Origin of the sequence: Brucella tritici (assembly GCF_902825325.1) — a bacterium.
Classification (GTDB): domain Bacteria; phylum Pseudomonadota; class Alphaproteobacteria; order Rhizobiales; family Rhizobiaceae; genus Brucella.
Genome location: NZ_CADEAR010000010.1, coordinates 57,672 through 173,014, shown reverse-complemented (window position 1 = coordinate 173,014; position 115,343 = coordinate 57,672). Strand labels below are relative to the sequence as shown.

The window sequence follows — 115,343 nt, the reverse complement described above, 5'->3', positions numbered from 1 at the left end:
GGTGCCGGAACCCCGCGCGTGACCAGAGACGGCTCGCCCAATGCCGACACGAGGATCGGCTTGCCGGGAAGCAGCGTCTTGCGCGCCACCTTGCCTGCCGCCTGATCCGCGGACAGCACATATTGGTTCGCCGCTGGCGCATTTATAAAGAACTGCTTTTCCAGAAGTGCGGTGTCGCTCACGATCTGGCCGGGATAGACGGTGGCCGAAGGCACGACAAAAGCGATGCGGTCCGCAGCACCGGCGCCAGCCATTGCGGCAAGCAGGAAGCCACCGGCAAGAGCCAGCCTTTTCTTTTGCAAGATCGCCTTCACACAGCCCATCGCCATCACCATCAGCGCAAGTTCTTCGACACGGTTGCCGCCATTTCGTCGGCAGCCTGAATAACCTTGGAATTCATTTCATAAGCACGCTGCGCCGTGATGAGATCGGTGATTTCCTTCACCGGATCGACGTTCGACGCTTCGAGATAGCCTTGCTTGATCGAGCCGTAGCCCGGATCACCCGGAACGCCGACCAGCGGACCGCCGGAAGCTTCCGTCTCGCGGTAGAGATTTCCGCCGAGCGGCTCCAGACCAGCTTCATTGGTAAAATTTGCGAGAGTTAGCTGGCCGAGGTCGACCTGATTGACCTGGTCCTGCAGCTTGGCGAAAACCTGTCCCGTATCAGTGACAGTCACTTCAACAGCATCTGGCGGAATGGTGATCGCCGGTTCAACCGGATTGCCGTCGAGTGTCACGAGCTGGCCATCGGCATTCTTGTTGAACGCGCCGGCGCGCGCATAAAGCGTCTCGCCGGTCGGGCTTTGAATCTGAAACCAGCCCTTGCCCGTCAAAGCCAGATCGAATGGATTACCGGTCTGGTTGAAACTGCCCTGCATGTGGAGGTTTCGCACCGCCGCCGTCTGCACGCCGAGACCAACCAGCGCGCCTTCCGGCACGATGGACTGGTTCGCCTGATTGGGCACGCCTGCCGTCCGCTCGGATTGATAAAGCAGATCGGAGAATTCAGCACGCGCGCGCTTGAAGCCGGTTGTGTTGATATTGGCGATGTTGTTGGCAATCACTTCCAGATTGAGCTGCTGGGCGTTCATGCCGGTGGCGGCAATCGTCAGGGCTTTCATGGCGTATCCTTAGCTGCCGTAAATCAGATTGGCATGCGGCTGATTTCGAGATAGGCCTGCACGATCTTGTCACGGATCGCGATGGCCGTCTGGAGCGACTGTTCGGCTTCCATGACGGAGCTGACCACATCGCGCACCGGCGCATCGCCCTTGATGCCCTGAATGGAGGTTGCCTCCGCCGCCTGCAGCTTTTGCCCGACGGAATCCGTCATCTGCGACAGGACTTCGCCGAACGAGGCACCGGGAGCGGCCGGAACAGCCTGCGGCGCGGAAGCGGAACCCACACCCGTTTCGGCAACGGTTTCCGACAGGCGCGACAGGGCATTGCGCGCCGAAATGCTCATGATCGAGTCGTACATTATGTGCTCCTCAGGAGATCGATCGTCATGGAGATCAGCTCACGAGCTTGTCTCACGACCTGCAAATTGGCTTCATAAGAACGGTTGGCTTCACGCATGTCCGCCATTTCGACGACCATGTTGACGTTTGGATAGCGGACATAGCCGCGCTCATCCGCTGCGGGATGGCTCGGCTCGTATTGTTCGATAAAGGCCGATGTGTCCTTGCCGACTTCGGCAATGCGGACTTCGGCTGCACCGGTGCCCTGTTCCAGCTCGGTACGGAAGGAAACCGTCTTGCGGCGATAGGGATCGGCGTCGGCAGTCTTGGCGGTAGACTGCGCATTGGCGATATTCTCGGAAACGATGCGCAGACGCGTCGATTGGGCCGAAAGGCCCGACGCTGCGATCTTCAATGTGCTTTGCAAGGCATCGGAAGACATAATTACCCCTTCGCGACCGAAAGCATCATGCGATGGAACGCCTTGACGATGCTTGTGTTGAGCGAATATTCGCGGGCGATTTCACCAGCCTTCATCATTTCCTGTTCGACATCGACCGTATTGCCGGAATGGGTCTGCTCGGTGATGTCATCCGGGCGCAGGCGCGCACCGGCGATCCCGTCTGCCTCGGCTTCCAGATGCAGGGAGCTGGTGGCAGCCATGGTGAGCTGCGTCTTGTCCAGCACATCCGCGAAGGGCTGCACGTCCCGCGCCCGAAAATCCGGCGTGTTCGCGTTGGCGACATTGCCCGCAACGGTGGCCTGTCGAACCGACAACCACTGCGCCTGCCTTGCAGCCAGATCGAAAAGATGAATGGAGCTCATTGAGTATCCCGCCTTTATAGTTCGTTAACTTAAAGGCCGGAACTTGCGTCAAGCTTGCGCAGATTAAGGGAGTAGGGGAATATGTTTTCTAGGAACGATATGTCGTTGCGTGAGAAAGAGCGCTGATTGCGCGGGGCAAACATACTCCCCTATTCCCTTACTGCCCTACTCCCCTATTTCCGCATCTCAATCACATCGCCCGACGATGTCGTAAGCTGCCAGGTGCCAGCACCGCGACCGATTGAAACAAGGTGACTGCCATCCGGCAGCAGCGAGCCTTTTTCGACGAACCAGTAGCCCGACGTATCCTCAATCATCGCCATGCCGCCGACAACTGCGCGCAGCGCGAAAACCGGCTTTGGGAAGGCCTGCCCTTCCCCGCTTCCGTCGCCGCCATTGCCCATTCCGGTTCCCGGAAGCCCCTTGCCGTTCGACATGACCGAGCCTGTCATCGTGTTGTCCACGTCAGCATTCGGCGCGACCTGTTCGGACGGGCGGAAGGACGGGAAACGGCGCACGGTTTTCTGTTCCGAGCGGTCCAGCGGATCGATGATCTTGCGTTCGGCCTTCTCGGGCGAACCCAGATCGACACGCTGAAGATAGGTGACGAAAGGCAGCATCGCGCTTCCGGCGGCGAGCGTGATGGCCGCGATCTTCAGGTAGCGATCCACCTTGTTATGCGGCTTCTTCATGCCTTCCTGCCGTGCGGCGGCTTCGACCTCCGCCGTCAGATCTGCAAGGAGTTTCTCTTCCTTTGTCTTGCGAAAGCCCGTCATCATGCGTGTTGCGCCTGTCTGTCGCCGCGCAGTGCCGCGGCAAGGTCGTTATAGGGATCATCCGATAGGCCGGTTTCCGGCGATTGCTGCAAGGCGTCGTAAATGCGCGGCACAAGATCGACCGCCTGGTCCAGAAGGCCGTCATGGCCTTTCTGGTACGCCCCGATGGCACGCAGGTCGCGAGTTTCCTCGAAACGGGCGACCATACCCCGCAATTGGCTGACCAGCTTGCGCTGTTCCGGTGTCCAGTTGTGCTTTGCCAGACGCGAAACCGAGCCCGGAATATCGACCGCCGGAAAGCGCCCTTGCGCCGCAATTGCGCGATCAAGCACGATGTGGCCGTCCAGCGTACCGCGGATCGTGTCGGAAACCGGGTCGTTGTGATCGTCGCCATCGACCAGCACCGAATAGATGCCGGTGATGCTGCCACCCGCTTCCGTGATACCGGGACCCGCCCGCTCCAGAAGGCGGGGTAACTGGCTGAAGACGCTCGGCGGATAACCGCGTGAAACCGGCGGTTCCTCGGCGGCAATCGCTACTTCGCGCGCCGCATGAGCAAAGCGCGTGACGGAATCGACAATCAGCAGGACATTCTGGCCAAGATCACGGAAATATTCGGCAATGGCCGTCGCCGTGTTGGGTGCGAGGCGGCGCATCATCGGGCTTTCATCGCCCGTCGCCACCACGGTTATCGTCTTGTCGAGATGGCCCGCCATGGTTTCTTCCAGCATCTCGCGCACTTCACGTCCACGCTCGCCGGTCAGCGCCAGCACCACCGTGTCGAAATCCGCCGCACGCGTCATCATGGCAAGCAGCGTCGACTTGCCGACGCCAGAGCCCGCAAAGATGCCAATACGCTGGCCGAAACAAAGCGGCGTGAAAATATCGATGACATTGACGCCGGTGCGCAAGCCCCTGTCGACACGCCCGCGACGCAGGGCTGCGGGCGCCAGATTCTCGGATGCCATCGGCCGGGTGCCGGGTTGCAACACGCCCTTTCCGTCAACCGCATCGCCAAGCGCATTGATGACACGTCCGCGCCATTCCGGTGCCGGGCGGATGCTGAGCAGCCCTTCCTCGAAAACCGCAGCGCCAAGCGAGGGAATGATGCGGTCATCGAAAGGCTTCACCAGCACCTGCGTGTCAGCCACCCGGATGATCTCGGCAAGGCTCTGGCCGCCTTGTGCATGGATCGCCACCGCATCGCCCAAACGCGCATCACGCGAAAGCCCGCGCACGGCAATGGCCGAGCGCGACACGTCGCTCACCGTTCCGCCGATACCGGTCAGCGGCTTTGGTGCCACCGATTGCTGACGGGCAAAAGCGGCGAGACGCGAGAGCGGCAGATCAGGCGTCATCCGTTTCTGGAGCCCAGGGTCTTGATGGCTTCAGAGACCGTGCTTTCCTGCTGCGACAACAGATTATTGACCTGTTCGAAAGCGCGGCTGACGCTGATAAGGCGGGTCATCTCGGTCATGGCATCGACGTTCGAACCCTCGATCATGCCTTGCACGACGCCCACACTATTGTCATCGACCACCGGCTGGGCAGGCTTGTTCGGGATCACACCGGACGTACCGGCATAGGTCAGGTCGGCATCGGCGGGAATCGTGAAGAGGCCGATGGAGCCGACCTGCGCACCGTTCTGATAGATCGCGCCGTCGCTCGAAATCTTCGGCGCACCACCACCCGGATTGAGCACGATGGGCGCACCGCCGACATCGAGAACCGGATGGCCGGTAATAGAAACGAGATCGCCCGTCGGCAGCATGTTCATGCGCCCGTCGCGGGTGTAGATCTGTCCCTGCGGCGTCGTGACCGACATCCAGACATCGCCCTTGACCGCAACGTCCAGCGGATTGTCGGTCTTGATCATCGGGCCTGCTTCGGTACGGATGAAGCTCTTGCCCGCAGTGGCAAAACTGACGTCGTCACTGGCCTTGTTTGAAACGATGGTATCGAACTTGGTGCCTTCTCCACGGAAACCGACGGTTGAGACATTGGCGACATTATGAGCGATGGCATCCATCCGCCGTTCCAGCGTGATGAGCGACGAAAGCCCGACATAGATCGAATTGCTTTGCATTGCCTAACGCCCGCCCGGCTTGAAATTCTGCAAGGTGCTCAGGATATCCATCGAAATGCCGACGGAAGACGTTCCGCCCAGAAGCAGGGACGCAATCGAGGCCGGGCTGCTCGCCGTTGGATTGTTCATCTCATACATGGCGGTGAAGCGCGAAATGAGCTTCGAGACATATTCGGGATCGGACATCTTGGTGAAGTCGATCTTGTCCTCGATCATCTTCGCCTGCTTGTCGATATCGGCATTGGATATGCTGGATGGCCAGCCGAAGGTCGTCTGGATCACCGACACTAGCGCCTTGTCGCCAAGGATTTCATAGGCATTGGTGATGGTCGGTGCCTTGCGTGCAAAATAAAGGGCCAGCCGCACGCCTTCATTCTGGCTTCCGGCTTCCGTTTCCAGCGTCTGACGAAGATATTTGTCCACGACACCTTGCTGCGCCGCAGTGCTCTCAGTCGCTTCCGCGCCCTTGCCTGCGAAATCGAAGACGGTCGCAAATTCCTTATAGCGCTTGTCGGTCAGCTTGTTCGCCATGGCATCGTCGCTCGTGACGCCCTCGGTCAATATCTTGCGGACGAACGCCTTGGCGAAGGCCATGTCTTCCAGACCAAACGCCTTCATCGCGTAATTATAAAGACGGCTATCGGCCATGAAATCATCAATGGATTTCACCTTGCCGATATTCTCCTTGTAGTAGGCGGTTTCCCGCTCCACCAATGGTTCCTTCGAAACACGCTGCAACGACCGCGTCATATCCGCCGCGATCAGGCGATAACTCGTCATCGTATCGACCATGCGCATGACCCCCTTCCGGTATTTCAATCCTTTATGAAAGACCAAGCTTGTCCGAAGCTGATTTTATCTGCGCGCTACAGACAAGGTTCGCGCAAGCCGCGGCGCTTAGGTTCCAGACAAACAGAATGTACGCGGGAGTCTCGAGCATTGGGCATTATTGTCGGTCTTGTCATCACACTGGGCTGTATGCTGGGCGGCTTTATCGCCATGGGCGGACATGTCAGCGTGCTCATCCAGCCCTGGGAATTCGTCATCATTCTGGGTGCCGCACTCGGGACGTTCTTCATTGCCAACCCTTTCTCGCTCGTGAAAGACACGGGCCGCGCCTGCATGGAAGCATTCAGCAACGCGGTCCCGAAGCAGCGTGACTATCTCGATGTTCTGGGCGTGCTCTACAGCCTGATGCGCGAGCTGCGCGCCAAATCGCGCAACGAAGTGGAAGTCCACATCGACAATCCGAAGGAATCGTCGATCTTTCAGGCCTATCCGAGCGTATTGAAGAAAGAGGACCTCACCAATTTCATCTGCGATTATTGCCGTCTCATCATCGTCGGCAATGTGCGCTCACATGAAATCGAGGCGCTGATGGACGAGGAAATCCACACCATCGCCCGTGACAAGCTCAAGCCCTACCACGCAATGGTCAGCATTTCCGAAGCCCTGCCCGCACTTGGCATCGTTGCCGCCGTGCTGGGCGTCATCAAGGCCATGGGCGCACTCGACCAGTCGCCGGAAGTGCTGGGCCATCTGATCGGCGCCGCCCTTGTCGGAACCTTTGCCGGTATCTTCTTCTCTTATGGCGTTGTCGGCCCGATCGCAGCCAAGATCAAATCGACCCGCGAAAAGAACAATCGCCTCTACATCGTCGTGAAGCAGACGCTTCTCGCCTATATGAACGGCTCCCTGCCGCAGATCGCCGTGGAGTATGGCCGCAAGACCATCTCCGCCTATGATCGTCCGACCATCGATGTGGTCGAGCAGGAAACCATGGCGAGCGCGCCGACCCAGCAGGCAGCGTAAGATGACCACCCCCGAAACTGCCACATTGGGGCAAAACCGCAAAAATGATGTTCTGGCCGAGAACCTGCTGCGGGCAGCGGGCCTTTCGGGCGACGACCTGAAATCGCTTGCCCATGTATTCAAGGATGCCTCAACGCATTTCTGTGACCGGCTGAAACATGGCTGCGCTGCCGCATTCGACGTTGAGGCAGGTCAGGTGGAAAGCGCCGACGATGCTGCCTTTGCCGATATTCTCGACAAGGCGGCGATCATCGCACCTCTGAAGGCCGAGCGTTGGGGCAGCACACTTTATCTCACCGCCGATGCGACGCTCGTTTTCTCAGTGATCGAAGCCATGTATGGCGCCCAAGGTAATATGGGTAATGTCGGCTCTGTCGATGAGGACCGGCCTTTCGGCATGCTGGAACAAAAGATTTCCGCTCTTCTTGCCGGTCATCTCGCCGGTTCGCTTGATCAGGTTTTTGCCGGAAGCGGACAGGCGAGCGGACAGGCGCTTTTTGCCGCCGGTGAATGCACCGACACAGCCGAATTCGACCGTGAGAATTTCGAGCGCTCGCGCCTTTTCGCCTGCCGCATCGATGTTACTGCCGCGGGTAAAACCGGCCAGGTGCACCTGCTTCTGCCCCGCAGCACGCACAAGCCGATGCAGGATGCCGTGGCAGCCTTTTTGCGCCGCCCGATGAACCAGACCGATCCGAGTTGGGCGAAGAAGATGCGGCAGGAAGTCAGCCGTGCGCGCATCGAACTCGAAGCTTTCATCCAACAGGGATCGATGACGCTGGACGCATTGTCGATGCTGGAAATCGGTCAGGTTCTCAAACTGCCCACCGACGCCATGGAACAGGTACGCCTGCGCGCCGGGGATCAGCAGCTTTTCAAGTGCACGCTCGGAAAATCGGGCATTCATTTCACAGTCAAGGTCGGCGACCCGGTCAATCAGGAAGAGGATTTCATCGATGAGCTTGTTGCTGGCTAACGTGCTTTCCACATTGATGGCTCTTGCCTCGCTTGCCGCGCTCATCGTGGTTGGCCGCAAGGCCAACGAGACGATCAAGCTTGGCAAGGTGCTGGCGCTGCGCATTGCAGCTGCCTCCAACGGTTTGGAGCGCGCCGTCAAGGCGATCCAGAGCGAACGCACCGATCTTGGCACTGCTTTGGCGGACGAAAACAACAAGCTTGAAGCCCGTCTTGCCGAAACGCAGCGCGTGCGCCGAGAAATGGACGAGGCTATCGAAGAACTGAACAGGCTGCGCAAGGCGCTGACCCGCGATATCCGCCATGCGCGCAACGTCGCCGACAGCACGCCACGAGCACAAGAAAAAATCGCGACCGCCACCGAACAATCGCTCCCGAAGGAAAAGAACGCGCTACCCGTTTTCGTGCGTCGCGCGGTTCGTAAAGCTACCGTCGAACTTGCGGGGCAGGCATGAGCGCTGACAACAAGGACAAGAACATGCAGCAGGAACTGGACGAAGCCATTGAGGAACTGCGCGAAGAAAAGCCGCGCAGCACACAGAAGGGCCCATCCAAGCCAAATCTCGAACTCATCATGGGCATTCCCGTGGATGTTCAAGTTGTTCTTGGCGGCACGACCATGCCGGTTGCCAATCTGATGAAGCTCGGTCGCGGTGCGGTCATCACGCTCGACAAGCAGATCGGTGATCCGGTCGATATCGTGGTCAATGGCCGCGTCATCGCCCGTGGCGAAGTGATCGTCCTTGAAGATGATTCCTCGCGTTTCGGTGTCAGCCTCACCGAAATCATCGGCAAGTAACGGACGTGACCATGGCCGACCATGAACAGCAAGCCCTCGCGGAAGATATTGAAGGTACCGCTACCGGCCTCGTCGATACGCTGACCGGCCCGCAAAAGGCGGCGGCGATCCTCGTTGCAATCGGACGGCCTGCCGCCGCACGTCTCCTGAAGCATTTCAATGCCGAGGACCTGCGCAAGCTTGCCGGTCATGCCCGCACGCTGGAACCGATTTCGCCGCTTGATTTCGAACAGCTCGTCAAGCAGTTCGAGGATTCCTTTGCCGAAGGCGCGCCGGTTTCAGAAGCCGCCCAACGCTTTGAAGGCCTGTTGCGGGAGGCTCTGCCGCAGGAAGAAGTCGATGCAGTTCTGGAAGACCGCGTCCAGCCACAGCTCGTTCAGGAATCGGTCTGGGTGCAGCTTGGACGCCTGCCGGTGGAAAGCCTGCAGGCCTATCTGACGGACCAGCATCCGCAGATCATCGCCTATATCGTGTCGAAGCTGCCTTCCGATCTTGCGGCCCGGCTGTTCGTCGTCCTGCCGCCGCAACTGCGCAATGCCGTCGTGCAGCGCTCGCTCCATATCGGCAATGTGGCGCCAGCGGCTGCGGAACTTCTCGAAGACGTGCTGCGGCGCGATCTTCTTGGCCGCAGCGATTCCGGACCGGTCAAGGCTCATCACGGCCAGATCGCCAACATCTTCAACCAGCTCGACAGAAGCGAGATGGAAGAACTCATGGCGAGCCTTGAAGATCTCAACCGCGACGATCTCAACCGCATCAAGGCCAAGCTCTTCACCTTTGAAGACATCGAGCGCCTGTCGCAACGCGCGCGCCTGCTGCTCTTCGATGAAGTGCAGACGGAACAGATCGCCACCGCGTTGCGCGGAGCCGATGCAAGACTTCAGGAACTTGTTCTCTCGTCGCTCTCGACCCGTGGCCGCCGCATGGTGGAAACCGAGCTTGGCGCCGAGCAGGGCAACATAACCGCGCAAAACATTGCCGAGGCGCGCCGCACGATAGCCCGTATCGCCATCGATCTTTCCGAGCGCGGTATCATCACCCTCGACGCAAGCGAAGCTTCGTCCTGATTTCGTGTGACCCATGGCAGATGATGCTGACAAGGAAAGCAAAACAGAAGAAGCCACCGAGCAGAAGATCCGCGACGCCTTGGAAAAGGGCAACATGCCCTTCTCCCGCGAAACGCCGATCCTCGCCGGTATCGCTTCCTTTCTGATTATCGCAGTCTTTGTCGCGGGACCTGCCACCACGAAGCTGGCTGTCTTCCTGCGCGAGCTGATCGACCGTCCCGAAGACTGGCTCCTCAACAGCGCGGAAGATGCAAGCCGTCTGTTCGGTGTGCTGGCCCTGGCTGTCGGCGCAGCCCTTGTGCCTGTGTTCATCATCATCCCGCTTGCCGGCATTGCAGCCTCCGCATTCCAGAATGCGCCGCGCTTCGTTGGCGAACGCATCCGCCCGCAGGCATCGCGCATATCCCCGCTCAAGGGCTGGCAGCGGATTTTCGGGCGCGCCGGTCAGGTCGAGTTTCTCAAATCTCTGGCAAAGTTTCTGGCCGCAAGTGTCATCGTCTTTATCGTTTTCTTCAACGGCAACAGCCTGTTTACCGATGCCGTCGCTTCCGACCCGAGAGCCTTGCCGGAATTTCTGCGCGAGAACATGGTGCGTCTGCTCGTCGCCAATGTGCTGGCCATTACCGCAATTGCGGCATTCGATCTTGCGTGGTCACGCATTCACTGGCGGCAGGAACTGCGCATGACGCGACAGGAGGTCAAGGACGAGCTGAAGCAGTCGGAAGGTGACCCGCTGGTCAAATCGCGCCTGCGTTCGCTTGGCCGCGACCGCGCCCGCCGCCGCATGATCAACACTGTTCCGACGGCAACGCTGATCGTCGCAAATCCGACTCATTTTTCCGTAGCACTGCGTTACAAGCCCGATCAGGACGCGGCCCCGATTGTCGTTGCAAAGGGACAGGATCTCATCGCATTGAAGATCAGAGAAATAGCAGCACAGCACTCCATCCCGATATTCGAGGACGTTCCGCTAGCCCGCGCGCTCTATAAACAGGTCAATGTCGACCAGATGATCGCACCCGAATTCTACAAGGCGGTGGCCGAGCTTATCCGGGTCATCAATACGCGGCATGCGATACATTGATAGATGGCCATGATATTTATATATTTCAGAACAGTGACAGCCTGTTCCCCCAGATCGGTGGTGAAACTATGAAGAGCCTGCAATTCTCGAACGAACGCGAGGCGATCATTGCCCAGAACCTGCGCGAGGTCGCAACCGATCTTCGCCTGGTCGATCCGGCGGATTACATTGCCTTCATACGCTGCGAGCTTTTCGCCAATATCGCCGATATCGTCAGTTCTGCCACCGAGCTTTACTTCTTTCCCGGCACGCTGGAACTTGGCCATGGCGGCGAATATCATTGTGACTGGCAATCACTACCTGCCATCGTGCTCGACATGGAGTTCCGCAATCAGGGTGTCTATGCCTATTTCCGCCTGACGCTGACCGACAAGACGGCTGGTGTGGAGCTGAACCATATCGCCTTCGAGGATGCCGACGAAGACCCGGCGAAGAATACGGCCAGGCTCGCCAACGCATTTGACGCCGCGCGCCTGCCGCTGAGAAAACGGGCCTGAAGCATTTTCCGCCAAACCGCGAAGCGGTTTGCCGAAAAATAAACAGTCGATCACCAGATGCCCGAAGCATCCGGTGTCGTTGTCATTTGCATGTTGCAGTTGGCATTAAACCAGATGGTTCACTTCAGGCATTTCGATGATGCCGAGCGACAGCGCCGTCGCCACCGCTGAAGTACGATTGGAGCAATTGAGCTTGATCTTCGCATTCTGGAGATAGGTCACGACGGTCCAGCGCGCGATGCTCAGGATTTCCGCAATCTCTCCATCTGTCTTGCCATTCGCCGCCCAGCGCAGGCAATCGACTTCACGCGGCGTCAGTAGGCTGGCCACCGTCCCGACATCCTTGCAGCCGCACAGGGCTGAATGAATGATCCCGGACAAGCTCAACAGGCGCGGACGCAGCTTGGCCACGAACTGTTCGCGATCCTCATCGGGGCTGATCTCGAAGCTGAACAGGGAGCAGCCGACAGCACCTTTCTGGCTGCGAGCAGAAACCGCTATGAAAATATTGCCAAGGCCATGCTTCTCGGCGTCCTGCAACATTTCCGCAATAGCCGGACATTCGCTGGCATCCGCCTGAAGGTCGCGAACAATACCGCTGGCATCGTTTTGAAAATAAGGCGCATCTTCCTGAAAGATTGGATCGACGACGAAATAGTTCTTCGTGGAATAGCGCGCAGCCCAATTAGTCGGCACAGTCATCACAACCGTGAGGTCGGAGGAGTTCGTTTTCGCGCAATCGCCCATACGTCCGCGATAGGTGTGCATGATATGGCGGCAACCGATCTCATCGCGAATTCGCGTCAGGAGAGCCAGTGTGTCGCTTTGGAAGGCCGTTCCAAAGAAGGTCTTTTTAAAATTCGGAAAATGAATGAGATCGAGTGTCATTTCTATAATATCCTTGGTACTCAAGCCCGAGGGGTACTCGTTACTGTATTTGGAATATCAGCGAATCGTAGCCCTAGAGCTTTTCAATCATTTATAAGTGACATAAAAAATGGGGTCTCTGACAACCCGCAATTAATGGATTGCAAACCATTACACACAAGAACGGTGCAAAAATTAAGGCTCTCTTGGGAAATTTATAAGTCAAACAGCGAAATAAACTTCGCTAAGCCGATTCACAAAAATCAACTGTTCTCTTTCTGAACACTTCGCTGATTTCGACCATAAGCGCGATAGAAAAAATCGATCGCGAGTTCAACATTCTTGCGAATCGTTTCCGCCGATGGGGGCTCGGACAATGCGCCAAACAGACGGGGCCTATACAAGCCGGACAAGAACAGATCAGAAAGCTGATAGGCCATCTTTTCAGGATCGAAAGGCTCCAGTTCCCCCCGCTCGATCATCTCCTTGAGATAATCGGCCATAAGAACGAGGCTGCGCTTCGGCCCGCGCTCGTAGAAACGGGCTGCAAGCTCCGGCTTGCGCTCGCTGACGCCCAGAACGATGCGCTGTGCCCGCACTGCCGTCGATGAGGTTATCAGCGTCACCAATGCAATGCCGAAATCGGTCAGCTCCTGACGTGAATTGAAACCCTTGTCGAGTTTTTCGATCAGTTCACGAAACATTGTATCGCGATAATGTTCGCAAAGAGCTACAAACAGGTCTTCCTTGCTGTTGAAGTAGACGTAGATCGTGCCCTTTGAGACACCAGCCTCGCGCGTGATGTCGTTCATGCTGGCTGCATCGAACCCCATACGCAGGAACACATCCTGAGCGCCTTCAAGGATTTGGCGGCGTTTAGCAGGATCCTGACCGGCGCCGAGCCGTGTGCGACCGCATTCCGTTTCGGAACCGGACGATTTGCCCTCACCGGGTCGGCTGACGCTTTTCTCATCATGCCGGTTGCGGTCATGCATCATCGTATCGGTTGTTCCTTGGGCGTTGCGATCGGGTTTCATTTCACAAGACTCTTAACTTTTTTCGAACCAAGCGGTTCGATATCCTCTTGATATGCGCATCTTATTGATTTATGTCAACATCGAACCGAGCGGTTCAATCCGAAGGATGTGCAGAAAGTTTCCCCTATGTCCGCCCCGAAGTCCGTTGATAAGGCCGATATTCATCCGTTCCCGAACGCCAAGAACTTCGCCTCGGCAACCCAGCCGGCGACGAATGAGGCGCCTTTGAACGAGAGATCGCAGCCCCATACCGTACCGAACCCACAGGAAGCCGCGCCCGCGGAAACTGGCGTAACCGCCAAGGGCGGCAAGAAGAAGGGCTTCGGCAAGCGTGTCCTGTTTCCCGGCATTCTGGCGGTCGCGGTCGCCGGTGGCCTCTGGTTCGCCTATGACTGGTGGACGGTCGGACGTTTCATGGTTTCGACCGACGACGCTTATGTTCAGGGCGACATCGCGTCCATCGCACCGAAGGTTACCGGTTACATCGAGAATATCCCGGTGGTTGCCAACCAGCAGGTCAAGGCTGGCGACGTGATCTTCCAGCTCGATGCGGGCGACTACAAGATCGCACTCGATGAAGCAGAAGCCAAACTGGCGACCCAGAAGCAGACCCTCATTCGCATCAAGGCGGAAACCGATGCGGCACAGGCCGTGCTCCAGCAGGCAAATGCCGACAAGCAGGCCGCAACCGCAGTTCTGACCAATGCACAGAACACGATTGCACGCGTACAGAAGCTGCATGAAACACGTTTTGTCGCGCAGGCCGAACTCGACACCGCCCAGTCCTCGCTGGACCAGGCCCGCGCCAAGGTCGCCGGTGGCGATGCGCAGATCGCTTCCGCCAAGGCCAATATCGAAGTGCTCAACGCCCAGTATAGCGAAGCCGAAAGCACGATGAAATCGCTGGAACTTGCCCGTGACAAAGCCGCACGCGATCTGTCCTTCACGACGCTGCGCGCGCCGTTTGACGGTGTGATCGGCAATCTCGCAGGCAAGAAAGGTGATCTTGTTTCGCCCGGCCAGAAGATCGCCGCACTTGTTCCGGTCAATGAGCTTTATATCGATGCGAACTTCAAGGAAACGCAGCTCGCAAAGATCAAGACCGGCGAAACCGCGCATATCTATGTCGATGCAATCGACGGCACCAAGTTCGACGGCAAGGTCGCGTCCATCGCTCCGGCCTCGGGCGCAGTATTCTCGCTGTTGCCGCCGGAAAATGCGACTGGCAACTTCACCAAGATCGTGCAGCGCGTTCCTGTTCGCATCATGATCCCGAAGGAAGCGCTGGAATCCGGCAAGATCCGCGCGGGCCTGAGTGTCGTGGTCGATATCGATACGCGCACTGCGCCTGACGAGAAGGCCAACTGACCGAACCTGCGGGTTGATTTGAAATAACAGATGGCGGCGCGGCGAAACGGGTTTCGCGCCGCCTTTCTCTTCCATTCCGGAGTGCGCCGTCATGGCCGCAGATACGACAATAGGGTCCATGACCCCGGCAGATGACCGCATCGACCCGAAGAAGGCCGTTGCCTTTCTGGCCATGGTGTTCGGCATGTTCATGGCGATCCTGGACATCCAGATCGTCTCGGCATCGCTGGCCGAAATCCAGGCGGGTCTAAGCGCCAGTTCTGACGAGATCTCATGGGTTCAGACGTCCTACCTGATCGCGGAAGTCATCATGATTCCGCTCTCGGGCTTCCTTGGGCGCCTGTTGTCGACGCGCGTGCTCTTCACGATTTCAGCTGCGGGTTTCACCCTCGCCAGCATGCTCTGTGCAACGGCGACGAACATCGAGCAGATGATCGTCTACCGCGCCATTCAGGGTTTTATCGGCGGTGGCATGATCCCCAGTGTGTTCGCGGCTGCCTTCACTATTTTCCCGCCATCCAAGCGCTCGATCGTCTCGCCGATGATCGGTCTGGTCGCAACGCTCGCGCCCACAATCGGCCCGACGGTCGGTGGCTATCTCAGTCACGCCTTCTCCTGGCACTGGCTGTTTCTGGTCAATGTCGGCCCCGGCATTCTCGTCACCATCGCCGCATGGAACCTGATCGACTTCGACGAGGGCGACAGTTCGCTTCTCAGTAAGTTCGACTGGTGGGGTCTCATCGGCATGGCCGCATTTCTCGGCTCGATGGAATATGTTCTGGAAGAAGGTCCGCGCAACGACTGGCTGCAGGATGACGCGATCTTCTTCCTTTCCATCGTCATGACCGTCGGCGGCATCGTCTTTTTCTACCGAGCGTTTACGGCGGAGCAGCCCATCGTGGACTTGCGCGCTTTCAAGAATGTCAATTTCGCGTTCGGCTCGCTGTTCTCCTTCGTGATGGGCGTCGGCCTCTACGGCCTTACCTATCTCTATCCGCTCTATCTGAGCAGCGTTCGCGGTTATGACGCCCTCATGATCGGCGAAGCGCTCTTCGTCAGCGGTCTTGCCATGTTCTTCACCGCGCCGGTTGCCGGTTTCCTGTCCAACAGGATGGACCCGCGCCTCATGATGATGATCGGTTTCCTCGGCTTTGCGGCAGGCACCTGGATGGTGACTGGCCTCACCGCCGATTGGGATTTCTATGAACTGCTGCTGCCGCAAATCCTGCGTGGCTGTTCGCTGATGCTCTGCATGGTGCCGATCAATAATCTCGCGCTCGGCACGCTTCCGCCTTCTCTGTTGAAAAACGCATCCGGACTGTTCAACCTGACCCGTAATCTGGGCGGTGCTGTCGGTCTTGCCGTCATCAACACGATCCTGACCCGCCGTGGCGACATGCATTACGAGCGTTTGGCCGAGCATGTTCGCTGGGGCAATGCCGAAGCTGAGAAGATGGTCGCCAATCTGACGGCGAAGTACAACGCTGCTGGTATGGATGGCGCGACAATCGCCATTTCGAAACTTTCCGGCATGGTGCGCCAGCAGGCGACCCTGCTGTCCTTCATCGACGTGTTCTTCATTCTCACGATGATGTTTTGCTCGCTTGCCGTCTGCGCCATCATGCTGCGCAAACCGAAGCAGGTCGCCGGTGGCGGTGGGGGGCATTAAGCTCCCCATCCTCCAGCTTCATACGAAACCCGTGAAGGTTCACTCGTCTTTCGAAAATTTTCGTTTATCCTCAATATCCGGCATCGATGCCGCGCTGGGACAAACCCTTGTCGCGTAGGGAAAAGCCTCTCGCAGAATTATGACAGCGGTGAATTTCCTGTCACATTTCCTGTCATAAAAATGCTGTTCCCGCAAACGGATGAATTGCTAAGTCCCTGAAAACGTGTTTCACTTTCCAGCGCTGACAGTTTGTGACAAGCCACAAACTGTCATCCAACCGTCATCTAGGGCGGGTATCGGGAATGCGCGAGCACCGGAATCGACCGGGGGCGTTCGCCGGACCTTAAACAGGGGAGTCAAACAATGCTTGCTTACACAGCGCGTCTGCTGTCGCTTTCGACGGCAATCGCCGTTGCCGGGGTTTCCATCGCCGCTGCCGAACCGTCAGCCGAACTGATCGCAGCAGCCAAGGCAGAAGGCGAACTGACCACCATCGCACTCCCGCATGACTGGTGCGGCTATGGCGAAATCATCCAGAGCTTCAAGGACAAGTATGGCCTCAAGGTCAACGAACTGAACCCGGACGCCGGTTCGGGCGATGAAGTCGAAGCCATCAAGGCCAACAAGGACAACAAGGGGCCGCAAGCTCCTGACGTCATCGACGTCGGCTTTGCGTTCGGCGCTTCGGCCAAGAAAGATGGCCTCATCCAGCCTTACAAGGTCGCAACCTGGGACGAAATTCCGGACAGCGCCAAGGATGCCGAAGGCTACTGGTACGGCGATTATTACGGTGTTCTCGCATTCGAAGTGAACAAGGACATCGTCAAGGACGCCCCTCAGGACTGGGAAGACCTCCTCAAGAGCGACTACGCCAACTCCGTTGCGCTTGCAGGTGACCCGCGCGTTTCCGCACAGGCCATCCTCGGCGTTCATGCCGCCGGTATCGCCCGCGGCGCAGAGCCGGGTGAAGCTGCCGGCAAGAAGGGCCTTGAATTCTACAAGGAACTGAATGCCAACGGCAATTTCGTTCCGGTCATCGGCAAGGCCGCCTCGCTGGCACAGGGCTCGACCCCGATCGTCATCCGCTGGGACTACAACGCGCTCGCCGACCGCGACACGCTCAAGGGCAATCCGGAAGTCGAAACCATCATTCCGAAGTCCGGCGTTATCGCTGGTGTCTATGTTCAGGCAATCAGCGCCTACGCACCGCATCCAAATGCTGCGAAGCTGTGGATGGAACATATCTATTCGGATGAAGGCCAGCTCGGCTATCTGAAGGGCTACTGCCACCCGATCCGCTTCAATGCAATGGCGAAGGCCGGCAAGATCCCGCAGGAACTGCTCGACAAACTGCCGCCGGCAGAAGCCTATGAAAAGGCTATCTTCCCGACCCTGGAACAGATCGAGGCCGCACAGACCACGATCACCAAGGAATGGGACAGTGTCGTGGGCGCAAACGTACAGTAAGCGCGCCTGTCGCATCGAACACATATCGCGTCGGCCTTACACGGTCGGCGCGATACCAAAGCGGCTTTCATCTGTGTCGCCGGTCCTCTTTTCCAAACAGCGCCACGCTCTTTGGCAAACAGGATGCGCAGTTCGCAAGAATGTCAGAGCGCATCCCGAAAAGTGCGAAGCGGTTTTCGGAAAAATGCGCGTAAAAACAAATGGATAGAGCATTTTCAATGATTCTATCAAAACAGGAAATGCTCTAGTTATTTCCGGCAGGGGCGAATGGCAGCCTGCTGATCGCAAAAATAAAAACAAAAAGTCGGAACGGTTCTGTCAGTTCCGTTCTGGCGGGAACCGGTCTAAAGAAAGAACGCATGAGTTCAATAGCCGAAACATCAGCCCCCAGCGGAGTGCGCAAGCGCCAGCTTCCGTTGTCCTGGCTTGGCGTGACACCGTTTTTCATCTTCGCCATTTTGTTTCTGATCTGGCCGACGATGTATCTCATCATCGGTGCATTTCAGGACCCGGCCGGAAACTTCACGCTTCAGAACATCCACGATCTGTTCCAGCCGCAAATCATGAGCGCCTACTGGATATCGATCAAGGTCAGCCTCGCATCGGCCATAGGCGGCGCGATCATCGGCTTCTTTCTGGCCTGGGCGGTGGTTCTCGGCAACCTGCCATCATGGCTGCGTCCGACGGTATTGACCTTTTCCGGTGTGGCGTCGAACTTTGCGGGCGTACCGCTTGCTTTCGCCTTTCTGGCGACACTGGGACGAACCGGCTTTGTGACGATCCTGCTCAGGGAGTGGTTCGGTTTCAATCTCTATTCGACAGGTTTCAACCTGCTCTCCTTCTTCGGCCTGACGCTGACCTATCTGTTCTTCCAGATACCGCTGATGGTGCTGATCCTGACGCCCGCGCTCGACGGCCTGAAGAAGGAATGGCGCGAGGCGTCTTCGATCCTCGGCGCAACCAATGCACAATATTGGCGCATGGTGGCTTTTCCGATCCTGTGGCCAAGCCTGCTCGGCACGACGCTTCTGCTGTTCGCCAATGCCTTCGGGGCGATTGCAACGGCCTACGCATTGACGGGCTCCTCGCTCAACATCGTGCCTATCCTGCTCTATGCCCAGATCCGCGGCGACGTTCTGCATAACCAGAACCTCGGCTACGCACTGGCACTTGGCATGATTGTCATTACGGGTGTTTCCAACCTCATCTATATCTGGCTGCGCATTCGCGCCGAGAGGTGGCAACGATGAAAAAGAAAGGCATAAACCTCCAGAAGATCGGTGCCTGGATCGCCTTCCTGATTGGCGCGATCTACTTCCTCGTGCCCCTGATCGGCACATTCGAATTCTCGCTGCGCATGCGGCGCGGCGAATATTCCTTCGATGCCTATCGGGTCGTGTTCTCCGATCCGAATTTTCAGGCAACCTTCGGCTATTCGATCCTGCTTGGCCTGCTGACCATCGTTTTCGGTGTGCTGCTGGTTGTACCAACCGCCTATTGGGTGCGCCTGCGCCTGCCACAGTTGCGTCCGGTGATGGAGTTCATCACGCTGATGCCGCTGGTTATTCCGGCCATCGTCATCGTGTTCGGTTATCTGCGCATCTATAATTCGTCGTCGTGGCTGCCGTTTACGGCGTCAACGCGGGCAACCGACGTGCTTTTGATGTTCGGCTATATGACGCTGTCGCTGCCCTATATGTACCGCGCTGTCGATACGGCGATGCGCACCATCGACGTCAATACGCTGACGGAAGCCGCACAAAGCCTCGGCGCGGGCTGGGGCCGTATCATGTTCAAGGTGATCTTCCCGAACGTGATTTCCGGCGTGATGAGCGGTGCCTTCATAACATTCGCCATCGTCATCGGCGAATTCACGCTGGCCTCGCTTCTGAACCGTCCGGCCTTTGGTCCTTATCTGCAGTTGGTCGGTGCAAACCGCGCCTACGAACCGTCAGCGCTGGCAATCATTTCGTTCGGCATAACGTGGCTCAGCATCATCATGCTGCAGCTCGTCTCGCGCCTCAATAAATTCAAGACAACCGCCGGGTAACATTCATGGCTTTTCTCAATATCAAAAACCTGAAAAAGAGCTTCGGCGCCAATACCGTCGTCCACGATTTCAACCTCGCAGTGGAAAAGGGCGAGTTCGTCTCCTTTCTCGGTCCATCGGGCTGCGGAAAGACAACTGTTCTCCGCATGATAGCCGGTTTCGAGATGCCCGACAGCGGTGCCATCGAAATCAATGGCAAGGATGTGGTCGACCTGAAGCCCAACCAGCGCAATATCGGCATGGTGTTTCAGGCCTATGCGCTGTTTCCCAATATGACGGTGGCGCAGAACGTGTCATTCGGCCTGCGCGTTGCCGGAAAGCCGAAGGCGGAAATCGACGCCACCGTAAAGGAAATGCTCGGCCTTATCCGCCTCGATCATCTGGCGGACCGTTATCCCTATCAGATGTCGGGCGGCCAGCAGCAGCGCGTGGCACTGGCCCGCGCGCTTGCAACCAAGCCGCAGGTTCTTCTGCTCGACGAGCCGCTATCGGCGCTGGATGCGAAAATCCGCATATCCTTGCGCGAAGAAATCCGCGCCATCCAGCAGAAGCTTGGCATTACGACCGTCTTCGTCACCCACGATCAGGAGGAAGCGCTGTCGATCTCCGACCGCATCGTGGTCATGCATGAAGGTCGCGCCGACCAGATCGGCTCGCCCTTCGACATCTATAACCGCCCGGCCTCGCGCTTCGTGGCATCCTTCGTCGGCACGCTCAACATGCTGGAAGCCTCGGTCAGCGAACCCGGCAAAAACAGCATAGAGCTCGACGGCCGCACCATCACAGTGCAGGAAAAGCTCGACCATCATCCGAAGGGAAAGCCGCTGACGCTCGCCTTACGCCCCGAAGCTGTCAGCCTCGAAGCTCGCAAGAGCCACGATACCTCACTGGATGCAACCATTGAGGACGTGCACTTCCTCGGCTCCGTCATCCGCACGCGTGTGGCGCTTGGCAAGAACCGCCTGTCGTTCGATACATTCAACGACCCGACCCAGCCTCCACCGCAGCGCGGCGACAAGGTGACGGTGCATTTCGCCTCGCATGACCTGCTCGTGCTGGCGGATTAAAATAAAAAAGCCGCCCGATGGGCGGCTTTTTCAATTACAGCGAATTTTATTCGCCCCAGGGACCGTGGAAATCACCATCCTTGTCGATACGCTTGAAGCCGTGCGAACCAAAGAAATCGCGCTGGCCCTGAATGAGATTGGCCGTGCCGAGCGGCTGCGTGAAGCTGTCGAAATAGCTGAGCGCCGAGCCCAGTGCAGGCAGAGGCAGGCCAGCGAGCGCCGCCTTGGCGACGATCTGGCGAAGGCCCTTGGAAGCCTTGCTCATGCGGTCGACAAAAGCGGGTGCGAGCAGCAGGTTGCGGCTTTCGCTGTCTTCGAAGGCATGGGCGATATCGTCCAGAAGCTGCGAACGAATGATGCAGCCTGCGCGCCAGATGCGCGCCGTTTCGGCAAGCGGAATGTTCCAACCATGCTCCTGCGAGGCGGCTTCCATCACCGCAAAGCCCTGGGCATAGGCAGCGATCTTGCCGGCAAGCAGGCCATGCTCCAGATCCGAGAGGAATTTCGCCTGATCGGAAATGTCGAGGCTGCGTGGACCCGGCTTGTAGGCCTTTGCGGCAAGCTCACGCGTGGCCTTCAGCGAGGACAGCGAACGGGCAGCAACTGCGGCTTCGATTGCCGTTGCCGGAACGCCGAGCATCTGCGCTTCAATGGCTGCCCAGCGGCCCGTGCCCTTCTGACCAGCTTCGTCGAGAATTACATCGACTATTGCCTTGCCGGTTTCCGGGTCGGTCGCCTTCAGCACCTTGGCCGTGATTTCGATCAGATAGGAGTTGAGCGGACCTTCGTTCCACTTCTCGAACACATCACCGATGGCAGGGGCTGACAGTCCTAGACCGTCCCGCAGGATGCCGTAGATTTCGGCGATCATCTGCATGTCGGCATATTCGATACCATTGTGGATCGTCTTGACGAAATGACCCGCACCATCCGGACCGACCAGTGCACAGCAAGGCTCGTCCTTGTACTTGGCGGCAGCGGCAAGCAGGATCGGCGCGATGCGCTCATAGGCTTCCTCGGTACCGCCGACCATCATCGACGGGCCGTGGCGTGCGCCTTCCGCACCGCCGGAAACGCCCATGCCGACAAAGGTTGGGTCGTTGGGGCCAAGCGCCTTCAGACGGCGCACCGTATCGCGGTAATCGGAATTACCGGCATCGATCATGATATCGCCCTTCTCAAGATAGGCCTTGAGGCGGGCGGTCTCAGTATCGACGGGGCTGCCTGCCTTGATGAGGAAGATAATGGGACGCGGCTTGCGGATATTGGCGGCCAGATCCTCGAAAGTGGGGCAAGGGATGATCTTGTCGCGCAGCGGGCCAGCCTTTTCAACGAAGGCTTTCAGCACAGGCTCATCACGGTCATAGACGGCTACTGTGTAGCCTTTCTCGGCTATGTTCAGCGCCAGGTTGGAGCCCATGACGCCAAGGCCGACCATTCCGATATCTGCTTTTTCCATTTTGTGCCCTTCGCAAATGCAACCGACCGGCCGTCGTCTAGACACATGCAGAACATCGAACGCCGACAAGCCGAACCGATAAGAATAGGCTGCAAGCCGGATTTCGGCAGCAGCGCATGTCAATCTGTATCCTATTGTGGGATGATCTAGGGCATATGACGCAAAGTTGATAGACCTCCCTTGACGAAAATCACCGGTTTTGCCCGTGCAAGCGCTGCGTTAAATCGGTTAGCTCACGTCAAAAGCCGGTATTTTGCGATTTTCAGACCCGTTCCAGTTTGCGATGCGGCAGCGGTGGCAATTCAACAATAATCGCATCATCCGCCTTCACTGTGCCGCCTGCAAGAACGATGGTCATGATGCCGGACTTGCGGACAAGTTCGCCATCGGGCGTGCGACCCAGCACGGCATCGAGAAGCCCGGTCTGGAAATTCTCTATCTGGGCGCAAGGGTTGCGCAGGCCTGTTGTTTCCAGAACAACCTCGTCGCCAATTCGGATCAAAGCACCCTGTGGCAGCCCCAGAAGATCGACGCCGCGCGTGGTGACGTTCTCGCCAAGATCAGCGGGCGCGACGTCAAAACCCTTTTCCGCCAGCTCGTCGAAAAGCTCGGCATGAATGAGATGCACCTGCCGCAGATTGGGTTGCGTCGGGTCGGCCCGTACGCGTGAACGATGCTTCACCGTCACGCCCTGATGGGCATCGCCTTCGACGCCAAGTCCTGTGACGATGCGGATTTCCCGCACGATCTGCTTTGAAAAACGATGCTCGCCATCCCGCGCCACAGCCACGACAATTCCACACATCACGTCCACCTCCCCTGACAGGATAAACAAACTTCGTTAGCCGCATTACATGGGTTATATAGCACCTGTATGAAGCTGTGGGGCAAGCACGTGAATCGCGACAAGCAGGTAAAAACGGATTTCCGCTGGGGCATTTGGGGCACAGGCACGATAGCCGCCGCCTTTGCTGCCGATATTCAGGCCACCACCGGAATGCGTGTCTCCGCAGTCTGCTCGCGGGCGTCGGAGACCGCCGAAACATTCCGGCGACGTATCGGCGCCGACAAGGCGTTTGGCGATTCAGGTGAATTTCTTTCCGACGCGAATATCGATGCCGTCTATATTGCGACGCCCAGCGCCATGCATGTGCTGCAGGCCATGCAGGCAATCGCAGCCGGCAAGCCCTGCCTGATCGAAAAGCCGCTCTCGCTGGATGCTGCTGGCGCGCGGCAGATCGAAGCTGCGGCAAAAGCAAAAAACGTCTTCGCCATGGAAGCCATGTGGAGCCGTTTTCTGCCAGCGATCCGCGCTACCAAACAGCATATCGATAATGGTCGCATCGGCACTGTGACACGCATCGAAGCCGATCTTTCCTATATCCGTGCCTACGACCCGCAAAGCCGCTTCTTCAGCCCGGACCTTGGCGGCGGCGCAGCATTCGATCTGGGTGTGTATCCGGTATCGCTGGCACTGTATTTTCTAGGTCTGCCAGATCACGTCGATGGTCGCTGGCAGCGGGCAAAAAGCGGTGTGGACATGCGCACCGAGTTCCAGCTTGGCTGGCAGGGTGCCACGGCCAGCCTCTCCTGCGGCTTCGACCGCGACGGCGACAATCGCATGCTGATCGAGGGAACCAGGGGCACGATCCTGATCCACGCGCCGTTTCTGAAGGCCCAGAGGCTGACCCTGTTTTCTGCCCTTGCCGCACGGTCGTCGCTCGGGCCGAACGGCGGTAACGGCCTTTTCGGCAAGGTGATGAACCGCCTGCCCCTGCCGGGCCGCACAATCGAAACTTATGCCTTTTCCGGCAACGGGCTGCAGTTTCAGGCCGAAGCGGTCCGCGATGCGGTGCACAGCGGCCAAATCTCCAATGCGACCATGCCGCTTGACCAGAGTGCAGCCGTAGCCGACATCGTTCGCAAGGTGCTGGCTAGAGCATGATTCCGAAAAGTGGGAACCGGTTTTCGGATAAAATCATGCTCAAACAAAAGTTTAGAGCGGGATAACGATTCAACTTAAAAACATCACGCTCTAAAGGTTAGAAGCTGCTTCTCATCCTGTAAGGCTGTGCATTCTCGCCAGCATTGTTCAAGGCGAGAGCGATTTCAGTGATATGCAGTGCCACATCACCTGAAAAGAACGCCTTGTCACCGGTCTGGATCGCGCGAGCCTGATCGGCAATGCCGCGCACGAAATCGATCTGCGAAGGGTACATCGGCAGCGACCGCTTGTCAGCCTTCGGATAGGACAGCTTCGTGCCGACGACCGGTTTCCATGACAGGAACTTGCCGATGCGCATTTCCAGAATACCGAACAGGCGCGCCAGAAAACGGCGTTTTCCTTCTGTGCGCTCAAGACGCACAGCCGAACGATTATCCCATAGATCGTCCACCACAATTGAGCCCTTGTCGGCAACGATTGTCAGGCTGCGGTCCTTCGGCATCGCAAGCCCGGATGTGAGGCGCGCCACCAGCCCCGACTTGAAAACAAGACAGCCGACCGAGAAATCGGGCGCCATATGAAGATGTTCGGTCCCCGGCCCCTTGTTGGGAAAGGTTATGGCGGAAAATGCCGAAACGCTCTCGACCGGACCGAACAGCGACACCAGCCATGACAGTGCATAGCCTGCATGTTCCAGCGTGCAGCCGATCTCGAACTCATGTAGCCCCGGCCATGGCGCACCAGACTGCGAACGCCAGGTCGACCATTTGTCACGAAACACCGGGCCGTCTTCCATTTCGGCATAGATAAGACGCGGCATGCCGATGCCGTTGATCACGCTTGCGACCAGACGATAGGCCTCGCTGAGGCCGTTGGCCGGGGCTGCCGCGAGCATGAGGCCGGATTGCCGTGCAAAATCGACCAGCGCTTCCGCATCGTCGTAATTCATCGCCAGTGGCTTTTCGGAATAGACATGTTTTCCGGTGACAAGCGCTGCATGCGAGATTTCAAAATGGCTTTCGGGCGTGGTCAGATTGACGACGATCTCCACATTCGGATCGGCCAGCACAGCCTCGAAACTGTCGTAGGCGCTAACTGAATAGTGTGCGCAGAACGCTTTCAGTCGTTCAGGTGAACGATCATAGACCCCGCGCAGCGTCAGCTCGGGATAATTATGCAGTGTGGTCATGTAATAATCGGCAACGAACCCGGTCCCGACAATCGCGATATTCATGTAGTGGCTCCGGCTACCCTTTTGTGAATGATGATTTTCGCGGTCAGCCTGAGGCCAAAGATCGCAAAGACGAGCGTCAGCCAGACCGGGTCCATGCGGCGAAAGAAAAAACTTTCCAGCATGGCATTCAACGTCCCGAAGAACACGATCATCAGGAAGAAATCCGCAAGCAGCAGATTTTCGCGCACCGGACGGCACCGCACATAATTGACCAGCGGCATGACGATGATGACGAAGATGGCGCAGATCAGCGCCGGAATTCCCATCGATACCGCAATATCGAGATAACCATTGTGTCCATGCACGATGCCACGCACGTCCCAATCGAGATAGTATGGATTGGCCGCCTCTTTCACGATCGGCGTGCCCCAGAAGCTTTCATAGCCGAAGCCGGTCCACGGGCGATGGGAAAGCGCCTCAACGGCAAAGGCCCAGATGGAGGTGCGTCCGGTGAAGGTGGGGTCGACATCGAGCTGCAGAACGAGCTGGTGCATCGGCTCAAACAGGACCGTGCCGAAAGTGAACAGCGCAAGCAGAAACTGGATGGTGAAGACTGCCACTGGCGCAAGGAAACGGAGACCGACAATGCCGGGACCGATCACGAGAAGCATGGCGAGAGGCACCAGCGCCGCCGTGGTCTTCGATCCGGTTTGCGAAACGAAGATCAATGCCGAGACCGCAATCAGAAAGCCGCTGACACGCCAGCCGCGCCGCCACAGATAGACACCGGCAAAGGCAAAGGCGGCCATGACCGGCCCGGCAATGTTCTTGTGTGTGAACACACCGCGCCAGAGATAGGCGTTCTGCGGTTCCAGCGCATCGGCGCCGTGTGTGCCGAGATTCGGTAGAAGAATAACGCCCGCATAGGAAATGACGATCACGATGGAAGCCACCGTGACCAGCATCGACGCATAAGCGTCGCCATCCTGCGGCAGGCTCAAAACAGCAATGACCGTCAGAATGCCGATCATCGTCAAAAGCACGCCGCGTATCGCAGTAGATGGATCGGGGCTTGCGAAAACAGAGGCGAACAGGAAGGCGAACATCAACAGCCAGCCGGGACTGACGATCTTGACCACTTTTTTCGGGTCGGCAAACATCGCAAGCGACAGAAGCGCCACCGCGCCGAGGCAGCCAAAACCAAGCTGGTTGATGGCGTCACCACCGCCCGACGCTTCGCCATCCGCCGCCGCACTCAGCGGATTGAACGGACGGAACGAAATCAGCAGAATGCAGAATGTTATCGTGGCGATAACGAGCGCAATCGTGCGAATTGTCGCCCGCATGTCGGTTTGCGTCGCAACGTCGGAACGGGTGTCAGTTCTTGTCCGGGTTGCGGTACTGCTCATTCAGATATCCAAAATGGGCCATGACACGGCCCAGCCCGATATGGATGAAATAGGTCCCGACCGGCACGAAGCGCGCCGCGAAACCGCGCCGCACGGCCTTGATCGGAGAATAGCCAAGAAGTGCAAGGCTCTTCAAGAAGACGCGTACCTGACCGAAAGGCTCATCCTTGCGCTGGCGCTGTTCGATCAGCGTCGACAGAACGCCGTTGCGCAAGCCACGCGCCCTGATCCAGTCGTTCTCCAGCCGTCGCGCCGGAATGGTCTCGCGGACAATGCCTTCATTGCACCAGGCGATGTTGAAGCCCTTGGCCCGCGAGCGATTGATGAAATCTGAATCGCCGCCGCCGGTGAAGTTGAACTTCAGGTCCATGAACGGATAGCCGATGGCTTCCAGCACCGGACGCGCAATCAACAGATTGCCGGACGAATAGATGATCGGAACCGAACCGGTCTTGTTGTAATGCGGCAGGAAGACGGGGTGTCTCGCCCATTTCTCCGCGCCCGGCTTCTCGAAGATCGGATATTGCGGGCCGCCAACGAGGCTGGCGCTATAGCGCTCCGCAGTGGCTACCATGTTTTCGATCCAGGCGGGATCAGCCAATTCATCGTCATCGATGACGATGACATATTTGAAGTTCGGAAAATAGGTCATCGCCGTCAGCCAGCCCGCATTATAGGCGTTGCAGTTGCCGCGATGGGATTCAACGATCAGCATGCCGGTATATTTTCCGGCCTCGAACTGCGGTGCCGCAACCTTGGCGCCTTCGCGGTCCTCCGCCTCGTTCTCGATCACCACGACTGCGAAACGGCGATTTGTGACCTGAGCGTTGAGCGTATCCAGCGTGCGGATGACATGTTCCGGGCGGCGGAACGTCGGTAATGTAACGACAACCTCGACTTCATCGAAACGAAGCCCAGGTGTTTTAGCAATTACTTCTATATGACTTGGTAAATCAGACATAAACGCTACCGGATATTTCGAACTTCTATATTTGCTTATCCGCCACTATTGAAAAACGTTTAAAGAAAAGTTCACCGCAGGGCTATAGACACTGACTAAAACTATCATAGAGCATCCCAGCCCGAGATGTTAAGGGTTTTAAGATGAATAATGCATTAGGAAAAGAATAAACGCAGCCCATGATTTTTCATGCTGTGCGCGCCAGAATGACTGTTCAGGAGTTGAATTGCCGTCCCCTCACCTTGTTTTCGTGACATCGATTGTTCCACACGGAGTACCGACCACCGGCTATGAAGTGGCAAACGCCGCTGTGGTCGATGGCTTGCGTCGTTCAGGCGCAAAGGTGACCGTCCTCGGCTTCACATGGCCAGGTGTGAAGGCCGATGCCGCGGATACTGTCGTTCTGGGTGAAGTCGAGGTGCGAACGGAAGGCGCTGGCATCAGGCGCAAGATTGGCTGGGTGCTGAAATCCTTTCTGACCGGGCTGACGGTTTCCTCGGCGAAGCTGCGGGTAATACCGGCTGAAACATTGCGCGCAGCCATCGCAAAGATCGGCCCTTTCGATGCCTATGTGCTGAACGGTGTCACCCTGCCCGGCGCGTTTGAAGACATCTTCAAGGGCAAGCCCTCGCTTTTCGTGGCGCATAATGTGGAACATCGCTCAGCAGACGAAAATGCCGCCGACGCCGGAAGCTTCATCCAGAAATTCCTGTTTGGCCGCGAAGCCCGTATTCTCAAAGGACTGGAAAGTCGTCTTATCGGGAACGCCCGTTTCGTCTTTACTTTTGCCGAGGATGACGGCCCGGCGCTCGGCCTCGGCCCTGATCGGTTTGCGACAATGCCGCTCGTTACACCCGGCGGCGCACAGGCCGCGCAGCAGCGCCCTGTCAAATACGACCTCGCCCTGATCGGCACATGGACATGGCACCCGAACCGCATCGGTCTCGAATGGTTCCTGCGCGAGGTAAAACCGCATCTTCCCGACGATATTTCCATCGCGATTGCCGGCAACACGCCTGCCGATCTGATCGCGACATGGTCTGGCGTTGGGTCCGGCATCAATTTCGTCGGCAAGGTGCCCGACGCGACCGAATTTGTGGAAAGCGGTGCGCTCGTACCGCTCATCAGTCGTGCGGGAACCGGCGTGCAGCTCAAGACCATCGAGACATTCGAACTGGGCATGCCAAGTGTCGCCACGTCTCATTCCGTGCGCGGTATCGGCAATATTCCGGACAATTGCACCATTGCCGACGCCCCTCAAGGGTTCGCTGCGGCAATCGTCGAGCGCATTGAAAAGATAAGATCGGGGGATCGCCAGAGACTGGACGGCAAAGCCTTCACCCGGTCACAAATCGAAGGCATGGACCGCGCAGTTGCCAGAGGTCTGCAAGCACTTCGTGGCGAAGAGAAAAATACGGACCAGGAATGATGCATACCGAAGATGTCACTTACCGCAATATTCTTGGCGTGAAGGTCGCCTGTTTCGACTGGGACAGCGCTTTCACCTTCTTCGAGAACCGCATCAATGAAGGCCGGTTCATGAAACAAGGCTGGCTCAACGCCAATAATTCCAACATTGCGGATAATGACTCGGCCTATCGCGCTGCGCTGGAGGATTTCCTGATCCTGCCAGACGGCGTGGGGGTCGATATTGCCAGCAAGGTCGCCTATGGCAGCAGGTTCCCGGCCAATCTTAACGGAACGGACTTCATTCCGGGCCTGCTGGAACACATGAAACGTCCGCTGAAAATCGCCCTCCTGGGCGGCGGTCCGGGCGTTGCGGCCGAAGCCGCGCAGCTTTTCAAACAGCAGATTCCACGACATGACTATCGCGTCATTTCAGACGGTTTCTTCAAGCCTGCCGATCTCGACGGCATTCTCGGTCAGCTCAAGGATTTTCACCCCGACATCTTGCTCGTCGCCATGGGTGTGCCGCGTCAGGAACTCTTCATCGACAAGCATATCACGGCGGAACATTGCACCGTAGCCAGCGCTGTCGGGGCGCTGTTCGACCTGCATACGGGTCGCGTACAGCGTGCACCGCAATGGGTGCGCAAGGTCCAGATGGAATGGGTGCACCGGCTATTGCAGGAACCGCGACGGCTCGCAAAGCGCTATCTCATCGGCAATCCCGTATTCCTGTGGCGCGTCGCCAAAGGCTGGATGAAGGGAGAACCCCGGTGAAAACCGCAATCGTCACAGCCAGTTGGGATCAGGATTTCGAGCGCTGCAAGCTGCTTTGTGAAACCATAGACAAATATGTAAGCGGTTTCACGAAGCACTATATCCTTGTCGACAGCAAGGATGTGGCCCTGTTTCGCAAGCTCGAAAGCGCGCACCGTGTCATCATCGATGAACGTGATCTGCTGCCCTCCTGGCTGCATGCCTTCTGGGACCCGACCTATCTGTGGCGCAGACGAGTGTGGCTCTCGCTCCGGACCAAGCCGCTGCGCGGCTGGCATGTGCAACAGTTACGCCGCATCGCACTTGCCGGTGCCGTCGAGGAAGACGGATTTCTCTATACGGATTCCGACACGGCCTTTCTGCGTCCCTTCGATTGCGGCACGCTTTGGCATGGCGAAAAGCTTCGGCTTTTCGTGCGTCCCAATGCGCTTGCCAATCCAGAATGGCCGGAACATCCGGTCTGGGCTGCAAATGCGGCAAAGCTGCTTGGTATCAAGAATGGGAAAAGCGGGCTGAACGACTATATCGGTCAGCTCGTCTCGTGGCGGCGCGACAGCGTGATCTCGATGTGCGAGAGGATCGAAGCCCATACCGGACAGCATTGGGTAGCAGCCCTTGGCAACATGCGCCGTTTTTCCGAGTGCTTCATCTATGGTCGCTACGTCGATGACGTGCTGCATGGGTCCGGCCACTACAGCGACACCCATGATCTGTGCCGGATGCAATGGTTCGCACCGCCACCGAGCGAAGAGGAATTCCGAACTTTCATCGCCGAAATGGAGCCGCATCAGGTCGCCATCGGCATGCAGTCTTTCCTTGGTCTTTCGGTCGACGACATTCGGCGCATTATCGGAGCTTAGATACCCCGATCATTGAGACCGCCCTATCTGTTTTTCAGCATTTCCAAACGCCAAAACCGGTCCGACTTTTGCCGGCAATGCTTAAACCCGCTTTGCCGGCAAACGAATGCTTGTATAGGTGAAAACCAGCGACAGAAGATATAGCCCGGCAAACACGATATTGAGGCCGAGAATCCAGTCGTGATTATCGGCATAATTCACGAGCAGAAGCCAGACGAAGAATGCCTTGGCGGCAGTCATCAGCACCATGCTCAGCGTCCTGAGACCGGACTGGCCGCGCGCATAAAGAATTTCCGTCTGATACTCGATGAGATTGCGGAACCCCGGCACGAGCAGCACCAGCGGCAGCAGCCCGACAATCGGCGCAACGCTTGAACCGAGTGCGTTCGGGAAGATTTGCAGGAACACAACCATCGCGCCGAGGCCAGCCACCGAAACGGCAAAGACTGCAAGTTCCAGCCCGGCGCGGATGCGCAACGAGGACAACATGTCCGGCGTGCGCATGAGCTTTTGCACCAGCATCATGTTGAAGGAGCGCACCGGCAGAGCCGTCAGGTCGACAAGCCGCATGATGATCGCATAAAGACCTGCCGTCGCTGGCCCACCGACGGTCAGCACCAGCAGCTTGTCGAGCTCGGCCTGAATATAGAACAGCAGTTCGGCCCCCATGACCGCAATCGCATCAGAAAGCCGCCGCATATAAAGCGCCGGTTTGAAACGAAGACGGATAGACGGAAAGAATTTCAGCGCCGTCAACAGCGCAACGCCATTGGCCGCCGCATACCACCACGCCCAATGGGCGATGTCATGAACGCTCGCCAGCCACATGAACAGGACCGCCGCCACGGCGCGCGTGGCCGTCCCGAAAATCACCAGTCCTGCCGATATGCCGAACCGGCGCAGGCCGTTGTTGACGATGATGATGATTTCTGTCGAACGCCAGAGCAAAGCCTCGGCAAACACCACAACCGCAAAAGGCAGAAACGAAATATCCCGGCTGAAAAAGACAAAATAGACCAACCAGGACGCCAGCGCGAACAGCGGCAGGGAAACCAGAATGGCGACGAGAAAACCAGCTGTATAGATACCGAGCAAGTGCGGTTTCACCGTCGATATGCGGTAAAGCGGCGAACTGAAGCCCAGCGAAACGATACGCGACAGAACCACGCCCGTGCCCGAGGCGGTCGCAAATATACCGAAATCACCGGTCGGCAATGTGTTTGCAAGCGCGATAAAATAAACGAGTGATACGACCAGCCTGCCAGCGGAACCCGAAAACAGGGACAGGTAATCACGCACCATTCCGGCATTATTGCCTGACAGTTTCCGGAGCGCTTTCGCTATCAACAGGGAGCCTCATCTATCATGGTCTGGTGCGCTTGCCAGTCCGTTGGAACGGGAGCGCAATATAGGGGTTTAGCTAAAAAGACTTAAACTCTTCTTTGCAAGCTCAAAGAGTAAACAAGCAAAAGCTAAAGTTGCAGATCCAAGGAATTGGCAGTTCGCTTCGACACTATTTTAACGTTTTGTTTTCTATAAAAAATTACATTCGGCCTTCAGGTGCGAGCTGACCGGAATCCGGTTTGGCGTGCTTGAGCCTTGGCTTGTGAATTTCAAAGCAGCGGTTGAGACCGGAAACGGTTGAGACGGCTTTTAGATACGGACGATTTCGGCGATGAGCGATCATGAGGAGCGCAGAAAGGCGGGAGTTGAGAAACCTCTTCTCGCATTCTCCAACGCTCGCGCAATCGGTCGTCGGGACAACGAAGCCGTGCCGCCATGGACGCCGCCTGCGACACCGGATGAACGCGCTGCATTCTTTCGCCAGAACGATCATGCCGCCCACGCCGCTGACGTCGCAAAAGAAATGCCCGCGCCGGAACCCGTCCTTGAAGAAGGACTGGATGATACGGACGTCGCTGAGCTTCAAGAGCGCATCGCGCTGATCGAAGCGGAACTGGAACGCAAGGTTCAGGAGCGCGAGCGCCGCAAAGTCACAATCGAAACTTCTGCTCCGCCATCAGAGCCGACCGACGAACCGGTCCAGCATGAGCAACCGCGTCCGGTCGTTGACAGACCGGTACCAGATGCCGAATGGAAGCCGTTGATCGATCCGCGCATCGCTATAGACGTACTGCGGGGATCACGCAGGCTCCTGCTGGTCAGCACGATATTAGGCGGGGTGATCGCCGCGTTCTATGCATTGTCCCTGCCGCAAATGTATGTCGCTTCGACCGATATTCTGGTCGATCCGCGCAATATCAAGACGGTGGGAGACGAACTGACGCCTGGTCAGCTCCCGACCGATGCGTCACTTGCCGTTGCGGAAAGTCAGGCGCGCATCATCGATTCCAGCAGCGTGCTGCTGAAGGTCATCGACAAGACAGACCTGACAAAAGACCCCGAATTCAACGGTACTCTAGTCCCGACCGGCATTGCCGGGCTGTTTGCGCAGATCAGGGATATGCTGTCGCCCAAAAAGGTGAGCGACAGCCAGACGCTGCAAACCCGCGTTCTCTATAATCTGCACAAGAGCATCGCCATCGGTCGCGACGCCAAGACCTTCATCTATTCGATCTCGGTGAAAACGCGAGACCCGCAGAAATCGGCATCGCTTGCGAACACGATCAGTTCCGTTTTCCAGAGCGAGCTTGCATCACTGCAATCCGATGCCGCACGGCGCACCTCGGACGAATTGTCGAACCGTCTTGCCGATATGCGCGCCAATGTCGAACAAGCGGAGCGCGCAGCGGCCGATTTCCGCGCCTCGCACGATCTGGTCAATGTCGACGGCAAGCTGATCAGCGACAACGATCTGACGCGGCTCAACGACCAGCTGACCAACCAGCGCGCCGAAACGATGCGGCTTCAGGCCCGCGTGCAGGTGCTGAACAGTGCCACTTCCGACAGCGTGGTATCCGGGGTGTTGCCGGAAGATCTGCGCTCCAACACATTGACGGCGCTGCGCGCGCAATATGCGCAGGCGCGCCAGACGGCAAGCGGCCTTTCCACGCAGCTTGGCCCCCGCCATCCAGCGCTCATTCAAGCACAATCGCAGGCAGGCACGGTTTTAAACGACATCGATGCCGAGTTGCGGCGCATCCGCTCCTCGCTGCAAGTTGAGGTCGGCCGGTCCGTACAACAGGAAAAAGACCTGACCGCCCGTCTGGCGCAGCTCAAATCGCAGCAGGCGAACAATAGCGGCGACCTGGTGAAATTGCGTGAACTTGAACGTGAAGCCACGGCGCGGCGTTCCGTCTACGAAGCCTTCCTCCTGCGCTCGCGCGAGACGAACGAACAGGAAGGTCTGAATACGGCCAATGTCAGGGTTTTGTCGGAAGCTCGCCCGCCGCTCGATCCGGCAGGCACATCGCGCAAGCTGATCGTCATTGCCGGGCTGATTGCAGGCTTCCTTGCAGGCCTTGCAATCACAGCCGTCCGCAACTTTGGACGGCTGCTGCGTCTATCTTAGAGCGCGTTTCGATCTGATTGGATCAGATCGGCGCTCTATCTCTTTGTTTTGACGCGCATCTTTTCCGAAAACCGTTTCACACTTTTCGGGATGCGCTCTAATTCACGCGGACTGCCGCAAAGAGGCCTCTACACGCGCCACCTTGCGTCCGCTGGCACGCAGAATGCCGTGTGCCCCGTCAAGATGGCCCGGTTTCAGCTCAAGCGCCAGAAAGCGACGCTTTTCATAAGGGCCGGGCATGGCAAGCTCGCCAGTCTTTTCAGCGGTGAAGCCGAAACGCTCATAATATTCCGGGTCGCCCACAAGCAGGATCGCGCCATGGCCGCGGTCTTTTGCTTCATCGATCGCACGATGCATCAACGCCGAACCGATACCGCAACCGGCAGCGGAAGGATCGACCGCCAGCGGGCCGAGCAACAAGGCAGACACCGGAAAGCCGAAAGCATCGAGACCGGCATGGACATTCCACAACCGCACAGTGCCTGCGAGCAATCCATCTTCGCCAAGCGCCGCAAAGGCCAGCCCTTCTGCCGGCAGACGACCGCGACGCAGTTTTTCCGATGATTTCCGGCGACGGCCTTCACCCATCGCGCGATCCAGCAGCGCTTCACGTGCGAGCACGTGCTCCAGCGTTTCGCCCGCTATTGTGAAAGCCGGAGCGACGACGGTTGCTGTATTTTCCCGAATTTCCAGAGTTGCATTCATGACATCTATCCCCGCAAAGCGGCAGCAGCACACCCCGTCCAGTGTTAGAGCGCAAGGCGCTCTAACTTTCTGCTTGTCGCATTGTCCAACGCAAAACCGCTACGCACTTTTGCTGGAAATGCTCTTGCAGCACCAGACGGATTGAGAGGATCAATTAGGTACTTTTAGAGGTATGATCTAATCCGAAAACCGGTTCCCACTTTTCAGGATCATACCAAGACCTAATGATCAGATGACGTAGGATCGGAGCGGTTCGAAGCCGTTGAACGCCACCGCCGAATAGGTGGTGGTATACGCGCCCGTGCCTTCGATGAGGATTTCATCACCGATGGTCAGCGAGACCGGCAGCGGGTACGGCGTCTTTTCATAAAGCACGTCCGCACTGTCGCAGGTCGGGCCAGCCAGCACGCATGGTTCGGTTTCGCTGCCATCATGCGGGGTCACGATCTGATAGCGGATCGCCTCGTCCATGGTTTCGGCGAGACCGCCGAACTTGCCGATGTCGAGATAGACCCAGCGCACATTGTCGTTGTCCGCCTTGCGCGAGACCAGAACCACTTCAGTCTTGATCACGCCTGCATTGCCAACCATGCCGCGGCCCGGTTCGATAATGGTTTCCGGGATACGGTTACCGAAATGCTTGGACAGCGCATCGAAGATCGCCATGCCGTAAGCTTGAGCCGTTGGTACGTCCTTGAGATAACGGGTCGGGAACCCGCCACCCATATTGACCATGCGCAGAACAATGCCTTCGTCAGCAAGGGTGCGGAATACCGATGCCGCATCGCCGAGCGCGCGATCCCATGCGGTGAGGTCCGTCTGCTGCGAGCCGACGTGGAACGATACACCGTAGGAATCGAGACCGAGCGACTTTGCGCGGCGCAGAACGTCGATGGCCATAGCAGGCACGCAACCGAACTTGCGCGACAACGGCCATTCAGCACCCTCACCGTCCGTCAGCACACGGCAGAACACGCGGCTGCCGGGAGCAGCGCGGGCAACCTTCTCGACTTCTTCAACGCAGTCGACTGCATAAAGGCGAATACCCAGCTCGAAAGCGCGCGCAATATCGCGCTCCTTCTTGATGGTGTTGCCATAGGAGATACGGTTTGGCGTCGCGCCGGCTTCCAGAGCCATTTCAATTTCAGCAACCGAAGCGGTATCGAAGCACGAGCCGAGCGAAGCGAGCAGGCGCAGGATTTCCGGCGCAGGATTTGCCTTCACCGCATAGAAGATGCGCGAATAGGGCAAAGCCTTCTCGAAGCTTAGATAGTTGTCGCGCACGACGTCGGTATCGACGACGAGGCAAGGACCGTCCGGACGGCGGGTGTTGAGGAAGTCAATGATACGCTGCGTTGCCATGGTCGTTCTCCCGCACGGCTTATCTGTTGCCGCATCTAAGGGACAAAGTGTGCATGAACGCATCCGCCGTGAGGCCAGCCTTTGGAGGTGCTGATGTCACGCGAAAACTCATGCGGCGATGGAACAACGCTAGGTCCGCGTTACTCCGCTTTGTCTGCCTTGGATTGGAATTGGAGAACCGCATCCGCACTTCTGGCAATGAAGGTGTGCCTCTTCAGTAATTTCGGCTTTTGGACAGCCGAAAGACACTAGAAAGGCCCGCACCGTCGTTGCTTCAAGATGTCCTCGATCTGGCGGTTGGCCAACAGATCGACTGGAGCGGTTAGGTCCAGGTACCGTACCGAATTCCTCACCATTCGAGGATCGGCGGACACCCACAGGCACGTGCGACTTTGGGCAAGCGCGATATAAGCGCAAAGTCGTGTCCATTCAATGACAAAAATTTCTTCGGACGAATTTATTTTTAGTCGGATCGCATTGAACGACATGCTTGCCATTGTTCAATATTAGTGAAACATTCTCGGCTCGAACCCACCTCGAAAGAGCGTAAACAACCCGTTAATTGCTGCATGTTGTGAACAATGGCCAGTTTCGATCCCTTCAACGCGATCATTGCAAAACCCGAAAACTCACCCGTTCACGCGCCAGACGGACTGCTTAAAGGTGAGCGGCTGGCCGTAAAAGACATTTATGACGTCGCCGGAATGGCAACCGGATGCGGCAATCCGCAGATCGAGGCCGAATCACCTCGAGCTGAAAGATCGGCTCCCGTGGTGGAAAAGCTTCTCGCTGCAGGCGCCGAATTTGTCGGCAAGGCGCAGACCGACGAACTTGCCTTTTCCCTGATGGGGCAGAATTCGCATTTCCCCTATCCGATCAATCCGGCAGCACCGGATCGCGTTACCGGTGGCTCATCGTCCGGTTCGGCTGCGGCGGTGGCTGGCATGCTTGCCGATATTGCGCTCGGCTCCGACACAGGCGGCTCCATCCGCGCGCCTGCAAGCTTTTGCGGCCTGATTGGCCTGCGCACCACCCATGGCCGTATTCCGCTCGAAGGTATCATGCCGCTAGCGCCCTCGCTCGATACGATTGGATGGTTTGCACGCGATATTGACCTTTACGAACGGGTCGGCTCTATCCTGCTTGGCGACGACGCCCGAGAATTCAGGCTGTCGCAACTGCTCTATATGCCGGTTCTGGAACAGCTTCTCCTCGGTCAGGAAGAAACAGACGCCTATCGCGCCATGTTTGGAGAAGTGCGCCCGCAATTCATGACACTCAAGGCGGCGAGCCAGCCGACGCTCTCGATAGACGAACTCTACCTGGTCTTCCGCCACATTCAGGGCGCCGAAGCCTGGGCGACGCATGGTGACTGGATTTCTTCGGGTGATCGCAAGCTCGGCCCCGGCGTCGCGGACCGTTTTGCCTTCGGTGCGGAAATGGCCGCTGATCTCGTTGCCAGCCAGCGTGTGCGCCGGGCACAATTCACGCAGGAACTGGAACAGATTATCGGAAATGACGCCGTGCTGGCATTGCCGACCGTACCGGGTGCTGCTCCGCTGGCAAAAGAGCCTTTCGAGACCTTGCAGGCCTATCGCGAACAGGCTTTGCGCCTGCTTTGCCTTTCGGTGCTTTCCGGCTTGCCGCAGATCACATTACCTTTGGGACAGGTGCAGGGCGCACCTTTCGGCATTTCCTTCATCGGACCACGTGGCAGCGATCGGGCGCTGATCGCGCTGGTCAAAAACATCATCGGGAAGCGGGGCTAGACCATGGACACCCTCACACGTATGCGCGCCTTCATCGACGTGGTCGAGGCGGAAGGCTTTTCCGCCGCTGCGCGAAAAATCGGGCGCTCCAAGGCACTCCTTTCCAAATATGTGCGGGAACTGGAAGACGAGCTCGGCGCACGGCTTCTCAACCGCACAACCCGTCAGTTCTCGCTGACCGAAGCCGGGCACACCTATTATCACCGCGCAGTTGAAATCATTCGCGAGATCGACGCGTTGCAAGATGCCGTCAGCGAAACCAGTTCAGATGCGCGCGGGCGCATCAAACTGTCGGCCCCGCGCACTTTTGCCGATGCCGTGATTGGCCAGTCGCTGATCGACTTTTGCCTCGCCCATCCGGAAATCGTGCTCGACGTTCGGCTCGATGATCGGTTTGTCGATCTGGTGGAAGAAGGCTTCGATCTTGCGATCCGCATCACGCGCTTGCAGGACTCTTCTCTCATTGCCAAGCGCCTGTCACCGTTCCATTCTATCCTGTGCGGCGCGCCGGAACTCATTGCCCGCGTCGGCAAACCCGAACGTCCCGAGGATTTGGCTGACCGGCCCTGCATCATCGACACCAATGCACGCTCGCGCAACAACTGGCATTTCCGCAATACCGATGGTTCGATGATGACGGTTCCCGTCAACGGTCCGATTGAGGTGAACAGCCCGGTCGCCACCAAGAATGCGGCACTCGCCGGGCTCGGCTTCTGCATGCTGCCAGCATTCATTGCCGAAGAAGAAATCGAACGCGGCAGGCTCGTCGCCTGTCTGGACGAATTCATCGTGAAGGATGGCGGTATTTACGCCGTCTATCCGCATCGGCGCTATCTGCCGGCAAAAATCCGTGCATTGGTCGATTTTCTGACCCAATGGTTCAAGGAACGGGAATAGAGCGCATTCCGAAAAGGGTGAAACGGTTTTCGGGACTAAGATGCACGATAAAACAAGTAAAGCGTCCCACTTTCGCCGCCTTCGGGCATAAGCGTGATCTAATGGAATTTTCTATGGTGGTTTTGCCCTGGCTCAAGCGTCGTTTCATCCAGTCTGCCGCAATTGCATTGCTGGCCGGATGTTTGCCAACACTTGCGCTCGCTCACCCACATGTCTTCGCTGAGGCGCGGCTGGAGCTTTCCATTGCACCCGACGGCACCGTGCAGCAGCTTGCGCATGTCTGGCGTTTCGACGATGTTTTCTCTTCGACCGTTCTGATGGAATTTGACAAGAATGGCGATCTGCAACTCGACAAAAACGAGCTGATTGACCTCGGCCATGTCATCAATAGTTCGATTGCCGAATTCAAATATTTCCAGACCGTTCTGGACGACGGCAAGGACGTGAAAATGGCAAGGCCGACCGATCTTGCCGCAGATTTCGTCGATAATCGTCTGCTCATCATTTTCACGAGCAAGCCTGAAAAGCCGTTGAAACTCGCCGCTGGCCACAAGGTCAGCTTCGGTGTCTATGACCCCACCTTCTATACCGCCATTGATTACATGAATGACGGCGATCTGGTTGTAAAAGGCCTGCCCGCAGGCTGCACCTCCAAGGTCGTGCGGCCTGATCCGGATGAGGCACTCGCCCAGAACCAGGCGACACTGACCGATGCTTTCTTCAACGACCCCATGGGCACGGACATGTCGAAAATATTCGCAACCCGTCTCGAAATTGATTGTGAGCCGAAAGGAAAGACAGGCTGATGAGAAAACCGGTTACCTTCATTCTAACCCTTTGCCTTATGATGATCGCTGCGCAAGCCTATGCGCAATCATCGCTCGGCATTGGCGCGAATGAGGTGGCGATGAAGCCAACCGGGCCTTTCGCGCATATCATTCTCTGGATGAACGAGCAGCAGCGCTCGTTTTACCTCGCCATGACCAACGCACTGAAAGCCATGCGCGAAGATCCATGGCAGGCTTCCGTTCTGGTCGGACTTTCCTTCGTCTACGGCATTTTTCATGCGGCAGGGCCCGGCCACGGCAAGGCCGTCATCTCCTCCTATATGATCGCCAATGAAACGGCGCTCCGGCGCGGCATCCTTCTGTCGTTCATTTCATCGCTTTTGCAGGCAATCATGGCGATTGCGGTCGTCGGCCTCGCATGGTTCATGCTGCGCGGCACCGGCATTTCCATGAACCAGACCGCCCGCTACATGGAAATTGCAAGCTTTGCGCTTGTTCTGTTTTTCGGCCTTTGGCTTCTGGCGCGCAAACTGCCGCTGCTTTTCAAGAAGCAGGACAATGCAAGCCCTAGCCCGGCCTCGTCGCTTTTTTCAGCAGCACCTGAACCGGCAATGGCTTCCGGTCCGGCATGGCAGGGCAGTATTTCGCAAACCACGCGGGCGGCAGCGGTCGGAAGCACGGTAAAGCTCAATTACAAACCTGCAGCCGCTGCGGCATCGGATCATATCTTCATCGGCGAAGGTGATGTGTGCGCCGCCTGCGGCAATGCCCATATTGCCGATCCATCGACACTAGGCGAAGATTTCAACTGGAAAACGGCTTGGTCGGCGATTTTGTCGGTGGGCCTGCGCCCCTGCTCGGGTGCGCTGATCGTGCTCACATTTGCGTTGTTGAATGGCCTGATGGTCGGCGGGCTTCTCTCGGTTTTCGCCATGGCGTTCGGCACATTCATCACCGTCGCTGTTCTCGCCACGCTGGCCGTCACTGCAAAGAACACGGCACTCAGATTTGCAGGCAGCAATGCCATGTCGGGTCGGCTGAAGGCGGCAATCGAAGTCGCCGCCGCCCTGTTCATCGCGCTGACTGGCGCTCTGCTACTCAGCGCTTCGCTTGTTGGTTAGAGCGCATCCCGAAAAGTGTGAAACGGTTTTCGGATATGATGCGCGTTAAAACAAACAGTTAGAGCGCCGATCTGATTCAATCAGATCGAAACGCGCTCTAGTCCTTGTTCTGACGGCGCGAGCGCAGCCAGAAAATGGCGAAGAAGCCCAGAACGAAAACAATCGGGAAGATGATCGCCGCGATTTGTGAGCGTTCGCCCAGCGCCAGCATGATGCTGGGCACGAAATAGGCAAGCACCCCGAAGCCGATCAGGATAATGGCAGCGGCAATTGCCGGGTTGCTCTTCTTACGCTCCGCCAAGATCACGAAACTCCTCAAGCTTCTTCTTCTGCTGACCGTCACTATCAAAGTTTTCCGGCGCAAGCCATGCCTGATAGGCTTTCTTCAACGCAGGCCATTCGCTGTCGAGAATGGAAAACCACGCCGTATCGCGGTTCTTGCCCTTCGCCACCATATGCTGGCGAAAAATTCCCTCGAACGAAAAGCCGAAACGCTCGGCAGCCCGCTTGGAAGGTTCGTTTTCGTTGTGGCACTTCCATTCGTAGCGGCGATAACCAAGCTCATCGAAAATATACTGCATGAACAGGAACTGCGCTTCCGTGGCTGCGGGCTTGCGCGAAATCAGCGGCCCCCAATAGATGCTGCCTATCTCGATAACGCCATGGGTCGGGTCGATGCGCATCAAGGTCTGGCGTCCGGCAACTTTGCCGCTTGCCTTGTCGATGACAGCGAAGAACAGCGGGTCTTCGCTCTTCGCCACCTTGTCCAGCCAGGGCTCGAATTCGTCTCGGGTGGCAGGCGGAAATTCGAACAACCATTTAAAGCGCTGATCCGCATCATTGACCGACGAAGCGGTGAAAAGTTCGTCCCCATGCTTCTTCGGGTCCAGCGGTTCCAGCCGCACATAACGGCCTTCAAGCACTTTGCGTTCCGGCTTGGGGCGCGGCGTCCAGTTCTGCAAATCAGTCATGCATATTCTCCCATTCGCCAGAGACAGGAGCATAAAAGAGGCGGGGCGAAAACCGGATTATTGTCCCTGTGTCATTTTTCCCGAATAGCCGCCCGATCAACCGAAACCGCCTTTACCAGCGCAACTACATGGTCCCCCGATCGCAGCATCAATTCGTCAACCGAGCGCCGCGTCAGCCGCGCACCGAGACGACGTCCCTGAAAGTCCAGCGAAACATAGGCATTCGGGCCGTCATCCGTCGTAATGGCAGTGACGGTCACCGGCAGCACATTGCGGATGCTGATCTTCTCCGGCGCCTTGCGTGCTATGGAGACGTCACGTGCTCGCACGCGCAACCGCACATGCATGTTCTGTTTCAGCCCTGCATCGCTGAGCTGGAATGACGCGCCACCGAGATCGATTTGCGCCAGCTTGTAGCGCTCGTCATAGGACGAAACCACCCCCTCCAGCAGCACGCCGCCGCCCTCGCCCTCTGCGTCGATCAGCGGAAAAACATCCGCCGCCGCACCGCTTGCCGTTACCCGGCCAGCAGACAGAAGCACGATTTCATCGGCAAGCCGTGCGACTTCATCGATTTCATGGCTCACATAGACAATCGGCACATGGCTTTCATCGCGAAGACGCTCGATAAAGGGAAGGATTTCCTGCCTGCGCGCATGATCGAGCGAGGAAAGCGGCTCGTCCAGCAAAAGCAGCGCCGGATCGGACAGCAGTGCCCGGCCAATGGCGACACGCTGGCGCTCGCCTCCGGAAAGCGTCGATGGCCGCCTGTCGAGAAGATGGTCGATGCCAAGCAGCGCCACAACCTCGTCGAAGCTGCGTGTTGTCTGCCTGTGGCCTGCCCAGCGTGCATAAGTCAGGTTCCGCTTCACGCTCATATGCGGGAAAAGCCGTGCTTCCTGAAACACATAGCCGATGCGGCGCTTTTCCGGTGGCAGATTGACGCCTTTGGCAGCATCGAACAGCGTGAAATCACCGACCGCAATGCGCCCGCTCTCTGGACGGAGTGTTCCGGCGATCATTTTCAGAAGCGTCGTCTTGCCCGCACCGGAATGACCGAACAAGGCGGTCACACCCCAGTCGGCGGCGAAATCAGCTTCAACAGGAAACCTGCCATTGCGGCCTGTAATCGAGACAGAAAGCCCGCTCATTTCGTTGCTCCTGCAAGCCTGCGCTGCAGCCATTCGGAAAGGACTACGGCCGCAATCGAGATCGCTGCGGATATGGCAATCAGACGGAATGCCTCGGCGTCGCCGGATGGGGTCTGCATCAAGGCATAGATGGCAAGCGAAAGGGTCTGCGTTTCGCCCGGAATGTTGGATACGAATGTGATCGTGGCGCCAAATTCACCCAGCGCCTTGGCAAAACCAAGCACTGCGCCTGCCAGCACCCCCGGCAGCAGAGGCGGTAGAATGACCGTGAAAAAGGCTGTGAACCGGCTGGCACCAAGTGTGCGCGCCGCTTCTTCAAGCCCGCGATCAAGCCCTTCTATCGAAAGCCGGATCGGGCGAACGAGCAGCGGAAATGCCATGACACCGGCGGCAAGGGCGGCACCCGTCCAGCGAAACGCAAAGGAAACGCCGAGCCATTCCTGCAAAGGTGCACCAAAGGCACCCCGCGCGCCAAACAGGACCAAAAGCAGATAGCCCGTCACCACAGGCGGCAGGACCAGCGGCATGGTGACGATAGCCTGCGCCAGAGACTTGCCCGGAAAATTGAACCGGGCAAGAATCCAGGCGACGATAAAGGCAACTGGCAGCGCGACAATGATGGCTATTCCGGCAACCCGGAGCGACAGAGACACAATCTGCCAGACGTTGCCCTCTATCATTTATTCGGCAGCCTCCGCAGCGCCTACAAAGCCCTTATCCTTGATGATCGCTTGGCCGGCATCGCTGGTCAAGAAAGCAAGGAAAGCCTTGGCGGCATCGGTTTCATTCTTCGCAACGAGCGCCGCCGGATAAAGGATCGGTGCGTGGCTGGTCGCCGGGAAGCGATAGGCTTCGACCAGTTCCGGTGCTGCGGCACGGTCCGATGCGTAGACGATGGCGGCCTTCACTTCCGCCCGGCTAACATATTGCAGCGCAACACGTACGTTCTCGGCGAAGACTGCATTCTTCTCGACATCCTTCCAGATATCGAGCTTTTCAAGCGCTGCCTTGCCGTATTTGCCCGCCGGGACATTCGACGGGTCACCCATGGCAAAGCGACCGGCGCTCAAAAGCTCCTTGGCCTCACCCTTCGGCGTATCCTTCTGCGTTGCAATAACCAGCGCATTGCCAGCGATGACCTTGCGCGAAGCCTTGTCGATGGCATCGGCCTTTTCGACATAATCCATCCAGTCGAGATCGGCGGAAATGAAAATCTGGGCTGGTGCACCCTGCTCGATCTGCTTGGCAAGGACCGACGAAGATGCAAACGACGCGACCACTTCAGTGCCGTCCTTGGCCTTCATCTGCTTGGCGGCCTCCTCGATAACGTCCTTCATGCTGGCAGCGGCGAAAACAGTCACCTTTTCGGCAGCGTGAGCGACTGAGGCTGCACCCGCAGCAAAGGTGATGAGAAATGCGGCGATCAGTTTTTTCATAAATGTCCTCCATATTGCCCGTAGCAACGGACAAAACCATCATCCGCCGGAAAGCCGGCGTTGTTTCTGTGCGAGCATGGGAGATTTCCTATGCCCCGACTTGCGATGATGGGTGTGATGGAGGCAAACGCGACCCGGATGCCGTCAAACCCTTGATGCACGGGCGTCCATGCAAAAGCCGCCCAAAATTCCGTAACAAATTCAGATTGTTCCGGAACCAGAGCCACCATAATGCGGTGAAATCTGTTTGACCAGCCCTATGAAGGGCGTGCGGCATCAGCTACCGATGTGTTTGTGTGCCCCGCGCAGTTCGGCAAGCTTCACCTGCTTCTGGCGTTCCGCATAGCGGGCGCGATCTTCCGGTGTGCGCTCGTCATAGCAACCGGCGCAGGAAACACCTTCCTCGAAAAACTGCGAAAGCTTGTCTTCAAGCGAAATCGGACGGCGGCAGGCGCGGCAAAGTTCAACGTCGCTTTCGGCAAGGCCATGGCCCACAGCTACGCGTTCGTCGAACACGAAGCACTCGCCGTTCCACATGCTCTCCTCACGCGGGACTTCTTCAAGATATTTCAGGATACCGCCCTTGAGATGAAACACATCATCGAAGCCCAGTCCCTTGACGAAGGCCGTCGCCTTTTCACAGCGAATACCGCCCGTGCAGAACATGGCAATTTTCTTGCCTTGCAGCTTGTCGCGGTTCTGCTCGACCCACTCGGGAAACTCGCGGAATGTCTTGGTCTGCGGATCAAGCGCCCCTTCGAATGTGCCGATCGCATATTCATAATCATTGCGCGTATCGACAACGACCGTGTTTTCGTCGGCAATCAGAGCATTCCAGTCCTGCGGCGCGATATAGGTGCCAACACTTTTTAGTGGATCAATGCCATCGACACCCATTGTGACGATCTCCCGCTTCAGCCGCACCTTCATGCGATGGAACGGCATTTCGGTCGCATGGGAATATTTGAGCTCTGGCTGAGCCAGACCGGGAACAGCTGTGATGTACTGGACGAGTTTATCAATCGCCTCGGCAGTGCCTGCAACGGTCCCGTTGATGCCTTCCGCCGCCAGAAGCAACGTTCCCTTGATGCCATTCGAGCAGCAAAGCTGCGCCAACTGCTCGCGCAGGCTTTCATATTGCGGGAGCGGCGCAAAGCAATAAAGGGCGGCAACGGTGAAAGGCAAATTGCTCATCGGTTCTGTCTTCTTTGAAAATTTAACCCGCAACTAATCCCCACAAACGGCGAATTCAAGTCAACTTTATCCTCATGCGACCAAGTCGCCTCAAAATCCGCCTCGAAGAGCAACTTTTCGAGGAGAGATACATGTTCGACAGCCAGACGATCATAGCCCTGATGGCGATGGCAAATGAGGTGGAGATCGATCCGGCGGCTTTGCTGGCAATTGCAGAAGTGGAAAGCGGCGGTCGGGCGCTGTTCGATATCAGCGGAGGCAAGGAACCGGCGATCCGGTTCGAAGGGCATTATTTTGATCGCAGGCTATCTGGTCGCCTGCGTGACTATGCAAGGAGCAACGGGCTGTCGGCGCCGGTTGCGGGCCAGATACGCAATCCGAAATCGCAAGCCGCGCGCTGGCTTCTGCTTGAACGTGCGATGGGCTTGAGCAAAAAGGCAGCGCTTGAATCTACATCCTGGGGGCTGGGGCAAGTCATGGGTGCACATTGGGAATGGCTTGGCTATCGCACTGTTGATGATCTTGTAGCAGAGGCACGAGGATCGGTTGCCGGGCAAGCGCGGCTGATGCTGCGCTTTATCGAAAAGGCAGAGCTTCTGGATGTGCTGAGGACCCGCAACTGGCGTGAATTCGCCCGGCGCTATAACGGGCCGGCTTTTGCCCGCAACGAATATGACAAGCGCATGGCCGAAGCCTATCAGCGCTGGCAAAAGCAACTCGACAGCTTTAAAAGAGCCGCATGAATACAGTCCCTTCGGTGGTGGACAAATTACCGAAGGGGACGTAGAGCGGTTCCAGTCAAGATAGAACCGCTCCACCCGCTAATGCATTATCCAACGCAAAACCGTTTCACACTTTTGCTGGAAATGCTTTAAATCGATTTATCCACTCAAACAGCCGAGCAAGCAGATGTCCCAGAAAACCGATCTTCTCGTCCCCATCATGACAGGCCAGCCGGTCATTCCGGTTCTGTTGATCGACAAGGTGGAACATGCTGTTCCGCTGGCGCGTGCGCTTGCCAAGGGCGGATTGCCCGCAATCGAAATCACCCTGCGCACGGCTGCGGCACTTGATGCCATCCGTGCGGTTGCGTCGGAAGTGCCGGAAGCAATCGTCGGCGCTGGCACGATCCTCAATGCCAAACAATATGAGGACGCAGCGAAGGCGGGTTCGCGCTTTATCGTCAGCCCCGGCGCGACGAAATACATCGTCGCCGCAGCCAATGACAGCGACGTGCCGCTTCTGCCTGCGGCCATCACGCCAAGCGAAATGCTGGCACTCCGCGAAGAAGGCTACACCCATCTGAAATTCTTCCCCGCTGAACAGGCAGGCGGCGCCGCGTTTCTGAAGGCACTGTCCTCACCACTGGCCGGAACCTTCTTCTGCCCGACAGGCGGTATCAGCCTTGCCAACGCCAAGAGCTATCTGTCACTGCCGAACGTTGTCTGCGTCGGCGGCTCGTGGGTTGCACCGAAAGAACTCGTTGAAGCTGGCGACTGGGATGCGATCACAGACCTTGCGAGCGAAGCAGCTGATCTGAAAAGCTGAACATGACTAAATGCCAATGCAAAAAGGGGCCTTAAAGGCCCCTTTTCTTTTGGTTTTTATTGTTTTTCCGGCGGTCAGTTGGTTTCCGTGAACTTGGCCACCGTCAGGAAGGTAACGGCATTGCCGCTGAACTGGTTGGCGCGTTCGGTCGGCAGATTGCCACGCTGAAATCCAGCCGTATAGACCATTGCCGGTGCGGAGCGTATCGCATCGTTGCGCAGGACCGGATTGGTCACCGGTACGGTGCTCGACACCGATTCCGACGACATGGCGACTTCGGAAGTCGGCATTACGGCTGGCTGGACAACCGCACGCGGCTTGGACTGAGCCTTGGCCACATAACGTCCGCCCTTTGCGGTGGTGCGAACGCCCGTTTCGGCTGCCTTGCCAATCGCCGCAACCTGTTTATGGACTGCCGCAGAAGCAGTGGCCGTAGGCTTGGTTGGGGCCGTGCGGGCTACCGAGGCAGTCTGCACCGCTGCCGGAGCCTGTTTCGGCGCGCCATCTGCAACCGGCTTACTGTCATAGTAGTCGTCGGAAGGCGGCGCGATCAGCTCGCCAATTTCATCCTTCTTGGATAGAAGGGCAAGCTGCGTATTGGCACGCGGCGCTTCCTTCGGCAGCGGGAAAGCTGCCGTTTCACCCGGCTGCGGCACAGCCACGTCGCCTGCATCGGCAACCTGGGTCGGTTCGGTCTGCTCGCGATTGACCAGCGCGGCAATCGCGTCCTGACCGCTTGCGGCAGGGTTTTCACCCGGACGTGTTGGACGCGCCGACGGCACCACTGCAGCTGCAAGCTGCACATTGTCCGTTTCAAGCTGTGGGCGGGCCGATGGGATCGGCACAAAACCATTCATCACCGGCGAAGGCGTACCAGCATCAGCAACCTGAACCGTGTTCGCATCCACCGCAGCACGGGCAGCAGCGGCAGCAGCATCGGCGGCAGGCTCGGCCGCGGCAAGCGCAACGGCATCCTGGGGCGCCATTGCCGGTTTGCGAGCCGGAATCGGAACATTGAGTGCGGCAACCGGAACTTCGGCTGCGGCCTGCGCCTGTGCTTGGGCCTGAGCATCAAGGCCTGTTTCCGGACGCGGTGCCTGCATTGGAAGCGGAGCATCGCGGGAAGGCAGAGCGGCAACCATCGTTTCACGCGGCTGCTGGACCGGCTCTTCCGGGACTGCTGCCGGAGCCTGACGCGCAGGCGCTGCACGAGCCGGACGTGCCGTCGCTGGTGGGGCGCTCACATCACCAGTATCTTCTTCTTCATCGGCTCCACCGCCAAACAGCGCACCAAACAAGCTTTTGCTGCGACGCGGAGCGGAGTTGCTAGCCACCATGACCTCGCCGCCACCAGCCTTGCGCTTTTCGATCATGGCCAGTGCCTGCTCGTAGCCAGGCAACGGCTTGCCGTCTGCGGGAAGGTGAGCAGTCTTGCCGTCGGGGAACAGTGCGAGCAATTCGCGACGGCTCATGCGCGGCCAGGAGCGAACATTGCCAACATCCATATGAACGAATGGCGAACCCGAACGCGGATAATAGCCGACACCACCGATCTGATAGCGCATGCCGATCCCGCGTAGCTTCGCCAATGGGACGCCGGGGATGTAAAAGTCCATTGCGCGGCCAAGCATGTGCTGGCTCTTCTTGGCAACGCCAGTATTCGCCGAGCGCGAACGCAGCATGGCGTTGGTGGCTGGCGAACGATAAGCCGAAACGACGGTGATATACTGGCTCGATCCAGAGGAGCGATAAACCTGCCAGACCAGATCGAACAGGCGCGGGTCCATCTTGGTCGGTTCGTTACGGCGCCAGTCACGCAGGAAAACGTTCAGCTTCTTCAAACCCTGGGCATCGAAGCGCCCGTTTCTCTTGAAGACGATTTCCGCCTTTTCACCAGTATGGACGTAATAAAGCTTGAGAGAACGGGTTTCAGCCGAAGCCTGCGAAGGAGACAGCGCCATGAGAACCGCAGCAGCGGCAAGGGCAGACGGAACGGACATAGATGCCTTCATCCCGGTCCACACCTTCGCAAAGCGCGCTTTAATGGTCGATATGCTGTTCATCGAATCGTATCGCCTTACCGTTTTTCCGCCCCCAGAGATATTCTCCAGGCATCCCTCGGGACTTTCTTTGTGGTGCCACAAAAAGCCTGCGTCCCAGTTCCGCTCGAGCTCCGATTGTCGGATTTAATGGTTAATGGACGCTTAGTGAACAACAAATGAGGAAACACCATGGCAAAAAAGCCACACACGTGCATCTATTTTCGCCATGGTTAAAAAATTATTAACAGTCTTTAATCCGCAACACCACCTGCGAGGAAGGACAGTGAATCTATTATAAATGACTAAAATTCAAACAGTTACATGCAGTTTTGTCAGCTGGCGGCACGGTTGAAGGGGGTGGCTTCACCCTCTTCTTCACCTCCCGGTCCCTTGCCGGAAATCGACGCCACATCGATGCCATATTCCTTGAGTTTCCGGTAAAGCGTGGTTCTTCCTATCCCCAGGCGCCGGGCAACTTCGCTGATCTGGCCGTCATAATGAGCGATCGCAAACCGGATCATTTCCTCCTCGGCTGCGGCAAGTGTGCGCACTTCGCCTGCCCCGTCGATCCCGCTGAACACGCCCGCCGCGCCACTCACGCTTGGATCGTGATCGACAAGATTGAACCGGGCGGATTGCTGTGCAGCCCTTGCCGCCTCGGTTCCCAAACCGATCTGAGCGAAATCAGCCGCCGTCAGTTCGCCAGTCTCGCAGAGAAGTACAGCGCGATAAACGGCATTTTTCAGCTCCCGCACATTGCCTGGCCAATGATAGGCCTTTAGCTTTTCCAGCGCATGGGTGGTGATCCCGGTTATATGCCCCATCCGCTCCTCGCTCACATAGCGCATCATGAACTGGTGCAGCAGGATCGGGATGTCTTCCAGACGGTTGCGCAACGGCGGCATGGCCACAGCAAAGGAGCCGAGCAAATGGTAAAGCCCGGCATGGAAACGTCCCATATGGACGAGATCGGCCAGGGGGCGACTATTCGATGCCATGATGCGGGCATTGGAGAGAGCGCGCTCGCCTCCACCACCAGTTTCGAACTGGCCAGATTGCATGGCAGCGAAAAGCTTGATCTGCGTGTGGCGCGGCAACGCACCCACTTCATCGAGGAAAAGTGTACCGCCGTCGGCTTCGGCAAGTTTTCCGATGCTACGGATTGCATCATCGTCGCGACGGTCGCGGCGTGCTGTCGAAACGCCAAAGAAGATTTCGTCAGCATTCTCGATGGTCAGACTACGGCAATCGACGGCCACGAAAGGGCCGCGCCAACGGGCACCGCCGCTGCAAATGGCACGTGCCAGCGTCTCCTTGCCGCTGCCGGGCTCTCCCTCGATCAGAAGCGGGGCATCCAACGCCGAAGCTCGTCGCGCCAGAATGCTGACCCGTTCCATTTCCGGACTTTTAATCGCCATGTCGGAAAGTGTCAGATGAGCTTTCAAGGAGGACCGGGCGCGACGGATTTCCTGCGTCAGCGCATCGATCTTCAGGACATTGGAAACGGAAACCTGCACACGCTCGAAGACCACAGGCTTGGTCACGAAATCGGCCGCGCCCATTTTCATTGCCTGTAAAACCGGCTGGAGATCATCGTTTTGAACGAGAACGATAACGGGAACATTATTTCCAGCTTCGCGCATCCGACGTAAAACAGTCAGGCCGTCCATATCGGGCATCGACAGATCCAGCAGCATCAGGACTATGTCCTTACGCTGGCTTACAAAGCCGAGCGCGCTGGCTCCACCGTCAGCAAGAATGGTCCGATAGCCCATGCGCATGACTATCGCTTCCAGATTGCGTCGATGAATCGGATCGTCATCCGCTATGAGTATGCGCGTGGCCATTAACAGCTATCATCAACCTATGGAGTTCCCACGCCCAGAATATTTAAACAGTTTAAATGTCTCATATTCTAGGCGCGTTATTTGGGGCCAAGCCTTCATCGAATGCAAGGTACTAAAATGCGCCTCAGTGTCCCATTCACAAAATTGTATCCCGAATACGTTTTCCAATTCAGATATTTGCCGCCCAGCAATCCTTCGTTGGGCAAGCCATCACGAAAATTCGGGGCGCTTTTCCCAGCTCTTGGCGATCCTGGCAAGACATGCGAGAAGAGACCGAATAGGAGAATGTTCATGACCCGTTTTTCAGAATCCGTTTCCTTTAACAAGGTTTTGCACGCACCTGTCGGCGATGCGGCTGCAGCCGGAAAGATTGATCTCGGCAACCTGCCGGAATGGAATCTTGGCGATCTCTATCCGTCCGCGGACAGTACGGAGCTGAAGAGCGCCATCGAAAAGGCCATGAGCGATGCCGCAGCTTTCGAGGGTCGCTGGAAGGGCAAGCTCGGTGACGAAGCAGCCAAGGCCAAGGGCGGCAATTTTGCCGATGCGATCAAGGAATTCGAGGCTCTGGACGAACTGATGGGCCGCATCGGCTCCTTCGCAGGCCTTTATTATTATGGCGATACGTCCGATCCGAAGCGCATGAAGCTTTTCGGCGACGTGCAGCAAAAGCTGACCGATGCCAGCACCCATCTCATTTTCTTCGGCCTGGAACTGAACCGCATCGACGACGCGGTCCTGGAAAGGGCGATGAGCGACAATGCGGCCATCGGCCATTATCGCCCATGGCTGACCGATCTGCGTATGGACAAGCCGTACCAGCTCGATGACAAGCTGGAACAGCTCTTCCATGAAAAGTCGATTACCGGCTATAGCGCCTGGAATCGGCTGTTCGATGAAACCATGTCTGGTCTCCGTTTTGACATCGACGGCAAGGAACTCAGCATCGAGCCGACACTGAACATGCTTCAGGATGCCGATGGCGCTGTGCGCAAAAAGGCGTCTGAAGCTCTCGCCAAAACTTTTGCAGCCAATCTGCGCACATTCACGCTGATCACCAACACGCTCGCCAAGGATAAGGAAATATCCGATCGCTGGCGTGGTTTTCAGGATATCGCCGATAGCCGCCATCTCGCCAACCGCGTTGAGCGGGAAGTGGTGGACGCGCTCGCCAAGGCAGTGGAAGATGCCTATCCACGCCTTTCGCACCGCTATTACGCCCTGAAAGCCAAGTGGCTCGGCCTCGAAAAGCTTGAAAACTGGGATCGCAACGCGCCCCTGCCTGAAACCCCGCAAGCGCTAATCCCCTGGGATGAGGCACGCGAAACCGTGCTTTCCGCCTATGGCAATTTCGCGCCTGAAATGGCCGAGATTGCGAAAAATTTCTTCGACAAGAACTGGATCGACGCGCCAGTTCGCCCCGGCAAGGCGCCCGGCGCATTTGCGCATCCGACTGTTCCGTCTGCGCACCCTTACGTGCTTCTCAACTATATGGGCAAGCCGCGCGATGTGATGACGCTGGCACATGAGCTTGGCCATGGCGTGCATCAGGTTCTCGCGGGCGGTCAGGGCGCTCTCATGGCGTCAACGCCGCTGACGCTTGCCGAAACTGCATCCGTGTTCGGCGAAATGCTGACCTTCCGTTCGCTTCTGGAGCGCACGAAGGACAAGCGCGAGCGCAAGGCCATGCTGGCGCAGAAGGCCGAAGACATGATCAATACGGTCGTGCGCCAGATCGCCTTTTACCAGTTCGAGCGCCGTGTACATACCGAGCGCCGCGAAGGTGAATTGACTGCAGAACGCATCGGCGAAATCTGGATGGATGTTCAGCGCGAAAGCCTTGGCGATGCCGTCAATCTCAATCCGGGTTACGAGACCTTCTGGACCTATATCCCGCATTTCATCCATTCGCCGTTCTATGTCTATGCCTATGCCTTCGGCGACTGTCTGGTAAACTCGCTCTATGCCGTCTACCAGAATTCGGAAAAGGGCTTCCAGCAGAAGTATTTCGACATGCTGAAGGCTGGCGGCACCAAGCACCACAAGGAATTGCTTGCGCCGTTCGGTCTGGATGCAAGCGATCCCGATTTCTGGAGCAAGGGCCTGTCGGTGATCGAAGGCATTATCGACGAGCTTGAAGCCATGGAAGACTGAGCACTTGCGTGTTTCACCAAAGCAATAAGCCGCTTATCCTGTTCCGGGACGACAAGGCGGGCCGCGATGTGCTTTTCACGGCCCCCTCATCGATCATCCGCGCCGACACGCCGGATGAATTCGAACCTGCATGGGATGCGATGCAGGCGGCCCATAATGCCGGGAAATGGCTCGCGGGTTATCTATCCTATGAAGCCGGCTATCTGCTGGAACCGAATTTGAAACCGTTGCTGCCCCAGGGGCGCAAAGCCCCGCTTCTGTGCTTCGGCGTTTTCGATGGCCCCTCCGACGAGTCGATGCACAACCGCAGCGAAGACAATGCCACCTTTCTGCGCGATCCGCTCGCGCAATGGTCGTTCGACGATTACGCGCCGCGTTTCGAACGGCTCCACCGTCATTTGCGCGAGGGCGATTGCTATCAGGGCAACCTTACCTTTCCGATCCATGCTGAGTGGGGCGGCGATCCGCTGATCCTGTTCAATAGGCTCGCCAAGCGTCAGCCGGTCCGCTATGCGACCTATTGCGATCTCGGGGGCCCCATTGTCCTGTCGCGCTCGCCGGAACTTTTCTTTGAAGTCGATGGCGACGGATGGATTGAAACCCATCCGATGAAAGGCACCATGCCGCGTGGTGCGACGCCGGAAGAAGATGAGCAGAACCGGCAGTTTCTGCTGAACGATCCGAAGAACCAGGCCGAAAACCGCATGATCGTCGATCTGCTTCGCAACGACATTTCGCTTGTCAGCGAAGTGGGATCGCTGGACGTGCCGGAACTCTTCCGCGTCGAAACCTATCCTACGGTTCACCAGATGATCAGCCGCGTGCGGGCCAGACTGAAAGAAAGCCTGCCGCTGCGTTCGCTTTTTGCCGCCCTTTTCCCGTGCGGCTCGATCACCGGCGCGCCGAAGATCAGCGCCATGGAAATCTTGCGCAAGCTGGAGACCGGGCCGCGCGACATTTATTGCGGCTCGCTCGGCTGGATCGAGCCCAGCGGCCGGATGCGTTTCAACGTTGCTATCCGGACGATCTCGCTTCTCAATGAAAATCGTGCGATCTTCAATGTCGGGGGTGGCGTGGTCTTCGATTCCACGGCGCAAGCGGAGTACGAGGAATGTCTTCTGAAAGCACGGTTCGCGGCACTGTCGAGCCACACGGGGCACGGGCTGTGATCATGGAGCCGAATTATCAGCTGATCGAAACCATGCGCTGGGAACCGCTCTCAGGCGTTCTGCGCTTCGATCTGCATATGGCACGCCTTGCGAATTCTGCCCGTGAGCTTGGGTTTTCGTGCAATATGGAAGCCGTCCGTCAGAAGGTTGCGGAACACGGTACTGGCGAACAAGCCCTGAAACTGCGGCTGACGCTTGCACCGGACGGAGTTGCCACGGTCACCAGCACGCCATACGAACCGCTGTCATGCCAGACGGTCTGGCAAGTCGCAATCGCCCGGACGCGCCTCAATCACAACGATCCCCTGCTGCGCCACAAGACGACAAGGCGGCAGGTCTATATCGCCGCACGTGAGGAGTATTCACCGGCGGAGGTTGATGAGGTCATCCTGCTCAATGATCGGGGCGAAGTCTGCGAGGGAACAATTACGTCGATATTTCTCGACGTTGGAGGCACGACCTGCACGACACCCGCTCTTTCATGCGGTCTGCTTGACGGCGTGTTGCGCCGCGAATTGCTGAACAACAATGTCGTCGAAGAGGGTATCGTTACCGTTGAAGCGCTCAAAAGCGCGCGCAACATTCTCGTCGGCAATTCGTTGCGCGGTATGATCCGCGCGAAGCTGGTCGAGGCTTAAAAAGCTAAAACACGTTAAACATGTATTGATGTCATGAGCTTGTGACGTTTCTTTCTTTCTATGAAGTTGTGTTATCGTTCCCGCGCATAAGCTAAACCGGGGTAAGGATAACCCGACACCGCAATTCTGCGGCTATCAAGAGGAAGAAAATGGCGAAAGCGAAATGGCAAGTCTATGGCGAGATAACCGGCCCCGTCATCATGATCGGCTTTGGGTCGATCGGGCGCGGTACCCTGCCGCTGATTGAGCGTCATTTCAAATTCGACAAATCGCGCATGGTCGTGATTGATCCGAGCGAAGCCAATCGCAAGATCCTCGACGACAAGGGTATTCGCTTTCTCAAGGAAGCGATCACCAAGGATAATTACAAAAAAGTTCTCGGGCCTCTTTTGAAAGAGACAGAAGGCCAGCCTTTTATCGTTAATCTTTCCGTCGATACCGGATCACTTGATCTGATGCGTTATGCCCGAGAGCATGGCGCCCTTTATATCGACACGGTGGTGGAACCCTGGCTCGGCTTCTATTTCGATACCGATGCTGACAATGCCTCGCGCACCAATTATGCGCTGCGCGAAACGGTTCGCGCTGAAAAGCGCAAGAATCCCGGCGGTACGACCGCCGTTTCCTGCTGCGGCGCCAATCCCGGCATGGTTTCGTGGTTCGTCAAGAAAGCGCTCGTCGATCTTGCAACTGAACTGAAGCTCGATTTCACCGAACCAGCAGCCGATGATCGGCACGGCTGGGCGAAACTGATGAAAAAGGCAGGCGTCAAGGGTATTCATATCGCGGAACGCGATACCCAGCGCGCAAAAGAGCCGAAGCCTTTCAACACGTTCTGGAATACATGGTCCGTCGAAGGCTTCATCGCCGAAGGCCTGCAACCGGCAGAACTTGGCTGGGGCAGCCATGAAAAATGGATGCCCAAGAACGCCCGCAAGCAGAAGAAGGGCAACAAGGCCGCCATCTTCCTCGAGCAGCCCGGCGGCAATACCCGTATTCGCACCTGGTGCCCGACGCTCGGTGCCCAATATGGTCTGCTGGTCACCCATAATGAAGCGATCTCCATCGCCGATTTCTTCACGCTGCGTGACAAGAAGGGCAAGCTCGACTTCCGCCTCACCTGCCATTACGCTTATCATCCGAGCAATGATGCCATTCTGGCGCTTGATGAAATGTTTGGCGCTGCTGGCCGGGCGCAGCCGGTGCAGCATGTTCTTGAAGAGCATGAAATTCTGGACGGCAGCGACGAACTCGGCGTGCTGCTCTATGGCCACGAAAAAAATGCCTATTGGTATGGCTCGCAGTTAACCGTCGAGGAAGCGCGCAAGCTCGCGCCTTATCAGAATGCAACCGGACTGCAGGTTTCCTCGGCTGTTCTGGCGGGCATGGTCTGGGCGCTGGAAAATCCACGAAGCGGTATCGTCGAGACCGACGAGATGGATTACCGTCGCTGCCTCGAAGTCCAGATGCAATATCTGGGCCCATTGAACGGCTATTACACGGACTGGACACCACTGGAAGGTCGTGGTCATCTGTTCAAGGAAGACCTCGATACCAAAGATCCATGGCAATTCCGGAATATTCTGGTTCGCTAAACTGATTAACTGCCCGGCAAGGCCGGGCAGTTTTCATTGCGGCAGTTTCGCAACAATCGCGTAATCCTCACATTGAGGGCTTGTTTTCGTGCAAGTTTCAATACATCAAACTAATCATCCCCGAGCGGTTCCAATCACCACGGAATCGTTGAAGCCGCTCTAAATACTTGGTTTTACGCATTTCAAAGGCCAGCCGTCGTACAGTTTTGGCCCGGAGATGTTCTAATGGAGAGCATGGATATGAAACGCTTCCGCATCATTGCCCCTCTTGCAGTCATGTCGCTGGCGTTGGCCGCGTGCGAAACGACTGGCCCGGTTGGCGGCAATGCCCCGACCGTCTCTCGCGCCCCGGCAGGCATCGAAGGCAGCTGGGTTGATCCGAACGGCATCGTTTCGTCATTCAACGGCGGTATTTTCGAGACCCGCTCCACCGACACGAACGAAAAGCTTGCCGAAGGCAACTACCGTTACCAGTCGCCGCAGCTTGTTGAAATCGACATGCGCTCCATCGTGCGCGGCACCTCGTCGAAGGTGAACTGCGCACTCGTCTCGCCGTCGCAGCTCAACTGCACGTCGTCATCGGGTTCACGCTTCTCCCTGACGCGCAAGGCGGTAGGGTAAGCACTCGATATCTTGGGTAAATTTCAAATACTTACGGCGCGGAAAACATCTGCGCCGATAGAATTTCGCCAGCAGTAATTGTCAGGATTGTAATTTGTCTTTTTTTCTCTAGTTTTCCGGCTGAACAGGAGTCGGAAGATGAGTGAGATGGATAAAGTGCAGGAGAAACCCAGCCAGACAACCAAGCCGGAGATGCAGGAAAAACTGCCAAAGGTCGGTGTTCTGCTGGTTAATCTTGGTACTCCGGATGGCACGAACTATGGCCCGATGCGCCGCTATCTGGCCGAATTTCTCTCAGATCGCCGTGTTATCGAATGGCCACGGCTCATCTGGTATCCAATCCTTTACGGCATCGTTCTCAACACTCGCCCGAAGCGTTCCGGCAAGCTTTACGACCGCATCTGGAATCGCGAGAAAAACGAATCTCCGTTGCGGACTTATACGCGCGCCCAAGGCGAGAAGCTTGCCAAGGCACTTGCCGACCATCCAAATGTGGTCGTGGACTGGGCGATGCGCTATGGCCAGCCATCCATTGAAAGCGTGACCGACCGCCTGCTGCAGCAGGGTTGCGAGCGGATCGTCATGTTCCCGCTCTACCCGCAATATTCGGCAACGACGACAGCGACGGTCAACGACAAGTTCTTCGAAGCGCTGATGAAAAAGCGTTTTCAGCCAGCAGTGCGCATCGTGCCGTCCTATGAAACAGAACCCGTTTATATCGAAGCACTGGCCCGCTCCATCGAGAAGCATCTGGAAACACTTTCCTTCAAGCCGGAAGTGATCCTCGCATCCTATCACGGCATACCGAAAAGCTATTCGGACAAGGGCGACCCCTACCGCCAGCAATGTCTTGAAACATCACGTCTTTTACAGACCCGGCTGGGCCTTGATGATAGCCAGTTTCGCTCCACATTCCAGTCCCGCTTCGGGCCTGAAGAATGGCTCCAGCCCTATACCGACGAAACGGTGGAAGACTTGGCCAAACACGGGGTCAAGTCGATGGCCGTTCTCAATCCGGGTTTCGTTGCCGACTGTCTGGAAACAGTGGATGAGATCGGCAATGAGGCCGCTGAAGAATTTCTTGAAAACGGCGGCGAAAATTTCAGTCATATTCCTTGTCTCAACGACAGCGAAGACGGCATGAAGGTCATCGAGACACTGGTGCGTCGCGAATTGCAGGGATGGGTTTAGATTGAAGTGAGTAGGGGAGTAAGGGAATAGGGCAGTATGTTCTGACCTATGATAGACTCCACCTACTGCTTTATTGACCTACTGTCCTATTGCCTTAAGGAAAGACAATGACCGGTTTCGATATTACGCTGCTCATTCTGGCTGCACTGGTTCTGGCGACGCTGTTTGCCGGTATCAAGACCGTGCCACAGGGATATAATTACACCGTCGAGCGGTTCGGTCGCTATACGCGTACGCTCAATCCAGGACTGAACCTGATCGTACCGTTTTTCGATCGTATCGGTGCGCGTCTCAACATGATGGAGCAAGTGCTCGATGTGCCGACGCAGGAGGTCATCACCCGCGATAACGCTATCGTCGGTGTTGACGGCGTGGCTTTCTATCAGGTGCTGAATGCAGCGCAGGCGGCCTATCAGGTAGCGAACCTGCAATATGCGATCCTCAACCTGACCATGACCAATATCCGTACCGTCATGGGCTCGATGGATCTCGATGAACTGCTATCGAACCGCGACGCGATCAATGACCGCCTGTTGCGGGTTGTCGATGAGGCGGCCCATCCATGGGGCCTTAAAATGACGCGCGTGGAAATCAAGGATATCAATCCGCCAGAAGATATCGTCACCTCCATGGCACGCCAGATGAAGGCAGAGCGTGACAAGCGCGCGCAAGTTCTTGAAGCCGAGGGCGATCGTAACGCACAGATTCTGCGCGCCGAAGGTCAGAAACAGTCACAGATTCTCGAAGCTGAAGGCAAGCTGGAAGCAGCCAAGCGCGAGGCAGAGGCACGCGAGCGCCTCGCGGAAGCCGAAGCGAAAGCCACCACCATGGTTTCCGATGCCGTTGCCAACGGCAATGTGCAGGCGCTTAACTACTTCGTTGCGCAGAAATATACGGAAGCTCTCAGCAATATCGCCAGCGCCAAGAACCAAAAGGTCGTGCTGATGCCGCTTGAGGCGAGTGCCCTTATCGGCTCGCTCGGCGGTATTGGTGCAATTGCCAAGGAAGTCTTTGGTGATGGCAGCAGGCCGGTAGACCCGGCACCGCAGCCACCGACCCCTTCCCGTCCGCGCAGCGTTCCGTCCGCTGGACGCTAAAGCTGCTCAACACAAGGAATAGAGGGCGCCATGATTATTGAATATCTGTCCGGCCTCGGCATCTGGAACTGGCTCGTTTTCGGGCTGATCCTGCTGATACTGGAAATCTCGGCGCCCGGCTTCTTCTTCATCTGGTTCGGGCTTGCAGCGCTTGTGACCGGCGCGCTTGCCTTTCTCCTGTCTTCGACAACAGGGTTTGGCTGGCAGTTTCAGACTGTCGTTTTTCTGGTTCTGGCCGTCATTTTCGTGCTGGCAGGACGTCGCTTCTTCGGCTCGCGCAGCACCGATGCCGATGAACCCTTGCTCAATCGTCGCGGCGAGCAACTCGTCGGCCAGCGCACCACCTTGACGGAGCCGATCATCAACGGTCGCGGGCGAATCCGTATCAACGATACGATGTGGCGCGTGAAAGGCCCCGATCTGCCAACAGGAACAGAAGTCCGGGTCGTTGCCTTCGATCCGGTTTCGCTGGAGATTGAAGTTGCTGAATAGGGGAATAGGATAAGCTAAAGCGAGTGATTTTTAGCTTACTCCCTTACTCCCTTACGCCGCGCCTATCCGCAACAGGTCGTGGAAGTGCACGAGCCCGATCGGGCGTCCGGCGTCCACGACGATCAGCGCTCCGATGTGATTTTCATTGATGGTGTTAAGTGCCGCAGTTGCCAGCATATTCTGGTCAACCGTCTTCGGCTTGCGCGTCATGATGTCGTCAACCGCCAAAGCCGCAAGGTTGCGGCTCAGATTGCGCGAGATGTCGCCGTCTGTGACGATGCCCGCCAGATCGCCACCATCATCGACGACCACCACGCAGCCGAAGCTCTTTTGCGCCAGAACCCTCATCGCGTCTGGCATGGATGTGCCGGTCTTCACCAAAGGCAAGCGTTCGCCGCGATGCATAATATCGCGGATATGGATGAGGCTTGCGCCCAGCGAACCGCCGGGATGAAAGGTCTTGAAATCGCTCGGGGTAAAGCCGCGCGCTTCCAGAAGTGCGATTGCCAGCGCATCACCGATGGCAAGTTGCATCATGGTCGAGGTCGTGGGCGCCAGACCATGCGGGCAGGCCTCGGCTGTTTTCGGCAGGAGCAGCACGACATCCGCCGCGCGACCGAGTGCCGAATTCTCACCAGCGGTGATTGCGATCAGCGGAATGCGGAAGCGCTGCGAATAATTGACGATCCCCTTCAGTTCTGCCGTTTCACCCGACCATGAGATGGCCAGAATGACATCGTCGCGGCCGATCATGCCGAGATCACCGTGATTGGCTTCTGCCGAATGAACGAAGAATGCCGATGTGCCGGTCGAGGCAAAGGTGGCAGCAAGCTTGGAACCAATATGACCACTCTTGCCTACACCCGTAACGACCAGACGCCCGCTCGAGGCGACGATACGCTTCACCGCCTCGACAAAGGGACCGGAAAGACCGTCATTCAGTGCTTCTTCAAGCGCCGTGAGGCCAGCATTTTCAGTCTTTATGGTGCGCAACGCCGAAGCGATGGCCGCTTCCGCATCTGCCGGAGGGATGATCTGATCGAGCTTTTCCATGGCGGCAAGGGTTAACTTCTTCGTAGCCGGTTGTCCAAACATTTGTGCTGCACACATGGTCATGAATTCGGCCACGGCAACCAAGAATTAACCATGTGCCTTTACCGTTCATCTACCACGTTGCGACGGTTTGAAAACACGACATGCTTTTTGCCAAGGCCCCATCTGGCGGTTCGACGCCCATTGCCCGCAGGCTGCGATGCCTGTTTTTATCGGGCGTGGCGCTGGCGATCTGTCATGGTTCCGCCCTTGCTCAGGAAGCTTATCTTCGCGGGAGCGTCGCCGAAGACGTACTTTCAGCCTCCTCGCCCGAAACGCTCGCAAATCGCGGACTTGCCGCTCCTGGATATGATGACGGCGCCAGCGAGACGACTGACGACAGTTACACCCCGCCTGAAAACACGACGGCGGTAGACCCGGCAACCACAGTGCAGGCGGCTCCGATTGCTCCTGCACAGCAGGACCGCCAGTCGCTTCAACCCGACAATATTCGTGTCGGCTCGATTGACACCGAGACAAGCGAAGAGACCGGCCGTGCACAGCGTGAGAATTTACGTCAATTGCCCGAGCAAGGGCGCGGCTCTACGCAGGAAACCGATCCGTTCGCGCCGGTCGGCATTCGTACCGGCTCGTTCATCTTAAGACCGTCGCTCGAACAGGGTATCCGTGCCACAACCAACGGCGACAACAGCGCGACCGGCTCCAGCGCGGTTCTCAGTGAAACTACATTGCGGCTCAGTGCCCAGTCGGACTGGGCGCGTCATCAGGCAACGCTGGACGCATCGGGCACCTGGGCCAAGTCCATTTCGGGAGAAGATGTCTCGGAACCGCAGGTCGACATACAGGGCAAGCTTCGCTTCGATCTCGGTGACCAGACGACCGTCAACACCGGCGCGGGTTACCGGCTGCGTCGCGAAAGCGCGTCGAGCCCCAACGGGGTTGTCGATGCCTTGCAGCGGCCTCTGGTTCACACCCTCAACGGAAGTCTCGGCGTCGAGCGCGACATGGGCCTGATCTTCGGCAGTGCAACCGGGCGGGTAGAGCACAATATCTATGGCGATGCGGAGCTGTCGTCTGGCGGCAAGGTCAGCCAGAAGGACCGTGACAATACCTATGCCAGCATTACGTTGCGCGGCGGCTTTTCCTTGTCTCCCGCAATCAAACCCTTCACCGAAGTGGAACTGGGCAAGCGCATCTTCGATGAAAAGCTCGACAGCAATGGCTACGAGCGTAGTGGGTCGCAGTTTGCACTGCGCGGCGGTATGATGCTTGATATGGGCGAGAAGCTGAACGGCGAATTTGCGGCCGGTTACATGCGCGCCAACAGCGATGATTCTCGTCTCAGCGACATCAGCGGGCCGTCGATCAATGCAGCGCTCAACTGGTCGCCGCTGCGCGGAACCGATGTGCGCCTCTATGCGCAAACAATCGTCGATACCTCGACCACACCCGGCATTGCCGGGTCGCTCCTGCATTTTGCAAGCCTTGACGTGACCCGCCGCATACGCTCCGACCTCAGCCTCAATGGCAGGCTTGATGCAAATATCCGGCAGAACAAGGATGGCACCGGGACCGATTACACGATCGGCGCGCAGATCGGCGCAACTTACTGGATCAATCGTTTCGTCGGGCTGGATGCGCGCCTCCGCCACGAGTTCCTGACAAGCAAAATATCCGACCGAGAATATACCGCCGATAGCGTTTATCTCGGCGTGAAGGTTCAGCGCTAGAGCTTGTCTCCCGAAAGTGGGAGCCCATTTCGGGATAAAGACATGCGTAAAAACAAACAGATAGAACGGCACCCCTTTCGGGATGCCGTTTCGTGGTTAGCTTAAGCGAGCCAGAACAGAATGCACGCCATACCGAACCCAAGAAGACCGATAAGGGTTTCCAGAACAGTCCAGGTTTTGAGTGTCGTCTTGACGTCCATGTTGAAGAAACGTCCGACGAGCCAGAAGCCTGAATCGTTGACATGGGACAGCATGACGGACCCTGCAGCAAGCGCGATCACCACCGCTGCAGTCTCAAGCCCGTGATATCCGGCAGCCTGAACCGCAGGCTGAACAAGCCCGGCAGCAGTTATCAGCGCCACCGTTGCCGATCCCTGTGCCACCCGCAAAATCGTTGCAATCAGGAAGCCTGCCACGATAACGGGTAGTCCCGTATTCGCGAACGCATTGGACAAGGCGTCACCAATGCCGGAAGCACGCAGGACACCGCCGAACATGCCGCCTGCGCCCGTAATCAGGATGATAGAACAAACCGGGCCAAGCGCCGAATCGAGAATACGTTCGACGCTGGCCAGATCCCTGCCGCGCTGCGGCCCCAACACATAGGATGCCACCAGCACAGAAATCAGAAGCGCAACCGGGGTCGATCCGATCATTCGTGCCAGCTGATACCAATTTGCATCGGCGCTCACCCATCCTTGCGCGCGGGCAAAATCGAGACCGGTATTGATGAAGATGAGAACCAGCGGCAGCAAAAGAAGCAAGATCACCAAGCTGGAAGTCGGAGGGTTCACGGCCTCTTCCGCATTCGTCCCGGCATCAAAACTGTCGGGGATAGGGAGATTGATCCGCTTACCGATCCAGCCGCCGAAAAGGTGACCGGCAATGAACCAGACCGGTATAACCACCACGATGCCAACGAGAATGAGAAGTCCCACATCCGCACCCAGAAGCTCGGATGCTGCTACCGGGCCGGGATGAGGCGGGACGAAAACGTGCATCACCGAAAAGGCCGCAGCGACCGGAATACCATAGAGAAGCAGGCTTCCTTTGAGACGTCGCGCGACCGTGAAGACCACGGGAAGCATCACAACCAGTCCCGCATCGAAAAAGATGGGAAAGCCGAAGATCAGCGATGCGATACCAAGCGCCATGGGTGCCCGCTTTTCGCCGAACCGCCGGATGAGATCGTCGGCAAGCGCCTGCGCGCCGCCGGATATTTCGAGCAACCGGCCCAGCATGGCGCCAAGACCGACTAGCAGCGCCACGCCTCCAAGGGTCGATCCGAAGGCGGACGTGATAGTCGTCAGAATATTGCCAGCCGGAATACCAGTGGCGAGCGCCGTCAAAAGGCTGACGATTATAAGCGCTACGAAGGCATGGACACGAAACCGGATGATAAGCAAAAGCAATAATAGAACAGCGCCTACCGCTATCGAGATGAGCGCACCTGCACCCATCGTCTGCTGGAATTCTTGCATGCTTTATTCCTTATGAGGGGAGGAACTTGTTTGACGGATTACCTGAAAATGTTTCACACTTTTTGAGGGACCTACTAGGTCAAAAACCTATTGTCATTGTCAAAAAAAGCAAGTTTCACGGAAATCGTGCCAGCGGCCATAAAAAAACGCCCCCTTTGCAGGGGGCGTGACCGGAGATCAGACCAATTCTATCAAGCTGGTTTGATGGTATTCAGCAGATTGCCGATCGAGCCTTCGACCGATGGGCGAATATCGTTGCGCCACAGCGCGAAGGCAACATTGGCCTCGATGAAGCCGGCCTTGGAGCCGCAGTCGAACGTCAGGCCCCGATAATCGAAGCCGAAGAATTTCTGGGCATCGGCAAGCTTCAGCATCGCATCCGTCAGCTGAATTTCGTTGCCTGCGCCCTTTTCCTGCTTGCTCAGAAGCTCGAAGATTTCCGGCTGCAGAATGTAGCGGCCATTGATGTAGAGATTGGACGGGGCCGTGCCCCTGGCAGGCTTTTCGACCATCTGCGTGATTTCAAAACCACTGCCGATGGCATCGCCCTTGCCGACGATACCGTATTTATGCGCTTCTTCTGGATCGCATTCCTGCACGGCAATGACATTGCCGCCGGTCTTCTCATAAAGCTCGACCATTTCCTTCAGGCAGCCCTTCTTCGACTGCATGACCATATCCGGCAGCAGGAGAGCGAAAGGCTCATCGCCGACGAGCTCGCGGGCACACCAGACCGCATGGCCAAGGCCGAGCGGCACCTGCTGGCGGGTGAAGCTCGTCGTTCCTGGCTGCGGCTGGATATCCTGAAGATGCTCCAGTTCCGCCGTCTTGCCGCGCTCGGCGAGCGTGGAATAAAGCTCTACCTGCGCATCGAAATAGTCTTCGATGACCGCTTTGTTGCGTCCGGTGACGAAAATCAGATGTTCGATACCAGCTTCGCGCGCCTCATCGACCACATACTGGATGACGGGCTTATCCACGACCGTCAGCATTTCTTTGGGGATGGATTTGGTGGCGGGCAGGAAGCGGGTGCCAAGACCTGCGACAGGGAACACGGCCTTGCGAATTTTTCGGATCGAACTCATTCCTCTCCTCGATTTCACTATTTCAGATTTGCTATCAAAGCATTGAAACGACTGAATTTCAAATAAGGCCTTTTCATTAAAGAACGACGAAATTACATGCCCCATCCCATCACATTCAATGACCCGACCTTAATGTTGCTTGATTCAAAAATTTTTCGAAACTTCAGGCAAATTTTAACGCAGGTCTCACGATGGTAAACCAATTGCTAACCGACAGGTTCTAATTTGAACGTTCAACGGTTCGATCCGGAATTTTCTGCTGGCTCAAATTCAACACAGGATGGTATTAATTAACTAATGCAATCCGGGGCGAGTAGAATCCAGGTCGAAGGGAAACGCGCCGGTATCGGCTAAATTTGATTGCAGAAGGGAAACACAGAATGCTGCGATTTCCATTCACGGTGGGCCAGACGATGAAGCTGAAAGCAGCTGCAACGGTTGCGATAGCTGTGCTCGCCTCAACGCTGACAACTGGTTCCGCACTGGCTGATGCGCAATTTCGCCAATGGGTCGCCAGTTTTCGCCCTGTCGCCATAAAGGCAGGTGTTTCGCCGTCCACTTTCGACCGCGCATTTCGCGGCGTGGATGCGCCAGACCCGGTCGTTCTGCAGAAAGCACGGTATCAGCCGGAATTTACCGAACCTGTCTGGAATTACATCGATAACCGGGTGAACGAACAGTCCGTCTCGGTTGGCCAGAGCATGGCCCGGAAATGGGGACCCTGGCTTCAGCGTATCGAGCAGCGTTTCTCGGTCGATCGCAATATCCTGCTCGCCATCTGGTCGATGGAAAGCAATTACGGCGAAATCCTCAAACGTGACGACGTCATGCGCGATACGGTCCGCTCACTGGCCACGCTTGCCTATGGCGATCCGAAGCGCGCCAAATACGGCCGTACCCAGCTGATCGCTGCCATGAAGATCCTCCAGACAGGCGATATCGATCGCGGACATCTTTCCGGTTCCTGGGCCGGTGCGCTCGGTCATACGCAATTTATCCCGACCAGCTATCAGGCCTATGCCGTCGATATGGACGGCAACGGCAAGCGCGACATCTGGAATTCAATTCCCGATGCGCTTGGCACAGCGGCAAATCTCCTGCATCGCAATGGCTGGCAGCCGGGCCGTAGCTGGGGCTACGAAGTCGCGCTGCCGCAGGGACGCAAGTTCCCTTCCGGCTCGCTTTCGATCGCTGAGTGGCAGAAGATCGGTCTCGTCCGGGCCAATGGGCGCGCCTTCCCCGATCCTAACGAAAAGGCTACACTGAAAGTGCCGGATGGCCGTCAGGGGCCTGCCTTCCTGATGACGAAAAACTTCTTCGTCTTGAAGCGTTACAACAATGCCGACAAATACGCACTTGCTGTCGGCCTGCTTGCCGACCGCATCGGTGGTTACCAGGGACTGCGGCAGGACTGGAACCGCCCGTTCACACCGATCACCATGAACGAGCGTCAGGAGCTACAAACGCATCTGAAGGCACTCGGCTATTATGACGGCAATATCGATGGCAAGATCGGCTCCACCTCGCGGGCAGCTATCGAAGCCTTCCAGCAGCGCAACGGGCTTCAACCGGATGGTCATCCAAGCAAGGAAGTCCTGTCGGTTCTGCGCCGTCGTTAAACTGTCGGATTGATCGAATGGAGCGCACTTTACCAAAAGTGCGCTCCATTATCTTTTTCAGGATTGCCAAGCTATTATGCAAGCCATGAAGGCGAAACGGATGCGTGGAAATCGGACTGTGACCAAGCTTGTAAAAGCTTTCAGCATCGTGCTGGCGATGACAGCGCTGCTGTTTTCTGACATCGCCACGGCATCCGCACAGGAACGGCCGAGAACGCTTTTCGATCTCCTGTTCGGCTCGCGGCAAGCGCAGCCACAGCGCCAATATCAACAGCCAACGCCGCAACGCGCACGACCAAAGGCCAAGCGCTCCAAAGCGAGTTCTCCCGCTTCACGCCCGACACCGCCACCGGCGGCAAGCCCTGCGGTCGAGTTTGTGGAGAAAAAGCCGGATGCAAAGAAGATCCTCGTCGTTGGTGACTTCATCGGCAATGGCCTAGCCGAAGGCCTCGATGTCGCTTTCGCGTCGGACCCCAACTTCCAGGTCGTAACCCGAATAAATGGTTCTTCCGGCTTTGTTCGTAGCGACCATTTTGATTGGCCCGACAATATCGGCAAGATACTGGACGAGGAGAAACCGGCTGCTGTCGTCGTGATGATAGGCTCTAACGACAGGCAGGCGATCACCGAGAAGGGCGCGAGCCTACCGCCCCGGTCGCCGGAATGGAACGAGGAATATCAAAAGCGTGTCACCGCCTTCATCAAGGTGATCAACGACAAGCATTTTCCTCTGGTTTGGATCGGGCAGCCGCCGTTTCGCCCGAAAGGCATGTCGCAGGATATGCTGGCGCTCAATGAAATTTATCGTACAGCCACCGAAAAGGCGGGGGGGAAATTTGCTGATGTCTGGGATGGCTTCGTCGATGAGGACGGAAACTTTACCCAGACTGGCTTCGATATTAACGGTCAGACCGCGCGTTTGCGCGGCAATGACGGCATCAACATAACTTCAGCCGGCAAGCGCAAGCTCGCTTTCTATGCTGAAAAGCCGCTGCGAGCCTATCTCGGCGGTGCAAAGGACGAAGACCAGCCTCTGCCTGCGGCAGGCACTCATGACCCGTCCAAGCCCGTTGATCGTGTAGCGCCGGTCAGTATTCGCGACATCGACAAGGATGAAAGCGGCGTTCTGCTTGGCGGCAACCTCGTTGCGCGTCCGCAAGTTCCACGCCCGGCCCGGAATGAGAGCAAGCCTTCACCCGGACGGGCAGACGATTTTTCCTGGCCGCAGAAGGGCGCAAATCCCTAAATTTTTGAGCCTAACCAGTATGATCGAGCTGTCACTTTATTGATAGCCAGCGGCTTTCTCTATCCAATATGATTCTAATTACTACATTCCGCGCTGTTCACAGAAGCGCTCGCATCGTCTATCAGAAGCCACCGTCTGCCTGAAAAGGCTGGACAGGAAGGACGCTCTTCTGCACTTGCGGGAATTACTTTTCAGCGTCCGCCAGAAACAAGAGGCGTTTGAATGAATATCGCATCAAAGCCTTCTGTCGATCCACATCGGGAGGAGGAACCCCATCTTGCACGCAATCTGTCTAACCGACATCTACAGCTGATCGCCATTGGCGGTGCCATCGGCACCGGTCTTTTCATGGGGTCGGGCAAAACCATTTCACTAGCCGGGCCTTCGATCCTGCTCGTCTATGCCATTATCGGCTTCATGCTGTTTTTCGTCATGCGCGCACTGGGCGAAATCCTGCTGTCCAATCTCGAATATCGTTCCTTTGCGGATTTCGCAGGCGATTATCTCGGGCCGTGGGCGCAGTTCTTCACCGGCTGGACCTATTGGCTGTGCTGGATTGTGACCGGTGTGGCCGATGTGGTTGCCGTTTCGGGCTATGTCTCATTCTGGTTCCCAGAACTGGCGCTCTGGATACCAGCGCTCGGGCTGATCTTCACGCTTCTGGCGCTCAATCTGCCTACCGTGCGCAATTTCGGTGAAATCGAATTCTGGTTCGCGCTTATCAAGATCGTCGCCATTGTCGGTCTGATCATTGCGGGTGTGTACATGCTCTCGACCGGCTTTACCCTGCCCAATGGCAGCCAGGCATCGGTCGCCCATCTGTGGAACCATGGCGGGTTCTTCCCCAACGGTTTCCTTGGCTTTGTTGCCGGTTTCCAGATCGCGGTTTTCGCTTTTGTCGGCATCGAGCTAGTCGGTACTGCCGCTGCTGAAACCAAGGACCCAGTGCGCAATCTGCCCAAGGCGATCAACTCAATTCCGATCCGCGTGGTGCTGTTCTATCTCGGCGCGCTATTCGTCATCATCACCGTCATTCCTTGGGATCAGGTCGACCCGAATTCGAGCCCGTTCGTTGCCATGTTCTCGCTGGCGGGTCTTGGCATCGCAGCCCATGTCGTGAATTTCGTCGTGTTGACTTCGGCAACGTCGAGCGCAAATTCCGGCATTTACTCGACTTCGCGTATGATCTACGGCCTTGCCACTTCCAAACTCGCGCCGAAGGCGCTCGGCAAGCTGAACAAGCGGAAAGTACCGGTGAACTCGCTGTTCTTCTCGTGTGTTTTCCTACTCGCAGGCGTGGTTCTGCTTTATGCTGGCCAGAGCATCATCGAAGCCTTCACAATCGTCACGACGATTTCAGCGCTGCTTTTCATCTTCATCTGGTCGGTCATTCTGGCGTCATATCTGCAATACCGTCGCAAGCGCCCAGACCTGCATGAAAAGTCCACTTTCAAAATGCCGGGCGGACGTGCCGCCGTGGTCATGGTCTTCGCCTTCTTCGCCTTCATTTTGTGGGCGCTGGCGCAGGAGCCAGATACCGCAGCGGCCCTGAAGGTCACGCCGCTTTGGTTCGTGCTTCTCGCCATCGCCTATCTGGTGATGAAGTCGCGACGCGGCCAAAGCTGATCGGCTGATCCCCAAAAGACACAAAAAGCCCGGAGGAAACTCCGGGCTTTTTATTTTCAGTGTGCTCATTAAAGCTGATGAGATTGCGGCGCTGGCGAGCCGAAAATGGTGGAGTTTGAGAACCGGAGCAGAGTGTACTGGAGGTACATGAGCACCGGAAGCGCAAAACAACGCCATTTGCAGGCCGCTAGGGCCGGAATATCGCAGCTTTAACGCGGTAGAACGGAACTACCCATCAAATCAGCATCGATGGCGTGTGCCGCTTGGCGGCCTTCGCGGATTGCCCAGACAACCAGCGACTGGCCGCGGCGCACATCACCTGCCGCATAGAGCTTATCGACATTGGTGCGGTAGTCGCGCTCATTGGCTTTGACCGATCTGGAGCCGCGACGGTCGGTAACGATGTCGAGCTTTTCACCCAGTTCCTTGACCACGCTGTCTTCTGCCGGTCCGGCAAAACCGATTGCGATAAAAGCAAGATCGGCCTTGATGAAGAACTCCGTTCCAGCAATCGGCTTGCGCTTTTCATCCACCTGACAGCACTTCACATGCGTGAGGCGGCCTTCTTCGCCGATGAATTCCAGCGTTGCGACCTGAAACTCGCGGGAAGCGCCTTCCGCCTGGCTGGAGGAGGTGCGCATCTTGGTCGCCCAATAAGGCCAGACGCTAAGCTTGTCTTCCTTTTCCGGCGGCTGCGGACGAATATCGAGCTGGGTGACATTGACCGCACCCTGACGGAACGCCGTGCCCACGCAGTCCGACGCGGTATCGCCACCGCCAACCACCACGACATGCTTGCCGCCAGCCAGGATCGGAGCCGAAGTCCAGGCAACGGATTCGATATTCTCGCGTCCAACGCGACGGTTCTGCTGAACCAGATAAGGCATGGCATCATGCACGCCTTCAAAATCTGCACCCGGAATGCCCGCCGGGCGCGGCGTTTCCGAGCCACCGCTGTAAAGCACGGCATCATAGGTATCGAGGAGACCGCGCAACGGCTTGTCGACGCCGATGTTCACACCGCATAGGAAACGAACGCCTTCGCCTTCCATCTGCGCGACACGGCGGTCGATGTGGTGCTTTTCCATCTTGAAATCGGGAATGCCATAACGCAGCAGGCCGCCGGGGCGGCTTTCGCGCTCGTAGACATCGACCATGTGACCCGCACGAGCCAATTGCTGTGCAGCCGCGAGACCAGTCGGGCCGGAACCGATGATCGCAACCGACTTGCCAGTCTTGTTGGCAGCAGGCTGCGGCACGATGTAGCCGAGCTCATAAGCCTTGTCGCCCAGCGCCTGTTCCACCGTCTTGATCGCAACCGGCGTATCCTCGAGGTTCAGCGTGCAGGCTTCCTCGCAAGGTGCGGGGCAGACGCGACCCGTGAATTCCGGGAAATTATTGGTCAGATGCAGATTACGGATCGCCTGATCCCAGTTGTTGTTATAGACGAGATCGTTCCAGTCCGGGATCTGGTTGTGCACCGGGCAGCCCGTCGGGCCATGGCAGAACGGAATGCCGCAATCCATGCAGCGTGCCGCCTGCTTCTGCACTTCACCATCCGTCATCGGAATGGTGAACTCGCGGAAGTGGCGGATACGATCTGACGCTGGCTGGTACTTTGCCACCTGACGGTCGATCTCTAGAAAACCAGTTACCTTACCCATTCTTCTACTCCCCTCGGCCTGCGACCAGCGCATGGTCGGCTTTGCCGGAAGTTGCCCTGTCCGCCGCATCATCTTCCAATGCGCTGGCTTGCAAGGACGTTGTTATCTTTCACGTTGCGAAGGGCGCCCGACCCGAAGGCCGGGCTCCACTTTTCAGGATCGTGTCCTATTCAGCCGCAACACCGATCTGCATACGCTCCATCTCTTCCAAAGCGCGGCGGTATTCGACCGGCATGACTTTCACGAATTTGGGACGATAGCTCTCCCAATTGTCGAGAATGTCCTTCGCCCGCGTCGAGCCGGTGTAGTGCAGATGATTGGCGATCAGCTGCACCAGACGTTCCTCATCATGATGGGTCATGTTGGCTGAAACGTCCACACGGCCCTTGTGCATAAGGTCGCCGCCATGGTGATGCAGCTTTTCGAGAATGTCGTCTTCTTCCGGTACCGGCTCCAGCTCGACCATCGCCATGTTGCAGCGCTGGGCGAAGTCACCTTCCTCATCCAGCACATAGGCAACACCGCCCGACATGCCCGCCGCAAAATTGCGCCCCGTCTGGCCTATGACTACGACGACACCGCCAGTCATGTATTCGCAGCCGTGGTCGCCCACGCCTTCGACAACCGTGACCGCGCCAGAGTTGCGGACGGCGAAACGCTCACCTGCAACACCGCGGAAATAGCACTCGCCTTCAAGTGCACCGTAGAGCACGGTATTGCCGACGATGATGGAATCTTCGGCAACGATACGCGTGTCTTCCGGCGGGCGGATGACGATGCGACCACCCGAAAGGCCCTTGCCGACATAGTCGTTGCCATCGCCGATCAGCTCGAACGAGACGCCGCGCGCCAGGAACGCACCGAAAGACTGGCCAGCTGTACCGCGAAGGGTAACGGCGATGGTGTCTTCCGGCAGCCCCTTGTGACGGAAGCGCTTGGCAACTTCACCGGAAAGCATCGCGCCGGCAGAACGATCGACATTCTTGATGTCGATGTCGATCTTGACCGGCTGGCGGTCTTCCAGCGCGGGCATAGCCTCGGCAATCAGCTTGCGATCAAGGACATCCTCAATCGGGTGATGCTGACGCTCGGTCCAGTAGATTTCGTGCTTCTCGGCTTCAGGCTTGTAGAAAATGCGGCTGAAATCGAGACCCTTGGCCTTCCAATGGTCGATCATGGCCTGCTTTTCCAGAAACTCGGTCTCGCCGATGATCTGTTCCAGCTTGGTGAAGCCCATCTCTGCCAACAAAGCACGCACTTCTTCCGCCAGATAGAAGAAGAAGTTGATGACATGTTCCGGCGTACCCTTGAAGCGTTTGCGCAGAACCGGGTCCTGCGTCGCCACGCCCACCGGGCAGGTGTTCAGATGGCACTTGCGCATCATGATGCAACCGGCGGCAATCAGCGGAGCGGTCGAGAAGCCGAACTCGTCGGCACCGAGCAGCGCACCGATGATGACATCGCGACCGGTGCGCAGACCACCATCGACCTGCAGGGCCACGCGAGAGCGAAGCCCGTTCAGCACCAGCGTCTGATGGGTTTCGGCAAGACCGATTTCCCAAGGGCTTCCGGCATGCTTCAGCGAGGTGAGCGGCGAAGCACCCGTACCGCCATCATAACCCGACACGGTGATGTGGTCGGCACGCGCCTTGGCAACACCGGCAGCAACCGTGCCAACACCCACTTCCGACACCAGCTTGACCGAGATATCGGCAGCCGGATTGACGTTCTTCAGGTCGTAGATGAGCTGCGCCAGATCTTCGATCGAGTAGATGTCATGGTGCGGAGGCGGCGAAATGAGGCCGACACCCGGCGTCGAGTGACGGGTCTTGGCGATAGTCGCATCGACCTTGTGGCCCGGCAGCTGGCCGCCTTCGCCGGGCTTTGCGCCCTGCGCGACCTTGATCTGGATCAGATCGGAGTTGACGAGATATTCCGTCGTCACACCGAAACGGCCCGATGCCACCTGCTTGATGGCAGAGCGTTCTGGGTTCGGCTTACCATCCGGCAGCGGATAGAAGCGATCCGGCTCCTCACCACCCTCGCCGGTGTTCGACTTGCCGCCAATGGCATTCATGGCGCGCGCCAGCGTTGTGTGGGCTTCTCTAGAGATCGAGCCGAAAGACATCGCACCCGTCGAGAAGCGCTTGACGATTTCCGTTGCCGGTTCGACCTCATCGATGGAAACCGGCTTCAGACCGCGCTCGTCAGCGAAACGAATGTTGAACAGGCCGCGAATAGTCTTCGCCTGCGCCGACTTGGAGTCGAGCATGCGCGTATATTCGGTGAAGGTCTCCGGATTGGAGGTGCGCACTGCATGCTGCAGTCTGGCAACCGCATCCGGCGACCACAGGTGAGCCTCGCCGCGCATACGGTAGGCATATTCACCGCCAACTTCCAGCGAGGTCAGCAGAACCGGATCGCTGCCAAAGGCATCAGTGTGGCGACGTACGGTTTCTTCCGCGATTTCATCGAGACCAACGCCTTCAATGCTCGTTGCCGTGCCGAAGAAGAACTTGTCAACAAAGCCCGTTTGCAGACCAACTGCATCGAAAATCTGCGCGCCGCAATAGGACTGGTAGGTCGAGATGCCCATCTTGGACATGACCTTGAGGATGCCCTTGCCAATCGACTTGATGTAGCGCTTGACGACTTCATTCTCGTCAACTTCCGGCGGGAACTCGCGACGGCGATGCATGTCGAGCAATGTGTCGAAGGCAAGGTAAGGATTGATCGCCTCGGCACCGTAACCGGCGAGGCAGCAGAAATGATGTATTTCGCGCGGCTCGCCCGATTCCACAACGAGGCCAACCGACGTGCGCAGGCCCTTGCGGATCAGGTGATGGTGCACAGCTGCCGTCGCCAGAAGAGCCGGGATCGGAATGCGGTCCGGACCAACCTGACGATCCGAAAGGATGACGATGTTGTAGCCGCCATGGACGGCCGCTTCGGCGCGGTCACAAAGGCGTTCGATAGCGCCGTGCATACCGGCTGCACCTTCACCCGAATTATAGGTGATGTCGAGCGTCTTGGTATCGAAGCGGTCTTCCGTATGACCAATGGAGCGGATCTTTTCCAGATCGCCATTGGTCAGGATCGGCTGGCGCACTTCCAGACGCTTGCGGCGTGACGTGCCGACAAGGTCGAAAATATTCGGACGCGGGCCGATGAAGGAGACAAGGCTCATCACCAATTCTTCGCGGATCGGATCGATCGGCGGGTTGGTGACCTGCGCGAAGTTCTGCTTGAAATAGGTGAACAGCATCTTCGACTTGTCGGACATGGCCGAAATCGGCGTATCCGTACCCATCGAACCGATGGCTTCCTGACCAGTCGTAGCCATGGGCGACATCAACAGCTTGGTGTCTTCCTGCGTGTAGCCGAAGCTCTGCTGGCGGTCGAGCAGGCTCACATCCTTGCGCAGCGCACGTGGCTCGACCGGATTAAGGTCTTCCAGAATGAGCTGCGTGTTGGCGAGCCACTGCTTGTAGGGATGCTTCTGCGCGATCTGGGACTTGATTTCCTCATCTGAAACGATGCGGCCTTCTTCCATATCGATCAGCAGCATGCGGCCCGGCTGGAGACGCCATTTCTTGACGACTTTCTTTTCCTCGACCGGCAGAACACCGGCTTCCGAAGCCAGAATGACGAAATCATCGTCCGTCACGATATAGCGCGCCGGACGCAGGCCGTTACGGTCCAGCGTCGCGCCGATCTGGCGACCGTCCGTGAAAGCCACGGCGGCCGGACCGTCCCATGGCTCCATCAGGGCAGCGTGATATTCATAGAATGCCCGGCGGTCGTCCGACATCAGCTTATTGCCCGACCATGCTTCCGGGATCAGCATCATCATCGCATGTGCGAGGCTGTAGCCGCCCTGATGCAGGAATTCGAGCGCATTGTCGAAGCAGGCCGTGTCCGACTGGCCTTCGTAGGAAATCGGCCAGAGCTTGGAAATGTCATTGCCGAACAGTTCCGAGTCTACCGAAGCCTGACGCGCCGCCATCCAGTTCACATTGCCGCGCAGCGTGTTGATTTCGCCGTTATGCGCAACCATGCGGTACGGATGTGCAAGACGCCAGGACGGGAAAGTGTTGGTGGAGAAGCGCTGATGCACCAACGCTACCGCGCTTTCAAAACGCGGGTCCTTCAAATCCTGATAATAGGCACCGACCTGATAGGCGAGGAACATGCCCTTGTAGACGACCGTACGTGCCGACATGGACACGACATAGAAGCCCTTATCGTCGCCGTCGTTTTCCTGATAGATACGGTTGGAAATGACCTTGCGCAGAACGAACAGGCGGCGTTCGAAATCATCGTCCGTCTCCAGCATCGGATTGCGTCCGACGAAGACCTGAATGTGAAATGGTTCGGTTGCGGCGATATCCGGCGCCTTGGAAAGCGATGAATTATCAACAGGCACTTCGCGCAGGCCGATAAAGGTCTGGCCTTCGGCAGTGATGACTTCCTTGACGATCTCTTCAATATGGGCGCGCAGTTCCGCATCGCGCGGCATGAACAGATAGCCGACGCCATAATGGCCGGGCTGCGGCAGATCGATGCCCTGACGCGCCATTTCCTCGCGGAAGAAGCGATCCGGAATCTGCACGAGAATGCCAGCACCATCGCCCATCAGCGGATCGGCACCAACAGCACCGCGATGGGTGAGGTTTTCCAGCATCTTGAGGCCGTTTTCCACGACCTGATGCGACTTCTTGCCCTTCATATGCGCAATAAAGCCAACCCCGCACGCATCATGTTCATTGCGCGGATCGTAAAGTCCTTGCGCTGCGGGCAAACCTGCGGCTTTCGTTTTTCGCGTCGTTCGGTTGGGAGCGGTCGTCGCAGCTTTGACCGTTCCGTTCTGTACGTTGTGAGAAACCACATTCGATACAGATGGCGTCAAATGCGTCATCGTCATTCCCTCCGTTTGGCCCTCATCATGAGGTGCGCGATCAGTATATACCGAGATGGTGCGACAACCATCCCGCCGTTGATTTACATATAAAGGAAGCCTTATCGACAAGGCGTTGGACGAGGTTCCGGGCGAGCGGCAAGGCCGGTGCGAGGAACGATGTTTAGCGCCTTATTCTCATCAGGCTTGGACAGACGACACTCAGCCCACCAGAAAATGGCGCACTAGAATTCCTCCTGTCGCGGTCGGGGCGCCTGTTACCGCCAGACTATGTGTCTGCCAGTACGGCGCCTCTTTCTGAAACTTTTCGGAGAGCGTTGCGGCGCTTCCGTTTGCATCAGCGTTTAATTGGACAGCATTGCTGTCCTAATTACGTATGACAGAATTCAAATTGCCTCACAAGATGGAAACGCAATTTTTCTCATCATCTTCCGTAATAAAATATCAAAAGCCGTGATTTTACTGGATTTTAATTGCGTTTAGCCACCATTGCGTCAGTTTGGCGCGCTTTCGTTTGATTCAGGAATGCCTAAAAAATAGGCAGACTGATGACATTTTTCGCGTAAGCGGGCCTTAACCACTTCTGTCCGACAGGTTATAGAAATGTCGACTGTGCGATAGCCCAATCAACCCATCTGGAGAAACACGTGCATTTTGCGTCAGACAATTGGGCAGGCGCCCATACCAAAATCGCCGAGAGCCTTTCGTTGCATGCTGCGGGTTTTGCAGCAGCCTATGGCGCAAGCGAAATCGACAAGCGCGTAGAACAACGCTTCAACGAATTGTTTGAGCGCGAAGTTGCCGTGTTCTTTGTCGGAACCGGAACCGCAGCCAACTCGCTGGCGCTCGCCAGCGTCAATCGCCCCGGCGGGGTATCGCTGGTCCACCGTGAAGCACATGTCATTGAGGACGAATGCGGCGCGCCTGAATATTTTACCGGCGGCGCCCGTTTGCATCCAATTGACGGCGCGCATGGCCGTATCGACCCCGAGCTTCTCAAGCGTGAACTGAAGCGGTTCAATCCGGCTTTCGTTCATGCCGGACAGCCCATGGCCGTCAGCATCACGCAGGCGACGGAAGTTGGTACGCTCTATCAGCCCGAACATATTGCCACCATTTCGAAGATCTGCCGCGATGCAGGCCTGCCGCTGCATATGGACGGTGCACGTTTTGCTAATGCGCTTGTTTCGCTGGACATGACGCCTGCCGAAATGACCTGGAAACAGGGTGTGGACATCGTTTCCTTCGGTGGCACGAAAAACGGCTGCTGGTGTGCCGAAGCGCTGGTCTTCATGGACCCCACCCGCGCCAAGGACCTTCCATTCATCCGCAAGCGCGCAGCACAGCTTTTTTCCAAGACCCGCTTTGTCGCGGCGCAGTTTGACGCCTACTTGCAGGATAATCTCTGGCTGGAACTGGCCCGCCATTCCAATGCACTTGCAACGCGCCTCGCCGGTCATATCAATGCGTCGAGCCAGATGCGCCTTGCCTGGAAGCCGGAGGCCAACGAGGTCTTCGCCATCATGAAACAGTCAGTCTATGACCGCCTGCGCAATGCCGGAGCGATCTTCTACGACTGGAACCCGCCACATTCAGAAGTGAACCGCATCAGTGACGGCGAAATTTTCGCCCGCTTCGTGACGAGCTTCGCCAACACGGAAGAAGATGTCGACCGGTTCGCCGACTTGATCGCCTGACGCTCTGTAGAAGCTTGAAGACGAAAAAGGCGGCGCTTGAAGCGCCGCCTTTTCTTATTCGTTATCCACCGAGCTTAATGAGCGGTTTTTGCCTCAATCTGCTGAGCGCTGTCAGAGCCAGCCTTTGTAACTTCGATCTTGCGCGGTTTCATCTGTTCAGGAATCTCACGCTTGAGATCAATGTGCAGGAGACCGTTCTTGAGGCTCGCACCGGCGACTTCAACGAAGTCGGCGAGCTGGAAACGGCGCTCGAAAGCACGCGAGGCAATACCACGATAGAGAACTTCGCCAATATCGGAAGCATTTTCATCTGCCTTCTGACCCTTGATGGTCAGCTGGTTGCGATGTGCTTCGATTTCGAGTTCGCTTTCGGAAAAGCCCGCGACCGCCATGGTGATGCGATAGGTGTTTTCACCCGTGCGCTCGATATTATACGGCGGATAGGACTGGTTACCCTCCGGCGAAGCGAGCGTATCAAGCATGGTGAAAAGCCGATCAAAACCGACCGTGGAACGATAAAGCGGGGAAAAATCTACGTGACGCATGTGTTAGCCCTCCTTTAGAGCGACATGATGCTTGTTTCAGCATGATCTTTTCCGAAACGCGCTAGCGCTTTCGGGATCACACACGGCGGCGAAACTCCCTTCTGGCGAATTCCTTGATGCCGGCGGCCCCTTTCAGGCGACCGCAAAACTCATTTGGGAACGGTTCTTTTTCATTTCAAGGCCGCGCGCGCGTGACGATTGCGAAACGCGGTCTACACGGGCTGTCACTTTGCGTAACAACTCCTGATCTATAGGGGCCTACATTTTGGGCGATCCGCCGCACAATGAACCCAAAATGAACATCATCTTTGGCGAGCGTTCAGCTGCTTGGGGCTAATGTCCCACCATGCCTGCTGCAAAGCGGGTTCACTAAAGGATCACGGTTATGAAAAAAGCTGTTCTCGCTTTTGCCGCACTTGCTACCGTCGCAACCGGTTTTGCGACATCATCCCTTGCAGCCGACAGCGGACTGCGCGTTCAGGTTCAGTATTATGATGATGACGGCTATCGTCCGCCGCGTCCTTATCCGGGCCCGCGGCCCGGTTGGGATGGTGGCCCGGACCGCCGCCCAGGCTGGGGCGACGATTATGGCCGCCGCGACATCATGGGACCGCGCCGTATCGCGCGCTCGCTGGAACGCCGCGGCTATGATGTCGGCGATATGCGCCTTAACCGCGACACCTATTTCGTTCGTGCCACGAGACCGAACGGTCGCCGCGTCATCGTGATGGTCGACGCCTATTCAGGCCGCATCGTCGGCGAACGCCGACCTGGCGGGTACTAAGCGTTTTTTTAGAATTCTCTCCACAGACCAGCCAGCGTAACGTCCCTTGCACCGGCTGTTCTTTGAGCCGGAAGTTCGCTCTCGAACTTCCGGTTACTTTTTATCATCAATTGCCCCATTATGCTGACAGCACTATCCCAACCTGAAACAGAAAGGCCCGCAATCGGATGTCGGAACTGCTTTTCGAAACCGATGCGAATCCCATTCCGCACGGAATAAAGGCTGGCCTGCTTGAAGCGAAGGGCGGCAAAACCCTGCGCTATGCCATCCTGAAAGCAGAAACGAGGCCGATACGGGGAACTGTTGTCCTGCTTCAGGGACGCAATGAGTTCATCGAGAAATATTTCGAAACCATGACCGATCTGAGCGAACGCGGCTTCGCGGTCGTGACTTTCGACTGGCGCGGACAAGGCGGCTCGCACCGGCTGCTGAAGGATCGCCAGCGCGGCTATGTCCGCAGTTTCGACGACTATTCCGACGATCTCGACCTTATCCTTGACCAGGTCGCTTTGCCCGACTGTCCCCCGCCCTTCTACATCCTCGGCCATTCGGCTGGTGCGCTCGTGGCGCTTTCCTCGATGGGCAGGCTGACATCGCGCATCAGTCGCATGGTGCTTTGTGCGCCCTTCATGGGGCTTGATGGACAAAAGCTCAGCGATGACAATGTACGCCGCATCGCATCGGCCTTTCGATGGCTTGGCCTTGGCCGGGTTTATGCTTCCGGCGGGCGCAGGCTGGCCTCACGTCCCTTTGCAGGCAATCCGCTAACCAGCGACCCGGCGCGCTTCATGCGGAATATGGAAATCCCACGTCTTAACCCGGAACTTGCGCTTGGCGGTCCGACAGCTCGCTGGCTCTGGAGCGCTCTCGAAACGTCTCGGCGCATCAATCAACCGGATTTCTATAATGGACCCACAGTACCTGTCCTCATCATTGCCGCTGGCGCGGACCGCGTGGTTTCCACGTCGGTGATCGAACGCTTTGTCGCGCGCACGCGCAATGTCTCGCTAACGACAATTACCGGCGCACGTCATGAGATGCTTCAGGAAGCCGACTTTTATCGCGAGCAGCTCTGGGCTGCCTTCGATGCCTTCATTCCCGGATCGTCGGAAGTGGAAACCATGCCGGAGACCATTGAACCCTTGGCCTCCGGTATTTAAAGCCTGTCGCGCCTTATCATATTCAAACGACATGCTTTGAGCTTTTATTTTTACGCATGTCTTTATCCTAAAACCGATTCCCACTTTCGGGAGAAATGCTTTAGCTATTCAGCAGATCAAGCGCTGCCCTGTGCAGTTCAGGAGAGGCGGCGGCGATAACATCACCGCCCTTTTCCGCCGGGCTGCCGTCGCGTTGCGTCACCACACCGCCAGCCTGCTCAATCAGCGGAATGAGAGCGACAATGTCATAAGGCTGCAGACCGGCTTCAACGACAATATCGGCAAATCCGCTTGCCAGCATCGCGAAGGCATAGCAATCAACCCCGTAACGCGACAGCCGAACAGCGCCTTCCAGACGATCAAATCCCTTACGACTTTCACCTTTGAAAAGGGCGGGCGTCGTCGTGAACATCGTTGCATCGGCCAAGGCGGCATTCCTGCGCACGGAAAGCCGACGTGGCACACCATCGGTCCGCTGGAGATAAGCGCCATCACCATCGCTGTAGAACAGTTCGCCTGTGAAGGGTTGTGACATCATTCCCGCCTTGGCGTCGCCATCGACAGTCAACCCCAAAAGCGTACCCCAGACCGGCAGGCCGGAAATGAAGGCTCGGGTTCCGTCAATGGGGTCAATGACCCAGACGTGGCTACGGTCGATATTCTCCGGCCCGTATTCTTCCCCCAGAATACCGTGGTCAGGAAAAACACTGCCAATAACTGCACGAATCGCACGCTCTGCCGCCCGATCCGCTTCGGTCACCGGATCGAAACCGACGCTATATTTGTTGTCGATTTCCGTCAGCTGACGAAAACGCGGAAGTGTTTCGCGCGCCGCGGCAGCAGCCACTTCAGAAAAAAATGCCTTGTCGATCAGCAACCCCGAACTCCTGTTTCCAAGACATGGCGCATGCTTGTGCAAACCATGCTAATTTTGCCTACATATTGAGCATACTGAAATTAGCTCAAAAAATATGCGTACTTTCTTGACGTTAGCGCCATTCAGACGTAACTTAAATCCCAGACAGGTTTTCCTGTCGATGCCTTTCGGGGCATTTCCTCCCTAGTCTTTGACCGCGCTCGTATCGTTCGGGCGCGGTTCTTTTTATCTGCGAGAAGCGCTCGACGGAACGGATTATTCCGCTGCCAGAGGTGGGGCGATAAAGAGATCATCCGGCAGGGATGTCAGGTCGCTCAGGAACCCGTGCAGATCGGCACAGAGCGTTTCGAAACCGGCAAGCTTGTGCAGGTTCTGCTCGTTCACATAGAGACTGCGATTGATCTCAATCTGCAGGGCATGGCAGGCCATAGCAGGCCGTCCGTAGTGCTCCGTGATAAACCCACCAGCATAGGGCTTGTTGTGCGCAACGGTGTAACCCAGATCCTGCAGCAGATCGATGGCAGCCTGCGTCAGCCTTTCGCTGCACGACCGACCGAAACGATCACCGACAATGAAATCCGGACGCGATCCGACTTCGCCGGGTCGTGTGCCGCCAGGCATCGAATGGCAATCAATCAGAACCGCATAGTCAAAACGCTGGCGCGTGGATTGAAGTAACGCTTCTAAAGTTTGGTGGTAGGGCTTGTAGAGGTCTTCGATACGGTAAAATGCTTCGGCGAGCGGAATGCGTCCCGGATAGATCAGCTGCCCCTCACCGACCAGACGTGGCACTGTGCCGAGCCCACCGGCAACACGCGCCGACTGACTATTGACGAAAGGCGGCAACGGCTCGGCGAACATACGTGGATCGAGTTCATAGGCCTCGCGGTTCACATCGAGAAACGCACGCGGGAAATGCGCCTTGAGCAGGGGGGCACCGAGCCGCATGGCCGAAGCAAAAAGTTCATCGACATAACAGTCTTCCGAATGGCGTATGCTCAAGGCGTCTAGACGAGAGGCCTCAACGAACGAATGCGGATAGTAACGCCCGCTATGCGGTGAATTGAAAACAAACGGAATACGCTGTTCCGCCGGAGCGCATATCTCGAAGGGCGGTATCAGACTAAAATCGCGCTCCAAACTCATTCTTCACCCGTTTTCGACCGGAACATTCAGGCCATCCGACAACAATCCACGTCAGTAACGCAATAAATTACGTCAGACAGCCCATGCGTGCAAATGGCCGGAAGACGAATCTTGCGCCCCTTGCACGGCGTGCATATGCGACAATCCTGTCACACTGAACAGCTTGTTGCCAAATACGCGCCATAACAATTAACATTCGGGCGAGCATTCATTCCATATTTACCAAAGAAGCGTTTTCTACGGTGGATATTGAGTCGTTAAGGGTCAGCTTTTGGGCGATGAACACGACACAGAATTCGGACGGAACAATGAAGAGAATCCTTCTAGCTGAAGATGACAATGATATGCGCCGCTTCCTCGTCAAGGCGTTGGAAAAAGCCGGGTATCACGTGACGCACTTCGACAATGGTGCGAGTGCCTATGAAAGATTGCAGGAAGAGCCTTTCTCCCTTCTGCTGACCGACATTGTCATGCCGGAAATGGACGGCATCGAATTAGCGCGCCGCGCGACGGAAATCGATCCGGACCTGAAAATAATGTTCATTACCGGCTTTGCGGCTGTTGCGCTTAATCCCGATTCGGACGCGCCACGCGACGCAAAGGTGCTTTCCAAGCCGTTCCACCTGCGCGACTTGGTGAACGAAATCGAAAAAATGCTGATCGCCGCCTGAGGCGATCCGGCGGATTCGCGGCTCTTTGTTTTGTCATCAACAAAAAGACGAAAGAACTTCAAAAAAGAGCATTGACGGGCGCAACGCGATATGGTGTATGCGCCACATCGAATGGGCGTGTAGCTCAGCGGGAGAGCACTACGTTGACATCGTAGGGGTCACAGGTTCAATCCCTGTCACGCCCACCATTCGATCTCCTTGGAATTGTTAAGATAATTTGCACAAACTAACTGCTTGCCCCCAAAAGGGGTTTAGCTTAGCCACACGCTAGCAACTTCAAAATCATGATAGCTGAATAGCCCCTAGATTTGTAGACGGCTTCTTTCCTAATTTTGAGGCAAGAAGAGCATCATGAGCAAATCGAATTTCAGCGAAGAATTTAAGCGCGACGCGGTGCGTCAGATCACGGAGCGAGGTTATCCTGTCGCGGAGGTTTCGCAGCGTCTGGGCATCAGCCAGCATTCCCTTTACGAATGGAAGAAGAGTTTTCTGCGTCCAGCGCCAAAGGCAATGACGAGGCCGAGAAGATCAGGCGACAGAAGAAGGAACTGGCTCGCGTCACAGAGGAGCGAGATATCCTAAAAGAGCGGCCGCGTATTTCGCCAGGGATGCAAAGTGAAGTACGCGTTCATTGCCCTGCATCGCTTGCAGTTTTCTGTGCGGACGATGTGCCGCCTCCTGCGGGTTTATCCCAGTGGGTTTTACACCTGGCTGAAGAACCCGCTGAGCAGGCGGGCCAGTGAGGCAAGCGACAGACCGATCTGCTCGTGAAGGCATGGGAAGAGGGCGGCAAGGTCTACGGCTATCGAAAGCTGCACGACGATCTTCTCGACCAAGGCGAGATGTGCTGCCCGAACCGGGTCGCACGCCTGACACGCATTGCTGGGATAAAGGCGCAGATTGGCTACAAACGCCGTCCCGGCATCTACGGCGGCAGGCCTTCCGTCGCCGTAGATAATGCGCTCGACCGGCAGTTCGACGTCGCGGCTCCAGACACGGCCTGGGTCACGGACATCACCTATATTCGAACCTGTGAGGGCTTCGCCTATCTCGCCGTCGTCATTGATCTCTATTCCCGTCGTGTTATCGGCTGGGCGATGCAGAGCCGCCAAACCACCGACGTCGTATGCAGGCCCTGCTTATGGCGGTTTGGCGACGCAAACCGAAGGACAAGGTGCTGATCCACTCGGATCAGGGCTCACAATTCACCAGCATGGACTGGGCTTCGTTCCTCAAGCACCACAACCTGGTTCACTCGATGTGTCGCCGGGGCAACTGCCATGACAAGGCGGTGGCTGGGAGCTTCTTCAACCTGCTGAAGCGAGAGCGGATACGCCGCAAGGTCTACCGTTCACGCGATGAAGCTCGTCAGGACGTGTTCGACTACATCGAAATGTTTTACAACCCAAAAACGCAAACACGTCAGGAACGGGATGCTGTCGCCAGTCGAGTGTGAGAAGCAGCAGAAAATCTAACCCGAGGGTGTATACGAAACTCGGAGCTATTCACAGATCAACATCGCGACCTTCCCCTGACCTGAAACCGTCACGACACTTCCGTTAGGCAGAGTAATCGTTTGATCTTTTTGATCACCAGTTGGTCCAGGGGTAAGAAGCAGAATACCCGATGCAGGTAAACCAGCGAGGCCTAATCCCAAAGCAGCTTTTGTCTGAAGCCCTGACATGGGCGCCGCATCAGACGAGCTAACGGCAACGACGACGCCGGCAGTTTTGATCGAACACATTGATCCGGGATAGACCGACGTCACGATCCAATGCAGCGGATTAAAATCGGCTGATGCGTGATTTTGGCATTGGTCAAGCTGCGCAAGCACATCAGGATTATTGAGAAGGCTTAAGATTTGCGGCAGCGGGATTGAGCTTTCTGTCGTTGATCATACGATCAACAGCGTTGCCCAATGACTTCTACAACCGTCTTCCCTGCCTCATACACCTGCTTTGCCTCCGCCGGGTCGCCACCTGATACTACCAAGCCTGAAAGGCATTTCGCCTCGAGACGAGCTGTTTCGCCTGATCGGCGTTAGGTCGCGGATTACGTCCGCGTCAAAGCCACGCGCAAAGAAGGTGCGTTGTAGGTCCTCTGTTTTCATGGATCACCCATTGAAAAACCCGCTAGAGGCGGGCATAGTCGGCTCAGTACATTGGAGTAGAGGCAGCAACTATACATCCAGTCACTGAGTGGTATTTATGTTCGCCCTTCATCCGTTTCCATCATGAACTTGCCGGGGAGTAGCAACCAAATGTTCATGAATAAAATCATGGGCCGTAAAGTAAATTCTCAAAATAGCGCACCAATAGAGGCTGATCCGGTGGATAAGCTCTTTCGGGATGGGGTTTTTGACCCGCAGAACTTGCCGCAACTCCCAGTCGAATTGTCATTCATGCCGGATGGCTGGATGTCAGAGCTAGAATTGCGCTTGCTCTACAGTTTAGGTCGGGACAGCCAAGGTGATTTTCTTGAGATCGGCCCATGGATCGGTCGGTCAACGACAGCAATTGCCCTCGGGCGCCGGGATGGCGGCGCGGGCACGCGCCGCTTCGACACCGTCGATTATGGGTTCGTTTCACTAAGTGATTTCTGTGAAGCACTCAACACAGGCATCGGATACGCGTCCAACGATGAAATCGCGCGACCGGTTTTGGGGAATGGTGGTTCCATTGCGTATCTGATTGAGAACCTTCGGAAACGCTCTCTTTTGCCTCAAATTACTTCCATAATTCGCGGCAATGCTCTGGAAGCACCGCTAAGGGAGAGCTATAGCGTGATTTTTTGCGATGCGGTGCATAGCGAGCATGAAATTGGCCTGACTGGCCCTCTCTTGGCCAAGCTCGCGCGGCCCGGCAGCTGGCTTGTATGCGATGACATTCACGTAGACGCCAAGCTCGTAGCGGCTCTGGAAGAACATCTTCAATTTGAAAGCCTGATTTTACTTGGTGAGTATGACGCCGCCAGCAAGGCAGCGTTCGGTCGTGTGCGCTCAACGTCGGTGCACCCTGCGGTGCCGGCCCGATGAAATTGCAGCTCCAAAACCAGCCAGCAGGCGGGGCGGTTAGGTCAGGTGATGAGCTGACCTCGGCATAAGCGCCTCCGACTGCTTCAAGCCAAGTCCTTGCAATGATGTCCGCAATCTTCTTACTCTCGATGTTGCTGACACTTAGCTCAAATATTGTCATATCCGGTATGATGTTGTGCAATCTAATAGCTTCTCCCGGACGCAGCTGCCCCTTCCTCGTCTTGTATAGGCCTGTGTCCTCCACCCTGTATATGTGATAGTCCTTAAGCGGCGCTTTGCTCATATGCCAAACACGAGAGAGGGCACTTTTGCGGCTTACAGGCCGCATATGTCCAGCAACCTTACCTAGCCCAGCGTATCATCCAGGCGCGCGAACTCGGCAGTCGAAAGCTTCACCACACATCGGCTCAGGCCACGCGCGACCTGCACGGCACCGGAAATTGCACGCTTGTCAGCTATGCTAGCTAGCGGCAGCTAAGCAGAGCCAACCTCGGCCGTCCATAGAAAGGTCAACGATCGACTACCTACTTTTAGTTTGGTTTATCCGTTCCAAACTAACGATCCAGAACATTCGGCATATTGACTGAACGCTCATCACAATCTTTCGGCAAGCCAACCTTCTCGGTTGTGCTCTCAACACATTCATGTGCATGAAATGCTCGACGCGATGACGACCATGGAGAGAGTCTTCAGCGATAAGATCGTGCGATACGCGGGTGCCTCTGACCTGCTCTCCTGAAATGCCCTCGCAATTTGGTTGGTCTGTTCTCCGGAGAAGGAGACAGAACATGAAACGATCCCGCTTCAGCGAAGAACAGATCATCGGAATGTTGAAGGAGCATCAGGCTGGGATGTCGGCAGTTGAGCTGTGCCGAAAGCACGGCGTCAGTGATGCGACGTTTTACAAGTGACGCTCGAAGTATGGCGGCGTGGAGGTGTCCGATGCCAAGCGCCTGAAGCCTCTTGAAGACGAGAATGCCAAATTGAAGCGTCTTCTGGTGACGCGATGTTAGACGTATCGACGCTGAAGGAGATGCTTGGAAAAAACTTCAAAAGCCCGGATCAAGGAGAAACGCCGTGAGCTGGGGGCTATGGAAGAAAGAGGCTATTCACAATGCCGGGCCTGCGATCTGGCGGGGATCGATCCTCGCGTCTATCGCTATCGTTCGACCCGCGATGAAGATGATGTCGCGCGGTCCAGGCTGCACGAACTGGCAAGTGAACGCCGTCGCTTCGGCTATCGCGGTCTGCATATCCTTCTGAAACGGGAAGTCCTCGATCTGAACTGGAAGAAGCTTTATCGGCTCTACAAGGAGGAACGGCTCGCCAAATCATCGAAGAATGGAGAAGCGACTACAACCTTAATCGTCCGCGTACCAGCCTTCGTGGCTTGAGCCATTATGAGTTTGCAGCCCAGTCCACAAACGACCAAAATCTGAACAGAGCTAACTTATAATCGCGGACATCAAGGGCAGCAGGTCGCCACCTCATTATCACGGCCCCTTCGCAAAGTAGGGCAGCGACTTTCTCAAGATGTGCCTCCCTACCTTCTCAGCCTGACAATTTCCTTAAGCGGCCTCTCGATCTCAAGCTGCTCGGCTTCATCCATACAGCCGGGAAAACCTGCGTCGGGTTTAAACCCTTTTCCTGCATCTATATGCGCAGGACATCCTCGTGAATATCCAGCGCAGCGGCTTGGACAACACTGACGTCGTAATCCCGCGCCTATTTCACCACCACACGTTGCTACTCGTGGCCGAACTTCCTTCGTTGCATTTATGCGCTCCAGTTTCATTGGAAACACCTTAACTCGGTGTCCACGAAACCAGCAGCAGACCAATCGCACCGATCGCTGGAGTCACACTGCAAAGCCTGCCATCGCCCTTCCTTTTGGTTTTGTGACGAGGCTCCCGGTTTTATCCGGGCGCCTGTGTTTGTGTGAGGTATCGGCTTTTACCACTTTATCTTGAAGCCGACGGTTGCCTTCAGCGCATAGCTGTTGGCGAAGTGGTTGAGCGAGGTGTTGATGGAGCCCTCGCCATAGACGGCGTATTTGTTGTCAGACCAGGCATAGGTGCCGCCGCCGCCGATACCCGCCCATGTCTTGTCGGTATCGGTGTCGATATCAACCCCGGCTACATTGACTGTCGTTCCGCCCAGGAAGGACTGGTAGAGGTTGGCGATACCATAGACCGAGGTGTTGACCATGCGGCCATCCTCACCCGTCCAGTTGTTGCGGTAGTTGGCAGCAAGACCCAGACGCGCCGTCAGGCTGTTGGCATTGTCGAGGCCAACCCGGTTGCCCATAACGTCCTGGAATGCATCCGCATCCAGCGACGACCACATGAGCTGCGCCTGCGGGGTCAGCGACCAATGGTCATCAATGGCCACACGCTGGCCTGCTTCAACGCTCATCGCATAGCCGAACGCCTTGGCGCCGTCAGCCAGAGACGAGTTCATATCATCGGAAGACAGGTCATTGTCGAACCAGGTAAGCTGGCCCTGTGTATCCACGTAGAAACCGTTGTTGCCATACCAGGTTGCCGTCGCACCGAGGCTCCAGGCATTGGTATCGGTATAGCCGTCACCGAAGAACGAGCGCGAACGACCATGCGCCGTGCCATATTGCCCGGTGATGCCGGCAACCAGCTTGCCGTTATCATCCTCGTAGAACTGGCCGTCGACACCTGCCTGCATGATGAAGGTATTGATGTCCTGCTTCATGCCGGTCGCGCTTTGCGGCTCCAGCCGGTTGTGCGCTCCTTCGATGCGCGCCCACACACCGCGACCGTCAACCATGGCGCCGTTCGTCTGGCCATCGCCATTCTCGCCCGTCCAGTAGCGATTGCCCACACGTTCCTGCAAGGTCGGCAGCTGGTTCAGGGCCTCCATATTCTGCGCATAGCCCTGATAGACCGGAACACCGGCACCATAGCGGGGACCGGTAGGCTGGTTGGGATCAACCGGGTCTGGATCGCCATAACGGCTCACGAGATACCAATTTCCGTCCTGGTTTCCGCTGCCCGATCCTTGCTGCAGCGTATATGCGTAGGCACCAGCCCAGATAGCCTTCTTGTTGTCCTTGGTTGTGTAATCGCTGACAAGCGAGAAGGTGCCGTTCGACTGGCCGGCGACATCGACGACTTCGATGCCATTGACCGTCTGCCCTCCAAGACCACCACGGTTGATCACTTTCAGATTGGTGGTGCCTGCCGTATCCCCGGAAACCTTCAACCTGTCAGACTTGGAATTGTCGTCGCCGAGCACAGTGTTGATAACGAGAGTGCCATTGCTGCCTGTGTAGCTGCCAACCACAGTCAACGTTGTGCCTGCCGCCATATCGCTCAGATTGACCGTTCCAGCATTATCAAGGGAAGCGATGGTCGTGTCGTAACCGCCAAGATCAAGCGTGCCGTTGCGCGCCGTCGTATAGGCGGATGCGGAACTGAATGCACTTTCGCTTCCCTGTGTCAGCGTTCCCTGATCGATAAGCGTAACACCGCTATACTGGTTGGAACCTGTGAGGGTCAGGTCCGCCGCCCCCGATTTGGTGAAACCGCCTGTACCAGAGATAACACCAGCAAATCTGCTGTCAAAATTCTGCTCGACGGTCAAATGGCCAGAACCGAGCGTAACGTCGCCGTCGCCCACAGCACCGGAAGTATCAAAGGCAGTCAAACCACCAACCGTCGTGTCCAAGTCATTGAGATCGGCCTTCGCGCCGGCTTTCACTTTCAAAACGCCGGTACCGAAGGCATGACCCGAGACACCCGCCTGCGCGGTTCCGTTTTCAACCGTTAGTCCACCGGTGAAGTTATTGTCACCGCTGAAAGTCGTTGTGCCACTACCTTTCTGGACAACATCACCAACCCCGGAGATATCGCCGCCAAAGGTTGTCGAGCCCTGGCGATCGAACGCAAGCGTTCCGTGACCATAAGGATCGCTGACAAGATTGACATTACCCTCAATGCCACCCGTCATACCGCCATTCCCGATCTGCAGAACGCCGCCAGTTACTGTTGTTCCACCCGTATAGTCACTGTTGCCGGTCAGGATCAGTGTACCGTAGTCGGTCTTGTTGATACCTTTGGTACCCGTCAGTTTAGCCTCAATGGTGGCCGTCATCGACTTGCCCGCATCGCTACCATCGCCCACGCGGATAATCGGCTGATCGGAATAATCGAGATTCAGTGCATCGCCCTTGAGGACATAGCCGTCCGTGGCGAAGTTGATCCCGGCAGCCGTGACTTGTCCGGCACTATTGTCGATATTGACCGTGGTGGTTGTGCCCTGGGCAGTGCCGCCGAAGACCGCGAACGAGCCTTGGTCATAAGGGCCTTTGATATTCTGGGCATTATCGGTCCATACGTCGTTGGAATGGTCGGACGCCAGATTCCACGTGCCGTTGTCCTGCCCCTCCCACACGTTCAGATGTACGCCTGAAGCATTCATCAAGTTGACGTGCTTGTTTGCGGTATCCGTGTCGATCCACATGCGGCTTGCATCGCCGGGAGCGGTCCCGATCACTAGCGTGTTATCGATCAGGTTGCCGTCATAGTCGATGAGACGGTAGACACCAGCGCCGAAGCCGCCGCCATCCGTGACGTTCAGCGTGCCATCGAGTGTCAGATCGCCTTGCACATCGAAAAGACTGCGTGACGAGGGAAGACCAAGCGTAACATTGATATCGGCCTGGCTGTTAAGCGTGAGATTGCCTCCGATCGTCATCGTCTGGCCACTCGCGCCCTGCAGCGTGCTATTGTTTGTCAAAGTCACGCTTTTTCCGATACTGCCACCACCCATCAACATGCCGCCGTTTGAGACGGTAATGTCGCCATTCTGACGGCCTGTCACTTCAAGGCTCCCGCCCGCGACAACTAAATAGTCACCACTCATATTGCCCTTGACGATAACTCTGCCCTGCTGGATGAGCGGAGCCGCATCATCCTCACCGACATCACCCGTTGCACTGGTATCGAAGATCAGGTTAGCGGTGCCACCCTTGCTCCAACTATAGCTTGCGCCTGAAGCGTCGAACGCGCCCGTCAACGTGAGATCGCCATTGGTCTGGAATGTGCCGCCCTGGCCCGTTACGTTTACCGCCCGACCAGTCGTCATGGCGGCGGTGTTCTCGAAGGTGGCGTCATTGATCGTAAGCGCGCCTGAAGCCGCGCCAAGATTGCTGTCGCTGGCTACCTTCAGAATGCCCGCGGAGATTGTTGTGCCACCCGAGTAGGTGTTGGTACCAGACAAAGTTAGCGTACCGGATCCAATCTGCTCTACCGAGCCCGTGCCGGAGATGGCCTTGTCCATACTAACCGAATCTGAACGGTTGAAGGCAACCACCCCATTGTTGGTGATCGCGCCGTTGATCCAGCCATAGTAATGGTCGTCGCCGATCTGCAAGGTGCCCGCCAGCACCGTGGTGTTTCCTGAATAGTTGTTGTCCTTGGTCAGAACCAGCGTTCCGGCCCCGCTCTTGGTCAGACCGCCAGCCCCCGAAATGGAACCGTTGATGGTCATGGCATTGGCCGTATCGACAGTCTCGATCGTGCCATTGTTCGCACCAAGCACGATGGCACGGTTGCTGGCAAAGCCTGTCGTATATTTGAGCGCACCGCCATCGATGGTCACCTGACCTGCAGCAGCGCCAAGATTGCTCTCCTTGCTGACCGCAAGCGTGCCGCCGGTAATCAATGTGCCGCCGCTATAGGTATTGTTCGCCGTCAGCGTCGTTTCACCGGCACCCTTCTGCGCAAACTGGCCTGCCCCCGAAACCACGCCGTCGAAGCTGGCAGATCCGGTCTTGTTGATCGCAAATGTCGCCTTGTCCGTCCCCTGGGCATCGACAGAGATGCCTCCAGCCGTGGCGATGCTGCCACCATCGCCAAGCTCCAGCGTGCCCTGATAGATGTCGGTTCCACCGGTATAGGTGTTGGCGCCTGTCAGGACCAATGTGCCGTAGTCGGTCTTCCGCAGGCCGGCCGTTCCCGCAAGCGGGGCTGCAATCGTGGCGGTCATGGACTTGCCAGCATCGCTGGCATCACCCACACGGATGATGGGCTTATCAGACGATGGTGCATTAGGGTCATGGGCAAGTGTGAGAGAGTTCGTACCGGTCAGGCTGTAACCATCTACCTGGAACTGCATACCAGATGCCTGAATACCCGTATCGATGACGACGGTACCCGGCATATCGTTGAAGATAGCATACTCATAGTTCTTCCAAGCACCTGTAACGCTTGGATTGCTTGCATCATGCCAGCTCGTATCGGACTGGTTCCAGGTACCGCTGCCACCCTTCCACGTATTGAGATCGGCACCCGCCGAGTTCATGATGTTAATCTGCTTGAGGGTGTCATCGTAGACGATATAGGCATCTGCACTTGTGCCGCCCGGAACGTTACCAATCGTCAGACCTGTGCCGGTTTTGGTATATCCAGCCTGATAATCGAACAAGCGATAAGAACCTGGTCCAAATCCACCGAAGTCGGTGATATTGACCGTACTGCCGTTCAAGGCAAGCGCCCCGTGAACATCAAACAGCCCATTATCGTTTGGCGCACCATAAGAAACGTTGATCGTGCTGCCTGCCTGCATAGTCAAGCCGCCGCCGAAGGTTAGAGTCTTGCCGTCCTCACCAATCAACGTACCCGCCACAGTCGTATCGCCGCCAATCGTGCCGTCGCCAGCAAGACTGCCACCTGTTGCCACCGTCATCGTCGATGACGAGCTGCCAAGAGTGGCATTTACATAGAGAGTTCCTGCGTCGACATGCGTTGCCCCGTCGAAGCCACTGCTATCTGCTGTAAGCGTCAAAGAGCCGGCTCCCTTTTGATCGAGGGTACCGTCGCCGCTGAGAATGTCGTCAAAATTGATATTGCTGTTGGCGGTGGCATTAAAAGCAAGAGTGCCGTGATTAACCACATTACCCTTCAGAGAGCCATTTGTGGTTCCATCACCAACCTGCAGCGTTCCGCCACTGTCCACGGTCGTCCCGCCTGCGACATCTACCGAACCGGTCAGCGTCGTCGTGCCAATACCAGCCTGTTCCAGTTTCCCGCTTCCGGCAATATTGCCGGCATAGGCCAGGGTGTTGCGGGAGAAGATCAGCGTACCATTATTCTCGATATCGCCGGTGATGCTGCCGTGCTGGCCATCATCGCTGCCGACCTGCAGCGTTCCCTGCTCAACAAAGGTTCCACCGCTATATGCATTGCTATCGCCGGAAAGTGTCAGCTTGCCTTCGCCAACTTTGGTCAGACTGCCCGCACCGGTAATATTACCCGCTATTTCCGGACTGTTCAGCATGGTATCGATTGTGCCGCCACCGGTCTCCAGCGTTATATTGCGGCTCGAACTGAAGTCGCTACCAGTGATCTGTAGTTCGCCGCCGTTGAAGGAGAGCTGGCTTGCAGCATCACCCAGATTGTCGTCACTGTCGACCTGCAACACACCATTATCGATGGACGTATCACCCTTATAGGTGTTGATGCCATTTAGCACCAGCGTACCAACACCCGTTTTGGCAAGGCCACCATTCCCGTCGATGACCCCGCTGATTGTCGATGTGCCATCATCGGTTTGTATCGTCGCATCCCCGTCGAGCGTGAAGGCGCGGTTCATCATGATGTCGTTTGTCAGCTCAAGCGTGGTTCCGTTGGCCATGGTGACGGAACCGTTCGCTGCTCCAAGATTGGTGTCAGCATCAATCTGCAGAATACCGCCCTTGATCACGGTGCCGTCGCTATAACTGTTATTGCCTGACAGCGTCAGCTTACCGCTGCCTGTCTTGGTCAAACCACCGGCTCCGGATATCACGGCTGCGAGCGTGTTATCATTTGCGCCGGTATCGATTGTACCACCGGCATCAAGAACAACGGCGTGGGTGAACGCAAAAGAATCATTCAGCTGCAGAACGCCGCCATTGGCAATGGTTAGCCCGCCGGTGCCCAGATTGTCGTCTTCGCTGATTGCAAGCGTACCAGCCGTGATTGAAGTGCCGCCTCCATAGGTGTTGCGACCGGAAAGGGTGATGGTGGAACCTGCGCCTGACTGCACGACAGAGCCGGTTCCGGAAATAACTCCGCTAAAATCGTGAGTGCCATTGCTGGCGAATTCGAGAGTACCACTATTGGTCACATCACCTGTTATCCAGCCAGCACCACTAAGACGAAGCGTTCCCTCTTCAATGCTGGTACCACCGCTGTAAGAATTGCCGCCATTCGTCAGAACGAGAGTTCCACTGCCGCGTTTTGTGAGTTCCCCAGCGCCGGAAAAAACACCACCAAGTGTGCCGGTATGACCCTGGGTGTTGATCACCCCGCCGGCATTGTTGATGGTCATGGCTCTGGCGACCGAAACATCGGCAGCAAATTGCAGCGTCCCGCCATTGAAAGTAACCGTGCCATTGGCTGCACCGAGGTTTGCGTCGGCGCTGATTTCGACGGTGCCGCCATCAATGAAGGTGCCGCTATAGCTGTTGTTTCCCGCCAGAACGAGTGTGCCGCTGCCGGTTTTATGTAGTTCACCGCCACTGACAACACCATTCAACGTGCTGGTGCCCGCCATCGTATCAATAATGGAACCCGTCGTTCCAAGTGTAATGCTTCTGGCGCTTGTCACCCCTTGGCTGAACTGCAGCTCGGCTCCATTGCGTATTTGGAGGGCTCCCGCAGCAACACCGAGATTACCGTCGTCGGAAACCTGCAGGATACCCGACTGGATGTCGGTTCCGCCCTGATAGGTGTTGGTTCCCCCCAGAACGAGTGTGCCTGTTCCAGTCTTGTTCAAAGCACCGCTTCCACTCAGCACACCCGTGAGCCTGTTGAAGCCGTCGTCCAGAACATCAATCGCGCTGTTGGCATCGGTGAGGCTGATATTACGCGCAGTATCGAAGTCCTCGTCCAGACGCAGGGTTGCATTGCCGATGATGATGCTATTGCCGACGTTCTGGCCGAGGTTTGCATCTTCAAGAACGGCCAGGGTACCTCCGTCAATCTCGGTATCGCCGGTATAGGTGTTGGTGCCAGTCAAAGTAAGCGTACCGGCACCTGTTTTGGTAAGCTTGCCTCCGTCAATCACGCCCGAAATCGAATTGTCATGTCCATTAAGATCAATTGTAGCTCCGGCACCGCCCAGAGTCAGATCATGCGTCATGGTGAAATCATCACCGAACAGCAATGTTGCGTCATTGACGTAGAGGTGGCTATCGGGATTTCCCAGATTGCTGTTGTCGCTGATCTGCAAAGTGCCAGCGTTCACATGCAAATCGCCGGTGAACGTATTGTCACCGCCCAAAATGAGCGTTCCCGTGCCTGACTTGTTGAATTGCCCGGTGCCGCCAATGACACCCGTAATCGTGTCAGTGTTGGCGCCGGTATCGATCGTGCCACCATTGGTTCCGATCGTATAGCCGCGTGTCGACGACAAATCCGCAGCAAACTGAAGCGTACCGCCATCGATATTGACCGCGCCTGCAACATTGCCCAGATTATTGTCGGCAGCCACGATCAGGCTACCACCTAATATTTCCGTACCGCCACTATATGTGTTGACTCCAGCAAGCGTCGTTGCCCCTTCGCCTTGCTGCACCAACTTTCCGCGACCATCAATCTTGTTGTTCAGCGCGAAACCACCGGAGTGATCAATCGCCAGAACGGCATCGTCGTCCTCGCCCGGCCTTCCTATCGTGATGCCACCAACGACACTGCCGGAGGCTCCCCCGTCTCCAAGTTGCAGCGTGCCAGCCTGAATGGTGGTCTGGCCCGTGTAATTATTGTCTGCCGCGAGTATCAGAGTACCCAGATCGGTTTTTTCCATGCCATTCGTGCCGGAAAGAACCGAACCAATCGTCGCAGTCGTGCTTGCCGTCACACCATTGCCCACGCGAATGATCGGCGCATCCGTGGAACCGCTATCGAGCGTCAGCCCATCCCCGACAACCGAATAGCCGGAGGTTACAAACTGCATGCCTGTTGCGTTGATTGGGCCGCTGACCGTAACCTTGCCGGACTGGCCGGCGAAAATGGCATAATGGGCGCTATTCCAGCCAGCATGCAGGTTGCCGTCCTCATCTGTCCAGTTTGTTGCCGCGGCATCCCATGTGCCATCACCGCCCGTCACAGATCCGCCAGCGCTTGTTACCGAGCCATCCCAATATCCAAGGGACACTCCCTGAGAATTTGTAAGATAGACATCATTGCCTGCATAGTTGAATGTGATGTCCGTGCCACTCACACCTTGCGGAAGGCTGCCCGCGTTCAACGTTCCGGAAACCGATCCGCCAGCATGGAACAGACTGTACTGGCCGGGGCCGAAACCGCCAAGCGAGCTTATGTTTACCACATTGTTGTTGAAGCTGAGATTACCGCCAACATTGAACAGCACATCCGTGTTATCGGATGGCGCGCCGTAGGATACATTCAGCACGCCTCCTGAAGCCAATGTCAGGTTGCTCCCGAAATCAAGCGTCGCACCTTGCATTCCAACAAGTATGCCACCACTACCTATCGTTGTGTTGCCGCCAATGGTGCCCGTACCGCCAAGCGAGGCACCGCTTGAAACCGTCACTTCTCCAGAGCCGAGATTCCCGTCGACAACAAGCCCTCCGGCACTCACCGTCGTGGTCCCGGTGAAGGCCGAGTTATCGCCGCTCATTGTGAGAATGCCCGTGCCTTGCTTTTCCAGCGTGCCGGTGCCGCTGAAGACATGCGTGAAATCAATATTATTGCTTCGGTCGACAATCAGAGCGCTGTTATTGACGATATCGCCGTTGATGGAACCTGTGCCGCCCCCATTGCCGATCTGGAGTATACCTGCCGAAATAGTCGTCCCGCCAGTATAATCATTGTCGCCGGTGACTGTCAGCTTGCCTGTGCCGCGCTTTTCAAACGTTCCAGAACCGTTAATCGTCTTGCCGTAAGTAAGATCATCCGAACGGTCCACGACAAGCGCCGCATTGTTTACAATATCACTGTTCAGACTTCCGCTTGTGCCACCGGAACCAAGCTGCAATGTGCCGCTCTCGATCGTCGTAAGACCGGTATAGGCACTATCACCCGTCAGAATGAGTGTGCCGGTGCCGGTCTGCTTCAACGAACCCGTGCCGTTGATTTTGCCAGCATAAGTATAGGAACCGGAACGGTTAAACTCCAGACTGCCATTGTTCGTGACTGTATTGGAAATCGTGCCGCTCGCACCGCCATCGCCAACCTGGAGTACACCGCGGTCAATCACGGTATCGCCGGTATAGGTGTTCGCACCGGTCAAGATCGTACGGCCCGTGCCGCTTTGCTTCAAGCTACCAGCGCCGCTGACCACTCCTGAAAACGTGCTTGTAACACCGCGGTTGAATATCAGTGTTCCATTATTGGCGACATCGCCTGAAATCGATCCGGATGCCCCGCCATTACCGAGTTGCAGTATTCCTGCCGAAATCGTCGTGCCGCCCGAATAGCTATTGGTCCCTGTCAGTACCAGCGTTCCGCTACCCGCTTTTGTCAGTCGGCCAGCGCCACTCACCACACCACTAATCGTATCGGTGTTAGTTCCCGTATCGATCGTGCCGTTACGGCTCGTGACGGTGTAGGCGCGCCCGGATGTGATCGCACCTGCGAGGTTGAGCGTCCCCCCATCCAGCGTCACTTTACCGCTCGCCACACCGAGCTTGTCATCGCTTGCGACCTGCAGCGTGCCAGCGCTGATCGTCGTGCCACCTGAATAGCTGTTCGTGCCACTGAGAATAAGCGTGCCGTTCCCGTTCTGCTGCACCGAACCGGTTCCGCTGATATTGCCTGAATAGGTTTTGCTGTCGCTGCGATTGAAACTCAGCGTACCGTTATTCGTGATCGAATTGCTGGCCAGCCAGCCAGCCGTTGCACCATTGCCGACCTGCAGGATGCCGGTCGAGATTGTGGTGATGCCTGTATAGGTCTGGTCAGCAGTCAATGTGAGCGTACCGGCTCCAGATTTGGTAAGCGTGCCGCCACCGCTGATGACGCCGCCATAGGACAATGCATCGGAGCGATTGAAAACAATCGAGCCACTGTTGGCGATATTGCCTGCTATCGAACCCGAACCGCCGCCATTGCCGATTTGCAGCGTACCCGCCGCAACCGTCGTCAGTCCCGTCGCGGTATCGGCACCAGTCAAAATCATCGTGCCCGCGCCAGTCTTCGTCAGCCCGCCCGCACCACTGATCGCACCAGAAAAGGTGTTCTTGCCGGTAGCTGTTTCGATCGTGCCGCCGCCAGCACCGAGCGTCACGCCACGGGCATTATCAAACGCGGACGAAAGGCGCAGCGTACCTCCATTGAAAGACAAAGCGCCACTTGCCGCACCAAGATTGGCATTCGAACCAACAGAAAGCACGCCACCATTGATATTCGTGCCACCGGTATATGCGTTGGTACCTGACAGCACGAGTGTTCCAGCGCCACTCTTGGTCAGCGCGCCACCTGCCCCGAGATTCTGTGAAACAGTGAATGTGTTACCAGCCGTTGCAATGTCGAGCGTCCCGCCACCTGCGCCCCACGTAAGCGCACGACTCGTCGACTTGTATGTCGTGCCGGTGACCTGCAGCGTGCCGCCGTTGAACGTCAGACCACCTGTTGCGTTCCCGAGTCCAGCATCGGCGCTGACAGAAAGGACGCCGCCGGCAAATGTCGTGCCGCCCGAATAGGTGTTCGTCCCACTCAGTGTCGTCGTGCCAGTACCACCACGAACCAATCCGCCTGTGCCAGAAATTACCCCTCCGAAACTCGTCGAAGTGGCTCCATCAATCGTCAGACTATTTGCACCGAGAACAGCTTTACCATTCGTCCCTTCCAAAGAGCCGACCGAGAAATCTGCAGTACGGGAACTGCCGCTGATGTCGAATGAACTGTCGGTGCCATCAGTTTTGATTCGCGCACCCGTAGCTGTGGCTGCTCCTGTGAACAGGAGTGCGCCGGAACCCTGCGCTAAAAGCTTGGTATTCGTGGCAGCCGTGTTGCCCTTGAATTCAACTTGACCACTATTGCCTGCGATAACAGTCCATGCGTTTGCACCCAGCGTGATGGCGGTTGCTGTCGGAAAATCGATTCCGTCGAAGGTGATCTTTGAACCTGATCCATAAGTTCCAAATGCGGCGGAACCATCACCCAGTACCGATATCGATCCCGGCATAGCATCTGCACTGTTTCCCGTAGTGAACGTCTTGGTGGCTCCATTTTCCAACAGAACACCGTAAGCGGACGCCCCTGCGGTAGAGATGCTCGTGCCCGCATTTATATCGACATTAGATCCTGCACCATCGATCCAAACACCATGTCCACTAGAGGATACAGTGTTGATATGAACATTGGAAAGGCTGATGGTTGCGCCCGAATTCGCTACCACACCAGCAGCCGTGCCAGTTGCCCCTTTCGTTTCAATTTGCGTGCCAGTTGCAGCAATCGAGCTGTCTTCGCCCGATGCATATAGACCATACCCTCCTACTCCCTCTGCCGAAATATTTGCGGCACCTACCGTAAGCTGCCCACCACCAACTACAGTAACGCCATTCTTTTGAGCGGATTTAGCTTTGATAGTGACCCCATCAGCGATGCTTGCGTTCTTGCTTGCATTTATGAGAATCCCGTCACCGCCCGTCGCGGTTATAATGGTATTTGCTCCCGTCACATTAAGCGTAGAGTTTTCATTCCGCGTCTGAATGCCGGCAGCACCCGAGGTCGTAATACTGACATTCTCCAAATTCGCGGTACCGCCACCGGCAACCGTCACACCATACCCTCCGTTAGCCGTGGCTATGATAGTAGTGCCGAACGCATTTACCGTTGAACTCGATCCGTTTACGTAAATTCCACTTCTAGTTGATCCAGTTACTTTTATTGTATTATTGCCTAGTGCCGAATAAGTACCGCTTGAGACAACAAAACCATCACCTGAAGTAGTGATCGTATCGCCATCAGCCAGATTCTTATTTGTTTGGGTCGTCGTATAATCCGTTGCCGCCGCCCGATGACTGCTCAGCGCGAGACCAGAAACGGACAGCGCCAATACCAGTGCCACCTGCGCCAAGAGGCTCCTGCCACTCGCCTTGCCCGTTTGGCTCAGAGCAGCTGCATCCCAAGGCACCCGCCCAATTCCATGCGGCAACGGCGCGCCCTCAAGCTCACGGGGTACGAGAGTGCGGTTGTTCTCGTCGCGGAATTTTTCAGCAAAGCAGCAATCGATCATGCCGTAAGGCCCCTTGGCAAAAGCGCATCGCAATGCGCTAAAACATAATTCCAATCAAAACTGCAGTGAAAATGCACGACGCCATCAAAATAAAAGGCGGAATCACGACCACTGCCATTCAAATATAATCGTTATTTCATTTCAATATACTACCAGTCAACATCTTAAAATAGCGTATTTATTATATCATATTTTAATTATACTTATTTTATCCATTCGTATATTAGATTTGTATTGTATATTACGCTTATTTATTTGATCCCGCGCCCGGCCCGAACGCCTAACGAATTGGAGGAATGATGATACGATCTGGCGGCATCAGCCGGATTCTGCAGGTGACGCCGTATTGTTCAGGTCTTCGGAAGGTCTGGAGCCGGCATCCGAAATTAAAGGTAACGATGAGTTCGCCTATCCGCCTAGCGGTTCGAGATCGTTGTCGCGAAAACGTCTTTGAGTTGACACCGCCTTTTCAGTTCTATAATTGTTGAACAATATTATTGAACAAAAAGGGGAAAGCATGCTTATTCGGATAATTGCAAAACACGCAGCCAAGCTGAAATCAGCCGTGCTGGCCGGCGTGCTTGCAGCCACCGCCCTTGCGCCGCACGCGGCAGCGGCTGCGCCGCAGACCGTCAAGGAAAACACGCTGTCCGTCGGGTCCGACCTGACCTATCCGCCCTTCGTCTACATGAAGGACGGCAAGCCGGCGGGATTCGACGTCGAGCTGATGCAAGGGATCGCAAAGCAGCTCGGGCTTGCTGCAGAATTCAAGGACACGCGATTCACCAGCCTCATCACAGGTGCGCGCGCCAACCACTTCGACGTCATTGCATCGGCGCTTTATGTGACGCCGGAACGGCAGAAAATCCTTAATTTCATCCCTTACATCAAGGCTGGTTCGTCTCTGCTCGTACTGAAGGATGCGAAATACCGTCCGTCGAATGAGAAGGAATTGTGTGGCAAGGTCATCGGCTCGATGCAAGGTGCCTCCTGGCTTCCAAAGCTGAAGGCGCTGTCGGAAGACTATTGCGCAAAGAACAATCTTGGCACCATCGAGACTCGCGAATTCGACACCGATGCGCAGGTCACGCAAGCGTTGCGGAGCGGCTCCGTCGATGTGGAATTCATGGACAATGTCGTCGCCGCCGAGTTGCTGAAAAAATTTCCTGACGATTATGCCGTCACATCCAGCGCACTCATCTATCCGATCATGGTGGGGGTCGCCACTACGCCCCAAAACAAAGAGCTTTTCACTGCTGTGAACGATGCTTTCGCGCAGATGCGAAAGGAGGGTTCCTATGACGCGCTCATCAAAGCCTACGGCATGGAACCCGTCACCGACGACGAGATCAAAGCGGTTGTTTCCACGGCTCAATAGAGCACATTCCGGAAAGTGCGAAACGGCTTCGGACCAGAAGTGATTTACAAAACAAATAGTTGGAGCATCGGTCTGGTCCAATCAGATCGAAAGGCGCTCCACACCGGTATCGGGGCGGTTTGCCCCCATTACCCTCAGCATGGCCGAAACGGGAGGCACGCTTGAACTATGATTGGCATTATGCGCTCGGTCTGCTCGCGGATCGGGACTTCTGGGAGGCGAGCTGGATTGTTATCAAGCTCAGCCTGCTAAGCTGGCTTCTGGCGGCGATCGCGGGGTTCGGGCTGGCGCTGGCAAAGCAGTCGTCCTGGGCGGTGATCAACGGCCCGGCGCGGGCCTATATCTGGTTCTTCCGCAGCCTTCCGCTTCTGGTACTGCTGATTTTCATCTACAGTCTGCCGCAGGTTTTCCCAGTCCTTCGTTCTCTCCTTTCAAATGCTTTCGCTGCTGGTCTGATCGCGCTTGTCATCAGCGAAACCGCCTATATGGCTGAAATCCATCGCGGTGGCCTGCTCGCCATTCACAAGGGCCAGCTTGAGGCCGGACGCGCACTGGGGCTGAGCTTTTTCGGTATCCAGCGCCTGATCGTCATACCGCAGGCAATCCGGGTGTCACTACCCGCCATGTCGAACGAGCTTGTCACCATCGTCAAGCTTACTTCTCTGGTCTCGGTCATCTCGCTTGCCGAAATCCTGCTCGTCGGGCAGCGGCTCTATACGCAGAATTTCCTGGTGCTCGAAACGCTCACTGTCGTCGCCTTCTTTTACGTCCTGGTCGTCACACTGTTCGATCGCGGTCTTTCAATGCTGGAACGACGCTCGGATGTGATACGGCGCGGCAAGAAGGCGCGCACATTGTCGCCACAGGAGGTTTCTGCCAAACTGTCCGGTCACGAGCTTCCTGCTGACCGCGTGCAAGCCAAAACCCAGCAGAGCAGTACAATAGCCTTGAAAGCAACCGAGCTTCACAAGGCCTATGGCTCGCATGAGGTGTTGAAGGGCGTCAGCCTGACAGTGAAATCCGGCGAGGTGATCTCTATCATCGGTCGCTCGGGATCAGGCAAGACGACCTTCATTCGCCTGCTCAACGGACTGGAGCGCCTTGATGCCGGTGAAATAAAACTGCATGGATCGCCCTTCATCTCGGCAGAAGTGACGGCATCTGGCAAGCATACCTTCAAGGAAGACGTCTCGCTGATCCGGGATGTCGGCATGGTGTTCCAGAGCTTTAATCTTTTCAATCACAAGACAGTGCTTGAAAACATGTTGCTCGCCCCTTTGTACCACAAGGTCGGTGCGCGGCACGATCTTGAGCGGCTGGCCTTCCATTATCTGAACAAGGTGGGCATGGCCGCCCATGCAGAAAAATATCCGCATCAGCTCTCCGGCGGACAGCAACAGCGTGTCGCGATCGCTCGCGCCCTGATGATGTCACCAAGTATCATTCTTTTCGATGAGCCGACTTCGGCGCTTGACCCGGAAACCGTTGAGGAGGTGCTGGGCGTTATTCGCTCACTTGCAAGCGAAGGTGTGACGATGGTGATTGTCACACATGAAATGAACTTCGCTTTCGAGGTATCCGACAGGATTCTCTTTATGGACGCAGGAAAGGTCGTCTGCGACGATACGCCGGATAAACTCAAATCGGGTATCTATCCGCAGCTGAAACCTTTTCTGAAAAATATGACGGTCTGATCCATGAACCAGCCTGCCGCCCTTCGCGATCCCGCATTCATCCGTGTAGCAAATGCCATACGCGATGACATTCTCAAAGGCCGCCTGCTCAGCGGCACGAGCCTGATCGAAGCCGAACTGATCAATGTCTATGACGTGTCGCGCAACACCTTGCGCGAAGCCATGCAGCTTTTGCGCCAGCAAGGACTGGTTTCGCAGGAGCCGAACAAGAGTGTCCGCGTCAAAAGACTGACGGAAACGGATATTCGCGACATCTTCGTGGTGCGCCGTGTGGTCGAGCTGGGTGCGCTCCGAGGGCGCACCTCAATTCCAGCCGACTGGCTGGAAAGGCTGGATGAGGTTATCCGCAACGAAAGCGAGGCGACCGCCCGGTCGGACTGGACGGCTGTGGCCCGCCAGAGCCTTCGCTTCCATCAGGAAATCGTATCCCTGCACGGCAGCCCTATCTTCGATCAGATGTTCTCTCTGCTCGTCACCCAGCTGCGTCTGGTTTTCGTCACTGGCAACGAACAGGCTTTCCATGAGCCGTGGTTGAAAAGGGAAGCCGAAATCTATCGCCTCATTGCGGCGGGAGACTGCGAAGCAGCAGCCGATCAGCTTGAAAACTATCTGACGGATTCGGAAAAAATGCTGACAACGCTGATCCGAAACTGATCGAAGCCGATTGCGCCAATGGACACAACTTATGAAATACGCCCCGCAAGATAAGTCCGGATCAGAACTCGCAATATCGTGCAACCGGATCGAAAAACTCGATCTGGCGCTGGCCGACTATGCGGTACGCGACTGGAATGCTCGAGAGATTTTTCTCAACCAGCGGTTCGAGACGGCTCGCACGGAGCTTGGATGCTGGCAATCACTCAGCGAAAGTAATGAGGAACTCCCGCCACTCGCTGGTCTGACCATGACCGTCAAGGCCTGTTTCGATACAGAAGGCTGGGTGACGAGCTGCGGTTCGAAAGCGCTTCAGGATACTGCTCCCGCAATTACAAGTGCCGCTCTGGTGCACAGGCTTCGTTTGGGCGGCGCGACCTTGCTCGCCCAGACCAACATGACTGAATTTGCTTATGGCGCGCTGGGGGTGAATACGCATTTTGGCACGCCGCGCACGCCGCTGGACCCTGCAGGAGAGGCGATCGCGGGCGGCTCAAGTTCCGGCGCGGCCGTGGCCGTCGCGCGGGGATACAGCGATTTCGCCGTCTGCTCCGACACGAGCGGGTCAGCGCGTATCCCGGCCGCCTTCTGCGGTGTAGTGGGCTTCAAACCAAGTCGCGGACGCTACGAAACCGATGGAATGCACTGGCTGTCGACGAGCTTCGACGTGCCGGGCATCATCACCTCCTCGGTCGCCCATTGCCGCCTGATCGACGATGTTGCAACAGGCACCGCAACAAGGAAGCCATCGACCTCAAAGCCGATAAGGCTGGCAGTTCCCCGACTGCCTTCGGAAACCGCCTTTGATGAAATCATCGGGAAGCTGTTCGGTGCTTGCCGGTCCGCGCTGGAAGCCTCAGGGATTGTCATTCGGGATATAGAACTTCCCAGCCTGACCGAGAGCGCGAAGATCGCCGTCGATGGGGGGATGATCGGCGCTGAAGCCTATGCGCTCCATCGCGACCGGCTCGCCGTCGATTTCGCCAGCTACGACCCTCTGGTCGGAACGCGCATTCAGAAAGGTCGGGAAAACCCCGCCTATCTCTATGTGAACGCTGTGAGTGCTCTTGCAGCCTGCCGTGAACAGTTCGATGCGAACATCGAGGGGTTTGACGGTTTCATTCTGCCGACCGTTCCCATGCTGCCTCCCGTGCTGGCAGCACTTGCGGATGAGGACACCTATCTGGCGCTCAACCGGCGCGCATTCTCGCTGACCGAATTCGCCAATCGTCTGGACCTGCCCAGCATCTCGCTGCCAATCGGCAAGCACCCTGTCGGTCTCATGTTGACCGGACGTCGCGGCGAGGACGAAGCACTGTTGGCTATCGCAGAGTTACTCGAGCCGCTGGCCGCCAAACTTTAACAGCTTTTCTGACACTGACATGAGGAGAATAATATGATTGTCGTAACATCCGACGAAATCGCCGGCACCGCACGTGACGCTTCCGGGCCCGGCTGGGAGAGCCGCCGCATGATCGTACGTGACGACGGCATGGGTCATTCGGTGCATGAAACCCGTGTCAAGGACGGCGCGGAACTGCACCTGCATTATAAAAACCACTTCGAAACCAATTATTGCATTTCAGGTGAAGGCGAAGTCGAACACAAGCTGACCGGCGAGGTGTTTCCGATCCGCCCCGGTACCATCTACGCTCTCAATGAAAATGACCCGCATATCTTGCGCGCCACCAAGGGCGACCTCGTACTGGTCTGCGTTTTCACGCCGCCGCTGGCAGGCAATGAAGTGCATCGCGAAGACGGCAGTTACGCTTCTGCCGACTGATAGCCGGGCGTTAAGATGCTAACGCATCACACCCCTGAAAATGCTTGATTGCGGCACGGGCTTAACCAAGTCTCGATGAGAGAAACTCAACGAGGCTTGGTATGAAGCATTGATTTTTCGGCAATCGAAAAAAACGCCGTGATTGATCGCGGCGTTTTTACTGGTTTGCGGCCCCGCTCAAAGACCGTGGGTGCGATCATATCCGTTAAGAGTAGCGGACGCCCAGCCTCCCGGCAGACGCTCCGGCTTGTAAATCTCCACCACCATCGGATGGCAAGCTGCAGTATCGGACGAATGTTCCGCCGAGCAGTCCCCTCCCGGACAGGCCGAGAGGCAGCCGAGCAGGTTGATCTCCGCGAAAAACTCCAGATAATCGCCTGGCCGTACGGGGCTTGCCTTCATGAAATATTGCCCCGTATCGCGGGTGAAACCGGTGCACATGAACACGTTGAGCACATCGTGAATGTAGGTTTCAGCCTCATGCAGCGGCTTGCCCGTCTGTTTCGCAAAGGCACGCGTCAGGTTGGAATGGCAGCAGTGGTGATACTGCGCCCCATCAGTTAGAAGATTGTTCGTGTACGGATCGCAGCGCGTGCCGATCACATCATGGACTGCACCGCCAAACTCGTCGAAACCATACCAGTCGAGACTATCATGGGTGATGGTCGCCATCGGCCGTAGATAAGGAAAGCTGGAGAAAAGCTGATCCCCCATTCCCACATGGGTTCCGTTCAGTGCGCGCGTCTTGCCGCTATAAAATTTCTCGTTGAGATCGTCCGCATTAAACAGATTGAGGTCGCCCACTTGGGGCCCCTCGCTGCAAACGATACGACAGAAATGCCCTGCCGGAATGGTCCAACACTCCGCTTCCCTTGGTTGCACGACAATCCGCTCGACAAGAACAAGCTTGTCACGAAGGGCGCGATAGGCATCAAGATCAGGCCGTGGCAGCGTATCGACCGGATAGCAGATCACCGGTTTGACAGCCATGCGAGCGGCCGCATCGTTAGGTCGCGACGTGATTGAATTTATCTTCATGAAGCGCTCTGCCATTCTCTTGCATTTGGATCGTCACGATACGCGACTGCGTATTCCTTGACGGACAAGCTCTAACATAGAAGATATCGTTCAACAATATTGATGAATAATCTTAAAAAGCCGGGGCCGGACAACGTCCAGCCCCGACCTGATTTATTACTTCGCTGCGATGGCCTGCAGACCGGCAAGTGCGCATTCCGCATCGGTTGCACCCGATGGCGCACCGCCAACACCAATGCCACCAACCAGCGCGTCGCCGATCTTGATCGGCAGTCCGCCTGCCTGAATGACGAAGCGAGAATCCATGTCCCGCATGCCATTATTGGCTGGCTTCGATGCAATAAACTCTGCCAGTTCACCGGAATCGCGACCGAGAGCTGCTGACGTGAATGCCTTTCCTTCAGCGCTATTGCCAGTATGCGGGCCGGAAAGGTCGGCCTTGAGCAAAACCTTGGTCGATCCGTCGCGGGCCACGACTGCGACGCTCACATTGTTGCCCTTGGCAACGCAGGCATCCAGCGCAGCCTGTGCAGCCTTGGTCGCGAGATCAAGCGGCAGATAGGGCGTGGTGGGAAGCGTTTGAGCGAAAGCGGTAGCCGGAGCCATCGACAGGGCGATTATTGCAAGTTTACGGATCATGGTCGTTCCTCGGTTGTGATGAGAAACATTTAGTCGCCGCCAGCGTCCAGCGAAATCCGTAGCATTTACGATCTTATCGGTAGTTCTACGGATTTGGCTGCCCCTCCAGCCACAAACGGGTCATTTCCGCTTGTGAGGTTGTACCCAGTTTCGCGCCGATGGCCGCACGGTGGCTGTCTATCGTGCGGGGCGACAATTCAAGACCATCGGCAATTTGCCGGGTGGTAAATCCTTGCGCGATACGGTCAAGAACCTCGCGTTCACGTGTTGTCAGCGTATCGAGCAGTGCCAGCGTTTCGGCTCTTAGCGCCTTGCTCCCGAGCCTGTGTTCAAGCAATTGCTGAGCCTTCTGGATTGCGTCGATCAGATCCTGCTCATCAACGGGCTTGGAAAGGTAATCCACCGCACCATTTCGAAAGGCGCGACGGCAGGCTTCGATATCGCCATGGCCGGAGATGATGATCACCGGCCAGTCAATCTCCTGCCCGGCTAACAGCTCCTGGAGTTTCAGGCCCGTCATGACTGGCATGCGAATGTCGAAAATCATGCACCCCGGCTTCAGCCGCGGCAGCTGGGCCAGAAATGCCGAAGGATCGGCAAAACTCCTGACCTCGATGTCTATAGTCGACAAAAGAAGGCCAAGCGACTTTCGTACTGCTTCATCGTCATCGACGAGATAGACGGGCTGAACCATCCTCTTAACTTCCTGCGTCTTCAGCAATTGGAAGCACAACGCGAAACAGCGCGCCGCGCTCCTGTGGAATATAGGAAATCTCGCCGCCAAAACGCTCGACCAGCCGCTGGCTGAGCGCCAGACCGAGGCCGGTTCCTTCCGGGCGGCTTGTGGTAAAGGGGGTAAAGAGGCGCGGCAAGAGTTCAGGCGCAACGCCGGGACCATTGTCCGCAATTTCCAGAATGGCTATCGGCCCGTCAGCTTTCAGGGATGCATTTACCCGCCGGTCCTGATCTCCGTCATGAAAGGATTCAATCGCGTTGCGCAGAAGGTTGAACATCACTTGCTCCATTTCTACCGGATCAACCGCAGCCATCAAAGGTGTTTCCGGCATCACAAGCTCAACTTTGACATTCTGCCGGGCAGCTTCCGAAGCGAGCAAGGTCTGCACATTTTGAAGCGACAGGCGCAGATCGGCAGATGCCGTCTGTCGCCGCTGCGGGCGAGACCAGTTGCGCAGCCGATCCAGAATGGCCGATGCACGGCGCGCCTGGTCCACCATATCGTCCAACGCTCCAGCGAGAGCCTCCGTATTATTGCGGACCAACAAGCGGCGCCCTGCCTGCGCGCCAGCGAGAATTGCCGTTAGAGGCTGTGTCAGTTCATGTGCCATGCCGCTTGCCATTTCGCCCATCGTGTTGACACGCGAGGCGTGAGCCAGCCGGGCCTCAAGGCCGCTCAGTTCCGCCCGACGTTCCGCATGGCGTGTGCGTTGTGTCTGGCGAACAATAACCAGCCCGCCGAAGAACAGCAGATTCGTGAGGGTGAGAATCGCAATCAACTGGTCGAGTGGCAACAGATCGGTCCACCCCATGGCGAGAGCGGTCTGGAAAAGAAGCGGCTGTGTAGCACTGCCCAGTTTCTTGGAGAAGCGCGCTTCGCCGAACGAGGCCGGGCTACTGAACAGAACGGTTCCGTCGGGCATGACGAGGCGTCGGGCAACGCCCTTACGGCTCCAGAATGCATCGTCAGAGGTGATCAAGCTGCCAGCATTGATCGCCAGCGCCAGGCCGTCATGCGGATTATCCGTATTCGGGCTGCGTTTTACGATCAGATAATGTCCGGGCCGTTCTGCCGGTGCCAACAGTTCGGGAACGCCGCGGGACGAGCGAGCCGCCGCCCGTATGGCGTCGACCAGTTCCGGTTCCAGCTTTCTGGTGCCGGTCACTGGGGCGGTTGGCTCCATCGGCACCAATTGAATCTCGTCTATGCGCGGATAGAAACGAGTGATCGTTGCTGCCACTTCGACGAAAACATCGTCCTGCGAGAGATCGGCCGTTCGCGCCTTGGATTGAGCAATCGTCGAAAGCGCCGTCAAATGGGCATCGTGCTGGTCAGCACGTTGTGAAGCCTCGCGGTGCAACGTAAAGCTGGCGGCCTGAAGTTCGGACAACAACGCGGCACGCTGATAGAGGACAAGGCTACCTATCGCCAGAATATTGAACAGCAACCACATGAGGATCGGGAGCGCCGCAGATCGGATGCTTCTGGTGTGGAGGTTCATAAATTGCATCCCGGTATCAGCCGCTGTTCAGACAGAGTATCGACCCAACTGATAATCATAATATTATTAAGTCTTGTGAGATTATTGGAGTTTAACAAGGCTGGCAAATGCGGCGTCTGCTGAAAAAATTATGGTTTCACGGCCGCCTGAAAAGCCCTTGCCAGTTTTTTGACCGCGATTTCGATTTCCGTCGGTGTGTAAGCTGCAAATCCCATCAGAAAACCAGCCTTTCCACCACCCTTAGCATAGAGCCCGGACAAGCCGAGGAGCTCGATTCCGACGCGCTGGGCAGCCGTTACGGCATTGCGTTCCGAAAGGTCGCCGGTGAGCACGCAAGACATTTGCAACCCTCCGGCAGGTACTTGTGGCTCAACGAAATCCGCCAGATGTTTTTCGATCAGTCCCGCCAGTACATCACGCCGTTCGGCATAGATGCCGCGCATAGACCGGACATGTACGCCGAAATGTCCGCCCTCCATGAACCGGGCAAGCGTCAACTGCGCTATTGGTGCGGAATGCCCGTCGAGCAGGGTGCGCGCAACGGTCATCGGTTTGACCAGTTGCGGCGGCAAAACCATGTAGCCGATACGCAGGCCCGGAAAGAGTGATTTGGTGAAAGTGCCGATATAGATTGTCCGGTCATGCCGGTCGAGGCCCTGCACACAGGCCGTCGGTTTGCCAGCGTAGTGAAACTCGCTGTCGTAATCATCCTCGATAATCCATGCCTGCTGGCGGGCGGCCCATTCGATCAGTGCCAGGCGACGATCCAGTGACAGGGTCGCACCGGTTGGAAACTGGTGCGAAGGCGTGAGAAACACGGCCTTGGCTTTACTCGTTTCGCTTACCATCCGCTCGATCACAATGCCCTGGTCATCCACACCGACCGGGATGGCTTCAAGTCCAGCGGCATCGAACGCTTTGCGTGCGCCGTAATAGGCGGGATCCTCGATGAAGATCCGGCCACCGGGATCGAACAGCATGTTTGCGCATATAGTCAGCGCCTGTTGCGAGCTGGTGAGGATCAGCACCCTGTCCGGCGTCGCACGGCCGCCGCGTTCCAGGTTCATGTATTCGGCGACGGCGCGTCGCAAAGGCTCGGTTCCCTGCGGATGGCCATGGAGCAAGGCCTGCGTACCGATTTCCTTCAACACCTGCCGCTCCAGACGCTCCCACAGCGGAAGCGGGAAGTTCCGGGTTTCGGGAACACCATGAGCGAAAGGCCGCGGTGCCAGCAGCTCACGCACACCACCGCTGCGAAACATGATCGCGCCGCGCTTGCTCAGATTGGGCGCCTGATTGCGCAAAAGCGCATCGCGCTGGGAAACGCTGTGTCCGGGCGTGAATTCCGTTATCTGCGCCACAAAGCTGCCGCTGCCTATCCGACGGTCGATGAAGCCCTCCGCATGCAGCTGCGCATAGGCCGCCTCAATCGTGTCTCGGGACACGCCCAGCGATTTGGCGAGACCACGCGAAGCCGGAAGCGCCTTTCCCGGTCCAAGCGCCCCATCAACGATCAATTGCCTGATCGATCGTTGAATGCGGGCGTGGAGCGGCATGGCCGCATGGGCGGGATGGGCAATCCACGCCTTCACAGATTCAAGTTGGGAGTGCTTGAACAAATGGTCTGGTCCTAAATGGAAAAATGGATGGGATTATCAGGCCATTAAACGACTAATTGTCAAGACATCTTGTCGGCCATGCGCCTCGATTCCCAGGAGGTTTCCCAGGATGGTTTCATCCCGTGCATCAACATCAAAAATCCGCTTGAGCGATCTTACCCATCCCATTGTGGCCGGGCTGATCTCCGTCATCGTCAACTATGGCGGCACATTTATTCTTGTTTTTCAGGCTGCAAAGGTCGCGGAATTGAGCCCGGAACTGACGGCCTCCTGGGTCTGGTCAGTCTCTATCGGCGTCGGCCTGACCGGCCTTTACCTTAGCTGGCACTATCGTGAGCCGATCATTACCGCCTGGTCGACCCCAGCCGCTGCCTTTCTTGTCACAGCGCTTGCCACCACATCCTATGCAGAGGCGATCGGTGCCTACATGATTTCGGCTTTCGCCTTCATTGTCCTCGGTGTGTCGGGCTATTTCGAGAAAGTCATCCGTCTGATACCACCGGGTATTGCGGCAGGTCTGCTTGCTGGCATCCTTCTGCAATTCGGAATCGGAGCCTTCGGCGGTGCCACTATTGATCCGTTGCTGGTCGGACTGCTGATTGTTGCTTACGTCGTTTTGAAACGGCTATCCGCTCGCTATGCTGTGGTCGGCATTCTGGTGCTCGGACTGGCCTTTCTGCTTCTGCAAAACCGGGTCGACCTGTCTGGATTGCGGCTGGAATTTGCAGCACCGGCTTTCACCATGCCCGAATTCTCTCTCAATGCCCTGCTATCCGTCGCGCTGCCATTGTTCCTCATCACATTGACGGGGCAGTACATGCCGGGGATGCTGGTTCTACGCAATGACGGCTTCAAGACCAGCGCCAATCCAATCGTCACCGCAACAGGTCTCGGTTCGCTCATCATGGCGCCCTTCGGATCGCATGCCTTCAACATTGCGGCAATCACGGCGGCGATCGCGACCGGACCCGAAGCACACGAGAACCCATCAAAGCGCTGGATCGCCGGTATTGCAGCGGGCGTGTTCTACATTCTCGTCGGCATATTCGGTGTGACGCTCGCCGCTGTTTTCATGGCATTTCCGGCAAGCTTCATCACAACACTCGCAGGTCTGGCCCTGCTGGGCACGCTAGGAAGTAGTCTGGCTGGTGCAATGTCTGACCCCACGCATCGCGAGGCAGCGTTGATCACCTTTCTGGCGTCCGCCGCGAACATCAGTCTCTTCGGTATCGGCGGCGCTTTCTGGGGGCTGATAATCGGACTTGTTGCCTTTATCGTTCTCAACGGTCGCCTGCCGCGCCGTGAACGGGCCGAACTGAGCATGAGCGAAGGAGCTGCGAAATGACTACAGAAATCAAGGAAATGACCACCTCCATCATTTCAATCCAGAGCCAGGTCGTGCACGGGCATGTCGGCAACAGTGCTGCGGTTCTGCCCATGCAGGCCCATGGGTTGAATGTCGCCGCAGTCCCCACGACTTTGTTGTCGAACAATCCGCATTTCGAAACCATGCGCGGGCGCGTTCTCGAATCCGAACTCGTCGGCGATCTCCTGCGCGGCGTTGAAGAACGCGGGCTGATTGAAACAAGCCGCTATATCGTTTCTGGCTATCTCGGCTCTCGGGCCAACGGGGATGTTGTCGCCGCGTTCGTCGAACGCGCGCGCAAGATCAATCCGGACATCAAATACATTTGCGACCCGGTGATGGGCGATATGAATCTGGGCATTTTCGTCGCCGATCAGGTGGTGGAATGTATCATCGAGAGACTTGTTCCGCTGGCCGATCTGTTGACCCCCAACCAGTTCGAGCTGGGTCTTATTGCGCGCAGCGAAGTGATGTCCTGGCCTGTGCTTGAAATGGCAGCTGCTCAGGTGCAGGCGCTTCGCGGCGCAAGGCTGGTCGTGACAGGCTGCAATCTGGCGGACACGCCAGACGGCTTGCTCGAAAATATTGTCTTCGACCACGAAATCTGCACGCGACTGACCTCACCGCGCCTGCCGATCGTTCCGGTCGGGACCGGCGACCTTTTCACAGGCCTTCTGACCGCCAAACTTACGCGAGGGAACACGCTGGTCGAGGCTGCGCGCGGTGCTGCCGCTAGCGTGTCCGAAGTCCTCCGGCGCACCATGGAGGCGGGTGAGCAGGACATGCAGCTTGCGAGTGTCGTCGACGTCCTCTGCTCCTAGAGCAGTTCCGGTTAAAAGGAAGCCGGTTTAACCGCCCTCTCTCTTTCTTCCCGCTTCTCGTCTCTAACAAATGTACCTGATCCATGCCGACGCACGACAATCCCGGCAAAAACCAACATGCCGATTGCCTCTCTCAAGGTTGCACGAGAAACCTTGAGATCATCGGCCAGATCAGCCTCGTTTGGCAGGCGCTCGCCTCTGCGCCATCGCCCTTCAAGGATCGCAAGCCGCACGCTCTCCGCAACTTGTATCACAAGCGGCTGCCTGTCTAATGGGCGCAGCCATTCTGCTGGCCCATCTCGTACCATCTCGTCTTTTGCCATGCTCAACCCGTCTGCGTGGCTGTGTCGGTTGTGGAAAGCCGCATCGCATAGCGGCGCGCCAGAACAGCGCCTACCAGAATCTGGATCTGGTTATAGAGCATGATCGGCAACACGATCATGCCGAAGCCGGGCAGGCCAGCGAACAGGACCTGAGCGAGTGGAAGCCCGGATGCCAGGCTCTTCTTGGACCCGCAGAATACAGCCGCAATCTCATCCTCACGGGTAAAGCCCAACCAGCGCGAGCCAACCATCGTAAAGCCAATCACGCCCGCCAGAAGAACGACGCAAAGCACGATTGCCATGATGAGCCCCGATGGTGGCAAAACCTGCCAGAGTCCAGCGGTGACCGATTGGGAGAAAGCCGAATATATGATCAGCACAATCACCGACTGATCGTAATTCTCCAGCCAGTGCTTTCGCGTCGAAAGGAACGGCCCGAGCCAGCGATGGCTGGCTTGTCCCAGACCGAACGGCAACAGCAATTCAATCACTACATCGCGCAAAGCCTGCCCCAAGTCGATAGACCCGGACGAACGCATGAAAATCGTCATCAGAAGCGGCGTCAGCAACAATCCGAAGACATTCGACCCGGCCGAATTGCAGACCGCAGCAGGCACATTGCCCCTGGCCATGGCAGTATAGGCAATAGAGCTTGAAATTGCCGAAGGCAGAACACCCAAATAGATGAAGCCAAGGACCAGATCAGACGGCAGGATGCTTTCGGGAACGAGCCGCAAAGGCTGCACGATCAACGGGAAAACGATAAATGTCGTCGCGAAAATAAACCCATGCAATTGCCATTGCTTCAAACCCGAAACGATCGCCTTGTGAGACAGGGCCGCTCCGTGGCCGAAAAACAGCAGGGCAACACCGATAGTTCCCAGCATACTGACAATGTCTGCTGCGTTGCCGGTCGCCGGAAAGAGAGTTGCCAGAACAACCGCGGCGATCATCAGAATCAAAAAAGGATCAAGGCGCATCTATTCGTCCACCATTGGTTCGTCGGCCATTCGTCAACTTGACCGACCGTTGCATGGGGGATAGGTCCCTGTGTAATTGGTCTACAAATTGGTAT

Annotated in this window: 91 protein-coding genes, 1 tRNA gene and 2 pseudogenes (1 of these 94 only partly in view); 51 read left to right on the top strand and 43 right to left on the bottom strand. The window is 56.8% G+C overall.

Annotated elements, in window-relative coordinates:
• From flgA to HWX93_RS15835, 9 genes are all read right to left on the bottom strand, one after another.
• Positions 1-323, bottom strand: partial view of a flagellar basal body P-ring formation chaperone FlgA gene (gene flgA / locus HWX93_RS15875; protein ID WP_176037947.1) — the 5' portion only. 160 nt of this gene lie to the left of the window's left edge; only the first 323 of its 483 coding nucleotides appear in the window; it begins with the start codon at positions 321-323; its stop codon lies off the left edge, out of view.
• A gap of 11 nt (positions 324-334) precedes the next feature.
• Entirely contained in the window at positions 335-1,123 is a 789-nt protein-coding gene (gene flgG, locus HWX93_RS15870; RefSeq protein ID WP_012093514.1) for a flagellar basal-body rod protein FlgG, read from the bottom strand.
• A 23-nt stretch (positions 1,124-1,146) separates the two neighbouring features.
• Complete coding sequence (locus tag HWX93_RS15865) at positions 1,147-1,482, bottom strand: flagellar hook-basal body complex protein FliE (RefSeq protein ID WP_140021831.1); 336 nt, start codon at positions 1,480-1,482, stop codon at positions 1,147-1,149.
• Positions 1,482-1,904 (bottom strand): flagellar basal body rod protein FlgC, encoded by a 423-nt coding sequence (gene flgC, locus HWX93_RS15860; protein WP_109988831.1) that lies wholly within the window; start codon positions 1,902-1,904, stop codon positions 1,482-1,484. The genes HWX93_RS15865 and flgC overlap by 1 nt, the downstream gene beginning before the upstream one ends.
• A gap of 2 nt (positions 1,905-1,906) precedes the next feature.
• Complete coding sequence (gene flgB / locus HWX93_RS15855) at positions 1,907-2,287, bottom strand: flagellar basal body rod protein FlgB (protein ID WP_109988832.1); 381 nt, start codon at positions 2,285-2,287, stop codon at positions 1,907-1,909.
• Between the two features lie 173 nt (positions 2,288-2,460).
• Entirely contained in the window at positions 2,461-3,066 is a 606-nt protein-coding gene (locus HWX93_RS15850; RefSeq protein ID WP_176037922.1) for a hypothetical protein, read from the bottom strand.
• Entirely contained in the window at positions 3,063-4,421 is a 1,359-nt protein-coding gene (gene fliI / locus HWX93_RS15845; RefSeq protein WP_176037921.1) for a flagellar protein export ATPase FliI, read from the bottom strand. The genes HWX93_RS15850 and fliI overlap by 4 nt, the downstream gene beginning before the upstream one ends.
• Complete coding sequence (gene flgF / locus HWX93_RS15840) at positions 4,418-5,149, bottom strand: flagellar basal-body rod protein FlgF (RefSeq protein WP_109988835.1); 732 nt, start codon at positions 5,147-5,149, stop codon at positions 4,418-4,420. The genes fliI and flgF overlap by 4 nt, the downstream gene beginning before the upstream one ends.
• Positions 5,150-5,152: 3 nt before the next feature.
• Positions 5,153-5,941 carry a DUF1217 domain-containing protein gene (locus tag HWX93_RS15835; RefSeq protein WP_176037946.1) on the bottom strand — a complete coding sequence of 263 codons (789 nt, stop codon included), beginning with the start codon at positions 5,939-5,941 and terminating at the stop codon, positions 5,153-5,155.
• Positions 5,942-6,088: 147 nt separating this feature from the next.
• Here HWX93_RS15835 and motA point away from each other — a divergent pair, with 147 nt between their 5' ends.
• The 7 genes from motA (at position 6,089) to HWX93_RS15800 (ending at position 11,383) form a co-directional block, all read left to right on the top strand.
• Complete coding sequence (gene motA, locus HWX93_RS15830) at positions 6,089-6,961, top strand: flagellar motor stator protein MotA (RefSeq protein ID WP_061347648.1); 873 nt, start codon at positions 6,089-6,091, stop codon at positions 6,959-6,961.
• A 1-nt stretch (position 6,962) separates the two neighbouring features.
• A complete protein-coding gene (locus tag HWX93_RS15825; RefSeq protein WP_176037920.1) occupies positions 6,963-7,937 on the top strand; it encodes a FliM/FliN family flagellar motor switch protein in 975 nt (324 codons plus the stop codon).
• Positions 7,918-8,391, top strand: coding sequence for a BAB2_0123 family type IV secretion system effector (locus HWX93_RS15820; RefSeq protein ID WP_176037919.1), 474 nt, complete (start codon positions 7,918-7,920; stop codon positions 8,389-8,391). Before HWX93_RS15825 ends, HWX93_RS15820 begins: the two co-directional genes overlap by 20 nt.
• Positions 8,388-8,735, top strand: coding sequence for a flagellar motor switch protein FliN (fliN, locus tag HWX93_RS15815; protein WP_061347645.1), 348 nt, complete (start codon positions 8,388-8,390; stop codon positions 8,733-8,735). Before HWX93_RS15820 ends, fliN begins: the two co-directional genes overlap by 4 nt.
• Before the next feature lie 11 nt (positions 8,736-8,746).
• On the top strand, positions 8,747-9,802 hold the full coding sequence (locus tag HWX93_RS15810) for a flagellar motor switch protein FliG (RefSeq protein ID WP_176037918.1): 1,056 nt from the start codon (positions 8,747-8,749) through the stop codon (positions 9,800-9,802).
• Positions 9,803-9,815: 13 nt separating this feature from the next.
• Positions 9,816-10,886 carry a flagellar biosynthesis protein FlhB gene (gene flhB / locus HWX93_RS15805; RefSeq protein WP_109988839.1) on the top strand — a complete coding sequence of 357 codons (1,071 nt, stop codon included), beginning with the start codon at positions 9,816-9,818 and terminating at the stop codon, positions 10,884-10,886.
• 68 nt (positions 10,887-10,954) lie between these two features.
• Positions 10,955-11,383 carry a hypothetical protein gene (locus HWX93_RS15800; protein WP_109988886.1) on the top strand — a complete coding sequence of 143 codons (429 nt, stop codon included), beginning with the start codon at positions 10,955-10,957 and terminating at the stop codon, positions 11,381-11,383.
• A gap of 105 nt (positions 11,384-11,488) precedes the next feature.
• Here HWX93_RS15800 and HWX93_RS15795 read toward each other — a convergent pair whose 3' ends face one another.
• Together HWX93_RS15795 and HWX93_RS15790 are read right to left on the bottom strand one after the other, a co-directional pair.
• Positions 11,489-12,271, bottom strand: coding sequence for a helix-turn-helix transcriptional regulator (locus HWX93_RS15795; RefSeq protein ID WP_109988840.1), 783 nt, complete (start codon positions 12,269-12,271; stop codon positions 11,489-11,491).
• 242 nt (positions 12,272-12,513) lie between these two features.
• A complete protein-coding gene (locus tag HWX93_RS15790; RefSeq protein WP_109988841.1) occupies positions 12,514-13,287 on the bottom strand; it encodes a TetR/AcrR family transcriptional regulator in 774 nt (257 codons plus the stop codon).
• Between the two features lie 126 nt (positions 13,288-13,413).
• On the opposite strand from HWX93_RS15790, the gene HWX93_RS15785 reads away from it, so the two are divergent.
• The 6 genes from HWX93_RS15785 to HWX93_RS15760 all read left to right on the top strand — a co-directional run bounded on the left by HWX93_RS15785 (position 13,414) and on the right by HWX93_RS15760 (position 20,908).
• The gene (locus HWX93_RS15785) at positions 13,414-14,655 is read left to right on the top strand and encodes an HlyD family secretion protein (protein WP_109988842.1); all 1,242 of its coding nucleotides are present in this window, start codon (positions 13,414-13,416) and stop codon (positions 14,653-14,655) included.
• 91 nt (positions 14,656-14,746) lie between these two features.
• The gene (locus HWX93_RS15780) at positions 14,747-16,324 is read left to right on the top strand and encodes a DHA2 family efflux MFS transporter permease subunit (RefSeq protein ID WP_176037917.1); all 1,578 of its coding nucleotides are present in this window, start codon (positions 14,747-14,749) and stop codon (positions 16,322-16,324) included.
• 363 nt (positions 16,325-16,687) lie between these two features.
• Positions 16,688-17,791, top strand: coding sequence for an ABC transporter substrate-binding protein (locus tag HWX93_RS15775; protein WP_061347638.1), 1,104 nt, complete (start codon positions 16,688-16,690; stop codon positions 17,789-17,791).
• A gap of 359 nt (positions 17,792-18,150) precedes the next feature.
• Complete coding sequence (locus HWX93_RS15770; protein WP_176037916.1) at positions 18,151-19,041, top strand: ABC transporter permease; 891 nt, start codon at positions 18,151-18,153, stop codon at positions 19,039-19,041.
• Entirely contained in the window at positions 19,038-19,841 is an 804-nt protein-coding gene (locus HWX93_RS15765) for an ABC transporter permease (RefSeq protein ID WP_109988845.1), read from the top strand. Before HWX93_RS15770 ends, HWX93_RS15765 begins: the two co-directional genes overlap by 4 nt.
• Before the next feature lie 5 nt (positions 19,842-19,846).
• Complete coding sequence (locus HWX93_RS15760; RefSeq protein ID WP_176037915.1) at positions 19,847-20,908, top strand: ABC transporter ATP-binding protein; 1,062 nt, start codon at positions 19,847-19,849, stop codon at positions 20,906-20,908.
• 46 nt (positions 20,909-20,954) lie between these two features.
• Here the strand turns inward: HWX93_RS15760 and gndA are convergent, their stop codons facing one another.
• A complete protein-coding gene (gndA, locus tag HWX93_RS15755; protein ID WP_176037914.1) occupies positions 20,955-22,367 on the bottom strand; it encodes an NADP-dependent phosphogluconate dehydrogenase in 1,413 nt (470 codons plus the stop codon).
• Positions 22,368-22,629: 262 nt separating this feature from the next.
• Positions 22,630-23,172 (bottom strand): MOSC domain-containing protein, encoded by a 543-nt coding sequence (locus HWX93_RS15750; protein ID WP_176037913.1) that lies wholly within the window; start codon positions 23,170-23,172, stop codon positions 22,630-22,632.
• A 90-nt stretch (positions 23,173-23,262) separates the two neighbouring features.
• Here HWX93_RS15750 and HWX93_RS15745 point away from each other — a divergent pair, with 90 nt between their 5' ends.
• Positions 23,263-24,312, top strand: coding sequence for a Gfo/Idh/MocA family protein (locus tag HWX93_RS15745; RefSeq protein ID WP_176037912.1), 1,050 nt, complete (start codon positions 23,263-23,265; stop codon positions 24,310-24,312).
• A 97-nt stretch (positions 24,313-24,409) separates the two neighbouring features.
• Here the strand turns inward: HWX93_RS15745 and HWX93_RS15740 are convergent, their stop codons facing one another.
• From HWX93_RS15740 to HWX93_RS15730, 3 genes are read right to left on the bottom strand one after another with little or no spacing between them, the layout of a single operon-like run.
• The gene (locus tag HWX93_RS15740) at positions 24,410-25,546 is read right to left on the bottom strand and encodes a Gfo/Idh/MocA family protein (RefSeq protein WP_176037911.1); all 1,137 of its coding nucleotides are present in this window, start codon (positions 25,544-25,546) and stop codon (positions 24,410-24,412) included.
• The gene (locus HWX93_RS15735) at positions 25,543-26,895 is read right to left on the bottom strand and encodes an O-antigen ligase family protein (protein WP_176037910.1); all 1,353 of its coding nucleotides are present in this window, start codon (positions 26,893-26,895) and stop codon (positions 25,543-25,545) included. Before HWX93_RS15735 ends, HWX93_RS15740 begins: the two co-directional genes overlap by 4 nt.
• Entirely contained in the window at positions 26,864-27,856 is a 993-nt protein-coding gene (locus HWX93_RS15730; protein WP_176037909.1) for a glycosyltransferase family 2 protein, read from the bottom strand. The genes HWX93_RS15735 and HWX93_RS15730 overlap by 32 nt, the downstream gene beginning before the upstream one ends.
• 226 nt (positions 27,857-28,082) lie before the next feature.
• Between HWX93_RS15730 and HWX93_RS15725 the strand changes: the two genes are divergently transcribed.
• Genes HWX93_RS15725 through HWX93_RS15715 form a run of 3 tightly spaced genes read left to right on the top strand, consistent with a single transcriptional unit; the run spans position 28,083 to position 30,900 of the window.
• Positions 28,083-29,285: a glycosyltransferase gene (locus HWX93_RS15725; protein WP_176037908.1), complete on the top strand. Its 1,203-nt coding sequence runs from the start codon at positions 28,083-28,085 to the stop codon at positions 29,283-29,285.
• Positions 29,282-30,040, top strand: coding sequence for a WecB/TagA/CpsF family glycosyltransferase (locus HWX93_RS15720; protein ID WP_176037907.1), 759 nt, complete (start codon positions 29,282-29,284; stop codon positions 30,038-30,040). Before HWX93_RS15725 ends, HWX93_RS15720 begins: the two co-directional genes overlap by 4 nt.
• Complete coding sequence (locus HWX93_RS15715) at positions 30,037-30,900, top strand: DUF6492 family protein (RefSeq protein ID WP_176037906.1); 864 nt, start codon at positions 30,037-30,039, stop codon at positions 30,898-30,900. Before HWX93_RS15720 ends, HWX93_RS15715 begins: the two co-directional genes overlap by 4 nt.
• Positions 30,901-30,981: 81 nt before the next feature.
• Here HWX93_RS15715 and HWX93_RS15710 read toward each other — a convergent pair whose 3' ends face one another.
• Entirely contained in the window at positions 30,982-32,247 is a 1,266-nt protein-coding gene (locus HWX93_RS15710) for a lipopolysaccharide biosynthesis protein (protein ID WP_176037905.1), read from the bottom strand.
• A 328-nt stretch (positions 32,248-32,575) separates the two neighbouring features.
• On the opposite strand from HWX93_RS15710, the gene HWX93_RS15705 reads away from it, so the two are divergent.
• Entirely contained in the window at positions 32,576-34,372 is a 1,797-nt protein-coding gene (locus tag HWX93_RS15705; RefSeq protein ID WP_176037904.1) for a GNVR domain-containing protein, read from the top strand.
• Between the two features lie 102 nt (positions 34,373-34,474).
• Here HWX93_RS15705 and HWX93_RS15700 read toward each other — a convergent pair whose 3' ends face one another.
• Positions 34,475-35,077 carry a GNAT family N-acetyltransferase gene (locus HWX93_RS15700; protein WP_176037903.1) on the bottom strand — a complete coding sequence of 201 codons (603 nt, stop codon included), beginning with the start codon at positions 35,075-35,077 and terminating at the stop codon, positions 34,475-34,477.
• Between the two features lie 228 nt (positions 35,078-35,305).
• Complete coding sequence (gene odc2 / locus HWX93_RS15695; RefSeq protein ID WP_109988855.1) at positions 35,306-36,439, bottom strand: ornithine/lysine decarboxylase; 1,134 nt, start codon at positions 36,437-36,439, stop codon at positions 35,306-35,308.
• 581 nt (positions 36,440-37,020) lie between these two features.
• Between odc2 and HWX93_RS15690 the strand changes: the two genes are divergently transcribed.
• The 4 genes from HWX93_RS15690 (at position 37,021) to HWX93_RS15675 (ending at position 41,014) form a co-directional block, all read left to right on the top strand.
• Positions 37,021-38,208 carry an amidase gene (locus tag HWX93_RS15690; protein ID WP_176037902.1) on the top strand — a complete coding sequence of 396 codons (1,188 nt, stop codon included), beginning with the start codon at positions 37,021-37,023 and terminating at the stop codon, positions 38,206-38,208.
• A gap of 3 nt (positions 38,209-38,211) precedes the next feature.
• Positions 38,212-39,105: a LysR family transcriptional regulator gene (locus tag HWX93_RS15685; protein WP_061347625.1), complete on the top strand. Its 894-nt coding sequence runs from the start codon at positions 38,212-38,214 to the stop codon at positions 39,103-39,105.
• 101 nt (positions 39,106-39,206) lie between these two features.
• Positions 39,207-39,911: a DUF1007 family protein gene (locus HWX93_RS15680; RefSeq protein WP_176037901.1), complete on the top strand. Its 705-nt coding sequence runs from the start codon at positions 39,207-39,209 to the stop codon at positions 39,909-39,911.
• On the top strand, positions 39,911-41,014 hold the full coding sequence (locus tag HWX93_RS15675; protein ID WP_176037900.1) for a nickel/cobalt transporter: 1,104 nt from the start codon (positions 39,911-39,913) through the stop codon (positions 41,012-41,014). The genes HWX93_RS15680 and HWX93_RS15675 overlap by 1 nt, the downstream gene beginning before the upstream one ends.
• A 97-nt stretch (positions 41,015-41,111) precedes the next feature.
• On the opposite strand, the gene HWX93_RS15670 is transcribed toward HWX93_RS15675, so the two are convergent.
• The 6 genes from HWX93_RS15670 to HWX93_RS15645 all read right to left on the bottom strand — a co-directional run bounded on the left by HWX93_RS15670 (position 41,112) and on the right by HWX93_RS15645 (position 45,766).
• Positions 41,112-41,321, bottom strand: a complete 210-nt coding sequence (locus HWX93_RS15670; RefSeq protein WP_010660689.1) for a hypothetical protein — start codon at positions 41,319-41,321, stop codon at positions 41,112-41,114.
• Positions 41,302-41,985 carry a GNAT family N-acetyltransferase gene (locus HWX93_RS15665; RefSeq protein ID WP_176037899.1) on the bottom strand — a complete coding sequence of 228 codons (684 nt, stop codon included), beginning with the start codon at positions 41,983-41,985 and terminating at the stop codon, positions 41,302-41,304. Before HWX93_RS15665 ends, HWX93_RS15670 begins: the two co-directional genes overlap by 20 nt.
• 71 nt (positions 41,986-42,056) lie before the next feature.
• Entirely contained in the window at positions 42,057-43,136 is a 1,080-nt protein-coding gene (gene modC, locus HWX93_RS15660; protein ID WP_176037898.1) for a molybdenum ABC transporter ATP-binding protein, read from the bottom strand.
• Positions 43,133-43,816, bottom strand: coding sequence for a molybdate ABC transporter permease subunit (modB, locus tag HWX93_RS15655; RefSeq protein ID WP_176037897.1), 684 nt, complete (start codon positions 43,814-43,816; stop codon positions 43,133-43,135). Before modB ends, modC begins: the two co-directional genes overlap by 4 nt.
• The gene (gene modA / locus HWX93_RS15650; protein ID WP_176037896.1) at positions 43,817-44,572 is read right to left on the bottom strand and encodes a molybdate ABC transporter substrate-binding protein; all 756 of its coding nucleotides are present in this window, start codon (positions 44,570-44,572) and stop codon (positions 43,817-43,819) included.
• A 276-nt stretch (positions 44,573-44,848) separates the two neighbouring features.
• The gene (locus HWX93_RS15645) at positions 44,849-45,766 is read right to left on the bottom strand and encodes a rhodanese-related sulfurtransferase (protein WP_176037895.1); all 918 of its coding nucleotides are present in this window, start codon (positions 45,764-45,766) and stop codon (positions 44,849-44,851) included.
• A gap of 131 nt (positions 45,767-45,897) precedes the next feature.
• Between HWX93_RS15645 and HWX93_RS15640 the strand changes: the two genes are divergently transcribed.
• Positions 45,898-46,509 (top strand): N-acetylmuramidase family protein, encoded by a 612-nt coding sequence (locus tag HWX93_RS15640; RefSeq protein ID WP_176037894.1) that lies wholly within the window; start codon positions 45,898-45,900, stop codon positions 46,507-46,509.
• 166 nt (positions 46,510-46,675) lie between these two features.
• On the top strand, positions 46,676-47,314 hold the full coding sequence (locus HWX93_RS15635) for a 2-dehydro-3-deoxy-phosphogluconate aldolase (RefSeq protein ID WP_176037893.1): 639 nt from the start codon (positions 46,676-46,678) through the stop codon (positions 47,312-47,314).
• Positions 47,315-47,388: 74 nt separating this feature from the next.
• On the opposite strand, the gene HWX93_RS15630 is transcribed toward HWX93_RS15635, so the two are convergent.
• Together HWX93_RS15630 and HWX93_RS15625 are read right to left on the bottom strand one after the other, a co-directional pair.
• Positions 47,389-49,326 carry a DUF882 domain-containing protein gene (locus tag HWX93_RS15630; protein WP_176037945.1) on the bottom strand — a complete coding sequence of 646 codons (1,938 nt, stop codon included), beginning with the start codon at positions 49,324-49,326 and terminating at the stop codon, positions 47,389-47,391.
• Positions 49,327-49,688: 362 nt separating this feature from the next.
• Positions 49,689-51,203: a sigma-54-dependent transcriptional regulator gene (locus HWX93_RS15625; RefSeq protein ID WP_176037892.1), complete on the bottom strand. Its 1,515-nt coding sequence runs from the start codon at positions 51,201-51,203 to the stop codon at positions 49,689-49,691.
• A 291-nt stretch (positions 51,204-51,494) separates the two neighbouring features.
• Between HWX93_RS15625 and HWX93_RS15620 the strand changes: the two genes are divergently transcribed.
• The 8 genes from HWX93_RS15620 to HWX93_RS15585 all read left to right on the top strand — a co-directional run bounded on the left by HWX93_RS15620 (position 51,495) and on the right by HWX93_RS15585 (position 60,160).
• The gene (locus HWX93_RS15620; RefSeq protein WP_176037891.1) at positions 51,495-53,357 is read left to right on the top strand and encodes a M3 family oligoendopeptidase; all 1,863 of its coding nucleotides are present in this window, start codon (positions 51,495-51,497) and stop codon (positions 53,355-53,357) included.
• Positions 53,358-53,365: 8 nt separating this feature from the next.
• Positions 53,366-54,526, top strand: a complete 1,161-nt coding sequence (locus tag HWX93_RS15615; protein ID WP_176037890.1) for an aminodeoxychorismate synthase component I — start codon at positions 53,366-53,368, stop codon at positions 54,524-54,526.
• Entirely contained in the window at positions 54,469-55,164 is a 696-nt protein-coding gene (locus HWX93_RS15610) for an aminotransferase class IV family protein (RefSeq protein WP_176037889.1), read from the top strand. Before HWX93_RS15615 ends, HWX93_RS15610 begins: the two co-directional genes overlap by 58 nt.
• A 149-nt stretch (positions 55,165-55,313) precedes the next feature.
• Positions 55,314-56,759 carry a homospermidine synthase gene (locus HWX93_RS15605; RefSeq protein WP_176037888.1) on the top strand — a complete coding sequence of 482 codons (1,446 nt, stop codon included), beginning with the start codon at positions 55,314-55,316 and terminating at the stop codon, positions 56,757-56,759.
• 240 nt (positions 56,760-56,999) lie between these two features.
• Positions 57,000-57,380: an outer membrane lipoprotein Omp10 gene (omp10, locus tag HWX93_RS15600; RefSeq protein WP_109988892.1), complete on the top strand. Its 381-nt coding sequence runs from the start codon at positions 57,000-57,002 to the stop codon at positions 57,378-57,380.
• Positions 57,381-57,518: 138 nt separating this feature from the next.
• A complete protein-coding gene (hemH, locus tag HWX93_RS15595) occupies positions 57,519-58,571 on the top strand; it encodes a ferrochelatase (protein WP_176037887.1) in 1,053 nt (350 codons plus the stop codon).
• A gap of 107 nt (positions 58,572-58,678) precedes the next feature.
• Positions 58,679-59,668 carry an SPFH domain-containing protein gene (locus HWX93_RS15590; protein ID WP_176037886.1) on the top strand — a complete coding sequence of 330 codons (990 nt, stop codon included), beginning with the start codon at positions 58,679-58,681 and terminating at the stop codon, positions 59,666-59,668.
• A 30-nt stretch (positions 59,669-59,698) separates the two neighbouring features.
• The gene (locus tag HWX93_RS15585) at positions 59,699-60,160 is read left to right on the top strand and encodes an NfeD family protein (protein ID WP_109988873.1); all 462 of its coding nucleotides are present in this window, start codon (positions 59,699-59,701) and stop codon (positions 60,158-60,160) included.
• Positions 60,161-60,211: 51 nt separating this feature from the next.
• On the opposite strand, the gene HWX93_RS15580 is transcribed toward HWX93_RS15585, so the two are convergent.
• A complete protein-coding gene (locus tag HWX93_RS15580; protein ID WP_176037944.1) occupies positions 60,212-61,213 on the bottom strand; it encodes a KpsF/GutQ family sugar-phosphate isomerase in 1,002 nt (333 codons plus the stop codon).
• Positions 61,214-61,356: 143 nt separating this feature from the next.
• On the opposite strand from HWX93_RS15580, the gene HWX93_RS15575 reads away from it, so the two are divergent.
• Positions 61,357-62,943 (top strand): outer membrane beta-barrel protein, encoded by a 1,587-nt coding sequence (locus HWX93_RS15575; protein WP_176037885.1) that lies wholly within the window; start codon positions 61,357-61,359, stop codon positions 62,941-62,943.
• A gap of 101 nt (positions 62,944-63,044) precedes the next feature.
• Here the strand turns inward: HWX93_RS15575 and HWX93_RS15570 are convergent, their stop codons facing one another.
• Positions 63,045-64,424 (bottom strand): GntP family permease, encoded by a 1,380-nt coding sequence (locus HWX93_RS15570; protein WP_176037884.1) that lies wholly within the window; start codon positions 64,422-64,424, stop codon positions 63,045-63,047.
• A 191-nt stretch (positions 64,425-64,615) separates the two neighbouring features.
• The gene (gene galU, locus HWX93_RS15565; RefSeq protein WP_176037883.1) at positions 64,616-65,509 is read right to left on the bottom strand and encodes a UTP--glucose-1-phosphate uridylyltransferase GalU; all 894 of its coding nucleotides are present in this window, start codon (positions 65,507-65,509) and stop codon (positions 64,616-64,618) included.
• Positions 65,510-65,889: 380 nt separating this feature from the next.
• Between galU and HWX93_RS15560 the strand changes: the two genes are divergently transcribed.
• The 3 genes from HWX93_RS15560 to cycA all read left to right on the top strand — a co-directional run bounded on the left by HWX93_RS15560 (position 65,890) and on the right by cycA (position 70,000).
• The gene (locus tag HWX93_RS15560; protein WP_109988877.1) at positions 65,890-67,128 is read left to right on the top strand and encodes a lytic murein transglycosylase; all 1,239 of its coding nucleotides are present in this window, start codon (positions 65,890-65,892) and stop codon (positions 67,126-67,128) included.
• A 100-nt stretch (positions 67,129-67,228) separates the two neighbouring features.
• On the top strand, positions 67,229-68,374 hold the full coding sequence (locus tag HWX93_RS15555) for a DUF459 domain-containing protein (RefSeq protein ID WP_176037882.1): 1,146 nt from the start codon (positions 67,229-67,231) through the stop codon (positions 68,372-68,374).
• 222 nt (positions 68,375-68,596) lie between these two features.
• A complete protein-coding gene (gene cycA, locus HWX93_RS15550) occupies positions 68,597-70,000 on the top strand; it encodes a D-serine/D-alanine/glycine transporter (protein ID WP_176037881.1) in 1,404 nt (467 codons plus the stop codon).
• Between the two features lie 209 nt (positions 70,001-70,209).
• Here cycA and HWX93_RS15545 read toward each other — a convergent pair whose 3' ends face one another.
• Together HWX93_RS15545 and gltB are read right to left on the bottom strand one after the other, a co-directional pair.
• Complete coding sequence (locus HWX93_RS15545) at positions 70,210-71,664, bottom strand: glutamate synthase subunit beta (RefSeq protein WP_176037880.1); 1,455 nt, start codon at positions 71,662-71,664, stop codon at positions 70,210-70,212.
• 166 nt (positions 71,665-71,830) lie between these two features.
• Entirely contained in the window at positions 71,831-76,582 is a 4,752-nt protein-coding gene (gene gltB, locus HWX93_RS15540; protein WP_176037879.1) for a glutamate synthase large subunit, read from the bottom strand.
• A 647-nt stretch (positions 76,583-77,229) separates the two neighbouring features.
• Between gltB and HWX93_RS15535 the strand changes: the two genes are divergently transcribed.
• Entirely contained in the window at positions 77,230-78,279 is a 1,050-nt protein-coding gene (locus tag HWX93_RS15535) for a threonine aldolase family protein (RefSeq protein WP_176037878.1), read from the top strand.
• 74 nt (positions 78,280-78,353) lie between these two features.
• On the opposite strand, the gene HWX93_RS15530 is transcribed toward HWX93_RS15535, so the two are convergent.
• Entirely contained in the window at positions 78,354-78,824 is a 471-nt protein-coding gene (locus HWX93_RS15530) for an Hsp20 family protein (RefSeq protein ID WP_151556384.1), read from the bottom strand.
• 385 nt (positions 78,825-79,209) lie between these two features.
• Here HWX93_RS15530 and HWX93_RS15525 point away from each other — a divergent pair, with 385 nt between their 5' ends.
• Positions 79,210-79,608, top strand: a complete 399-nt coding sequence (locus HWX93_RS15525) for an antifreeze protein (RefSeq protein ID WP_109988319.1) — start codon at positions 79,210-79,212, stop codon at positions 79,606-79,608.
• Positions 79,609-79,775: 167 nt separating this feature from the next.
• Positions 79,776-80,768, top strand: a complete 993-nt coding sequence (locus tag HWX93_RS15520; protein ID WP_176037877.1) for an alpha/beta fold hydrolase — start codon at positions 79,776-79,778, stop codon at positions 80,766-80,768.
• Positions 80,769-80,868: 100 nt separating this feature from the next.
• Here HWX93_RS15520 and hisN read toward each other — a convergent pair whose 3' ends face one another.
• A complete protein-coding gene (gene hisN / locus HWX93_RS15515) occupies positions 80,869-81,645 on the bottom strand; it encodes a histidinol-phosphatase (RefSeq protein ID WP_176037876.1) in 777 nt (258 codons plus the stop codon).
• A gap of 255 nt (positions 81,646-81,900) precedes the next feature.
• Entirely contained in the window at positions 81,901-82,791 is an 891-nt protein-coding gene (locus HWX93_RS15510; protein WP_176037875.1) for an N-formylglutamate amidohydrolase, read from the bottom strand.
• 308 nt (positions 82,792-83,099) lie between these two features.
• On the opposite strand from HWX93_RS15510, the gene cpdR reads away from it, so the two are divergent.
• The 5 genes and pseudogenes from cpdR to HWX93_RS15485 form a co-directional block, all read left to right on the top strand.
• Complete coding sequence (gene cpdR / locus HWX93_RS15505) at positions 83,100-83,462, top strand: cell cycle two-component system response regulator CpdR (protein WP_002966536.1); 363 nt, start codon at positions 83,100-83,102, stop codon at positions 83,460-83,462.
• Between the two features lie 113 nt (positions 83,463-83,575).
• Positions 83,576-83,650: transfer RNA gene (locus HWX93_RS15500), tRNA-Val, on the top strand.
• Between the two features lie 163 nt (positions 83,651-83,813).
• Positions 83,814-84,937: pseudogene (locus HWX93_RS23260) on the top strand (IS3 family transposase).
• 785 nt (positions 84,938-85,722) lie between these two features.
• A complete protein-coding gene (locus tag HWX93_RS15490) occupies positions 85,723-86,496 on the top strand; it encodes a class I SAM-dependent methyltransferase (protein ID WP_176037874.1) in 774 nt (257 codons plus the stop codon).
• 788 nt (positions 86,497-87,284) lie between these two features.
• Positions 87,285-87,842: pseudogene (locus HWX93_RS15485) on the top strand (transposase); the annotation flags it as partial.
• A gap of 607 nt (positions 87,843-88,449) precedes the next feature.
• Here the strand turns inward: HWX93_RS15485 and HWX93_RS15480 are convergent.
• Entirely contained in the window at positions 88,450-100,716 is a 12,267-nt protein-coding gene (locus HWX93_RS15480; protein ID WP_176037873.1) for an autotransporter-associated beta strand repeat-containing protein, read from the bottom strand.
• Between the two features lie 517 nt (positions 100,717-101,233).
• On the opposite strand from HWX93_RS15480, the gene HWX93_RS15475 reads away from it, so the two are divergent.
• The 5 genes from HWX93_RS15475 to HWX93_RS15455 all read left to right on the top strand — a co-directional run bounded on the left by HWX93_RS15475 (position 101,234) and on the right by HWX93_RS15455 (position 106,225).
• Positions 101,234-102,094: an ABC transporter substrate-binding protein gene (locus HWX93_RS15475; RefSeq protein ID WP_176037872.1), complete on the top strand. Its 861-nt coding sequence runs from the start codon at positions 101,234-101,236 to the stop codon at positions 102,092-102,094.
• A gap of 161 nt (positions 102,095-102,255) precedes the next feature.
• Positions 102,256-103,788: an amino acid ABC transporter permease/ATP-binding protein gene (locus HWX93_RS15470; RefSeq protein ID WP_176037871.1), complete on the top strand. Its 1,533-nt coding sequence runs from the start codon at positions 102,256-102,258 to the stop codon at positions 103,786-103,788.
• Positions 103,789-103,791: 3 nt separating this feature from the next.
• Entirely contained in the window at positions 103,792-104,442 is a 651-nt protein-coding gene (locus tag HWX93_RS15465) for a GntR family transcriptional regulator (protein ID WP_176037870.1), read from the top strand.
• Positions 104,443-104,473: 31 nt separating this feature from the next.
• Positions 104,474-105,805, top strand: coding sequence for an amidase (locus HWX93_RS15460; RefSeq protein WP_176037869.1), 1,332 nt, complete (start codon positions 104,474-104,476; stop codon positions 105,803-105,805).
• 33 nt (positions 105,806-105,838) lie between these two features.
• The gene (locus tag HWX93_RS15455; protein WP_109988276.1) at positions 105,839-106,225 is read left to right on the top strand and encodes an ectoine synthase; all 387 of its coding nucleotides are present in this window, start codon (positions 105,839-105,841) and stop codon (positions 106,223-106,225) included.
• A gap of 177 nt (positions 106,226-106,402) precedes the next feature.
• Here HWX93_RS15455 and HWX93_RS15450 read toward each other — a convergent pair whose 3' ends face one another.
• From HWX93_RS15450 to HWX93_RS15430, 5 genes are all read right to left on the bottom strand, one after another.
• Positions 106,403-107,263 (bottom strand): urea carboxylase-associated family protein, encoded by an 861-nt coding sequence (locus HWX93_RS15450; protein ID WP_176037868.1) that lies wholly within the window; start codon positions 107,261-107,263, stop codon positions 106,403-106,405.
• 156 nt (positions 107,264-107,419) lie between these two features.
• Positions 107,420-107,902: a GlcG/HbpS family heme-binding protein gene (locus tag HWX93_RS15445; RefSeq protein ID WP_104755229.1), complete on the bottom strand. Its 483-nt coding sequence runs from the start codon at positions 107,900-107,902 to the stop codon at positions 107,420-107,422.
• 85 nt (positions 107,903-107,987) lie between these two features.
• Positions 107,988-108,596, bottom strand: coding sequence for a response regulator transcription factor (locus HWX93_RS15440; RefSeq protein WP_151558495.1), 609 nt, complete (start codon positions 108,594-108,596; stop codon positions 107,988-107,990).
• Between the two features lie 4 nt (positions 108,597-108,600).
• A complete protein-coding gene (locus HWX93_RS15435) occupies positions 108,601-110,139 on the bottom strand; it encodes a sensor histidine kinase (protein ID WP_176037867.1) in 1,539 nt (512 codons plus the stop codon).
• A gap of 128 nt (positions 110,140-110,267) precedes the next feature.
• Positions 110,268-111,758, bottom strand: coding sequence for a PLP-dependent aminotransferase family protein (locus HWX93_RS15430; protein ID WP_176037866.1), 1,491 nt, complete (start codon positions 111,756-111,758; stop codon positions 110,268-110,270).
• 109 nt (positions 111,759-111,867) lie between these two features.
• On the opposite strand from HWX93_RS15430, the gene HWX93_RS15425 reads away from it, so the two are divergent.
• Both HWX93_RS15425 and pdxY read left to right on the top strand, forming a co-directional pair.
• On the top strand, positions 111,868-113,103 hold the full coding sequence (locus HWX93_RS15425) for a benzoate/H(+) symporter BenE family transporter (protein ID WP_176037865.1): 1,236 nt from the start codon (positions 111,868-111,870) through the stop codon (positions 113,101-113,103).
• The gene (gene pdxY / locus HWX93_RS15420) at positions 113,100-113,945 is read left to right on the top strand and encodes a pyridoxal kinase (RefSeq protein WP_176037864.1); all 846 of its coding nucleotides are present in this window, start codon (positions 113,100-113,102) and stop codon (positions 113,943-113,945) included. The genes HWX93_RS15425 and pdxY overlap by 4 nt, the downstream gene beginning before the upstream one ends.
• 11 nt (positions 113,946-113,956) lie before the next feature.
• Here pdxY and HWX93_RS15415 read toward each other — a convergent pair whose 3' ends face one another.
• Positions 113,957-114,268 (bottom strand): winged helix-turn-helix domain-containing protein, encoded by a 312-nt coding sequence (locus tag HWX93_RS15415; protein ID WP_176037863.1) that lies wholly within the window; start codon positions 114,266-114,268, stop codon positions 113,957-113,959.
• A gap of 2 nt (positions 114,269-114,270) precedes the next feature.
• Positions 114,271-115,248, bottom strand: a complete 978-nt coding sequence (locus tag HWX93_RS15410; RefSeq protein WP_176037862.1) for a bile acid:sodium symporter family protein — start codon at positions 115,246-115,248, stop codon at positions 114,271-114,273.
• Positions 115,249-115,343 lie beyond the last annotated feature (95 nt).

Bases quoted from the DNA above. Each gene is read 5' to 3' on its own strand.
- HWX93_RS15785 (WP_109988842.1), top strand. From the start codon at position 13,414: ATGTCCGCCCCGAAGTCCGTTGATAAGGCCGATATTCATCCGTTCCCG.
- HWX93_RS15675 (WP_176037900.1), top strand. From the start codon at position 39,911: ATGAGAAAACCGGTTACCTTCATTCTAACCCTTTGCCTTATGATGATC.
- HWX93_RS15440 (WP_151558495.1), bottom strand. From the start codon at position 108,596: ATGGTTCAGCCCGTCTATCTCGTCGATGACGATGAAGCAGTACGAAAG.
- HWX93_RS15700 (WP_176037903.1), bottom strand. From the start codon at position 35,077: ATGAATGCAACTCTGGAAATTCGGGAAAATACAGCAACCGTCGTCGCT.
- HWX93_RS15780 (WP_176037917.1), top strand. From the start codon at position 14,747: ATGGCCGCAGATACGACAATAGGGTCCATGACCCCGGCAGATGACCGC.
- odc2 (WP_109988855.1), bottom strand. From the start codon at position 36,439: ATGGCAACGCAGCGTATCATTGACTTCCTCAACACCCGCCGTCCGGAC.
- HWX93_RS15640 (WP_176037894.1), top strand. From the start codon at position 45,898: ATGTTCGACAGCCAGACGATCATAGCCCTGATGGCGATGGCAAATGAG.
- HWX93_RS15835 (WP_176037946.1), bottom strand. From the start codon at position 5,941: ATGGTCGATACGATGACGAGTTATCGCCTGATCGCGGCGGATATGACG.
- HWX93_RS15820 (WP_176037919.1), top strand. From the start codon at position 7,918: ATGAGCTTGTTGCTGGCTAACGTGCTTTCCACATTGATGGCTCTTGCC.
- HWX93_RS15445 (WP_104755229.1), bottom strand. From the start codon at position 107,902: ATGATCCGTAAACTTGCAATAATCGCCCTGTCGATGGCTCCGGCTACC.
- HWX93_RS15410 (WP_176037862.1), bottom strand. From the start codon at position 115,248: ATGCGCCTTGATCCTTTTTTGATTCTGATGATCGCCGCGGTTGTTCTG.
- HWX93_RS15810 (WP_176037918.1), top strand. From the start codon at position 8,747: ATGGCCGACCATGAACAGCAAGCCCTCGCGGAAGATATTGAAGGTACC.
- HWX93_RS15770 (WP_176037916.1), top strand. From the start codon at position 18,151: ATGAGTTCAATAGCCGAAACATCAGCCCCCAGCGGAGTGCGCAAGCGC.
- HWX93_RS15630 (WP_176037945.1), bottom strand. From the start codon at position 49,326: ATGAAGGCATCTATGTCCGTTCCGTCTGCCCTTGCCGCTGCTGCGGTT.
- HWX93_RS15665 (WP_176037899.1), bottom strand. From the start codon at position 41,985: ATGACTGATTTGCAGAACTGGACGCCGCGCCCCAAGCCGGAACGCAAA.
- HWX93_RS15625 (WP_176037892.1), bottom strand. From the start codon at position 51,203: ATGGCCACGCGCATACTCATAGCGGATGACGATCCGATTCATCGACGC.
- HWX93_RS15455 (WP_109988276.1), top strand. From the start codon at position 105,839: ATGATTGTCGTAACATCCGACGAAATCGCCGGCACCGCACGTGACGCT.
- flgF (WP_109988835.1), bottom strand. From the start codon at position 5,149: ATGCAAAGCAATTCGATCTATGTCGGGCTTTCGTCGCTCATCACGCTG.
- fliN (WP_061347645.1), top strand. From the start codon at position 8,388: ATGAGCGCTGACAACAAGGACAAGAACATGCAGCAGGAACTGGACGAA.
- HWX93_RS15475 (WP_176037872.1), top strand. From the start codon at position 101,234: ATGCTTATTCGGATAATTGCAAAACACGCAGCCAAGCTGAAATCAGCC.
- gltB (WP_176037879.1), bottom strand. From the start codon at position 76,582: ATGACGCATTTGACGCCATCTGTATCGAATGTGGTTTCTCACAACGTA.
- cycA (WP_176037881.1), top strand. From the start codon at position 68,597: ATGAATATCGCATCAAAGCCTTCTGTCGATCCACATCGGGAGGAGGAA.
- HWX93_RS15435 (WP_176037867.1), bottom strand. From the start codon at position 110,139: ATGAACCTCCACACCAGAAGCATCCGATCTGCGGCGCTCCCGATCCTC.
- HWX93_RS15520 (WP_176037877.1), top strand. From the start codon at position 79,776: ATGTCGGAACTGCTTTTCGAAACCGATGCGAATCCCATTCCGCACGGA.
- HWX93_RS15465 (WP_176037870.1), top strand. From the start codon at position 103,792: ATGAACCAGCCTGCCGCCCTTCGCGATCCCGCATTCATCCGTGTAGCA.
- HWX93_RS15525 (WP_109988319.1), top strand. From the start codon at position 79,210: ATGAAAAAAGCTGTTCTCGCTTTTGCCGCACTTGCTACCGTCGCAACC.
- HWX93_RS15555 (WP_176037882.1), top strand. From the start codon at position 67,229: ATGCGTGGAAATCGGACTGTGACCAAGCTTGTAAAAGCTTTCAGCATC.
- HWX93_RS15865 (WP_140021831.1), bottom strand. From the start codon at position 1,482: ATGTACGACTCGATCATGAGCATTTCGGCGCGCAATGCCCTGTCGCGC.
- HWX93_RS15735 (WP_176037910.1), bottom strand. From the start codon at position 26,895: ATGAGCAGTACCGCAACCCGGACAAGAACTGACACCCGTTCCGACGTT.
- gndA (WP_176037914.1), bottom strand. From the start codon at position 22,367: ATGGAAAAAGCAGATATCGGAATGGTCGGCCTTGGCGTCATGGGCTCC.
- HWX93_RS15800 (WP_109988886.1), top strand. From the start codon at position 10,955: ATGAAGAGCCTGCAATTCTCGAACGAACGCGAGGCGATCATTGCCCAG.
- HWX93_RS15790 (WP_109988841.1), bottom strand. From the start codon at position 13,287: ATGAAACCCGATCGCAACGCCCAAGGAACAACCGATACGATGATGCAT.
- HWX93_RS15620 (WP_176037891.1), top strand. From the start codon at position 51,495: ATGACCCGTTTTTCAGAATCCGTTTCCTTTAACAAGGTTTTGCACGCA.
- HWX93_RS15750 (WP_176037913.1), bottom strand. From the start codon at position 23,172: ATGTGTGGAATTGTCGTGGCTGTGGCGCGGGATGGCGAGCATCGTTTT.
- HWX93_RS15645 (WP_176037895.1), bottom strand. From the start codon at position 45,766: ATGAGCAATTTGCCTTTCACCGTTGCCGCCCTTTATTGCTTTGCGCCG.
- HWX93_RS15690 (WP_176037902.1), top strand. From the start codon at position 37,021: ATGGCCAGTTTCGATCCCTTCAACGCGATCATTGCAAAACCCGAAAAC.
- HWX93_RS15545 (WP_176037880.1), bottom strand. From the start codon at position 71,664: ATGGGTAAGGTAACTGGTTTTCTAGAGATCGACCGTCAGGTGGCAAAG.
- modA (WP_176037896.1), bottom strand. From the start codon at position 44,572: ATGAAAAAACTGATCGCCGCATTTCTCATCACCTTTGCTGCGGGTGCA.
- HWX93_RS15765 (WP_109988845.1), top strand. From the start codon at position 19,038: ATGAAAAAGAAAGGCATAAACCTCCAGAAGATCGGTGCCTGGATCGCC.
- hemH (WP_176037887.1), top strand. From the start codon at position 57,519: ATGAGTGAGATGGATAAAGTGCAGGAGAAACCCAGCCAGACAACCAAG.
- HWX93_RS15480 (WP_176037873.1), bottom strand. From the start codon at position 100,716: ATGATCGATTGCTGCTTTGCTGAAAAATTCCGCGACGAGAACAACCGC.
- HWX93_RS15490 (WP_176037874.1), top strand. From the start codon at position 85,723: ATGTTCATGAATAAAATCATGGGCCGTAAAGTAAATTCTCAAAATAGC.
- cpdR (WP_002966536.1), top strand. From the start codon at position 83,100: ATGAAGAGAATCCTTCTAGCTGAAGATGACAATGATATGCGCCGCTTC.
- flgG (WP_012093514.1), bottom strand. From the start codon at position 1,123: ATGAAAGCCCTGACGATTGCCGCCACCGGCATGAACGCCCAGCAGCTC.
- pdxY (WP_176037864.1), top strand. From the start codon at position 113,100: ATGACTACAGAAATCAAGGAAATGACCACCTCCATCATTTCAATCCAG.
- modC (WP_176037898.1), bottom strand. From the start codon at position 43,136: ATGAGCGGGCTTTCTGTCTCGATTACAGGCCGCAATGGCAGGTTTCCT.
- flgB (WP_109988832.1), bottom strand. From the start codon at position 2,287: ATGAGCTCCATTCATCTTTTCGATCTGGCTGCAAGGCAGGCGCAGTGG.
- HWX93_RS15570 (WP_176037884.1), bottom strand. From the start codon at position 64,424: ATGCAAGAATTCCAGCAGACGATGGGTGCAGGTGCGCTCATCTCGATA.
- HWX93_RS15585 (WP_109988873.1), top strand. From the start codon at position 59,699: ATGATTATTGAATATCTGTCCGGCCTCGGCATCTGGAACTGGCTCGTT.
- HWX93_RS15760 (WP_176037915.1), top strand. From the start codon at position 19,847: ATGGCTTTTCTCAATATCAAAAACCTGAAAAAGAGCTTCGGCGCCAAT.
- HWX93_RS15775 (WP_061347638.1), top strand. From the start codon at position 16,688: ATGCTTGCTTACACAGCGCGTCTGCTGTCGCTTTCGACGGCAATCGCC.
- HWX93_RS15720 (WP_176037907.1), top strand. From the start codon at position 29,282: ATGATGCATACCGAAGATGTCACTTACCGCAATATTCTTGGCGTGAAG.
- HWX93_RS15635 (WP_176037893.1), top strand. From the start codon at position 46,676: ATGTCCCAGAAAACCGATCTTCTCGTCCCCATCATGACAGGCCAGCCG.
- omp10 (WP_109988892.1), top strand. From the start codon at position 57,000: ATGAAACGCTTCCGCATCATTGCCCCTCTTGCAGTCATGTCGCTGGCG.
- HWX93_RS15825 (WP_176037920.1), top strand. From the start codon at position 6,963: ATGACCACCCCCGAAACTGCCACATTGGGGCAAAACCGCAAAAATGAT.
- HWX93_RS15590 (WP_176037886.1), top strand. From the start codon at position 58,679: ATGACCGGTTTCGATATTACGCTGCTCATTCTGGCTGCACTGGTTCTG.
- HWX93_RS15685 (WP_061347625.1), top strand. From the start codon at position 38,212: ATGGACACCCTCACACGTATGCGCGCCTTCATCGACGTGGTCGAGGCG.
- HWX93_RS15610 (WP_176037889.1), top strand. From the start codon at position 54,469: ATGTCTTCTGAAAGCACGGTTCGCGGCACTGTCGAGCCACACGGGGCA.
- galU (WP_176037883.1), bottom strand. From the start codon at position 65,509: ATGAGTTCGATCCGAAAAATTCGCAAGGCCGTGTTCCCTGTCGCAGGT.
- modB (WP_176037897.1), bottom strand. From the start codon at position 43,816: ATGATAGAGGGCAACGTCTGGCAGATTGTGTCTCTGTCGCTCCGGGTT.
- HWX93_RS15795 (WP_109988840.1), bottom strand. From the start codon at position 12,271: ATGACACTCGATCTCATTCATTTTCCGAATTTTAAAAAGACCTTCTTT.
- HWX93_RS15415 (WP_176037863.1), bottom strand. From the start codon at position 114,268: ATGGCAAAAGACGAGATGGTACGAGATGGGCCAGCAGAATGGCTGCGC.
- fliI (WP_176037921.1), bottom strand. From the start codon at position 4,421: ATGACGCCTGATCTGCCGCTCTCGCGTCTCGCCGCTTTTGCCCGTCAG.
- HWX93_RS15680 (WP_176037901.1), top strand. From the start codon at position 39,207: ATGGAATTTTCTATGGTGGTTTTGCCCTGGCTCAAGCGTCGTTTCATC.
- HWX93_RS15730 (WP_176037909.1), bottom strand. From the start codon at position 27,856: ATGTCTGATTTACCAAGTCATATAGAAGTAATTGCTAAAACACCTGGG.
- HWX93_RS15560 (WP_109988877.1), top strand. From the start codon at position 65,890: ATGCTGCGATTTCCATTCACGGTGGGCCAGACGATGAAGCTGAAAGCA.
- HWX93_RS15605 (WP_176037888.1), top strand. From the start codon at position 55,314: ATGGCGAAAGCGAAATGGCAAGTCTATGGCGAGATAACCGGCCCCGTC.
- HWX93_RS15460 (WP_176037869.1), top strand. From the start codon at position 104,474: ATGAAATACGCCCCGCAAGATAAGTCCGGATCAGAACTCGCAATATCG.
- flhB (WP_109988839.1), top strand. From the start codon at position 9,816: ATGGCAGATGATGCTGACAAGGAAAGCAAAACAGAAGAAGCCACCGAG.
- flgC (WP_109988831.1), bottom strand. From the start codon at position 1,904: ATGTCTTCCGATGCCTTGCAAAGCACATTGAAGATCGCAGCGTCGGGC.
- HWX93_RS15575 (WP_176037885.1), top strand. From the start codon at position 61,357: ATGCTTTTTGCCAAGGCCCCATCTGGCGGTTCGACGCCCATTGCCCGC.
- HWX93_RS15510 (WP_176037875.1), bottom strand. From the start codon at position 82,791: ATGAGTTTGGAGCGCGATTTTAGTCTGATACCGCCCTTCGAGATATGC.
- HWX93_RS15580 (WP_176037944.1), bottom strand. From the start codon at position 61,213: ATGGAAAAGCTCGATCAGATCATCCCTCCGGCAGATGCGGAAGCGGCC.
- HWX93_RS15850 (WP_176037922.1), bottom strand. From the start codon at position 3,066: ATGATGACGGGCTTTCGCAAGACAAAGGAAGAGAAACTCCTTGCAGAT.
- HWX93_RS15425 (WP_176037865.1), top strand. From the start codon at position 111,868: ATGGTTTCATCCCGTGCATCAACATCAAAAATCCGCTTGAGCGATCTT.
- HWX93_RS15450 (WP_176037868.1), bottom strand. From the start codon at position 107,263: ATGAAGATAAATTCAATCACGTCGCGACCTAACGATGCGGCCGCTCGC.
- HWX93_RS15530 (WP_151556384.1), bottom strand. From the start codon at position 78,824: ATGCGTCACGTAGATTTTTCCCCGCTTTATCGTTCCACGGTCGGTTTT.
- HWX93_RS15705 (WP_176037904.1), top strand. From the start codon at position 32,576: ATGAGCGATCATGAGGAGCGCAGAAAGGCGGGAGTTGAGAAACCTCTT.
- HWX93_RS15740 (WP_176037911.1), bottom strand. From the start codon at position 25,546: ATGAATATCGCGATTGTCGGGACCGGGTTCGTTGCCGATTATTACATG.